Source organism: Burkholderia sp. BCC0405 (assembly GCF_902833075.1).
Classification (GTDB): Bacteria; Pseudomonadota; Gammaproteobacteria; order Burkholderiales; family Burkholderiaceae; genus Burkholderia.
On record NZ_CADFEO010000003.1, the window covers coordinates 55,502 to 170,844 of the forward strand.

At 67.0% G+C, this 115,343-nt stretch carries 97 protein-coding genes and 1 tRNA gene (2 of these 98 running past the window's edge); 51 read left to right on the top strand and 47 right to left on the bottom strand.

Annotated elements, in window-relative coordinates:
- A protein-coding gene (locus HWX36_RS05525; RefSeq protein ID WP_175951221.1) for a LysR family transcriptional regulator crosses the window boundary here: on the top strand, nucleotides 1-30 show its 3' end. The gene continues 1,020 nt to the left of window position 1, outside the view; only the last 30 of its 1,050 coding nucleotides appear in the window; its start codon lies off the left edge, out of view; its stop codon occupies nucleotides 28-30.
- 127 nt (nucleotides 31-157) lie between these two features.
- On the opposite strand, the gene HWX36_RS05530 is transcribed toward HWX36_RS05525, so the two are convergent.
- The 3 genes from HWX36_RS05530 to dprA all read right to left on the bottom strand — a co-directional run bounded on the left by HWX36_RS05530 (nucleotide 158) and on the right by dprA (nucleotide 4,712).
- Nucleotides 158-2,755 (bottom strand): DNA topoisomerase III, encoded by a 2,598-nt coding sequence (locus HWX36_RS05530; protein WP_175951222.1) that lies wholly within the window; start codon nucleotides 2,753-2,755, stop codon nucleotides 158-160.
- Between the two features lie 193 nt (nucleotides 2,756-2,948).
- Entirely contained in the window at nucleotides 2,949-3,329 is a 381-nt protein-coding gene (locus tag HWX36_RS05535; RefSeq protein ID WP_011353575.1) for a thioredoxin family protein, read from the bottom strand.
- Between the two features lie 36 nt (nucleotides 3,330-3,365).
- Nucleotides 3,366-4,712 carry a DNA-processing protein DprA gene (gene dprA, locus HWX36_RS05540; protein ID WP_244136329.1) on the bottom strand — a complete coding sequence of 449 codons (1,347 nt, stop codon included), beginning with the start codon at nucleotides 4,710-4,712 and terminating at the stop codon, nucleotides 3,366-3,368.
- Between the two features lie 185 nt (nucleotides 4,713-4,897).
- Between dprA and def the strand changes: the two genes are divergently transcribed.
- The 14 genes from def (at nucleotide 4,898) to HWX36_RS05610 (ending at nucleotide 17,696) form a co-directional block, all read left to right on the top strand.
- Nucleotides 4,898-5,401 carry a peptide deformylase gene (def, locus tag HWX36_RS05545; RefSeq protein ID WP_174388625.1) on the top strand — a complete coding sequence of 168 codons (504 nt, stop codon included), beginning with the start codon at nucleotides 4,898-4,900 and terminating at the stop codon, nucleotides 5,399-5,401.
- A gap of 34 nt (nucleotides 5,402-5,435) precedes the next feature.
- Nucleotides 5,436-6,419, top strand: a complete 984-nt coding sequence (fmt, locus tag HWX36_RS05550; RefSeq protein WP_175951224.1) for a methionyl-tRNA formyltransferase — start codon at nucleotides 5,436-5,438, stop codon at nucleotides 6,417-6,419.
- Nucleotides 6,420-6,539: 120 nt separating this feature from the next.
- Complete coding sequence (locus HWX36_RS05555) at nucleotides 6,540-7,181, top strand: LysE family translocator (RefSeq protein WP_175951225.1); 642 nt, start codon at nucleotides 6,540-6,542, stop codon at nucleotides 7,179-7,181.
- 100 nt (nucleotides 7,182-7,281) lie between these two features.
- Nucleotides 7,282-8,139, top strand: a complete 858-nt coding sequence (gene htpX / locus HWX36_RS05560; protein ID WP_011353570.1) for a zinc metalloprotease HtpX — start codon at nucleotides 7,282-7,284, stop codon at nucleotides 8,137-8,139.
- A gap of 197 nt (nucleotides 8,140-8,336) precedes the next feature.
- Nucleotides 8,337-9,728, top strand: a complete 1,392-nt coding sequence (gene rsmB / locus HWX36_RS05565) for a 16S rRNA (cytosine(967)-C(5))-methyltransferase RsmB (protein ID WP_175951226.1) — start codon at nucleotides 8,337-8,339, stop codon at nucleotides 9,726-9,728.
- Nucleotides 9,725-10,315 (top strand): DUF4390 domain-containing protein, encoded by a 591-nt coding sequence (locus tag HWX36_RS05570; protein ID WP_175951227.1) that lies wholly within the window; start codon nucleotides 9,725-9,727, stop codon nucleotides 10,313-10,315. Before rsmB ends, HWX36_RS05570 begins: the two co-directional genes overlap by 4 nt.
- Nucleotides 10,305-12,719: a sensor histidine kinase EsaS gene (gene esaS / locus HWX36_RS05575; RefSeq protein ID WP_175951228.1), complete on the top strand. Its 2,415-nt coding sequence runs from the start codon at nucleotides 10,305-10,307 to the stop codon at nucleotides 12,717-12,719. Before HWX36_RS05570 ends, esaS begins: the two co-directional genes overlap by 11 nt.
- Nucleotides 12,720-13,421 (top strand): response regulator transcription factor EsaR, encoded by a 702-nt coding sequence (esaR, locus tag HWX36_RS05580; protein WP_175951229.1) that lies wholly within the window; start codon nucleotides 12,720-12,722, stop codon nucleotides 13,419-13,421.
- Nucleotides 13,422-13,482: 61 nt separating this feature from the next.
- Nucleotides 13,483-13,558 (top strand) — tRNA-Phe (locus tag HWX36_RS05585).
- A 358-nt stretch (nucleotides 13,559-13,916) separates the two neighbouring features.
- Complete coding sequence (gene queC, locus HWX36_RS05590; RefSeq protein ID WP_107310506.1) at nucleotides 13,917-14,651, top strand: 7-cyano-7-deazaguanine synthase QueC; 735 nt, start codon at nucleotides 13,917-13,919, stop codon at nucleotides 14,649-14,651.
- Nucleotides 14,652-14,726: 75 nt separating this feature from the next.
- Complete coding sequence (gene queE, locus HWX36_RS05595; RefSeq protein WP_175951230.1) at nucleotides 14,727-15,359, top strand: 7-carboxy-7-deazaguanine synthase; 633 nt, start codon at nucleotides 14,727-14,729, stop codon at nucleotides 15,357-15,359.
- An 18-nt stretch (nucleotides 15,360-15,377) separates the two neighbouring features.
- Nucleotides 15,378-15,830 (top strand): 6-carboxytetrahydropterin synthase QueD, encoded by a 453-nt coding sequence (gene queD / locus HWX36_RS05600; RefSeq protein ID WP_175951231.1) that lies wholly within the window; start codon nucleotides 15,378-15,380, stop codon nucleotides 15,828-15,830.
- A 307-nt stretch (nucleotides 15,831-16,137) separates the two neighbouring features.
- Entirely contained in the window at nucleotides 16,138-16,923 is a 786-nt protein-coding gene (locus tag HWX36_RS05605; RefSeq protein ID WP_175951232.1) for an aldolase/citrate lyase family protein, read from the top strand.
- On the top strand, nucleotides 16,920-17,696 hold the full coding sequence (locus HWX36_RS05610; RefSeq protein WP_175951233.1) for a tetratricopeptide repeat protein: 777 nt from the start codon (nucleotides 16,920-16,922) through the stop codon (nucleotides 17,694-17,696). The genes HWX36_RS05605 and HWX36_RS05610 overlap by 4 nt, the downstream gene beginning before the upstream one ends.
- A gap of 100 nt (nucleotides 17,697-17,796) precedes the next feature.
- Here the strand turns inward: HWX36_RS05610 and rodA are convergent, their stop codons facing one another.
- The 5 genes from rodA to HWX36_RS05635 form a co-directional block, all read right to left on the bottom strand.
- Nucleotides 17,797-18,945, bottom strand: coding sequence for a rod shape-determining protein RodA (gene rodA, locus HWX36_RS05615; protein ID WP_175951234.1), 1,149 nt, complete (start codon nucleotides 18,943-18,945; stop codon nucleotides 17,797-17,799).
- A gap of 11 nt (nucleotides 18,946-18,956) precedes the next feature.
- Complete coding sequence (mrdA, locus tag HWX36_RS05620; RefSeq protein WP_175951235.1) at nucleotides 18,957-21,236, bottom strand: penicillin-binding protein 2; 2,280 nt, start codon at nucleotides 21,234-21,236, stop codon at nucleotides 18,957-18,959.
- 104 nt (nucleotides 21,237-21,340) lie between these two features.
- Nucleotides 21,341-21,853 carry a rod shape-determining protein MreD gene (gene mreD / locus HWX36_RS05625; RefSeq protein ID WP_009687274.1) on the bottom strand — a complete coding sequence of 171 codons (513 nt, stop codon included), beginning with the start codon at nucleotides 21,851-21,853 and terminating at the stop codon, nucleotides 21,341-21,343.
- A complete protein-coding gene (gene mreC / locus HWX36_RS05630) occupies nucleotides 21,850-22,911 on the bottom strand; it encodes a rod shape-determining protein MreC (RefSeq protein WP_175951236.1) in 1,062 nt (353 codons plus the stop codon). The genes mreD and mreC overlap by 4 nt, the downstream gene beginning before the upstream one ends.
- A gap of 117 nt (nucleotides 22,912-23,028) precedes the next feature.
- Nucleotides 23,029-24,072 carry a rod shape-determining protein gene (locus tag HWX36_RS05635; RefSeq protein ID WP_004189550.1) on the bottom strand — a complete coding sequence of 348 codons (1,044 nt, stop codon included), beginning with the start codon at nucleotides 24,070-24,072 and terminating at the stop codon, nucleotides 23,029-23,031.
- Between the two features lie 370 nt (nucleotides 24,073-24,442).
- Here HWX36_RS05635 and gatC point away from each other — a divergent pair, with 370 nt between their 5' ends.
- The 5 genes from gatC to HWX36_RS05660 all read left to right on the top strand — a co-directional run bounded on the left by gatC (nucleotide 24,443) and on the right by HWX36_RS05660 (nucleotide 29,625).
- Entirely contained in the window at nucleotides 24,443-24,742 is a 300-nt protein-coding gene (gene gatC / locus HWX36_RS05640; protein WP_039353798.1) for an Asp-tRNA(Asn)/Glu-tRNA(Gln) amidotransferase subunit GatC, read from the top strand.
- A 65-nt stretch (nucleotides 24,743-24,807) separates the two neighbouring features.
- A complete protein-coding gene (gene gatA / locus HWX36_RS05645) occupies nucleotides 24,808-26,379 on the top strand; it encodes an Asp-tRNA(Asn)/Glu-tRNA(Gln) amidotransferase subunit GatA (RefSeq protein ID WP_175951237.1) in 1,572 nt (523 codons plus the stop codon).
- 2 nt (nucleotides 26,380-26,381) lie between these two features.
- Nucleotides 26,382-27,857 (top strand): Asp-tRNA(Asn)/Glu-tRNA(Gln) amidotransferase subunit GatB, encoded by a 1,476-nt coding sequence (gene gatB, locus HWX36_RS05650; protein WP_175951495.1) that lies wholly within the window; start codon nucleotides 26,382-26,384, stop codon nucleotides 27,855-27,857.
- 118 nt (nucleotides 27,858-27,975) lie between these two features.
- Nucleotides 27,976-28,815 (top strand): polyphosphate kinase 2 family protein, encoded by an 840-nt coding sequence (locus HWX36_RS05655; RefSeq protein ID WP_175951238.1) that lies wholly within the window; start codon nucleotides 27,976-27,978, stop codon nucleotides 28,813-28,815.
- A 39-nt stretch (nucleotides 28,816-28,854) separates the two neighbouring features.
- Nucleotides 28,855-29,625 (top strand): exodeoxyribonuclease III, encoded by a 771-nt coding sequence (locus HWX36_RS05660; protein ID WP_175951239.1) that lies wholly within the window; start codon nucleotides 28,855-28,857, stop codon nucleotides 29,623-29,625.
- Nucleotides 29,626-29,751: 126 nt separating this feature from the next.
- On the opposite strand, the gene HWX36_RS05665 is transcribed toward HWX36_RS05660, so the two are convergent.
- A complete protein-coding gene (locus tag HWX36_RS05665) occupies nucleotides 29,752-30,804 on the bottom strand; it encodes an NAD(P)-dependent alcohol dehydrogenase (protein ID WP_175951240.1) in 1,053 nt (350 codons plus the stop codon).
- A 229-nt stretch (nucleotides 30,805-31,033) separates the two neighbouring features.
- Between HWX36_RS05665 and HWX36_RS05670 the strand changes: the two genes are divergently transcribed.
- Entirely contained in the window at nucleotides 31,034-31,978 is a 945-nt protein-coding gene (locus HWX36_RS05670) for an AraC family transcriptional regulator (protein ID WP_175951241.1), read from the top strand.
- A gap of 30 nt (nucleotides 31,979-32,008) precedes the next feature.
- Here the strand turns inward: HWX36_RS05670 and HWX36_RS05675 are convergent, their stop codons facing one another.
- The 4 genes from HWX36_RS05675 to HWX36_RS05690 form a co-directional block, all read right to left on the bottom strand.
- Nucleotides 32,009-33,073 carry a M48 family metallopeptidase gene (locus HWX36_RS05675; protein ID WP_175951242.1) on the bottom strand — a complete coding sequence of 355 codons (1,065 nt, stop codon included), beginning with the start codon at nucleotides 33,071-33,073 and terminating at the stop codon, nucleotides 32,009-32,011.
- Nucleotides 33,063-34,484, bottom strand: a complete 1,422-nt coding sequence (locus HWX36_RS05680; protein ID WP_175951243.1) for an AmpG family muropeptide MFS transporter — start codon at nucleotides 34,482-34,484, stop codon at nucleotides 33,063-33,065. Before HWX36_RS05680 ends, HWX36_RS05675 begins: the two co-directional genes overlap by 11 nt.
- A gap of 119 nt (nucleotides 34,485-34,603) precedes the next feature.
- A complete protein-coding gene (metW, locus tag HWX36_RS05685; protein WP_006755281.1) occupies nucleotides 34,604-35,212 on the bottom strand; it encodes a methionine biosynthesis protein MetW in 609 nt (202 codons plus the stop codon).
- Nucleotides 35,209-36,354, bottom strand: a complete 1,146-nt coding sequence (locus HWX36_RS05690; protein WP_175951244.1) for a homoserine O-acetyltransferase — start codon at nucleotides 36,352-36,354, stop codon at nucleotides 35,209-35,211. The genes metW and HWX36_RS05690 overlap by 4 nt, the downstream gene beginning before the upstream one ends.
- A gap of 713 nt (nucleotides 36,355-37,067) precedes the next feature.
- Here HWX36_RS05690 and HWX36_RS05695 point away from each other — a divergent pair.
- The 7 genes from HWX36_RS05695 to HWX36_RS37590 all read left to right on the top strand — a co-directional run bounded on the left by HWX36_RS05695 (nucleotide 37,068) and on the right by HWX36_RS37590 (nucleotide 59,194).
- Entirely contained in the window at nucleotides 37,068-49,574 is a 12,507-nt protein-coding gene (locus HWX36_RS05695) for a YadA-like family protein (RefSeq protein WP_175951245.1), read from the top strand.
- A 153-nt stretch (nucleotides 49,575-49,727) separates the two neighbouring features.
- The gene (locus HWX36_RS05700) at nucleotides 49,728-50,459 is read left to right on the top strand and encodes an OmpA family protein (RefSeq protein WP_175951246.1); all 732 of its coding nucleotides are present in this window, start codon (nucleotides 49,728-49,730) and stop codon (nucleotides 50,457-50,459) included.
- 108 nt (nucleotides 50,460-50,567) lie between these two features.
- Nucleotides 50,568-52,799 carry an Ig-like domain-containing protein gene (locus tag HWX36_RS05705; RefSeq protein WP_175951247.1) on the top strand — a complete coding sequence of 744 codons (2,232 nt, stop codon included), beginning with the start codon at nucleotides 50,568-50,570 and terminating at the stop codon, nucleotides 52,797-52,799.
- Nucleotides 52,800-53,224: 425 nt separating this feature from the next.
- A complete protein-coding gene (locus tag HWX36_RS05710; protein WP_175951248.1) occupies nucleotides 53,225-55,561 on the top strand; it encodes a type I secretion system permease/ATPase in 2,337 nt (778 codons plus the stop codon).
- A complete protein-coding gene (locus HWX36_RS05715; protein ID WP_175951249.1) occupies nucleotides 55,558-56,808 on the top strand; it encodes an HlyD family type I secretion periplasmic adaptor subunit in 1,251 nt (416 codons plus the stop codon). Before HWX36_RS05710 ends, HWX36_RS05715 begins: the two co-directional genes overlap by 4 nt.
- A 2-nt stretch (nucleotides 56,809-56,810) precedes the next feature.
- A complete protein-coding gene (locus HWX36_RS05720; protein WP_244136330.1) occupies nucleotides 56,811-58,292 on the top strand; it encodes a TolC family protein in 1,482 nt (493 codons plus the stop codon).
- Between the two features lie 776 nt (nucleotides 58,293-59,068).
- A complete protein-coding gene (locus tag HWX36_RS37590) occupies nucleotides 59,069-59,194 on the top strand; it encodes a hypothetical protein (protein ID WP_279613379.1) in 126 nt (41 codons plus the stop codon).
- Between the two features lie 54 nt (nucleotides 59,195-59,248).
- Here the strand turns inward: HWX36_RS37590 and slmA are convergent, their stop codons facing one another.
- Genes slmA through argB form a run of 3 tightly spaced genes read right to left on the bottom strand, consistent with a single transcriptional unit; the run spans nucleotide 59,249 to nucleotide 61,565 of the window.
- Nucleotides 59,249-59,911 (bottom strand): nucleoid occlusion factor SlmA, encoded by a 663-nt coding sequence (gene slmA / locus HWX36_RS05725; protein WP_175951250.1) that lies wholly within the window; start codon nucleotides 59,909-59,911, stop codon nucleotides 59,249-59,251.
- Complete coding sequence (locus HWX36_RS05730) at nucleotides 59,878-60,669, bottom strand: pyrimidine 5'-nucleotidase (RefSeq protein ID WP_175951251.1); 792 nt, start codon at nucleotides 60,667-60,669, stop codon at nucleotides 59,878-59,880. The genes slmA and HWX36_RS05730 overlap by 34 nt, the downstream gene beginning before the upstream one ends.
- Nucleotides 60,666-61,565 carry an acetylglutamate kinase gene (gene argB / locus HWX36_RS05735; RefSeq protein ID WP_069257839.1) on the bottom strand — a complete coding sequence of 300 codons (900 nt, stop codon included), beginning with the start codon at nucleotides 61,563-61,565 and terminating at the stop codon, nucleotides 60,666-60,668. Before argB ends, HWX36_RS05730 begins: the two co-directional genes overlap by 4 nt.
- Nucleotides 61,566-61,895: 330 nt before the next feature.
- Here argB and HWX36_RS05740 point away from each other — a divergent pair, with 330 nt between their 5' ends.
- The 3 genes from HWX36_RS05740 (at nucleotide 61,896) to HWX36_RS05750 (ending at nucleotide 64,187) form a co-directional block, all read left to right on the top strand.
- Nucleotides 61,896-62,120 (top strand): cysteine-rich CWC family protein, encoded by a 225-nt coding sequence (locus HWX36_RS05740; RefSeq protein WP_175951252.1) that lies wholly within the window; start codon nucleotides 61,896-61,898, stop codon nucleotides 62,118-62,120.
- A gap of 92 nt (nucleotides 62,121-62,212) precedes the next feature.
- On the top strand, nucleotides 62,213-63,631 hold the full coding sequence (locus HWX36_RS05745; protein WP_175951253.1) for an ATP-binding protein: 1,419 nt from the start codon (nucleotides 62,213-62,215) through the stop codon (nucleotides 63,629-63,631).
- Between the two features lie 13 nt (nucleotides 63,632-63,644).
- Nucleotides 63,645-64,187 (top strand): response regulator transcription factor, encoded by a 543-nt coding sequence (locus tag HWX36_RS05750; RefSeq protein ID WP_021156278.1) that lies wholly within the window; start codon nucleotides 63,645-63,647, stop codon nucleotides 64,185-64,187.
- 167 nt (nucleotides 64,188-64,354) lie between these two features.
- On the opposite strand, the gene hslU is transcribed toward HWX36_RS05750, so the two are convergent.
- The 9 genes from hslU to lpxL all read right to left on the bottom strand — a co-directional run bounded on the left by hslU (nucleotide 64,355) and on the right by lpxL (nucleotide 73,683).
- A complete protein-coding gene (hslU, locus tag HWX36_RS05755) occupies nucleotides 64,355-65,698 on the bottom strand; it encodes an ATP-dependent protease ATPase subunit HslU (protein ID WP_175951254.1) in 1,344 nt (447 codons plus the stop codon).
- Nucleotides 65,699-65,708: 10 nt separating this feature from the next.
- Nucleotides 65,709-66,245: an ATP-dependent protease subunit HslV gene (hslV, locus tag HWX36_RS05760; protein ID WP_006760749.1), complete on the bottom strand. Its 537-nt coding sequence runs from the start codon at nucleotides 66,243-66,245 to the stop codon at nucleotides 65,709-65,711.
- A gap of 235 nt (nucleotides 66,246-66,480) precedes the next feature.
- A complete protein-coding gene (gene dksA / locus HWX36_RS05765; protein WP_006477498.1) occupies nucleotides 66,481-66,897 on the bottom strand; it encodes an RNA polymerase-binding protein DksA in 417 nt (138 codons plus the stop codon).
- 496 nt (nucleotides 66,898-67,393) lie between these two features.
- Nucleotides 67,394-68,473: a GTP-binding protein gene (locus tag HWX36_RS05770; protein WP_175951255.1), complete on the bottom strand. Its 1,080-nt coding sequence runs from the start codon at nucleotides 68,471-68,473 to the stop codon at nucleotides 67,394-67,396.
- 200 nt (nucleotides 68,474-68,673) lie between these two features.
- Nucleotides 68,674-69,888 carry a class I SAM-dependent rRNA methyltransferase gene (locus HWX36_RS05775; RefSeq protein WP_175951256.1) on the bottom strand — a complete coding sequence of 405 codons (1,215 nt, stop codon included), beginning with the start codon at nucleotides 69,886-69,888 and terminating at the stop codon, nucleotides 68,674-68,676.
- A gap of 76 nt (nucleotides 69,889-69,964) precedes the next feature.
- Nucleotides 69,965-70,885 carry a tyrosine recombinase XerC gene (xerC, locus tag HWX36_RS05780; RefSeq protein WP_175951257.1) on the bottom strand — a complete coding sequence of 307 codons (921 nt, stop codon included), beginning with the start codon at nucleotides 70,883-70,885 and terminating at the stop codon, nucleotides 69,965-69,967.
- 14 nt (nucleotides 70,886-70,899) lie between these two features.
- Complete coding sequence (locus HWX36_RS05785; protein ID WP_175951258.1) at nucleotides 70,900-71,628, bottom strand: DUF484 family protein; 729 nt, start codon at nucleotides 71,626-71,628, stop codon at nucleotides 70,900-70,902.
- A 37-nt stretch (nucleotides 71,629-71,665) separates the two neighbouring features.
- Nucleotides 71,666-72,535: a diaminopimelate epimerase gene (gene dapF / locus HWX36_RS05790; protein WP_175951259.1), complete on the bottom strand. Its 870-nt coding sequence runs from the start codon at nucleotides 72,533-72,535 to the stop codon at nucleotides 71,666-71,668.
- A gap of 263 nt (nucleotides 72,536-72,798) precedes the next feature.
- On the bottom strand, nucleotides 72,799-73,683 hold the full coding sequence (gene lpxL, locus HWX36_RS05795) for a lauroyl acyltransferase LpxL (protein WP_175951260.1): 885 nt from the start codon (nucleotides 73,681-73,683) through the stop codon (nucleotides 72,799-72,801).
- A 265-nt stretch (nucleotides 73,684-73,948) separates the two neighbouring features.
- On the opposite strand from lpxL, the gene metK reads away from it, so the two are divergent.
- Nucleotides 73,949-75,136, top strand: coding sequence for a methionine adenosyltransferase (gene metK / locus HWX36_RS05800; protein WP_011353531.1), 1,188 nt, complete (start codon nucleotides 73,949-73,951; stop codon nucleotides 75,134-75,136).
- A gap of 131 nt (nucleotides 75,137-75,267) precedes the next feature.
- Here metK and HWX36_RS05805 read toward each other — a convergent pair whose 3' ends face one another.
- Nucleotides 75,268-75,609, bottom strand: coding sequence for a hypothetical protein (locus tag HWX36_RS05805; RefSeq protein ID WP_175951261.1), 342 nt, complete (start codon nucleotides 75,607-75,609; stop codon nucleotides 75,268-75,270).
- 352 nt (nucleotides 75,610-75,961) lie between these two features.
- On the opposite strand from HWX36_RS05805, the gene HWX36_RS05810 reads away from it, so the two are divergent.
- Nucleotides 75,962-76,735 carry a phytanoyl-CoA dioxygenase family protein gene (locus tag HWX36_RS05810; protein WP_175951262.1) on the top strand — a complete coding sequence of 258 codons (774 nt, stop codon included), beginning with the start codon at nucleotides 75,962-75,964 and terminating at the stop codon, nucleotides 76,733-76,735.
- A gap of 147 nt (nucleotides 76,736-76,882) precedes the next feature.
- Here HWX36_RS05810 and HWX36_RS05815 read toward each other — a convergent pair whose 3' ends face one another.
- A complete protein-coding gene (locus tag HWX36_RS05815) occupies nucleotides 76,883-77,089 on the bottom strand; it encodes a DUF3185 family protein (RefSeq protein ID WP_011353528.1) in 207 nt (68 codons plus the stop codon).
- A gap of 193 nt (nucleotides 77,090-77,282) precedes the next feature.
- Between HWX36_RS05815 and mgrA the strand changes: the two genes are divergently transcribed.
- A complete protein-coding gene (gene mgrA, locus HWX36_RS05820) occupies nucleotides 77,283-78,326 on the top strand; it encodes an L-glyceraldehyde 3-phosphate reductase (RefSeq protein ID WP_175951263.1) in 1,044 nt (347 codons plus the stop codon).
- A gap of 110 nt (nucleotides 78,327-78,436) precedes the next feature.
- Here mgrA and HWX36_RS05825 read toward each other — a convergent pair whose 3' ends face one another.
- Together HWX36_RS05825 and HWX36_RS05830 are read right to left on the bottom strand one after the other, a co-directional pair.
- Complete coding sequence (locus HWX36_RS05825) at nucleotides 78,437-78,622, bottom strand: hypothetical protein (RefSeq protein WP_011353526.1); 186 nt, start codon at nucleotides 78,620-78,622, stop codon at nucleotides 78,437-78,439.
- A 303-nt stretch (nucleotides 78,623-78,925) separates the two neighbouring features.
- Nucleotides 78,926-79,807, bottom strand: coding sequence for a DMT family transporter (locus HWX36_RS05830; protein WP_175951264.1), 882 nt, complete (start codon nucleotides 79,805-79,807; stop codon nucleotides 78,926-78,928).
- Nucleotides 79,808-80,598: 791 nt separating this feature from the next.
- Here HWX36_RS05830 and HWX36_RS05835 point away from each other — a divergent pair.
- Nucleotides 80,599-80,811: a hypothetical protein gene (locus HWX36_RS05835; protein WP_004198969.1), complete on the top strand. Its 213-nt coding sequence runs from the start codon at nucleotides 80,599-80,601 to the stop codon at nucleotides 80,809-80,811.
- Nucleotides 80,812-80,860: 49 nt separating this feature from the next.
- Nucleotides 80,861-81,892 carry a serine/threonine protein kinase gene (locus HWX36_RS05840; protein WP_175951265.1) on the top strand — a complete coding sequence of 344 codons (1,032 nt, stop codon included), beginning with the start codon at nucleotides 80,861-80,863 and terminating at the stop codon, nucleotides 81,890-81,892.
- 58 nt (nucleotides 81,893-81,950) lie between these two features.
- On the opposite strand, the gene HWX36_RS05845 is transcribed toward HWX36_RS05840, so the two are convergent.
- Nucleotides 81,951-83,393, bottom strand: coding sequence for a coniferyl aldehyde dehydrogenase (locus tag HWX36_RS05845; protein ID WP_175951266.1), 1,443 nt, complete (start codon nucleotides 83,391-83,393; stop codon nucleotides 81,951-81,953).
- 836 nt (nucleotides 83,394-84,229) lie between these two features.
- On the opposite strand from HWX36_RS05845, the gene HWX36_RS05850 reads away from it, so the two are divergent.
- A complete protein-coding gene (locus tag HWX36_RS05850) occupies nucleotides 84,230-85,870 on the top strand; it encodes a GMC family oxidoreductase N-terminal domain-containing protein (protein WP_175951267.1) in 1,641 nt (546 codons plus the stop codon).
- Between the two features lie 21 nt (nucleotides 85,871-85,891).
- Here the strand turns inward: HWX36_RS05850 and HWX36_RS05855 are convergent, their stop codons facing one another.
- The 6 genes from HWX36_RS05855 to fliF are packed head-to-tail and all read right to left on the bottom strand — an operon-like array spanning nucleotide 85,892 to nucleotide 92,711.
- Complete coding sequence (locus tag HWX36_RS05855) at nucleotides 85,892-87,235, bottom strand: flagellar hook-length control protein FliK (RefSeq protein ID WP_175951268.1); 1,344 nt, start codon at nucleotides 87,233-87,235, stop codon at nucleotides 85,892-85,894.
- A gap of 31 nt (nucleotides 87,236-87,266) precedes the next feature.
- Nucleotides 87,267-87,725, bottom strand: coding sequence for a flagellar export protein FliJ (gene fliJ / locus HWX36_RS05860; RefSeq protein WP_175951269.1), 459 nt, complete (start codon nucleotides 87,723-87,725; stop codon nucleotides 87,267-87,269).
- A gap of 5 nt (nucleotides 87,726-87,730) precedes the next feature.
- Nucleotides 87,731-89,293, bottom strand: a complete 1,563-nt coding sequence (fliI, locus tag HWX36_RS05865) for a flagellar protein export ATPase FliI (RefSeq protein ID WP_175951270.1) — start codon at nucleotides 89,291-89,293, stop codon at nucleotides 87,731-87,733.
- Nucleotides 89,287-89,970, bottom strand: a complete 684-nt coding sequence (gene fliH / locus HWX36_RS05870) for a flagellar assembly protein FliH (protein WP_175951271.1) — start codon at nucleotides 89,968-89,970, stop codon at nucleotides 89,287-89,289. Before fliH ends, fliI begins: the two co-directional genes overlap by 7 nt.
- The gene (gene fliG, locus HWX36_RS05875) at nucleotides 89,963-90,958 is read right to left on the bottom strand and encodes a flagellar motor switch protein FliG (RefSeq protein ID WP_175951272.1); all 996 of its coding nucleotides are present in this window, start codon (nucleotides 90,956-90,958) and stop codon (nucleotides 89,963-89,965) included. Before fliG ends, fliH begins: the two co-directional genes overlap by 8 nt.
- Nucleotides 90,948-92,711 carry a flagellar basal-body MS-ring/collar protein FliF gene (fliF, locus tag HWX36_RS05880; RefSeq protein ID WP_175951273.1) on the bottom strand — a complete coding sequence of 588 codons (1,764 nt, stop codon included), beginning with the start codon at nucleotides 92,709-92,711 and terminating at the stop codon, nucleotides 90,948-90,950. The genes fliG and fliF overlap by 11 nt, the downstream gene beginning before the upstream one ends.
- A gap of 249 nt (nucleotides 92,712-92,960) precedes the next feature.
- Between fliF and fliE the strand changes: the two genes are divergently transcribed.
- The 5 genes from fliE (at nucleotide 92,961) to HWX36_RS05905 (ending at nucleotide 96,056) form a co-directional block, all read left to right on the top strand.
- A complete protein-coding gene (fliE, locus tag HWX36_RS05885; RefSeq protein WP_011353512.1) occupies nucleotides 92,961-93,305 on the top strand; it encodes a flagellar hook-basal body complex protein FliE in 345 nt (114 codons plus the stop codon).
- 194 nt (nucleotides 93,306-93,499) lie between these two features.
- On the top strand, nucleotides 93,500-93,934 hold the full coding sequence (fliS, locus tag HWX36_RS05890) for a flagellar export chaperone FliS (RefSeq protein ID WP_175951274.1): 435 nt from the start codon (nucleotides 93,500-93,502) through the stop codon (nucleotides 93,932-93,934).
- The gene (locus tag HWX36_RS05895) at nucleotides 93,931-94,263 is read left to right on the top strand and encodes a flagellar protein FliT (RefSeq protein WP_175951275.1); all 333 of its coding nucleotides are present in this window, start codon (nucleotides 93,931-93,933) and stop codon (nucleotides 94,261-94,263) included. Before fliS ends, HWX36_RS05895 begins: the two co-directional genes overlap by 4 nt.
- Before the next feature lie 129 nt (nucleotides 94,264-94,392).
- Nucleotides 94,393-95,742 carry a flagellar hook-length control protein FliK gene (locus tag HWX36_RS05900; protein WP_175951276.1) on the top strand — a complete coding sequence of 450 codons (1,350 nt, stop codon included), beginning with the start codon at nucleotides 94,393-94,395 and terminating at the stop codon, nucleotides 95,740-95,742.
- Nucleotides 95,739-96,056: an EscU/YscU/HrcU family type III secretion system export apparatus switch protein gene (locus tag HWX36_RS05905; protein WP_175951277.1), complete on the top strand. Its 318-nt coding sequence runs from the start codon at nucleotides 95,739-95,741 to the stop codon at nucleotides 96,054-96,056. Before HWX36_RS05900 ends, HWX36_RS05905 begins: the two co-directional genes overlap by 4 nt.
- Nucleotides 96,057-96,123: 67 nt before the next feature.
- Here the strand turns inward: HWX36_RS05905 and HWX36_RS37595 are convergent, their stop codons facing one another.
- Nucleotides 96,124-96,249, bottom strand: a complete 126-nt coding sequence (locus HWX36_RS37595; RefSeq protein WP_279613380.1) for a hypothetical protein — start codon at nucleotides 96,247-96,249, stop codon at nucleotides 96,124-96,126.
- A 76-nt stretch (nucleotides 96,250-96,325) separates the two neighbouring features.
- Here HWX36_RS37595 and HWX36_RS05910 point away from each other — a divergent pair, with 76 nt between their 5' ends.
- A complete protein-coding gene (locus HWX36_RS05910) occupies nucleotides 96,326-97,060 on the top strand; it encodes a PepSY-associated TM helix domain-containing protein (protein WP_175951278.1) in 735 nt (244 codons plus the stop codon).
- Between the two features lie 93 nt (nucleotides 97,061-97,153).
- Here HWX36_RS05910 and HWX36_RS05915 read toward each other — a convergent pair whose 3' ends face one another.
- The 10 genes from HWX36_RS05915 to HWX36_RS05960 form a co-directional block, all read right to left on the bottom strand.
- Entirely contained in the window at nucleotides 97,154-98,179 is a 1,026-nt protein-coding gene (locus HWX36_RS05915; protein ID WP_175951279.1) for an XdhC family protein, read from the bottom strand.
- A gap of 180 nt (nucleotides 98,180-98,359) precedes the next feature.
- Complete coding sequence (locus tag HWX36_RS05920; protein WP_175951280.1) at nucleotides 98,360-98,863, bottom strand: hypothetical protein; 504 nt, start codon at nucleotides 98,861-98,863, stop codon at nucleotides 98,360-98,362.
- Nucleotides 98,864-99,409: 546 nt separating this feature from the next.
- A complete protein-coding gene (locus HWX36_RS05925) occupies nucleotides 99,410-100,816 on the bottom strand; it encodes an amino acid permease (RefSeq protein ID WP_175951281.1) in 1,407 nt (468 codons plus the stop codon).
- 216 nt (nucleotides 100,817-101,032) lie between these two features.
- Nucleotides 101,033-101,689 carry a response regulator transcription factor RqpR gene (rqpR, locus tag HWX36_RS05930; protein WP_175951282.1) on the bottom strand — a complete coding sequence of 219 codons (657 nt, stop codon included), beginning with the start codon at nucleotides 101,687-101,689 and terminating at the stop codon, nucleotides 101,033-101,035.
- Nucleotides 101,690-101,696: 7 nt separating this feature from the next.
- Nucleotides 101,697-102,512 carry a quorum system sensor histidine kinase RqpS gene (rqpS, locus tag HWX36_RS05935; protein WP_175951283.1) on the bottom strand — a complete coding sequence of 272 codons (816 nt, stop codon included), beginning with the start codon at nucleotides 102,510-102,512 and terminating at the stop codon, nucleotides 101,697-101,699.
- A 414-nt stretch (nucleotides 102,513-102,926) separates the two neighbouring features.
- Nucleotides 102,927-103,697 (bottom strand): ferredoxin--NADP reductase, encoded by a 771-nt coding sequence (locus HWX36_RS05940; protein WP_175951284.1) that lies wholly within the window; start codon nucleotides 103,695-103,697, stop codon nucleotides 102,927-102,929.
- Between the two features lie 235 nt (nucleotides 103,698-103,932).
- Nucleotides 103,933-104,580: a LysE family translocator gene (locus tag HWX36_RS05945; RefSeq protein ID WP_175951285.1), complete on the bottom strand. Its 648-nt coding sequence runs from the start codon at nucleotides 104,578-104,580 to the stop codon at nucleotides 103,933-103,935.
- Nucleotides 104,581-104,699: 119 nt separating this feature from the next.
- Nucleotides 104,700-105,515: an endonuclease/exonuclease/phosphatase family protein gene (locus tag HWX36_RS05950; RefSeq protein ID WP_175951286.1), complete on the bottom strand. Its 816-nt coding sequence runs from the start codon at nucleotides 105,513-105,515 to the stop codon at nucleotides 104,700-104,702.
- Between the two features lie 5 nt (nucleotides 105,516-105,520).
- Nucleotides 105,521-106,009: a hypothetical protein gene (locus tag HWX36_RS05955; protein WP_175951287.1), complete on the bottom strand. Its 489-nt coding sequence runs from the start codon at nucleotides 106,007-106,009 to the stop codon at nucleotides 105,521-105,523.
- A 146-nt stretch (nucleotides 106,010-106,155) separates the two neighbouring features.
- A complete protein-coding gene (locus tag HWX36_RS05960; RefSeq protein ID WP_175951288.1) occupies nucleotides 106,156-106,875 on the bottom strand; it encodes a nitroreductase in 720 nt (239 codons plus the stop codon).
- Between the two features lie 227 nt (nucleotides 106,876-107,102).
- Between HWX36_RS05960 and HWX36_RS05965 the strand changes: the two genes are divergently transcribed.
- The 8 genes from HWX36_RS05965 to HWX36_RS06000 form a co-directional block, all read left to right on the top strand.
- Entirely contained in the window at nucleotides 107,103-108,083 is a 981-nt protein-coding gene (locus HWX36_RS05965) for an AAA family ATPase (protein WP_175951289.1), read from the top strand.
- Nucleotides 108,084-108,243: 160 nt separating this feature from the next.
- The gene (locus HWX36_RS05970) at nucleotides 108,244-109,353 is read left to right on the top strand and encodes an NAD(P)/FAD-dependent oxidoreductase (protein WP_175951290.1); all 1,110 of its coding nucleotides are present in this window, start codon (nucleotides 108,244-108,246) and stop codon (nucleotides 109,351-109,353) included.
- Between the two features lie 139 nt (nucleotides 109,354-109,492).
- Nucleotides 109,493-109,804: a high-potential iron-sulfur protein gene (locus HWX36_RS05975; protein ID WP_175015387.1), complete on the top strand. Its 312-nt coding sequence runs from the start codon at nucleotides 109,493-109,495 to the stop codon at nucleotides 109,802-109,804.
- 191 nt (nucleotides 109,805-109,995) lie between these two features.
- The gene (locus tag HWX36_RS05980) at nucleotides 109,996-111,303 is read left to right on the top strand and encodes an MFS transporter (RefSeq protein ID WP_175951291.1); all 1,308 of its coding nucleotides are present in this window, start codon (nucleotides 109,996-109,998) and stop codon (nucleotides 111,301-111,303) included.
- 311 nt (nucleotides 111,304-111,614) lie between these two features.
- On the top strand, nucleotides 111,615-113,243 hold the full coding sequence (locus tag HWX36_RS05985; protein WP_175951292.1) for an ABC transporter substrate-binding protein: 1,629 nt from the start codon (nucleotides 111,615-111,617) through the stop codon (nucleotides 113,241-113,243).
- A 110-nt stretch (nucleotides 113,244-113,353) separates the two neighbouring features.
- A complete protein-coding gene (locus tag HWX36_RS05990; RefSeq protein WP_011353491.1) occupies nucleotides 113,354-114,364 on the top strand; it encodes an ABC transporter permease subunit in 1,011 nt (336 codons plus the stop codon).
- A gap of 4 nt (nucleotides 114,365-114,368) precedes the next feature.
- Nucleotides 114,369-115,286, top strand: coding sequence for an ABC transporter permease subunit (locus HWX36_RS05995; protein ID WP_175951293.1), 918 nt, complete (start codon nucleotides 114,369-114,371; stop codon nucleotides 115,284-115,286).
- Between the two features lie 2 nt (nucleotides 115,287-115,288).
- Nucleotides 115,289-115,343 carry the start of an ABC transporter ATP-binding protein gene (locus HWX36_RS06000; protein WP_175951294.1) on the top strand. The gene runs 941 nt beyond the window's last position, so 55 of the gene's 996 nt are visible here — the first part of the coding sequence; it begins with the start codon at nucleotides 115,289-115,291; the stop codon falls past the right edge of the window.

The following is a 115,343-nucleotide window of genomic DNA, read 5'->3' on the forward strand; positions in this document are numbered from 1 at the left end:
ACGCGCGTCGCGGTGCCGTCGCCGCTGTAACGGCGCGACGGCCGGGCGGCGGTTGCCGCCGGCAAAAAGAAAAACGCGGATCGAGCAATCGATCCGCGTTTTTTATGGCTGCCTGCCGAAGTTCGGCATGGCCGGGAGAACCCCGGCCGTCAGGCCGTTACGAGCCCGTCTTGCGCGCCGTCGTCTTGCGGGCGGCGGTCTTGCGAGCCGGTGCCGGTTTCTCTTCGGCGCCTTCCGTCACGGTTTCGGCATCTTTCGTCGCCGATTTTGCCGTCTTCTTCGCGGCAGCGGCTTTCGGTTCCTTCTTCTCGAACTCGAAGCCGATCTTGCCGTCGGGCTGCTTCACGAGGAATGCCTTGAAGTTGCGGCCCGTGCGTGACGACTTGAAGTTCGGCAGCAGATCCGTGCGGCCGTCGGCAAGCAGCTTGCCCATCTGCTCGCGCGCGATTTCCTGCTGCAGGATCACCTTGCCCGAGCGGAAGTCGCAGGTCTTCGGGTTGGCCACCGAGTGCTCGCACACGTAGCTCATCCCGTGCTCGAACACGCGGCCCTTGCATTTCGGGCACGCGCCGACCGGCTCCTGCGCGGAGAAGTCGGGCGCCTCGCCTTCCTCACCCCCCGTGTCCTGGCCGAAGTCGAACTCGAGCTTGTAGTTCTTCGTCTCGTCGTCGAAGGACAGCTTGAGGATCGCCGAGAACGGGCGGCCCATCTTGCTGCGGAAGCCGGACAGCGGGCCGATCGTCTTCTCGCGCAGCAGTTCCTCGACTTCCGCGATCTCGAACTGCCGGCTGCCCGGGATCTTCGAGATCGAGAACTCGCACTTCGTGCACGCGAAACGGCGGTAGTTCTCCTTTACCTGGCCGCCGCAGTTCGGGCACGGCGTCTCGAGCGTCGCGTAATCGCCGGGGATCGTGTCGGAATCGTATTCCTTCGCGCGCTTGACGATCTGCTGCGTCATGCGGGCGATTTCCTGCATGAACGCTTCGCGCCCGAGGTTGCCGCGCTCCATCTGCGACAGCTTGTATTCCCATTCGCCGGTGAGTTCGGGTGCGGTGAGTTCCTTCACGCCGAGCCCGCGCAGCAGCGTCATCAACTGGAATGCCTTCGCGGTCGGGATCAGCTCGCGTCCTTCGCGCACGAGGTATTTCTCGCCGAGCAGGCCTTCGATGATCGCCGCGCGCGTGGCCGGCGTGCCGAGCCCCTTCGCGGCCATTGCCTCGCGCAGTTCGTCGTCCTCGACGAGCTTGCCCGCACCTTCCATCGCGGACAGCAGCGTCGCTTCCGAGTAGCGTGCGGGCGGCTTCGTGACGAGCGCGACGGCGGCGATTTCGTCCGTCTTCACCTTCTCGTCCTTCTGCACCGGCACCAGGTTCGCATCCGCGCCTTCGGCATCGCGGCCGTATACCTGCAGCCAGCCCGGCTCGACGAGCACCTTGCCTTCGGTCTTGAAGTGATGGCCCGCGACTTCGGTGATCCGCGTCGTGACGCGGAATTCGGCGGCCGGGAAGAACACGGCGAGGAAGCGCTTCACGACCATGTCGTACAGCTTCTGCTCCGGCTCGGACAGCGACTTCGGCGCCTGCAGCGTCGGGATGATTGCAAAGTGGTCGCTGATCTTCGAATTGTCGAAGATCCGCTTGTTCGGCTTCACCCAGCCCTTGTCGAGCACCTGCTTCGCATGCGGCAGGTAGTTGTTGCTCTCCTTGAGCATCTCGAGCGTGGACTGGACGGTCGAAAGATAGTCTTCCGGCAGTGCGCGCGCGTCGGTACGCGGGTAGGTCAGCACCTTGTGCTTTTCATACAGTGCCTGCGCGAGGCCGAGCGTGTTCTTCGCGGAGAAGCCGAATCGGCTGTTCGCTTCGCGCTGCAGGCTCGTCAGGTCGAACAGCAGCGGCGACAGTTGCGTCGACGGCTTCGATTCCTCGGAGACCGTGCCGACCTGGTCGCGGCACGCGGCGACGATCGTTTCGGCAGCCGGGAGGCTCCACAGGCGGGAGTCGCGCTTTTCCGGATCGAATTCGTCCCGCTTGAATTTCGGGTCGAACCACTTGCCCTCGTAGAAGCCGCCCGCGCATGCGAATTCGGCCTTCACTTCCCAGTAGTCGCGCGGGATGAAGCGGCGGATTTTCTCTTCGCGTTCGACGACGATCGACAACGTTGGCGTCTGAACGCGGCCAACTGTCGTCAGGAAGAAGCCGCCGCCCTTGCTGTTGAACGCGGTCATCGCGCGGGTGCCGTTGATCCCGACGAGCCAGTCGGCTTCCGAGCGGCAGCGTGCGGCGTCGGCGAGCGGCAGCATGTCCGCGTCGCTGCGCAGGTTCGCGAAGCCGTCGCGGATCGCTTGCGGGGTCATCGACTGCAGCCACAGGCGCTGGACCGGCTGCTTCGCCTTCGCGTGCTGCGCGATCAGGCGGAAAATCAGCTCGCCCTCGCGCCCCGCATCGCATGCGTTGATCAGGCGGTCGACATCCTTGCGCTTCAACAGCTTGGTGAGCACCTTGAGGCGCGACTCGCTTTTTGCGATCGGGTTCAGGTCGAAATGCGGGGGGATGACGGGCAGATGCGCGAAGCTCCATTTCCCGCGCTTGACCTCGTACTCTTCCGGGGCGGCGATTTCCAGCAGGTGGCCGACAGCGGACGAAAGGACGAAATCGTCGCTCTCGTAATACTCGTCATGCTTGGTAAAGCCGCCCAAAGCGCGTGCGATGTCGTTCGCGACAGAAGGCTTTTCCGCAATGATCAGTGCTTTGGACATGACAGGTGTGTGTTGGTAGACCGGGTTCGCCGGTTGTGGGTCCCTTTTACGACCGCTTTATAGCACACGCCGCAGCGATGGCGGCTCGGCGTGCAAAAAGCGGCTCATCATAGAGGGGGGGCGCAACGGCGGCAAGCGCCCGGCGCGGCGGGGTGCGCAAATACGCGTGAAACCACCGGGCCGGCTCGCGAATTCAGGCTTCGACGGCCAGGACGTTGCGCAATTTCGGCGCGTGCGGCGCGCCGGGTACCGCGCTCAGGTCGGACAGCATCCGCTCGACGATCGCCGCATGCGGCAGCACCGTGCCGAAGAAGCGGGCGGTGTGGGTGTCTTCGATCAGGATCGTCGGGAAGTTCTCGACGTCGAGATCGTCGAGCTGGTCGGCATGCGTTTCGATGTCGATCCAGGCGAAGCAGGCGTCCGGATGCGCGTCGGCGAGCTGGTCGAAGGCCGTCCGGTAGTCGCGGCACGTGCCGCACCACTCGGCGCACAGGCAGGCGACGAGCAACGTGCCGGGATCGGCGAGGCGCTCGGCGATCCGATCCGCATCGGTGTCGAGATTCAGCGCGGGCATGGGTTTCCTTGGATATCGTTGGCGGCCTGGCCGCCCCTATGCGGGGGAATGTAGCACGCCATGCACGGGCGAAGTGCGCGCCGCGTCAAGCCGTGCGAAGCGTCCGCCGGGCAGGCTGGCGACGCGGCCGGCCAGTTCCAGCGCAAGCAGCGCGCGGTGCAGCACGTCGTCGGACAGGCCGCTGTGCTCGGCGAGCCATTCGTAGGTGACGGGGCCGTATCCCAATGCGGCAAGCACGGCCTGTTCGGATGGGGTGCCGGGCAGCGGTGGCGCCGGCGATGGTGCTTCGTCCCGGGCGGGCGTGGCGGCCGGAACGGGGTTGCCAATTTGAATAACCCCGGTAGCGGCCCGCTGAGGGGCGGCGTCGGTTTCGCGGAGGTTGCCGGTGTCCGCGCACGGATGCCCGGAACACGCCGCACCGCCCGCCACGCCGGATTTCGATTCGCCCAGCCCGTATTCCTCGAGCACGTCGAGCGGCGCAGCCGTCAGCTTCGCACCGTCGCGGATCAGTGCGTGACAGCCTTGCGCGAGCGGCGCATGGATCGAGCCCGGCATCGCGAACACATCGCGCCCCAGTTCATTTGCGAGCCGCGCGGTGATCAGCGAGCCCGAGCGCGGCGCGGCCTCGACGACGAGTGCGCCGATCGCGAGCGCGGCGATCAGCCGGTTGCGCTGCGGGAAATGTGCGGCGCGGGCAGGCGTGCCGAGCGGCCATTCCGACACGATCGCGCCGTGCGCGGCGATCTTGTGGGCGAGCGCGCGGTGCCGCGCCGGATAGACGAGATCGGCGCCGGTCGCGATCACCGCGACCGTGCCCGACCGGCCGTCGAGCCCGCCACGATGCGCGGCGCCGTCGATCCCGAGCGCGAGGCCCGACACGATCGGAAGCCCGGCGTCGGACAGTTCGCGTGCGAAGCGCGTCGCGTCGGCGAGACCTTGCGGCGTTGCGTGACGGCTGCCGACCACGGCGAGACTGCGCGCGTGCAGCAGGTCGAGCCGGCCCTTTACATATAGCAGCAGCGGCGGATCGTGCAGGTCGCGCAGCCGCGGCGGGTAGGCCGGATCGTTCAGCGTGACGAGCGCATTGCCCGGCGCATCGAGCCACGCGAGCGCGGCGTCGGTGCGCGCGTCGAGATCGTCGCGCTCGCTCGCGCGCACGGCCAGGGCGGCGGCGGCGCTGGTGACGGCGGCGATGGCGTGGTCGGACGCACGCAGCAGCGCGTCCGGCGAGCCGAACGCATCGAGCAGCGCCTGCAGTACGGCGGGGGCGAGGCCGGGCGCATGCGCGAGCTGCAGCCACGCGCGCACGGCGGAGGTGGTCAGCGCTTGCGGCGACATGAGGCGCCCCTCGAATGCGGCGGCCAGCGAACCGCGTGGCGCCATGATAAAATTTTCATCATCCGAAATACTCGACAGGGCCGCGCGCGCAGGCGCCCGGCCAATTGCAGGAGGCATGATCCGCGGCATTGATTCGCCGCGCGTCCGCCTCATCTTCATTGCATCCCGACGGCAGCGCCAGCTGGCCGGATGGCCGATGCGGCACGCCGCTCCACCGAATACCGAACGCCATGGCTTTACTCAATATTCTTCATTACCCCGACAAGCGGCTGCACAAGGTCGCGAAGCCCGTCGACAAGGTCGACGACCGGATCCGCAAGCTCGTCGCCGACATGGCCGAGACCATGTATGCGGCGCCGGGCATCGGCCTTGCGGCCACGCAGGTCGACGTGCACGAGCGCGTGATCGTGATCGACATCTCCGAGGAGAAGAACGAGCTGCGCGCGTTCATCAATCCCGAGATCGTGTGGTCGAGCGACGCGAAGCAGATCTATGAAGAGGGCTGCCTGTCGGTGCCCGGCATCTACGATGAAGTCGAGCGTCCTGATCACGTGCGCGTGCGCGCGCTCAACGAGCAGGGCGAGACCTTCGAACTCGACTGCGAGGGCCTGCTGGCCGTGTGCGTCCAGCACGAGATGGATCACCTGATGGGGCGCGTGTTCGTCGAATACCTGTCGCCGCTCAAGCAGACGCGCATCAAGACGAAAATGAAGAAACTCGAACGCGCGATGTAACGCGCGTTCGCCCAGCTCGAACCCGAACGCTGTCATGACCCATACGTTGCGCGTAGTTTTTGCCGGCACGCCGGAATTCGCCGCGGCTGCCCTTGCCGCGATCCACGAGGCCGGTTTTCCGGTGCCGCTCGTGCTCACCCAGCCCGATCGCCCTGCCGGGCGCGGGATGAAACTGCAGGCGAGCGCGGTGAAGCGCTACGCCGTCGAGCACGGGATGCCCGTCGCGCAACCGCCGTCGCTGCGCCGCGCGGGCAAGTACCCGGCCGAGGCGGCCGACGCGATCGAGCTGCTGCGCTCGACCCCGCATGACGTGATGGTGGTCGCCGCATACGGCCTGCTGCTGCCGCAGGAAGTGCTCGACATTCCGCGCCACGGCTGCATCAACATTCACGCGTCGCTGCTGCCACGCTGGCGCGGTGCCGCGCCGATCCACCGCGCGATCGAGGCCGGCGACGCCGAGACGGGCGTGACGCTGATGCAGATGGACATCGGCCTCGACACCGGCGCGATGATCGAGGAAGCGCGCATCGCGATCGCCCCCGACGAGACGACCGCGACGCTGCACGACCGGCTCGCCGCCGAAGGCGCGCGACTGATCGTCGACGCGCTCGTGCAGCTCGAGCGCGACGGCGTGCTGCCGGCGACGCCGCAACCGGCCGACGGCGTGACCTATGCGGAAAAGATCGGCAAGCACGAAGCGGCGCTCGATTGGCGCAAGCCGGCCGACGTGCTCGCGCGCCAGGTGCGTGCGTTCGATCCGTTCCCGGGCGGCGTCGCGACGCTCGACGGCGCAGCGATCAAGCTGTGGGCGGCCGAGCCCGTGGCGGCGCGCGGCGATGCGGCGCCCGGCACGATCGTCGAAGCCGCGCCGGAAGGCGTGGTCATCGCGTGCGGCAGCGGGGCGCTGCGCGTCACGCAGTTGCAGAAGCCGGGCGGCAAGCGGCTGCCCGCGCGCGAATTCCTGGCCGGCTCGCCGCTCGCCGCAGGCCAGCGTTTCGCGCTCGCTGACGTTGCCTGAAGCGGCCCGACCGTCATTCGACACGGCCTGCCGCGCGTGCGCAATCGGCCGGATGGCCGAGTCGCGCGGCGCGGCAGGCGCGCGTAGAATTTCCTTGCGCTCTCCGGTTTCGAGGTTTTCATGTTCGGCATCACCCATTTCGGCTTCTTCGTGCTGGCAGTCTTCCTGCTGAACGTCACGCCAGGCCCCGATACGGCCTATATTGTCGGCCGCAGCGTCGCGCAGGGCCGCGGCGCGGGGCTGATGTCGGCGTTCGGCATTTCGGCCGGCTGCTGCGTTCACGCGCTCGCCTGCGCATTCGGCCTGACCGCGCTGCTCGCGGCGTCGGCTGCCGCATTCACGGTAATCAAGCTGGTTGGCGCCGCCTACCTGATCTACCTCGGCGTGAGAATGCTCATCGCGAAGCAGGCGGCCGAGCCGTTGGGCAAGGCGGCCACCTCCGCCCAGGCCGCGAAGCCGCTGCGCCAGCTGTTCATGCAGGGCTTCTGGACCAACGTGCTGAACCCGAAGGTCGTGCTGTTCTTCGTGTCGTTCTTTCCGCAGTTCGTGTCGGCCGACAGCCCGCACAAGGCATTGGCGTTTCTGACCCTCGGCGGCGTGTTCGTCGCGATGAGCACGGTCTGGACCAGTCTTGTCGCGTGGGTCGCGGGCGGTGTCACGGAGCGCTTCTCCGGCAAGCCGGGCGTCAAGAAGTGGCTCGACCGCACGGTCGGCAGCGCTTTCGTCGGCCTCGGCCTTCGTCTTGCAACATCGCAACGCTGAGGTTGAATTTTTCCGGCAAGACCTTATCTAACAAATCGCTTACAATTTTCCGTCGCGCCCTTTGATGCGCGGCGGGTCCCCTGACGGATAAGGAGTGGGTATGTTCAATTGGGTCAAAACGGCGATGCTGATGGCCGCGATCACGGCCCTGTTCATCGTGATCGGCGGGATGATCGGCGGCTCGCGGGGCATGACGATCGCGCTGCTGTTCGCGCTCGGCATGAATTTCTTCTCTTACTGGTTCTCGGACAAGATGGTGCTGCGCATGTACAACGCGCAGGAAGTCGACGAGAACACGGCGCCGCAGTTTTACCGGATGGTGCGCGAGCTGGCCACGCGCGCGAACCTGCCGATGCCGCGCGTCTACCTGATCAACGAGGATGCGCCGAACGCGTTCGCGACGGGCCGCAACCCCGAGCACGCGGCAGTCGCCGCGACGACGGGCATCCTGCGCGTGCTGTCGGAGCGCGAGATGCGCGGGGTGATGGCGCACGAGCTCGCACACGTGAAGCATCGCGACATCCTGATCTCGACGATCACCGCGACGATGGCGGGCGCGATCTCGGCAATCGCGAACTTCGCGATGTTTTTCGGTGGGCGCGACGAGAATGGCCGGCCGGCCAACCCGATCGCGGGTATCGCGGTTGCATTGCTCGCGCCGATCGCCGGCGCGCTGATCCAGATGGCGATTTCGCGGGCACGCGAGTTCGAGGCCGATCGCGGCGGCGCGCAGATTTCCGGTGATCCGCAGTCGCTCGCGACTGCGCTCGACAAGATCCATCGCTATGCGGCGGGCATCCCGTTCCAGGCCGCCGAGCAGCATCCGGCCACCGCGCAGATGATGATCATGAATCCGCTGCACGGCGGCGGCCTGCAGAATCTGTTCTCGACGCACCCGGCCACCGAGGAGCGCATCGCGCGCCTGATGGAGATGGCGCGTACCGGCCGCTTCGACTAAGCCACGGCACACCGTGCGGCAGTTGCCGCGCGGGGGCCGCCACACCACCCCGCACGCCTCGCGCTGCGGGGTGTTTCATTTGTGCGTGCGGTAAAGGGGCCAAAGGGCCTGCAGCGTCGCACGCTACAATGCCCGGTTTGGGATCGCAGGGCTCGCGATCCCGCCGTTTGCCGCGCTTGTTTGCCGAATTTGCTCCGATGACACGAACCCGTTCTACTGCTCCGTCTTCTTCCGGCCGCCCGGCGCGCCTGTCCGCGCTGCATCTCGCGCCTGATTCGCTCGGCTTCGCCCTCGATGCGGCCGCGCAGGCGGTCGATGCGGTGCGGCGCGGCACCGCGCTGCCGGCGGCACTCTCGGCGGTATTTGCGCAGATGCCGTCCGATGCGCAGGCACTCGCGCGCGGGGCGACGCAGGACGTCGCATACCGGACGATGCGCCGCCTCGGCAGTGCGGATTGGCTGATCGGCCGGCTCATCAGCAAGGCGCCGCCCGCACACGTTCACGCGGTGCTCGCCGGCGCGTTGGCGCTGCTGTTCGACCCGGCGGACGAGGCCGCGTATCCGGCGTTCACGGTGGTCGACCAGGCCGTGACCGTGATCGGTGCCCGCCGCGAATGCGCGTTCGCGAAGGGGATGGTCAACGCGGTGCTGCGCCGTTTCCTGCGTGAGCGCGACGCGCTCGTCACGGCGCTGCAGGACGATGTCGTCGCGCGCTGGAACTACCGCGCGTGGTGGGTCGATTCGGTGAAGCGCGCATGGCCCGATGCATGGCAGGCGATCCTTGCGGCCGGCGAGCAGCAGGGGCCGCTGACGCTGCGCGTGAACGCGCGCCGCGCGAGCGTCGACGCGTATCTCGATACGCTGCGCGCCAACGGGATCGAAGCGACCGCGATCGGCCGGCATGCGGTGCGGCTCGCGTCGGCGCGACCGGTCGATCGCATTCCGGGGTTTGCCGACGGCGTCGTGTCCGTGCAGGACGCCGGCGCGCAGCTCGCAGCCGAATGGCTCGGTGCGCGCGACGGCATGCGTGTGCTCGACGCATGCGCGGCGCCCGGCGGCAAGACCGGCCATATTCTCGAACTGGCCGATGCGGAAGTCGTCGCGCTGGAAAGCGATGCCACGCGCGCGGCACGGATCGGCGAGAACCTCGTGCGGCTGTCGCTCAAAGCGGACGTGCGTGTCGGCGATGCGGGCGCACCCGGCGCGTGGTACGACGGGCGCCCGTTCGACCGCATCCTCGCCGATGTGCCATGCTCGGCGTCCGGCATCGTGCGTCGGCACCCCGACATTCGCTGGCTGCGCCGCGAGGCTGACATCCCGGCGCTCGTCGCGGAACAGCGCCGCATCCTGTCGGCGTTGTGGCCGCTCGTGAAGCCGGGCGGCGAACTGCTTTACGTGACCTGTTCAGTCTTCCCCGAAGAAGGCGAATTGCAGGCCCGCTGGTTTGAAGCGGCCTGTGAAGATGCGGTACGATTGGACGCCCCCGGCCAGCTGCTGCCGGGCGGAGTGCAGGGAGGGGCGGCCGCCGGCGCGCTCGACCAGAACACCGATCACGACGGATTTTTCTACGCGCGGTTTCAGAAACGGTGACGATCAAACACCTTTTTCCACTTCGGCTCGCGGCCGCCCTGATGGTCGCGCTGACGCTGTGCCTGGCCGTCGTCCGGCCGGCGCATGCCGAGTCGATCGCCGTGCAGCGCGCGTCGCTCCAGTCCGACGGAAGCGGCTGGGCCCTCGACGCCCGCTTCGAATTCGAACTGAACCCGAGCCTCGAGGATGCCGTCAACAAAGGCATTCCGCTTTATTTCACGACCGACTTCGAGTTGAGCCGTGCGCGCTGGTACTGGTTCGACGAGCAGCCGGTGGCGGTGACGCAGACGATCCGCCTGTCGTTCCAGCCGCTCACGCGCGAGTATCGCGTGTCGACGGGCGGCCTGCAGCTCGGCTTCCCGTCACTGAAGGACGCGCTCGCGGTCGTCAGGCACATCACGTCCTGGCACGTGATCGACCGCAACCAGGTGCGCGCCGGTGAAACCTACACGGCATCGGTGCGGATGCAGCTCGATACGGCGCTGATGCCGAAGCCGTTCCAGGTCGATGCCGTGAACAACCGCGACTGGACGCTCGGGTCGGACTGGAAGCGCTTCAACTTCACGGTGACCGAACGTGCTAAATAAAGTGCGCCGCGCGGCCAGCGGGAAGAGCTTCCTCGTTCGCGTGATCGTCTCGACCGTCGCGCTCACCGCGCTGTTGCTGCTCGTGCTGCTCGCGGCCGCGAGCGCGAATACCGAATTCTTCGACCGCTACTACTCGTGGCTGTACGCGACGAACATCGTCGTCGCGCTCGTGTTCCTGCTCGTGGTGCTCGGGCTGATCGGGATGATCGTCGTGCGCCTGAGGAAGGGCAAGTTCGGCACGCGGCTGCTCGCGAAGCTCGCGGTGTTCTTCGCGCTCGTCGGCGTGGTGCCTGGCGGGATCATCTACATCGTGTCGTACCAGTTCGTGTCGCGCAGCATCGAGTCGTGGTTCGACGTGAACGTCGAGACGGCGCTGACGGCCGGCCTGAACCTCGGCCGCGGGATGCTCGATGCTTCGCTGTCCGATCTGCAGACGAAGGCGCGGCTGATGTCCGACCAGCTTGCGAGCGTCGATGCGAACACCAACGGCACGACGCTCACGCTGCTGCGGATGCGCGACCAGTTCGGCGTGCAGGACGCGACGATCGTCGAGCCGAGTCGCGGCGGCTCGGGGGCGGCCCCCGACCTGCACATCGTTGCGCAGGCGTCGGGCAATTTCGCCGCGCTGATTCCGGACGACCTGCCGACGCCGCTGATGCTGAACCAGGCGCGCGAACACGGCGCGTACGCGGCGATCGAGGGTGAAGTCGACGGCGACCCGCGCGCGCACGGCGCGAAGGGTGCGCTGCGGTTGCGCGTCGTGCGGCCGATTCCCGATGCATCGACGTCGCTGCTGCAGCCGGCCGAGCGCTTCCTGCAGCTCACGCAGCCGGTGCCGCCCACGCTTGCCCACAACGCGGATGCCGTGCAGCGCGCGTATCGCGAGTACCAGGAAAAGTCGCTCGGCCGCACGGGGCTGCGCAAGATGTACATCGGCACGCTGACGCTTGCACTGTTCCTCGCGACCTTCATTGCGATGATGCTCGCGCTCGCGCTCGGCCAGCAGCTCGCGCGGCCGCTGTTCCTGCTCGCGCAGGGCACCAAGGAGATCACGGAAGGCGACTACACGCCGAAGCGCGAGATCAAGACGCGCGACGAGCTCGGCTTCCTCACGCAGTCGTTCAACGCGATGACGCGCCAGTTGTCCGAGGCGCGGCTCGCGGTCGAGAAGAACCGGGTCGCGCTCGAGCATTCGAAGACGTATCTCGAGAGCATCCTCGCGAACCTGACGGCCGGCGTGTTCGTGCTCGACCGCCAGTTCCGGCTGACGACGGCCAATCGCGGCGCCGAGCGGATCTTCCGGCAGCCGTTCAACGCGCTGATCGGCACGACGCTCGACCGGATCGGCGTGGCCGCCGGGTTCGGCGCGATGGTGCGCAAGGCGTTCGCCGATCGCGAGGCGGCGTCCGACGGCGCCAGCGGCGACGGCGGCCACTGGCAGCAGCAGTTCGCGATCGAGCTGCCCGGCGAAGCCGATCCGCTGACGCTGCTCGTGCGCGGCACGCGCCTCGTGTCGACGGTCGAGGGGCAGGCCGACGATCCGCAGACGTCCGGTTACGTCGTCGTGTTCGACGACATCTCCGATGTGATTTCCGCGCAGCGTTCGGTCGCGTGGGGCGAGGTCGCGCGCCGGCTCGCGCACGAGATCAAGAATCCGCTGACGCCGATTCAGCTGTCGGCGGAGCGGCTGCAGATGAAGCTGTCGGACAAGCTCGCACCGTCCGACGCCGATGTGCTCAAGCGCGGCGCGACGATGATCGTCAACCAGGTGGCCGCGATGAAGCGGATGGTCGACGATTTCCGCGAATATGCGCGGACGCCGCCGGCGGTGCTCGCGAATCTGCAGCTGAACGAACTGGCGAGCGAGGTGCTCGGGCTGTACGGTGTGGGCGAAGGCAAGAGCGCGATCGTCGCCGAGCTCGCGCCGTCGCTGCCGGTAATACGCGGTGACGCGACGCAACTGCGCCAGGTGATTCACAACCTGCTGCAGAATGCGCAGGATTCGGTCGCGGAGTCGGCGCATCCGCGTGTGTTGATTGAAACCAAGACAGTAGAATATGGCGATCCCGACGCCGAGGGTAAAACGCGCGTCGCGGTACGTCTTACCGTGTCCGACAACGGGCCCGGTTTTCCGGCGCGCATCCTGACCCGCGCGTTCGAGCCTTATGTGACGACGAAGGCGAAGGGCACGGGTCTGGGGTTGGCCATGGTCAAGAAAATCGTCGATGAGCACGGTGCGCGGATCGATCTGCGCAATCGCATGCACGGCGAGACCGTCGAGGGTGCGCAGGTGTCGATCCTGTTCCTGCAGATGGCGAGCGATGCGCCAGACGCCGAATCAGGCGTGCAGGACGGGACGGCACCCGCCAAGACAAAAGCAAGTGAGCAGACAAAGGCAGCGTAAATGGCAACCATCCTGGTGGTAGATGATGAAATGGGCATCCGGGAATTGCTCTCGGAGATCCTCAGCGACGAAGGACATGTCGTCGAGGCGGCGGAGAACGCGCAGGCCGCGCGGGAATACCGGTTGAATCAGGCGCCCGATCTCGTGCTGCTCGATATCTGGATGCCCGATACCGACGGTGTGACGTTGCTCAAGGAGTGGGCAGCGCAGGGGCTGCTGACGATGCCCGTGATCATGATGTCCGGGCACGCGACGATCGATACGGCCGTCGAGGCGACGAAGATCGGTGCGCTCGATTTCCTCGAGAAGCCCATCGCGCTGCAGAAGCTGCTGAAGTCCGTCGAGCACGGTCTCGCACGCGGCGCGGCGCCGGTGTCCGCGAACGCGGCGGCGAGGGCCGGTGCGGGGCAGGCAGCGGGGCCCGCGGCGGTTGCGTCCGCGGCTGCGCTGCCGACGCTCGGCGACGACATGGCTTCGGCACTCGGCGTCGCAGGCCAGACGGCCGCGATTCCGTTCGACATCCCGTTGCGCGAAGCGCGCGATGCGTTCGAGCGCGCGTACTTCGAATATCACCTCGCGCGCGAAAACGGCAGCATGACGCGCGTCGCGGAGAAGACGGGCCTCGAGCGCACGCACCTGTATCGCAAGCTCAAGCAGCTCGGCGTCGAGCTCGGCAAGAAGCCGTCCGAAGGCGCCGCATAAAATATTTTGCGAAAGTACTTGCTCAAGTGAAGAAGGGCCGATATACTTTCTCTTCTTCGTTGGCCCGGTAGCTCAGTTGGTAGAGCAGCGGATTGAAAATCCGCGTGTCGATGGTTCGATTCCGTCCCAGGCCACCAGAATTAAAACCCCAAGAATCGGAAGGTTCTTGGGGTTTTTCGTTTGTGGTGGGGTTTGCGTGATGAGGGCGGTGGCGTGGCGTGCCCGGCAGTATTCGTGAGGGCATGATAAAATCCTTGTCCGCTCAATAACTTAGCGCATCGCTTCATGCGCACGGCAGGCTGCCAGCGTGGCGCCGCCGTGGCGCGCGGCAACGATGCCGCGCGATGGGCGGTATAAGCGCTCCGCCGCGTTCGCGGCCGATTGCGCTGCCTATACTGGTCGAGCCGGCTTAGGCCGGCACGCGTCGGGCCGTCCGGCGGCAGCCGGCCCCGGGGCGCAGCGCGACGCGAGCCTACACATTCACGGAGTATCACGGTGATTCGGACAGACGCTAAAGACGGCGCGCTCGTGTTGTTTTCCGGCGGGCAGGATTCGGCCACGTGCGTGGCATGGGCCCTCGAACGCTACCAGACGGTCGAGACGCTCGGCTTCGATTACGGCCAGCGCCACCGCGTCGAGCTCGAATGTCGCGAAGGCGTGCGCGAGGCGCTGAAGCGCAAGTTTCCCGCATGGTCGGACCGGCTCGGCGACGATCACATGATCGACCTGTCGGTGCTCGGCGCGATCAGCGATACCGCGATGACGCGCACGATCGAGATCGAGACGGCGGCGAACGGCCTGCCGAACACGTTCGTGCCGGGCCGCAACCTGATGTTCATGACGATCGCCGCGGCGATCGCCTACCGCCGCGGGCTGCGCGTGCTGGTCGGCGGGATGTGCGAGACGGATTTCTCGGGCTATCCCGACTGCCGCGACGACACGATGAAGGCGCTGCAGGTCGCGCTGAACCTCGGGATGGACACGCGCATCGTGCTCGAGACGCCGCTGATGTGGCTCGACAAGGCACAAACGTGGCAGCTCGCCGAGCAGCTCGGCGGCGAGGCGCTCGTCGAACTGATCCGCGTCGAGACGCACACGTGCTACGTGGGCGAGCGCGCGGAACTGCACGACTGGGGCTTCGGCTGCGGCGAATGTCCGGCCTGCAAGCTGCGCAAGCGCGGCTACGAGGCCTACCTGAAGGGCGAGCGGGTGACCGAAGCGCCGCTGTGACGCGGGTGCGCCGGCAGCGCTGGATGGATAACGGATTCTGATCGACAACGAGCGGCGCGAGCCGGACCAAGGACGATGACTTACGCGGTCAAGGAAATTTTCTACACGTTGCAGGGCGAGGGCGCGAACGCGGGCCGGCCGGCCGTGTTCTGCCGGTTCGCCGGCTGCAACCTGTGGTCGGGCCGCGAAGAGGATCGTGCGGAGGCCGTGTGCCGCTTCTGCGATACCGACTTCGTCGGCACCGACGGCGAGAACGGCGGCAAGTTCAAGGACGCCGAAGCGCTCGTCGCGACGATCGCCGGCCTGTGGCCGGAGGGCGAGGCGCACCGCTTCGTCGTCTGCACGGGCGGTGAACCGATGCTGCAGCTCGACCAGGCGCTCGTCGATGCGCTGCACGCGGCCGGCTTCGAGATCGCGATCGAGACCAACGGCTCGCTGCCGGTGCTCGAATCGATCGACTGGATCTGCGTGAGCCCGAAGGCCGACGCGCCGCTCGTCGTCACGAAGGGCGACGAGCTGAAGGTCGTGATCCCGCAGGACAACCAGCGGCTGGCCGACTACGCGAAGCTCGACTTCGCGTATTTCCTCGTCCAGCCGATGGACGGCCCGTCGCGCGACCTCAATACGAAGCTCGCGATCGACTGGTGCAAGCGTCATCCGCAGTGGCGGTTGTCGATGCAGACCCACAAATATCTGAACATTCCCTGAGCTCCGGCTTTTGACATCGTGCTGATTACCCGAAAACTCGAATTCGACGCGGGCCACCGCATTCCCGATCACCGCAGCCAGTGCCGGAACCTGCATGGTCATCGCTACGTGCTCGAAGTCACGCTGCGCGGCGATCTCGTCGATACCGAGGGGGCGCCCGACCGCGGCATGGTGATGGATTTCGCCGACGTGAAGGCGCTCGCGATGGAGCACCTGGTCGGCAAGTGGGACCACGCGTTCCTGGTCTACGCGCGCGATGAGGTCGTGCGCTCGTTCCTCGAGCAGATGGCCGACCACAAGACCGTCGTGATCGACCGGATCCCGACCGTCGAGAATCTCGCGGCGATCGCGTTCGACATTCTCGCGAACGTCTACGACGCGCACTACGGCGTGAACCTGCGGCTCGAGCGCGTGCGCCTGTACGAAACGCCGAACTGCTGGGCCGACGTCGAGCGCCAGTCCGGCCGCTGATCCTGCCTTCACGGCAGCCCCGCCAGCCGGCGCGGGCTGCCTGGCGCCGCACCTCGCGGCCTTGTCCCGCCTCGCTTCCCGTCCGTTCCCACATTCCGCGTGACGCCGCGCTATGATCGTTGCGTGGCGCCGAAAACGCTGCCGTGCGCGATCGTGCGGCCGGCGCTGTCAGATCGGCCGCCTACGCCCGACCAACGTTCCGGGGCCCGGTCCTGGCGCCGCCGTGCATTGCTGCTCGGCGTGCGGCGCTCCGCTTTGCCCGTTGCTTGTCCCGTTCGATTGCCGTTCCGTCCTGGAGGCCGTATCGATGAGCACGCTCACCAATTCCCTCAAACAACGCCTGCGCGACGGCGACGAGCCGCTGTACGGCCTGTGGCTGTCGCTCGGCAGCGACTCGGCCGCGGAAGCGCTCGCGCATGCCGGCTACGACTGGCTCTGCATCGACATGGAGCACGCGCCGAACGACAGCCGCGATGTTGCATCGCAGTTGCGCGCGATCGCCGCCGCCCATCTGCCGAGCGAGCCCGTCGTGCGTGTGCCGGCGCGCGAGCCGTGGCTCGTGAAGCGCGCGCTCGATGCGGGCGCACGCACGCTGATGTTTCCAGGTATCGAGACACCGGACGATGCCGCGCATGCGGTGCGGCTGACGCGCTATCCGTCGCGCGATTCGCCGGACGGGCTGCGCGGCGTCGCGGGCATGGTGCGCGCGGCGGCGTTCGGCATGCGCCGCGATTACGTGCAGACGGCGAACGCGCAGGTCGCGGTGATCGTGCAGATCGAATCGGCGCGCGGCGTCGATGAAGTCGAGCGGATTGCGGCGCTGCCCGGCGTCGATTGCCTGTTCGTCGGTCCGGCGGACCTCGCGGCAAGCCTCGGACACCTTGGCGACATCCGTCACCCGGACGTCGAAACCGCGATGGCGCGCGTGCTCGCGGCCGGCCGGCAGGCCGGCGTCGCGGTCGGCATCTTCGCGGGCGATACGGCGGTCGCGCGCCAGTATCGCGACGCCGGCTACCGGATGATCACGCTGTCGGCCGACGTAAGCTGGCTGTTGCGCGCAACGCGGCAGGCGCTGCAGGAGGTACGGTCATGAACGGTGGCGATGGCGCGTGCCGCGGGCGCGCGCAGGGTGTGATCGGGAGGCGCGGGCAGGTCGGCGCGCTGCTCGGCCTGTGGGTCGTGTGTATCGCGGCGGCCGCACAGGGCGCGCCGCAAGCGAAGCCCGATCCGTCGCACGAGACGCAATCGGCGGTCGCCGACTACAACGCCGGCGACTATCGTGCGGCGCTGGTGCAGTTCCACGACGCGGCCGAGCGTGGCGACCGTCTCGCCCAATTCAACTACGCGATGATGCTGCTGACGGGCGAAGGCGTGACCGCGAACGTCGACGAAGGGCTGCGCTGGCTGAAGCGCGCGGCCGACGCGAACATGTCGCATGCGCAGTACGTGTACGGCCGGATGTTCGACGACGGCGAGTTCGTCACGCGCGATCCGGCCGAAGCGCACCGCTGGTTCCTGCGGGCGGCGAAGCAGGGGCATGTGCAGGCCGAGCTGTCGCTCGCGAACCAGTTCCTCGACGGGCGCGGCACGCCGCGCGACAACCGGCAGGCGTTCACGTGGTACAAGCAGGCCGCCGACGCCGGCGAGCCGACCGCGCAGTACGTGACCGCGTCGTTCTACGAGCGCGGCGGCGACGGCGTCGAGCAGAACCTCAACATCGCGCGGGCGTATTACGCGGCGGCGGCCGCGCAGGGCGACGAGACGGCCGGGCTGAAATTCAAGGAGCTGAGCGCGCGGCTGAAGGCGCAGGGGCCGGCATCGGGTGCCGGCGCGGGGCCGGGCGAGGCGCACGCTCCGTCGCCGTGAGCGGGGGCGGCGCGGCGAAGTGCGGCCGTGTTCGCTCTGCACGGTCGAAAAAAAACGGCGCCGAGGCGCTGTTTTGCTTTGTGCGGTGCGTGTCGCGCGGTCAACTCTTCATCAACCGCCGCTGCCGCCCGACGCTCATGATCATCCCGATCGCGATGCCGAGCGTCGTGAGCGCGGTGCCGCCGTAACTCATGAACGGCAGCGGCACGCCGACGACCGGCAGCACGCCGCTCACCATTCCGATGTTGACGAACGCATAGACGAAGAACGCGAGCGTGAGCGAGCCCGCGAGCAGGCGGCCGAACAGTGTCGCGCCCTGCGCGGCGATATAGAGCCCGCGCGCGATCAGCGCCATGTACAGCGTCAGCAGCACGAGCCCGCCGACGAGCCCCCACTCCTCCGAGAACACCGCGAAGATGAAGTCGGTGTGCTTTTCGGGAATGAATTCGAGGTGCGCCTGCGTGCCTTTCAGGTAACCCTTGCCGAGCACGCCGCCCGAGCCGATCGCGATCACGGCCTGGATCGTGTGGAAGCCCTTGCCGAGCGGGTCGGAAGTCGGGTCGAGCAGCGTACACACGCGGTGCTTCTGGTAATCGTGCATCAGCGGCCACTGCACTTCGGGCTGGCAGATGCGCTCTTCGAACACGGCGATCGAGCCGACCGCGATCACGCCCGCGACGAGCACCGGCACGATCAGCTTGAACGACAGGCCGGCGAGGTAGATCACGAAGAAGCCGGCCGCGAACACGAGCAGGCCCGTGCCGAGGTCGGGCTGCTTCGCGATCAGCCCGACCGGCACCAGCAGGATCCCGAATGCGGCGACGAAGTCGTACCAGCGCAGCCCGCCTTCACGGCGCTGGTAGTACCACGCGAGCATCAGCGGTGTCGCGATCTTGAGGATTTCCGACGGCTGGATCACGACGCCGACGTTCAGCCAGCGCTTCGCGCCCTTCTTGGTCATCCCGAACAGCGCGACCGCAACCAATAGCGCGACCCCGAACGTGTAGAGCGGGACCGCGAAGCGCATCAGCGTCGTTGGCGGGATGTTGGCGATCACCCACATCAGCACGAACGTCAGCAGGATGTTGCGCAACTGGTCCTCGACACGGCCCGGCATGTCGATCGCCGCGCTGTACAGCGTGACGATGCCGACGCACAGCAGCAGGAACACGATGAGGGCGAGCGGGCGGTCGAAGCCCGCGAACATCTGCTTGATCTTGTCGAGCCAGGCGCGCTTGTCGAATTGCATGCCTTTCTCCGTTAATGAGCGGTGCCGGCGTCCGCCGCCTTCGCGGGGGCCGTTGCACGGTGATTGTCGTCGCGCGGCGTGGCGACGAGCGGCTGCGCGTCGCTGGCGGGCCGGCGTGGCCGGTGCGGGCGCCGGATCGGCGGCAGGCTCGCGGCCATCGGCGCAGCGGTGCTGGCCGGCGGGGCGGCGCTCGCGCCGGCGGCAGCCGACGCTTCGGAGGCGGCTGCCGCCGATGCCGCTTCCGCCGCGCTGGCCGCGGTCGGCACGACCGGCTGCGGCAGCGCGGTGAAGCCGGCCGCGACGGCGGCGGGCTTGTTCGTGTCGCCGATCACCGGCGCGTTGATGGGTTCGGTCGCCGAAGCCGCAGCCGCCACGGCCGCTGCTTCGTTCTTCGGGTTCTGGCGGTCGACGAGGTAGAAGTCGAGCACGCGGCGCGCGATCGGGCCGGCGGCCTGCGCCCCCCAGCCGCCGTTCTCGACGACCAGCGCGACGGCGATCTGCGGATGGTCGACCGGCGCGTACGCGATGAACAGCGCGTGGTCGCGCAGGTGCTCGGCGAGCAGGTGACCCTTGTAGTTGGAGCCTTGCAGCGAGAACACCTGCGCGGTACCGGTCTTGCCGGCCGCGAGGTACGGCGCGCCGCGGAACACCTTGTACGCGGTGCCGGACGGATTCTCGATCACGTTCTCCATCCCGCGCTTCACGACGTCGAGGTCGGCCTGCTTGAGCGGGATCACTTCGCTTTCCTTCGGCACGGTCAGGCGGCGCCCGCGCGTGATCGGATCCTCGATTTCCTTCACGAGGTGGGGTTTCATCACGACGCCGTTGTTCGCGAGCGTCGCGGTTGCGTGCGCGAGCTGCAGGATCGTGAACGAGTTGTAGCCCTGGCCGATCCCGAGGCTGATCGTCTCGCCGTCGAACCACTTCTGCTGCGCGGCCTTCTTGAACGCCTTCTTCTTCCAGTCGGTCGACGGCAGGATCCCGCGCGCCTCGCCCTGGATGTCGATCCCGGTGATCTGGCCGAAGCCGAACGGCTTCATGAAGTTCGCGATCGCGTTCACGCCGAGATCGCGCGCGAGCATGTAGAAGTAGGTGTCGTTCGACACCATGATCGCCTTGTTCATGTCGACCCAGCCCTGGCCCGAGCGCACGTCGTTGCGGAACGTGTGGCCGCCGAACGTGAAGTAGCCGGGATCCTGGAAGCCCCAGCCCGGCGTGCGCTTGCCGAGCGTCAGGCCGGCGAGCGCCATGAACGGCTTGTACGTCGAGCCGGGCGGGTAGGTGCCGTGCAGCGGGCGGTTCAGCAGCGGCTTGTCGGTCGAGTTGTTCAGCTCGTCCCAGGTCTGCTGGTCGATGCCGTCGACGAACGAGTTCGGGTCGAAGCTCGGCGACGACACGAACGCGAGCACGTCGCCCGTCTTCGGCTCGATCGCGACCAGCGCGCCGCGCTTGCCGGCGAACGCCTGCTCGGCGACCTGCTGCAGCCCGATGTCGAGCGACAGCACGAGGTTGTTGCCGGGCGTCGCCTGCGTGCGCGACAGCGTGCGCACCGGCCGGCCGCCGGCCGTCACCTCGACTTCCTCGAAGCCCGTCAGCCCGTGCAGCTCGGTCTCGTAGCTCTGCTCGACGCCGATCTTGCCGATGTAGTCGGTGCCCTTGTAGTTGTTCGCGTCGCGGCGCGGATCGTAGTTTTCCTGATCGCTGTCGTTGTCGTCGCTCATCGCGTCGATGCGATCCTGGTCGCGCTTCGAGATCCGGCCGATGTAGCCGATCACGTGCGCGGCCGTCGTGCCGAGCGGATATTGCCGGAACAGCCGCGCGCGCACGTCGACGCCGGGGAAGCGGAAGCGCTGCGCGGTGAAGCGCGCGACTTCCTCGTCGGTGAGCCGGGTACGGATCGGCAGGCTCTCGAAGTTCTTCGAGTCTTCCTGCAGCTTCTTGAAGCGGCGGCGATCGCGCGCGTCGATCGGGATGATCTCGGACAGCTTGTCGATCGTGTTCTCGAGCGTGTCGTCGAGCTTCGACGGTGTGATCTCGAGCGTATAGGCCGAATAGTTCTTCGCGAGGATCACGCCGTTGCGGTCGGTGATGATCCCGCGGTTCGGCACGATCGGCGCGACGGAGATGCGGTTTTCCTCGGCCTGCAGCGCGTATTTGCCGTGCTGCATCAACTGCAGGTAGAAGAAGCGGCTCGCGAGCAGCCCGAAGCAGACGAACACGAACACGCCCGCCGCCGCGACGCGCAGGCGGAACTTCGAGAGCTGCTGTTGGGTGTCGTTGAATTCGGTCATGCGGCTAGGATCGGTCTGACCCGCGTGCGGGCGGGCGAGGTGCCGCCCCTGAGCGCGGCGCGCGGCGGGTTTGGGGGCGGCGGGTATTCAAAGGTCGGTCCGGCTCAGATGGGGCGCGTATCGTCCGGATCGACCGGGCGGCGTTGCGGCATCAGCAGCAAGTGGCTCGCGATCGGCCACAGCGCGGCCTCGACGAAGCCGTCGACCAGGTAGCGCCAGCCCGGGAACGCGGCGCCCATCACGAGGCGGATCACGAACGGCACGAGCTGCGCGACGACCAGCAGCGGCGTGACGTACAGCACCTGCACGCCGATCGGCATCCACAGCACGCGGCGGTGGATCGTGATCGCGCCGTACGACAGCAGCGTATAGGCGAGCGCGTGCTCGCCGAGCAGCCCTGCGTCATGCACGTCCATCAGGATGCCGAGTGCGAATGCGACGCCCATCCCGACCTTGCGCGGCTGGTGGATGTTCCAGAACAGCAGTACGAGCGCGACGAAGTCGGGCACGCCGGGCAGGCGGCCCCACGGCATCAGGTTCAGCAGGAACGCGGCGGCGAGGCTGAAGACGATGAAGTACGGGTTGACCGGCTGCAGGATGTATTGCGGGCGATTCATCGCTGGGCTCCTGATTGCCCGGCCGCAGGCTTCGCGGGCGCGGCGGCGGGCTTGGCCGGAGCGGCCGGTGCCGCAGGCTTCGCGCCGGGCTGGGCCGCGGCGGCCGGCTTCGCATTCGCGTCAGCCTTGTCGGCCTTCTCGCCCTTGGCGGCGGCTTTCGCGCCCTTCTTGCCCTTCGTGTTCTTGTCGGCGGCCGGATCGGGCTCGGCCGGGCGCGGCGGGATGTCGTTCTGGTAATGCAGCACGAGCATCTGGCGCGCGCCGCGCACGGCGGCGATCGGCGCGCAGGTCACGCGCGCGAATGCCGTGTCGGCGAGCTTGTCGACGCGCACGACCTTCGCGACCGGCAGGCCGGGGGGGTAGACGCCGTCGAGGCCGCTCGTGACGAGCTCGTCGCCGACCACGAGATCCGCACTCGTCGGCACGAAGCGCAGGTCGAGCGAATCGCCCTTCGGCGTGCCGTAGATCACGCTGCGCAGGCCGGTGCGCAGCACCTGCACGGGAATCGCGAGATCGCGGTCGGTGACCAGCGTGACTTCGGATTGCAGCGGGAACACGCGCGTGACCTGGCCGACCACGCCGTTCTCGCTGACGACGGGCGCGCCGTTCTGGATGCCCTGCTGCGACCCCTGGCCGATCACGATCTTCTGCGTGAACGGATCGCTCGTGTCGTACTGGATCTCGGCCGGCGTCGATTGCGTCGCGATGTGCTGGCGCAGCTCGAGCACCGCGCGCAGGTGCGCGTTCTCCTGCGCGAGCACGGCGGCCTGGTTGGCCTGCGTGGACAGCTGCAGGTTGCGCTTGCGGAGGTCGTCGTTCTCGTGGCGCAGCGACGCGCCGGTCACGGCGATGTCGGCCGCGCCCATGAACAGGTCGCGCGGCACGAGCGCGATGCGCTGCAGCGGATAGAGCACGGTGCCGAGCGCGCCGCGGACGATTTCGAGCGTGCTGAAGCGCGCGTCCGATACGAGGAGCGCGATGGCGAGGGCGACGAAGAAGATAAGCCGCGCGAGCGCGGGCGGACCTTGCTTGAAGAGGGGCGGCGGACTGTATTCCATGGTCGGCGCCGGGCGCGAACGATCGGTTAAATGATGCTCAGACGCGCAAACGGCGCGGCGGTTCGTTCTAGACGAGCGAGCCGGCCACGCCGCGGTTGCGTCATGTTGCCTGGACGATCACTCGTACGAGAAGATGCTGCCCAGCTTGTCCATGCGCTCGAGCGCCATGCCCGAACCGCGCACGACGCAGGTGAGTGGATCTTCCGCGACGAGCACCGGCAGGCCGGTTTCTTCCGCCAGCAGGCGATCGAGGTCGCGCAGCAGCGCGCCGCCGCCCGTCAGCATCATCCCGCGTTCGGCGATGTCGGCGCCGAGTTCCGGCGGCGTCTGTTCGAGCGCGATCTTCACCGACGACACGATCTGGTTCAGCGGATCGGTCAGCGCTTCGAGGATTTCGTTGCTGGAGATCGTGAAGCTGCGCGGAATGCCTTCCGACAGGTTGCGGCCCTTCACTTCCATTTCCTTGACTTCGGAGCCCGGGAACGCGGAGCCGATTTCCTTCTTGATCGCTTCGGCGGTCTGTTCGCCGATCAGCATCCCGTAGTTGCGGCGGATGTAGTTGACGATCGCCTCGTCGAACTTGTCGCCGCCGACGCGCACCGAACCCTTGTACACGATACCGCCGAGCGAGATCACGCCGACTTCCGTCGTGCCGCCGCCGATGTCGACGACCATCGAGCCGGTGGCTTCCGACACCGGCAGGCCTGCGCCGATCGCGGCCGCCATCGGCTCTTCGATCAGGTAGACCTGCGATGCGCCGGCGCCGTGCGCGGCTTCCTTGATCGCGCGGCGCTCGACCTGGGTCGAGCCGCACGGCACGCAGATGATGATGCGCGGCGACGGCGAGAACATGCGCGACTCGTGGGCCGTCTTGATGAACTGCTTGATCATCTGCTCGGTGACGGTGAAGTCGGCGATCACGCCGTCTTTCATCGGGCGGATCGCCTCGATGTTGCCCGGCACCTTGCCGAGCATCTGCTTGGCTTCCTTGCCGACGGCCTGGATCGTCTTCTTGCCGTTGGGGCCGCCTTCCTGGCGGATCGACACGACGGACGGCTCATCGAGGACGATGCCCTTGCCGCGCATGTAGATCAGGGTGTTTGCGGTGCCGAGGTCGATCGCGAGATCGTTGGAGAAGTAGCTGCGCAAAAAACCGAACATTCAGAATCCTGTTTCGCTCTGGGCCGGCCCTGCGTGGCGTGCAACGCTGAGGGCGGCAGCGGAAAAAATAACAGCCTCGGGAAGCGTGGCGGAAGCGGCCGCCGCGGCGCACGAAGCTGCGAGTGATGTCTACCGGGGATCGCACGAAGCACGCACGGCTTGCCGAAGCGGGGCGAAACGGTGCGGGAAAAGGCTGCCGGGTTTGGGTCGAACGCGTAATGATACCTTATAATTTCACGGTATTTGAATCGAAACGGGCGGTATTTTTGCCGCTTCAGTCCCGATTTTTGAGGGTGGGATCGCACCCTCCAACCCCCCGCCGCAGTGCTGCTTTCGATGCGCTGCGCAGCCTTGTTCTTCCGGTGATCGCATGGCCCTGACCCTGACCGATGTGAAACGCATCGCGCACCTGGCGCGACTCGAAATGGCCGACGCCGACGCCGAGCACATGCTCGGCCAGCTCAATGAACTCTTCGGCCTCGTCGAGCAGATGCAGGCGGTCGACACCGCCGGCATCGCGCCGCTCGCCCACCCGATCGAACAGATCCAGGAAGTCGCGCAGCGCCTGCGCGACGACGCCGTGACGGAAGTTGTCAATCGCGACGACAACCAGCGTCCGGCGCCGGCCGTCCAGGACGGCCTCTATCTCGTGCCGAAGGTGATCGAGTAAGCATTCGACGACAAGCGCGCCGGCCAGCGCCGCGCGCGACCCAGAATTCCCAGGAAAACCACTCAATGCACGCAAAAAGCCTGACCGAACTGCGCGCCGCGCTCGCCGCCAAGGAATGCTCGGCCGTCGAGCTCGCGCAGCTCTACCTGAAACGGATCGACGCCGCGCGCGACCTGAACGCGTTCGTCCACGTCGACGCCGATCTGACCCTCGCGAAGGCCAAAGCCGCCGACGCGGAACTCGCGCGCGGCGCGGGCGGCGCGCTCACCGGCCTGCCGATCGCGCACAAGGATGTCTTCGTCACGCGCGGCTGGCGCTCGACCGCCGGCTCGAAGATGCTCGCGAATTATGAAAGCCCGTTCGACGCGACCGTCGTCGCCCGCCTGCAGGCGGCCGGCATGGTCACGCTCGGCAAGACCAACATGGACGAGTTCGCGATGGGCTCGTCGAACGAGAATTCGGCGTTCGGCGCGGTGAAGAACCCGTGGGACACGAACGCGGTGCCGGGCGGCAGCTCGGGCGGCAGCTCGGCCGCGGTCGCCGCGCGCCTCGCGCCGGCCGCGACCGGCACCGACACCGGCGGCTCGATCCGCCAGCCCGCGTCGTTCGCGGGCGTGACGGGCATCAAGCCGACCTACGGCCGCGTGTCGCGCTACGGGATGATCGCGTTCGCGTCGTCGCTCGATCAGGGCGGCCCGATGGCGCAGAGCGCGTCCGACTGCGCGCTGCTGCTGAACGCGATGGCCGGCTTCGACGAGCGCGACTCGACGAGCCTCGAGCGCGACGATGAAGACTTCACGCGCCACCTCGGCCAGCCGTGGGCGGCCGGCAACGATGCGGGCAAGCCGCTTGCGGGCCTGCGCATCGGCCTGCCGAACGAGTATTTCGGCGACGGTCTCGCCGACGACGTGCGCGCGGCGATCGACGCGGCGCTCAAGGCATACGAAGCGCTCGGCGCGACGCTCGTGCCCGTGTCGCTGCCGAAGACGGAACTGTCGATCCCCGTGTACTACGTGATCGCGCCGGCCGAGGCGTCGTCGAACCTGTCGCGTTTCGACGGCGTGCGCTTCGGCCACCGCGCCGCGCAGTACGGCGACCTGCTCGACATGTACAAGAAGTCGCGCGCGGAAGGCTTCGGCCCCGAGGTGAAGCGCCGGATTCTGGTCGGCACGTACGTGCTGTCGCACGGCTACTACGACGCGTACTACCTGCAGGCGCAGAAGATCCGCCGCATCATCGCGAACGATTTCCAGGAAGCGTTCAAGTCCTGCGACGTGATCATGGGCCCGGCTTCGCCGACGGTCGCATGGGATCTCGGCTCGAAGGGCGACGATCCGGTGCAGATGTATCTCGCGGATATCTACACGCTGTCGGTGAGCCTGGCCGGCCTGCCCGGCATGAGCGTGCCGTGCGGCTTCGGCGCGGGCGCGAACGCGAAGCGCCCGGTCGGCCTGCAGATCATCGGCAACTATTTCAACGAAGCCCGGATGCTGCAGGTCGCCGACGCGTTCCAGCGCGCGACCGACTGGCACAAGCAAGTTCCGGCAGGGGTGGGGAATGAGCCCCCACGCTCACTTTGTTCGCTGTCCCCCGAGGGGGCGCATGCCTCCCTTGAGGCGGCTCGGCGGGAGGCATGAATATGACTACTCAATGGGAAGTCGTTATCGGTCTGGAGACGCACGCGCAGCTGTCGACCGTCTCGAAGATTTTCTCGGGCGCGTCGACGCAGTTCGGCGCCGAGCCGAACACGCAGGCCTGCCCGGTGGACCTGGCGCTGCCGGGCGTGCTGCCGGTGCTGAACCGCGGCGCGGTCGAACGCGCGATCCGCTTCGGCCTCGCGATCGGCTCGACCATCGCGCCGCGCAGCATCTTCGCGCGCAAGAATTATTTCTACCCGGATCTGCCGAAGGGCTATCAGATCAGCCAGTACGAGATTCCGGTCGTGCAGGGCGGCACGCTCACGATCCAGGTCCCGGCTAACGAGAAAGCTGGCAAGGCCGCGTACGAGAAGACGATCAACCTGACCCGCGCGCACCTCGAGGAGGATGCCGGCAAGTCGCTGCACGAGGACTATGCAGGGATGACGGGAATCGACTTGAACCGCGCTGGCACGCCGCTGCTCGAGATCGTCACCGAGCCGGAAATGCGCAGCGCGGCGGAGGCCGTGGCCTATGCGAAAGCGTTGCACGCACTCGTCGTGTGGCTCGGCATCTGTGACGGCAACATGCAGGAAGGCTCGTTCCGCTGCGACGCGAACGTGTCGGTGCGCCCGGTCGGCCAGGAGAAGTTCGGCACGCGCGCGGAAATCAAGAACCTGAACTCGTTCCGGTTCCTCGAAGAGGCGATCAACTACGAAGTGCAGCGTCAGATCGAACTGATCGAGGATGGCGGCGAAGTCGTGCAGGAAACGCGTCTTTACGATCCGGACAAGCGCAAGACTGAGTCGATGCGCAGCAAGGAAGATGCGCACGACTACCGCTACTTCCCCGACCCGGACCTGATGCCGCTCGTGATCGGCCAGGACTGGATCGAGCGCGTGCAGTCCGGGATGCCCGAGCTGCCGGCCGCGATGCAGCAGCGCTTCGTCGAGCAGTACGGCGTGTCCGCGTACGACGCGGGCGTGCTGACGTCGAGCAAGGCGATGGCCGCGTATTTCGAAGCCGTGGTCGCGAAGGCGGGCGCCGCGAATGCGAAGATCGCCGCGAACTGGCTGATGGGCGACGTGTCGTCGCAGCTGAACCGCGACGGCATCGAGATCGACGCGATTCCGGTCTCGGCCGCGCAGCTCGCGCTCGTGCTGCAGCGCATCGCCGACGGCACGATCTCGAACAAGATCGCGAAGGAAATCTTCGCGACGATCTGGGACGAGAAGGCGACCGACGAAGGTGCGGCCGACCGCATCATCGACGCGAAGGGGCTGAAGCAGATCTCCGACACCGGCGCGCTGGAAGCGATCATCGACGAGGTGCTCGCGGCGAACGCGAAGTCGGTCGAGGAATTCCGCGCGGGCAAGGAGAAGGCGTTCAACGCGCTGATCGGCCAGGCGATGAAGGCGACCAAGGGCAAGGCCAATCCGCAGCAGGTCAACGAACTGCTGAAGAAGAAGCTCGGCTGAGCATGACCGCGCGCCTGAACCGCGCTTGACGACGGGCCGCTCCGAACCAGTTCGGGGCGGCCCGTTGCGTTTGGTGGATGCGTTATCGTATGCACCATTGCGTCCAACGGAGGAACGAATGGCGAAACAACCGTCGCTCGACGATTTCCGCGTGCCGTACAGCACGCGCGAGAAGGAAGCCGCAGCATTCAAGCTCGATGCGTTCGACCCGGCCGCGAAGCCGTTCTCGTCCGGTTCGAAGGACGACGACCGCGCACGGCTGTCGGCCGTGTCGACCGAGCTCGACGTGCAGCAGGAGCGCCTGCACACGCAGCAGAAGAAGCGCGTGCTGCTGGTGCTGCAGGGGATGGACACCAGCGGCAAGGACGGCACCGTGCGCGCGGTGTTCCGCGAGGTCGATCCGCTCGGCCTGCGCGTCGTGTCGTTCAAGGCGCCCACGCCGATCGAGGCCGCGCACGACTTCCTGTGGCGCGTGCATGCGCAGGTGCCGGCCGCGGGCGAGCTCGCGATCTTCAACCGCAGCCACTATGAAGACGTGCTCGTGCCGCGCGTGCTCGACCTGATCGACGCGAAGGAGTGCGAGCGCCGCTACCGGCAGATCCGCGATTTCGAGACGATGCTGGTCGAGAACGGCACGACGATCGTCAAGTGCTTCCTGCACATCTCGAAGGACGAGCAGCGCGAGCGGCTGCAGGCGCGCATCGACGATCCGACCAAGCACTGGAAGTTCGACATCTCCGATCTCGACGCGCGCAAGCACTGGGATGCGTACCAGAGCGCCTACCGCGACGCGCTCGCCGCGACGTCCGCCGAGCATGCGCCGTGGTACGTGATCCCGGCGAACTCGAAGACGCACCGCAACGTGATGATCGCCGAGCTGCTGCTGCGCACGATGACCGACATGAAGCTGGAATTCCCGCCGCCGAAGCCCGAGCTCGAAGGCGTGAAGATCCGCTAAGCTGCCCCCTGAAAAACATCGAACTGAACGGAATCCGACATGATGCGAGTGATTACCGCCAACCTGAACGGCATCCGCTCCGCCGCGAAGAAGGGCTTCTTCGAATGGCTCGGCGAACAGAACGCCGATTGCGTGTGCGTGCAGGAAATCAAGGTCTCGGCCGACGACCTGCCGGCCGAATTCGTCGAGCCGCACGGCTTCAAGAGTTATTTCCACCACGCCGAGAAGAAGGGCTACAGCGGCGCGGGCGTGTACAGCCGCCGCGAGCCGGATGACGTGATTATCGGCTTCGGCAGCAGCGAATTCGATGCCGAAGGTCGCTACGTCGAGGCGCGCTACGGCAAGCTGTCGGTCGTGTCGGTGTACGTGCCGTCCGGCTCGAGCGGTGAAGAGCGCCAGCAGGCGAAGTACCGCTTCATGGACGAGTTCATGCCGCACCTCGCCGCGCTGAAGAAGAAGCGCGAAGTGATCCTGTGCGGCGACGTGAACATCGTCCACAAGGAAATCGACATCAAGAACTGGAAGAGCAACCAGAAGAACTCGGGCTGCCTGCCGGAAGAACGCGAGTGGCTCACGAAGCTGTTCGACGATGTCGGCTATGTCGACGTGTTCCGCACGCTCGACCCGCGCGCCGAGCAGTACACGTGGTGGAGCAACCGCGGCCAGGCATATGCGAAGAACGTCGGGTGGCGGATCGATTACCAGATCGCGACGCCAGGCGTGGCCGGCACCGCGAAAAGCACGTCGATCTTCAAGGACATCAAGTTCAGCGACCATGCGCCGCTGACGGTGGACTACGACTACAAGTGACGTCCCGCGCCACGCCGCGCGCGTAGCTGTCGGATCATCCGGCCGCCGGATGCAGAAACGGGCCGCATGTCGAGCATGCGGCCCGTTTCGTTAGGGGCGGCGATCGTGCGTGCCGCCCGGCGGCGCTCAATGCTTGATCGACGCCATGTCGATCACGAACCGGTACTTCACGTCGCTCTTCAGCATCCGCTCGTAGGCCGCATTGATCTGCTGCATCGGAATCGTTTCGATATCCGACGTGATCCCGTGCTCCGCGCAGAAGTCGAGCATTTCCTGCGTTTCCGCGATCCCGCCGATCAGCGAGCCCGCGAGACGGCGGCGCTTGAAGATCAGGTTGAACACCTGCGGCGACGGATGATCGTGCTCCGGCGCGCCGACCAGCGTCATCGTGCCGTCGCGCTTCAGCAGGTGCAGGAACGGGTTCAGGTCGTGCTGCGCGGCGACCGTGTTCAGGATGAAGTCGAAGCTGTTCAGGTGCGCGTTCATCTGCGCTTCGTCCTTCGAAATCACGACTTCGTGCGCGCCGACACGCTTGCCGTCCTCGATCTTCGACGGCGACGTGGTGAACAGCACGACGTGCGCACCCATCGCGCGCGCCAGCTTCACGCCCATGTGGCCGAGGCCGCCGAGCCCGACGATGCCGACCTTCTTGCCGGGGCCGACGTTCCACTGCCGCAGCGGCGAGTAGGTCGTGATTCCCGCGCACAGGAGCGGCGCGGCGCCGGCTGGGTCGAGCGTCTCGGGCACGCGCAGCACGAACACCTCGTCGACGACGAGCTGCGTCGAATAGCCGCCGAACGTGATGTCGCCCGTCACGCGGTCCTGGCCGTTGTAGGTGCCGACGAAGCCGTTTTCGCAATATTGCTCGAGGCCGTCGGCGCAGCTCGGGCAGGTGCGGCACGAATCGACGAGACAGCCGACGCCGACCAGCTCGCCGACCTTGAAGCGCGAGACCTGCGGGCCGGTCGCGGTCACGCGGCCGACGATTTCATGGCCCGGCACGACCGGATAGATCGTGTTGCGCCATTCGTTGCGGGCCTGGTGCAGGTCCGAGTGGCAGACGCCGCAGTAGAGGACGTCGATCTGGACGTCGAGGTCGCGCAGCGCGCGACGCTGGAATTCGAACGGGGCGAGCGGCGACTGCGAATCGGTTGCCGCGTAAGCGTAGGTGGTGCTCATGCAGGGGGCTCCTTGTCCGGGAATAACATCCGGCGAAACGAACTGCCGTCGCATCATGTGGCGATGCGGCGAGGCAGGACGTCATCGTAAGGAGCGCGGCGCCGCGGCGAAATACACGAAGGTCTGGAAGATTTGCCTATTCCTCTCTAACTGCGTGCCAACAGCCGTCAAAACGGCTGCAAGGTGCTACATTGCGAGCCGGATTCTCTTGCCGGACAGGACCACGCAGATGAGCTTCGAGCCCCTTTTCGTCGACACAGGCGACCGCGTGCAGCGCCGCATGGTCGAGCTGCATGCGCGCCTCGCGCCGAACGAGGGCGAAACGTTCGCGGCGCTCGACGGCGTGCGCTTCATCCGCGTGAGCCGTCCGGGGCCGCGCATGCCCGTGTTGTACGAACCGAGCATCGTCGTCGTGTGCCAGGGGCGCAAGCTCGGCTATCTCGGCGAGCGCTCGTTCATGTACGACGCGCGGCAGTATCTCGTGCTGTCGGTGCCGCTGCCGTTCGAATGCGAGACCTTCGCGAGCCAGGACGAACCGTTTCTCGCGATCTCGATCCGCGTCGATCTCGCGGTGATCGCCGAGCTCGCGATCCTGCTCGACGAGACGCTCGGCGCGGCCGTCGGCGAACCGGTCGGCGTGGATTCGACGCCGCTCGACGCGCCGCTGGCCGACGCGGTCGTGCGGCTGCTCGAAGCGCTCGCGTCGCCGCACGACACGCGCGTGCTGGGCCCCGCGATCATGCGCGAGATCGCGTATCGGGTGCTGACGGGCGAGCGGGGCGACGCGATCCGCGCGGCGCTCGTCCAGCAGCATCACTTCGGCCGCATTGCGAAGGCGCTGCGGCGCATCCACGCGGACCTGAAGGCCGATCTCGACGTCGAGACGCTCGCGGGCGAGGCCGGGATGAGCCTCGCGGTGTTCCATGCTCAGTTCAAGCACGTGACGGCGACGTCGCCGATGCAGTACGTGAAGGCCGCGCGGCTGCACCAGGCGCGGCTGATGATGGTGCAGGACGGGGTCGGCGCTGGCGCGGCGGCCGCGCGTGTGGGCTATGCGAGCGCGTCGCAGTTCAGCCGCGAGTTCAAGCGGCTGTTCGGCCGCAGCCCGGGTGACGAGGTGCGCTGGATGCGCGAAAGCGGAGCCCGGCCGGTCGCGGCGGACGTGGATGCGTAGCGCTGCATGGCGATCGGCCGTGCGTGGGGCTCAGCGCCGCACGACCTTGCGACGCTGCGCGCTGATGCCCGCGTAGTCGGGCAGCGTGTCGACGCGCTTGCCCACCGCCTTCGCGTAGAGCGGCATGAGATCCGGCAGGCGGTTCAGCAGATCCTGGCGGCGGGCGTTGCTGTACGGGTGCGTATAGATGAAGCCGGTTGCCTTGTTCCCGCGTGTCGCGACCGCGAGCTTGTCCCACAGCGTGATCGCCGCGCGCGGATCGAAGCCCGCGCGTGCGGCGATGTCGCCGCCGATCACGTCGGCTTCGGTCTCGTCGGTCGCGTTGTAGTGGAGCGCCTGCAGGCGTTCGCCGAGGTTCAGTGCCTGCGGCAGCGGGTCACCGACGCCGAACAGCGGCGGCAGCGCGGCCGCGCGCAGCGACGTCTGCGAGGTCGCGCTGAAGTTGCTGCGCGCGTGTTCGCGCAGCGCATGCGCGATGCAGTGCGCGAGCAGCACGCCGAGCTCGTCGTCGTTCAGGCGGACGCGATCGAGCAGGCCGCCGTACACGAGCACCTTGCCGCCCGGCAGGCAGGTCAGGCGAATGTCGCGCGAGCGGATCGCGTTGACGTCCCACGCCCAACTCTTCACGCGGTCGTTCCATTTCACCGAATACGGCGCGAGCTTCGCGACGATCGCGCGCAGGCGCTTCACGCGCGGCTGGTTCGCCGGCAGCAGGCGGTTGCTGTCGGCGGCCGCCTGCACGATCTGCGCGTATTCGTTCGCGGTGAGCTGCTCGAGCAGCGGCGACGGAATCAGCGTGCGGAAGGCAATGGCGTCGCCGTAACGGACCTGCTGCGGCGTCTGCACATAAGCCTTCGTCGACGCGGCGGCGCCGGTCGGTTGCGCGGGTTCGGCGGCGGCGGCCGGCTGGGCGGGGGCGGCGGGAGCCGAAGTCGCCGGCGGCGAGGCCGGCGCAGCGGCCGGCGCGGAACCGGCGGCGGTGGCAGCGGGCGCGCCGGCGTCGGCCGCATGGGCGAACCCCGCGGCGAGCGCCGCGGCGCCGACGCTCAACGAAGCCGCAACGCGCGCGAGGCGGTGCAGGCCGTTACTGCGCACGGCTGGCCTCGCCGTTGCGTGCGGTGCCGTTCCACGGCGCGATCTTGAACAGCAGCAGCATGCCGGGAATCGCGAGCGCGGTGCACACGATGAAGTAGTCGAACCAGCCGATCTTCGCGACGATGAAACCGCTCGCGGCCGACGCGAGCGTGCGCGGCACCGACGCGAGGCTCGTGAACAGCGCGAACTGCGTAGCCGTATAGCGCGGGTCGGTCGTGCTGGCGATATACGCGACGAACGCGGCCATCGTCAGGCCGGTGGTGAACGTTTCGGCGCCGTAGACGATTGCGAGCGCGACGGTCATCGGGCTGAATTGCGGTGCGACCGCAATGCCGAACACCGACAGCGCCGCGGCGATCGCATGGCTCGTCGACACGGTGAAGTCGTAGAGCATCGCGAGCACGGGCGAACCGGGGCCGAGCTGCGCGAGCCACGCGAAGCCGAGCGTCGACACCATCTGCAGCGCGCCGAAGATCCACAGCCCGCGGCCGATGCCGATCTTCACGAGCCAGACGCCGCCGACGATGCCGCCGGCGACGCTCGCGACGAGCGCGGTGGTTTTCGCGACGATGCCGATCTCGGTGCGCGAGAAGCCGATGTCGAGGAAGAACGACGTCGACAGCGTGGTGGCCATCGTGTCGCCGATCTTGAACAGGAAGATGAACGCGATGACGAGCAGCGCGCCGGCCCAGCCGTCGCGCTGGATGAATTCGCGGAACGGCAGCACGATCGCGTCGCGCAGGTTGCGCGGCGGCGCGCCGACCACTTCGGGCTCGCGTACGACGAGCGTCATCAGGATGCCCGGCAGCATGAATGCGCCGGTGATCGCGAACACGACGTCCCACGGCAGGTGGTCGGACAGGATCAGTGCCAGCGAGCCGGGGATCAGCGCGGCGAGCTTGTACGCGTTCACGTGGATGGCGTTGCCGAGGCCCTGTTCGGTGTCGCGCAGCAGCTCGCGACGGTAGGCGTCGATCACGATGTCGGCGCTCGCGCCGAAGAACGCGACGAGCGTGGTGAGCGCGGCGACCGTCCAGATCGAGTCGCGCGGCGACACGAAGCCGAGCGTGGCGATCGCTCCCGCGACCAGCATCTGCGTGAGCAGCAGCCAGCCGCGTCGGCGCCCCGGCCGCCAGCCGGGCAGGCGCGGGATGTAGCGGTCCATCAGCGGCGCCCACAGGAACTTCCACGTGTACGGGAACTGGATCAGCGCAAACAGGCCGATTTCCTTCAGGTTCACGCCTTCGGAGCGCAGCCATGCCTGCACGAGGTAGACGAGCGTGAAGAGGGGCAGACCCGACGTGAAGCCCAGGAACACGCAGATCAGCATGTGCGTGTTCAGGTAGGCTCGCCAGCCGGGGTGATCCTCGTGAGCGGTGAGTGCGGGCGCCTCGTGTGGCGTTTTCGACATGGACTGGAACTGGATAGCGTTGACTGATTGCGGCGACAGCGCAGGCGGCGGCGCGGGTAGCGCAGCGGCGCGGCCGCACATGCGTGCGGGCCGTCGGCGTACGTCAACGGCTTCCCGGCTCAGCTGCGCTTGACGCGGTAGACAGCAAGACTACCACGCCAGTTCGCACCCCATCGAATCGGCTGGCCTTCGTGCAGCACCACGCGGTCGAGGATCGTCACGCCGACTTCGGGCGCGAGCGCCTCGAAATCCTCGATCGTCAGCACCCGGACGTTCGGCGTGTTGTGCCACTGGTAAGGCAGCGACTTCGATACCGGCATCCGGCCGTTCAGCACCGACAGCCGGTGCGGCCAGTAGCCGAAATTCGGGAACGACACGATGCATTCGCGCCCGACCCGCGCGGTTTCGCGCAGGATCGCGGCCGTCTGGTGAATCGTCTGCAAAGTCTGCGACAGGATCGCGATGTCGAAGCTGTGGTCCTCGAACAGGCGCAGGCCGTCCTCCAGGTTCTGCTGGATCACGTTGATGCCGTTCTTCGCGCTCGCGAGCACGCCCGCGTCGTTCAGCTCGATCCCGTAGCCGGTGACGTCCAGTTCCTCCATCAGCAGCGCGAGCAGCGAGCCGTCGCCGCAGCCGAGGTCGAGCACCGTCGAGCGCGGCTCGACCCAGCGCGCGATCGTGCGGAAGTCCGCGCGCGCGGACAGGGAATTCAGCGCTTGCTGGTTCATGCACCCACCTCGTTGGCGATTCGTTCGTAATACGCACGGATCAGGTTGTGATAGCGCGCGTCGTCGAGCAGGAACGCGTCGTGACCGTGCGGCGCATCGATTTCCGCGTAGCTGACCGTGCGCTTGTTGTCGAGCAGCGCCTTCACGATCTCGCGCGAGCGTGCCGGCGCGAAACGCCAGTCGGTCGAGAAGCTCGCGATCAGGTATTTCGCCTGCGTGTGCGCGAGCGCGGCCGTCAGGTTGCCGTCGAACGCCTTGGCCGGATCGAAATAGTCGAGCGCGCGCGTGATCAGCAGATAGGTGTTCGCGTCGAAGTAGTCGGCGAACTTGTCGCCCTGGTAGCGCAGGTACGACTCGACCTCGAATTCGACGTCGAAGCTGAAGTTGTACGCGTCGAGCGCGCCGTCGGCGCGGCGCAGCGCACGGCCGAATTTCTCGGCCATGTCGTCGTCGGACAGGTACGTGATGTGACCGATCATCCGCGCGACGCGCAAGCCGCGCTTCGGCTTCACGCCGTGCGCGTAGTAGTCGCCGCCGTGGAAATCGGGATCGGACAGGATCGCCGAGCGCGCGACCTCATTGAACGCGATGTTCTGCGCGGACAGCTTCGGGGTCGACGCGATGTCGATGCAGTGCGCGACGCGCTCCGGATACATCAGGCTCCACGCGAGCGCCTGCATCCCGCCGAGGCTGCCGCCCATCACCGCGGCGAAGCGCTCGATGCCGAATGCGTCGGCGACGCGCGCCTGCGCGTGCACCCAGTCCTCGACGGTGACGACCGGGAAGCTCGCGCCGTACGGCTTGCCGGTCGACGGGTCGATGCTCATGGGGCCGGTCGAGCCGAAGCATGAGCCGAGGTTGTTCACGCCGATCACGAAGAAGCGGTTGGTGTCGAGCGGCTTGCCCGGCCCGACCATGTTGTCCCACCAGCCGGTGCTGCGCGGATCGTCCGCGTAGACGCCGGCGACGTGATGCGACGCGTTGAGCGCGTGGCAGACGAGCACCGCGTTCGAGCGCGCGGCGTTGAGTTCGCCGTACGTCTCGACGACGAGCTGATAGTTGCCGAGCGCGCTGCCGCTTTGCAAGCGCAGCGGTTCGGCGAAGTGCATGGTCTGTGGAGCGACGATGCCGATCGATTCCATTCGTTCCGCCTTATGACTGGGCAGCTAAATGGTGTCGGCGAGGCGCGGAGTCGGAGATGCGCGGCTGACGACCTCTTTAGCCGCATTTGTAGTGAACCGCCGGGACAAGGACACAACATCCACACCCCGGCCGGTTCGCGCGCCCGCAATCGAGTCAGCAAATCGGCGCGCTTCCGACCTGCCGCCCGAGGGGGCGGCGGTCGGCAAAGTATAGCGGATTTTCCCGCCGGGCGAGTGTGATCCAGGGGCGCGAGTCGGGCGCCGTCGCGTGTCGTTTTTGTCCGACCTGGTCGTGCGAAACCGGTTGTCGCGGCGATCTTTTCGATAAAGCAAATCTCAAATTATTCGATATCCGGCTCAACGGGGTAAATCCTTTAAATCCTGTAACGTTTATTAAATATTAAAAATAACTAGTACAAGTTCTACTTGTATTTGATTTGATTTAGTAATCGTCCTGTTTCCGAGGCGGGTGCCTGTCAATAGAGTTTCTTCCAGCTTTCAGTATCCGGTTGAAACGCGCGATTTCGCAGCGCTGTTGGCATGATTTTCCGCCTCTGTTCGGGCGATTTCTCAGAATGCACGTTTCGCACTTCTTTCCGGAAAGCCGTAAGCGTTGAGCTACTTGTCACCGCTCTCGTCGTGTCGTCGCATCGATATCGTTGTGCAAAGCCGATGCGCGTCGTGGAGAGGTTTTACCAAAGGAAAAGGTTCGTATGAACAAGTCGTATCGTGTCGTGTGGAACGCCTCGACCAGCACCTGGTGCGCGGCATCGGAAATTGCGCGCGGACGCTCGAAATCGTCGCGCTCCGTGAAATCGAAAATCGCCGCGGCCACCGCGCTCGTCGTTGCCTCTATGGGGTCCGCCTACGCGGACGAAGTCGACGCGGCTGACCCGACGCTAGACGATCCGGTCCGTCTGACCGACTCGAAGCCGGCTGATCCGGCGGCGCTCAAGCGAGGCGCTCCCGACACCCGGGCAGTCGTGTCCGACAACAGCGCATACGTGAAGATCAATGCGAAGGGCGACGGCACGGATAACGCGTCGGCGATGGGCGAGAATTCGATCGCGATCGGCAGCAGCGCGAGCACGCGCCCGTCTGCGACGGGGCTCGGCGGTGCGGTGGCGGTCGGTAACGCGGCGACGGCGGCCGGCAACAACGTCGCGCTTGGCGCCAAGGCATCGGCACTGGGCGATGAAGGGGCGATTGCGCTGGGGGCCGGGGCCAATGCGAGCGGCAAGGCATCGATCGCACTTGGCAACGAGGCGCAGGCGGCCGGCTGGGGCGCCTACGCGCTGGGCCGGAAGGCGAAGGCGAACGCGGAATCCGCGTTGGCGATCGGTGATTCGTCGATGGCGACACGGCAAGGCACGATGGCGATCGGCTCGCAGGCTGCCGCAGCTGCGGAAAATGCGATCGCGATCGGTCAGAGTGCGGCGGCGCGCGGCGCCGACTCCCTGGCACTCGGCTCGTACTCGGAAGCTGACCGGGACCAGACGGTATCGGTCGGCACCGCCGGTTTCGAGCGTCAGATCATCAACGTCGGGCGCGGCACGCAAGCGACCGATGCCGTCAACGTTGCGCAGCTCAAGGGCGTGACCGAAGCACTGGGCGGCAACGCGACTGTCGGTGCGGACGGCAACATCAAGAAACCGGCCTACACGATCGGCACCAAGACCTACGATAACGTCGGCGATGCGCTGCTGGCGGCGTCCGCGTCGGGCGGCGGTGCGGAAAACGCGGTCGAGTACGACTCCGACGCGAAGAATTCGGTGACCCTCGGTGGTACCGGTGCGGCCGCGGTCAAGCTCACCAACGTGCGCGCGGCCACGCTGTCGTCGACCAGCACGGACGCCGTCAACGGCGCGCAACTGTTCGCGACCAACAACCGCGTGACCAACGTCGAACAATCGCTGAACGATAGCGGCCTGATCGATCCGTCGACCGGCGAGTCGCTCGCGGTCGTGTACAACAATGCGACGAAGAGCACCGTTTCGCTGGGCGGCACGGGCGGCACGGTTCTCACGAACGTGAAGGCCGGCAGGATCGCATCGGCCAGCAAGGACGCCGTGAACGGCGGTCAGTTGTACGACGTGTCGTCGAGCGTCGCGTCCGCACTCGGCGGCGAGTCGGCTGTCAATGCGGACGGCACCATTTCGAAACCGGCTTATAAGGTCGGCGACAAAACCTACAGCAATGTCGGTGACGCGCTTCAGGCCGCGGCCGCCGCGGGTGGGGCCGGCGGCGAGGACGCGAACGCCGTGCACTATGACGGCGCGGGTAAGGCGAGCGTGACGCTGGGCGGTGCGGGTGCGTCGACGCCGGTCGCGCTGAAGAACGTCGCGACGGGCCAAGCCGCTACCGACGCCGTCAACGTGGCCCAGCTCCAAAGCGGCATGAGCGACGTCAAGGACGAGATCAAGCAGGATCTTGGCAACGGCACGCTCAACATGAAGTACATCAAGGTCAATGCCACCGGCATGCAGGCCAATGCGCTCGGCAAGAACAGCGTGGCGATCGGCTCGCAAGCGAATGCGACGAACGTCGATACGCTGGCGATCGGTTCGGGCGCCCGGGCATCGGGCATGAACTCCATCGCGATCGGCGTCAACTCGGTTGCCGCGGGCGCCAATACCGTGTCGATAGGTGACGTGGGTGCGACGCGCCGGATCGTCAATGTCAGCGATGGCGTCGACGATACCGATGCCGTCAACATGAAGCAACTGACCGATGCGATGCATTCCGCCAATACGAAGCTCGACGCGAAGATGACGCGGATGGTGCGTGACGTCGAATCGAAGCCGGGCAGCTTCGTCGCGATCGAAGGGTTGGGCGCGGACGGCAGCATGCCGAACATTGCATCGATGAACGGTCGCGATCCGAAGATGGGCACGGCCGCCGCCATTGGCGTCGGGAGTGGCGCCAGCGGGATCAATTCGATCGCGGTCGGTCTGCAGGCAGTCTCGAATTCGGATCACTCGGTGGCGATCGGCAGTATTGCGCAGACCGGGGTCGATCAACCGTATGCGGTCGCGATGGGCAGCATGGTCACGACGAACGGCGCAGGCGCGCTGGCAATCGGTTCCCGAGCAAAAGCCAACGCCGATAACGCGGTGGCGGTCGGCAACAACGGCGTGGCAGCCGTGGGCAAGAGCTCGATCGCGATCGGCGACAAGGCGATGACGGCGGCGGGTACCGTGAACAGCGTCGCGATGGGCAAGTCTGCCAACGTCGCGCAAAACGTCACGGATGCCATTGCACTGGGTGCCAACGCGAGTGTGGCGTCGGGCAATAACGGCGGCATCGCACTGGGCGCCAATTCTGTCGCCGATCGCGGCAATGCGCTCTCCGTGGGGTCGAATTCGCTCCAGCGCCAGATCGTCAACGTCGCAAAGGGTACTAAAAACAACGACGCGGTGAACGTGAGCCAGTTGACGGGCGTGACGAACGCGCTCGGCGGCGGCGCGGGCATCGGCACCGATGGCAACATTACGGCACCGACGTACAAGGTCGGCGACACGACGTACAACAACGTCGGCGACGCGCTGGACGCGATGGCGAAGAACGGCGGCTCCGACCCGAACGCCGTGTCTTACGATAGCGTGACGAAGGACAAGGTGACGCTGGCCGGTGGCACGACGGGTACGACGCTGTCGAACGTGAAGGCCGGTACGGCCGACATGGATGCGGTGAACGTGTCGCAGCTGAAGTCGTCGGGCCTCGTTGGCGAGGATGGCAAGTCGCGTGCTGCAGTGACGTACGACAAGAACACGGACGGCACGCCGAACTACAAGTCGGCCACGCTGGCAGGCGAAGGCGGTACGACGCTGACGAACGTGAAGGCCGGTGCGCTGTCGGCGACGAGCACGGACGCGGTGAACGGTTCGCAACTGTTCGCGACGAACGAGAACCTCGGCAACCTGAAGGACACCCTGACGGATGGCGGCGTCATCGACAAGACGACGGGCGAATCGCTGGCGGTGGTGTACGACAGCACGACGAAGGATAAAGTGACGCTGGCCGGTGGCAAGACGGGCACGACGCTGTCGAACGTGAAGGCTGGTACGGCGGACATGGACGCGGTGAACGTGTCGCAGCTGAAGTCGTCGGGTCTCGTTGGCGAGGATGGCAAGTCGCGTGCTGCAGTGACGTACGACAAGAACACGGACGGCACGCCGAACTACAAGTCGGCCACGCTGGCAGGCGAAGGCGGTACGACGCTGACGAACGTGAAGGCCGGTGCGCTGTCGGCGACGAGCACGGACGCGGTGAACGGTTCGCAACTGTTCGCGACGAACGAGAACCTCGGCAACCTGAAGGACACCCTGACGGATGGCGGCGTCATCGACAAGACGACGGGCGAATCGCTGGCGGTGGTGTACGACAGCACGACGAAGGACAAAGTGACGCTGGCCGGTGGCAAGACGGGCACGACGCTGTCGAACGTGAAGGCTGGTACGGCCGATATGGACGCGGTGAACGTGTCGCAGCTGAAGTCGTCGGGCCTGATCGATGGTGACGGCAAGTCGATTGCCGCGGTGACGTACGACAAGAAGACGGACGGCACGCCGAACTACAACTCGGTGACGCTGGGCGGTGGTAAGTCGACGGGCCCGGTGACGCTGTCGAACGTTGCACAGGGCAAGGCCAACACCGACGCGGTGAACGTCGAGCAATTGACGAAAGCGATCAGCGACGTGGAAGGCGGCATGAACCCGCTGGCCGTGTCTTACGACAGCGTGACGAAGGACAAGGTGACGCTGGCCGGTGGCACGACGGGTACGACGCTGTCGAACGTGAAGGCCGGTACGGCGGACATGGACGCGGTGAACGTGTCGCAGCTTAAATCGTCGGGCCTGATCGGTGAAGATGGTAAGTCGATTGCTGCAATCACATACGACAAGAACGCGGACGGCACGCCGAACTACAAGTCGGCCACGCTGGCAGGCGAAGGCGGCACGACGCTGACGAACGTGAAGGCCGGTGCACTGTCGGCGACGAGCACGGACGCGGTGAACGGTTCGCAGCTGTTCGCGACGAACGAGAACCTTGGCAACCTGAAGGACACGCTGACGGATGGCGGCGTCATCGACAAGACGACGGGCGAATCGCTGGCGGTGGTGTACGACAGCACGACGAAGGACAAAGTGACGCTGGCCGGTGGCAAGACGGGTACGACGCTGTCGAACGTGAAGGCCGGTACGGCGGACATGGACGCGGTGAACGTGTCGCAGCTTAAATCGTCGGGCCTGATCGGTGAAGATGGTAAGTCGATTGCTGCAATCACATACGACAAGAACACGGACGGCACGCCGAACTACAAGTCGGCCACGCTGGCAGGCGAAGGCGGTACGACGCTGACGAACGTGAAGGCCGGTGCACTGTCGGCGACGAGCACGGACGCGGTGAACGGTTCGCAGCTGTTCGCGACGAACGAGAACCTCGGCAACCTGAAGGACACCCTGACGGATGGCGGCGTCATCGACAAGACGACGGGCGAATCGCTGGCGGTGGTGTACGACAGCACGACGAAGGACAAAGTGACGCTGGCCGGTGGCAAGACGGGCACGACGCTGTCGAACGTGGCGGCTGGTACGGCCGACATGGATGCGGTGAACGTGTCGCAGCTGAAGTCGTCGGGCCTCGTTGGCGAGGATGGCAAGTCGCGTGCTGCAGTGACGTACGACAAGAACACGGACGGCACGCCGAACTACAAGTCGGCCACGCTGGCAGGCGAAGGCGGCACGACGCTGACGAACGTGAAGGCCGGTGCACTGTCGGCGACGAGCACGGACGCGGTGAACGGTTCGCAGCTGTTCGCGACGAACGAGAACCTCGGCAACCTGAAGGACACCCTGACGGATGGTGGTGTCATCGACAAGACGACGGGCGAATCGCTGGCGGTGGTGTACGACAGCACGACGAAGGACAAAGTGACGCTGGCCGGTGGCAAGACGGGCACGACGCTGTCGAACGTGAAGGCTGGTACGGCCGACATGGACGCGGTGAACGTGTCGCAGCTGAAGTCGTCGGGTCTGATCGATGGTGACGGCAAGTCGATTGCCGCGGTGACGTACGACAAGAAGACGGACGGCACGCCGAACTACAACTCGGTGACGCTGGGCGGTGGTAAGTCGACGGGCCCGGTGACGCTGTCGAACGTTGCACAGGGCAAGGCCAACACCGACGCGGTGAACGTCGAGCAATTGACGAAAGCGATCAGCGACGTGGAAGGCGGCATGAACCCGCTGGCCGTGTCTTACGACAGCGTGACGAAGGACAAGGTGACGCTGGCCGGCGGCAAGACGGGCACGATGCTGACGAACGTCGCGGCGGGCAAGGTGAGCGCGGACAGCAAGGACGCGGTCAACGGCTCGCAGCTGCACGGTACGGCGCAGAGCGTGGCGGACGCGCTGGGTGGTCGCTCCGCAGTGGACGAAAACGGCAAGCTGAAGGCGCCGACGTACACGCTGGCCGATCCGGCGGACGATACGAAGAAGGTCGATTACCACACGGTAGGCGATGCGCTGGAGAACCTGGACGGTCGAGTGGCAAGCAACACGGGCGACATCACGCACATCAAGAACCAGTTCACGAACACGGGCCTGGTGGATGCGGATGGCGACACGCGCGCCGCGGTGACGTACGACAAGAACAAGGACGGCACGCCGAACTACCAGTCGGCAACACTGGCGGGTAAAGGTGGCACGAAGCTGACGAACGTGGCGGCCGGTACGGCCGACACGGACGCAGTGAACGTATCGCAGCTGAAGTCGTCTGGCCTCGTTGGCGAGGACGGCAAGTCGCGTGCTGCTGTGACGTACGACAAGAACACGGATGGCACGCCGAACTACAAGTCGGCCACGCTGGCAGGCGAAGGCGGCACGACGCTGACGAACGTGAAGGCCGGTGCGCTGTCGGCGACGAGCACGGACGCGGTGAACGGTTCGCAACTGTTCGCGACGAACGAGAACCTCGGCAACCTGAAGGACACCCTGACGGATGGCGGCGTCATCGACAAGACGACGGGCGAATCGCTGGCGGTGGTGTACGACAGCACGACGAAGGACAAAGTGACGCTGGCCGGTGGCAAGACGGGCACGACGCTGTCGAACGTGAAGGCTGGTACGGCCGATATGGACGCGGTGAACGTGTCGCAGCTGAAGTCGTCGGGCCTGATCGATGGTGACGGCAAGTCGATTGCCGCGGTGACGTACGACAAGAAGACGGACGGCACGCCGAACTACAACTCGGTGACGCTGGGCGGCGGTAAGTCGACGGGCCCGGTGACACTGTCGAACGTGGCCAAGGGCAAGGTCGGCACGGACGCGGTGAACGTCGATCAACTGACGGACGCACTTCGCGACGTGGAAGGCGGCATGAACCCGCTGGCCGTGGCCTACGACACCGCGAAGAAGGACAAGGTGACACTGGCAGGCGAAGGCGGTACGAAGCTGTCGAACGTGAAGGCCGGTACGGCGGATATGGACGCGGTGAACGTGTCGCAGCTGAAGTCGTCGGGTCTGGTCGGTGAAGACGGCAAGTCGCGTGCTGCAGTGACGTACGACAAGAACGCGGACGGCACGCCGAACTACACGTCGGCGACGCTGGCGGGTGAAGGCGGTACGAAGCTGTTGAACGTGAAGGCTGGTACGGCCGACACGGATGCGGTGAACGTATCGCAGCTGAAGTCGTCGGGTCTGGTCGGTGAAGACGGCAAGTCGCGTGCTGCAGTGACGTACGACAAGAACGCGGACGGCACGCCGAAGTACACGTCGGCGACGCTGGCAGGCGAAGGCGGTACTACGTTGTCAAACGTGAAGGCTGGTACGAAGGACATGGACGCGGTAAACGTGTCGCAGCTGAAGTCGTCGGGCCTGGTCGATGGTGACGGCAAGTCGCGTGCTGCAGTGACGTACGACAAGAACGCGGACGGCACGCCGAACTACACGTCGGCGACGCTGGCGGGTGAAGGCGGTACGAAGCTGTCGAATGTGAAGGCCGGTACGGCCGACATGGACGCGGTGAACGTGTCGCAGCTGAAGTCGACGGGTCTGATCGGTGACGACGGCAAGACGCTGGCCGCGGTGACGTACGACAAGAAGGCGGACGGTACCCCGAACTACAAGTCGGCGACGCTGGCAGGTGAAGGCGGCACGAAGCTGTCGAACGTTGCAGATGGCAAGGCCGACAAGGACGCGGTGAACGTATCGCAACTGAAGTCGTCGGGCCTCATCGGTGAAGACGGCAAGTCGCTGGCCGCAGTGACGTACGACAAGAACGCGGACGGCACGCCGAACTACAAGTCGGCGACGCTGGCGGGCGAGGGTGGTACGAAACTGTCGAACGTGAAGGCCGGTACGGCCGACATGGACGCGGTGAACGTGTCGCAACTGAAGTCGACGGGCCTGATCGGTGAAGACGGCAAGTCGCGTGCCGCGGTGACGTACGACAAGAACGCGGATGGCACGCCGAACTACAAGTCGGCGACGCTGGCGGGCGAAGGCGGCACGAAGCTGTCGAACGTGAAGGCCGGTACGGCCGACGCGGACGCGGTGAACGTGTCGCAACTGAAGTCGTCGGGTCTGATCGATGGTGACGGCAAGTCGATTGCCGCGGTGACGTACGACAAGAATGCGGACGGCACGCCGAACTACAAGCGAGCCACGCTGGCAGGCGAAGGCGGTACGACGCTGTCGAACGTGGCGGCGGGCAAGGCCGACAAGGACGCAGTGAACGTATCGCAACTGAAGTCGTCAGGCCTGATCGGCGAAGACGGCAAGTCGATTGCCGCGGTCACGTACGACAAAAATACGGACGGCACGGCGAACCACGAGTCGGTGACGCTCGCGGGCAAGACGGGCACGAAGCTGACGAACGTGAAGGCGGCTGAACTGTCGGCGACGAGCATGGACGCGGTGAACGGCTCGCAGCTGTTCGCGACGAACGAGAGCCTGGGCAACCTGAAGGACGCGCTGACGGATGGTGGTGTCATCGACGAAAAGACGGGCGAATCGCTGGCGGTAGTGTACGACAGCACGTCGAAGGACAAGGTGACGCTGGCCGGCGACAAGACGGGCACGACGCTGTCGAACGTGAAGGCCGGTACGGCCGACCTGGACGCGGTGAACGTGTCGCAGTTGAAGTCGTCGGGTCTGATCGACGAAGACGGCAAGTCGATTGCCGCGGTGACGTACGACAAGAAGGCGGACGGTACGACGAACTACGGTTCGGTGACGCTGGGCGGCGGGAAGTCGACGGGCCCGGTGACGTTGTCGAACGTGGCGGCGGGCAAGGCCGGCACGGACGCAGTAAACGTCGACCAGTTGAACGATCTGGAAGACTCGCTGGTCAACGGTGCAATCAGGCTCAAGTACATCAAGGTCAACTCGGAAGGTCGCGATGCAATTGCGAGAGGTCCCGAGAGTGTCGCGATTGGTGCGAACGCCTGGGCAACCAGGCCGCAAGCGATGGCATTGGGGTCGGGTTCGAGAGCGAACGGTGTCAACTCGGTGGCAATCGGCTACAACTCGGTCGCCGACGACGACAACACCGTTGCGGTGGGTAACGTCGGTGAAGAGCGCCGTGTCGTTCACCTCGCCGCTGGTGTCGACGACACCGATGCCGTCAACATGAAGCAACTGACCGATGCGATGCATTCCGCCAATACGAAGCTCGATGCGAAGATGACGCGGATGGTGCGTGACGTCGAATCGAAGCCGGGCAGCTTCGTCGCGATCGAAGGGTTGGGCGCGGACGGCAGCATGCCGAACATTGCATCGATGAACGGTCGCGATCCGAAGATGGGCACGGCCGCCGCCATTGGCGTCGGGAGTGGCGCCAGCGGGATCAATTCGATCGCGGTCGGTCTGCAGGCAGTCTCGAATTCGGATCACTCGGTGGCGATCGGCAGTATTGCGCAGACCGGGGTCGATCAACCGTATGCGGTCGCGATGGGCAGCATGGTCACGACGAACGGCGCAGGCGCGCTGGCAATCGGTTCCCGAGCAAAAGCCAACGCCGAAAACGCGGTGGCGGTCGGCAACAACGGCGTGGTAGCCGTGGGTAAGAGCTCGATCGCGATCGGCGACAAGGCGATGACGAAGGCGGGCACCGTGAACAGCATCGCTATCGGTACGAATGCGAACGTGCAACAGAACGTGGCCGACGCCATCGCGCTCGGGGCGAACTCGCAGGCGCTGTCTTCGAACAGCGTCGCGTTGGGTGCCAACTCGCTCGCGGATCGTGCGAATGCGTTGTCGATCGGCTCGGCAGGCGCCGAACGGCAGATCATCCACGTCGCGAAGGGCACGCAGAACACCGACGCGGTGAACCTCGCGCAGCTCAAGGGTCTCGCGGACGTGGTCGGCGGCGGTACGGGCTTCGACGCGAACGGCGACGTGACCGCGCCGACGTACACGATCGACGGCAAGGAGTACCACAACGTCAACGACGCGCTGCAGGCCGCAGCGAAGAGTGGCAATGATGGCGGTAACGGCACGGATCCGAATGCGGTGGCCTATGACGGCGCGCAGAAGGACTCGGTGACGCTGGCCGGCCAGAACGGTACGACGTTGTCGAACGTGGCGGCGGGCAAGGCCGACACGGACGCGGTGAACGTGTCGCAACTGAAGTCGTCGGGCCTGATCGGCGAGGACGGCAAGTCGGTCGCCGCGGTGACGTACGAGAAGAACGCGGACGGCACGCCGAATTACAAGTCGGTGAAGTTGGCCGGCGAAGGCGGCACGATTCTGTCGAACGTGGCGGCGGGCAACGCCGACACGGACGCGGTGAACGTATCGCAACTGAAGTCGTCGGGCCTGATCGGTGACGACGGGAAGTCGATTGCCGCGGTGACGTACGACCGCAACCTGGACGGCACGACGAACTACGGTTCGGTGTCGCTGGGCGGTGGTAAGACGGCGGATCCCGTGACACTGTCGAACGTGGCAAAGGGTAAGACTGGCACGGACGCAGTGAACGTCGATCAACTGACGGACGCCATCCGCGACGTGGAAGGCGGCATGAACCCGCTGGCACTGGCTTACGACAACGTGAGCAAGGACAAGGCGACGCTGGCCGGCCAGGGCGGCACGACGCTGTCGAACGTGGCGGCGGGTAAGGCCGACATGGACGCGGTGAACGTCGCGCAGTTGAAGTCGTCGGGCCTGATCGGCGAGAGCGGCAAGTCGCTCTCGGCCGTGACCTACGATACGCACGCCGACGGCAGCACGAACTTCGCATCGGTGACGTTCGGTGGCGTGAACGCCGGTGTTCCTGTCGCGCTGCATAACATCGCAGCCGGCAAGGCATCGACGGACGCAGTCAACGTGTCGCAGTTGAAGGGCGTGACCGACGCAATCGGCGGTGGCTCGGGCATTGACGCGGACGGCAAGGTTACCGCGCCGGTCTACTCGGTCGACGGCAAGGATTACGCGTCGGTCGGCGACGCAATCAAGGCGTTGGAGCAGCGCGAGGGCGGGGCCGGCAACGGTGCGACCCCGAACGCAGTCGCCTATGACGACGCTGCCAAGTCGACCGTGACGCTCGCGGGCGCGCAAGGCACCGTAATCCGCAACGTGGCGGACGGCTCGGTGGCGCAGGATAGTACCGAGGCCATCAACGGCAGTCAGTTGAACTTCGTCGCGCAGAGCATCGCGGATAGTCTGGGTGGCGGCGCCAAGGTCGATCCGGTAACCGGTGACGTCTCCGCCCCGGTGTATGAGTTGACTGAAGCGGATGGTTCGAAGATGCAGTACGACAATGTCGGCGACGCATTCACGCATCTCGACGATCGCGTATCGTCGAACACGACGCAGATCGAGACACTGCAGAAGGGTGTCGCAAACGCGGTTCAGTACGACGATGCGACGCACGCATCCGTCACGCTGGGTGGTGTCGGTTCGGCGCCGGTGACGCTGAAGAACGTCTCGGACGGTGTCGACGAGACCGATGCGGTCAACGTGCGGCAACTGCGCTCGGCTGGCCTGGTCGGTGAAGACGGCACGCTGCAGTCGGCGGTCGTGTACGACAAGAACGCGGACGGCACGACGAACTACGGTTCGGTGACGCTCGGCGGTGTCGGCGCGGCGACTCCGGTCGCCCTGCACAACGTGGCGGCCGGCAAGGCCGCGACGGATGCGGTGAACGTCAGCCAGTTGAGTGGCGTGACCGATGCGCTCGGCGGCGGTGCGAAGGTCGACGAGGAAACCGGCAAGGTCATCGCGCCGACGTACGACGTGGGGGGCAACACCTTCCACAACGCAGGCGACGCACTGACGAACATCGACAACCGGGTCACGCAGATCCAGGACAACCTTGGTGAGGCCACGAAGCTGGTCGGAGCTGTCGCTTACGACAAGAACGGCGACGGCACCGTGAATTTCAACAAGGTGACGCTGGGCAACGGCTTGTCGTCGGGGCCGGTGGTGTTGACGAACGTCGCGGACGGCAAGAGCCAGTACGACGCCGTGAACTACGGTCAGTTCTCGAAGCTGGAAGGGCGTGTCAACGATATCGACGATCGCTTGCACGCAGCGACCAAGCCGGGTGACGGCAACAACGGCAACAACGGCGGTTCGGGCAACAACGGCAACGGCCTGATCAACGGCACGGGCGGTAGTGGCGAGAAGGCCGCCGAGATTCTCGCCGCGAAACCGGGCACCGGCAACGGCAATGTCGCAGCCGGCTCCGATTCGATGATCGCGGACGGCAAGCACAACAGCACGGCGATCGGCGCCGGGTCGAAGGTGCAGGCGGAAGGCGGCACGGCGATCGGTCACGGCGCAACGGTGTCATCTGGCGCGACCAACTCGGTTGCGCTGGGGGAGGGATCGAAGGCGACCGAAGCCAACACGGTATCCGTCGGCTCTGATGGCCACGAGCGCCGAATCGTCAACGTCGCGGACGGGGTGAAGGCCACGGATGCTGTCAGCAAGGGGCAGTTCGACCGTGCGCTCGGCGGGATGCAAGGCCAGATCAACGACATCTCGCGGAACGCCTATTCCGGTATCGCGGCGGCCACGGCGCTGACGATGATTCCGGGTGTCGATCCGGGCAAGACCTTGTCGTTCGGTATCGGTGGCGGGTCGTACAAGGGCTATCAGGCGGTCGCGATGGGCGGTGAAGCGCGCATCACGGAAAACCTGAAGATGCGTGCCGGCGTCGGCCTCAGCAGCGGCGGCAATACCTTCGGGGTAGGCGCGTCGTATCAGTGGTAAGGCGGCAACGCGGGCCGCTCGGCCCGCGTCGTCACCCTCGATGCGTGGTCGAGCGGGCGCTCGTCGCCCGTTACGCCACGCATCACACCACACGACCGGCTTCATTTCCATCCGTCAATTTCCAGGAGTCCGCCTCGAGCGGACCGAATCATCATGAACAAACCACAACACTTCGTCCGTCGGGGCTTGCTCGGCGCATTCGTCGTTCTGCTGAGCGCATGCACGACGCAATCGGGCCCGACGTATACCGTCCGGGCGATCAAGGCGCCCGATCAGGCGGCGCCGGTCTTTCGCGTGACATGCGAGGGGCTGGTGTCCAGCACGCAATCGTGCGAGGCGGCCGCGCGGAAGTTCTGCGCCGGCAAGCCGGTCACGCAGCTGCAAGCGGTCGATCGCGTGCGTCGCGGCGCCGCAATGGGCGATCCGCGTGAACTGACTTTCATGTGCGGCGTGCCGCCTCAGGCGCGCGTCGAGCCGCCGGTCGCCGCGCAACCGCAACCGGTCGAGCAGCCGCAGCCGGTCGTTGCGCCGATTGCGCAGCGACAGGTGCTGCTGCAAGGCAGCGCGAACTTCGCGTTCGACAGCGCGGCGCTGACGCCGAGCGCGCGACAGGCGCTCAACCGCTTTCTGGACGTGAATCGCGATGCGCGGTTTCAGCGCGTGACGGTCACGGGCTACACCGATTCGCAGGGGGCGCACGCCCATAACGTTCGACTGTCCGAGGCGCGAGCGCGAGCGGTGGCCACGTACCTGCGCGCGGGCGGGCTGCGTGCGGACCACTTCGCGACCGTCGGCAAGGGCGCGGCAGAGCCCGTTGCGAGCAATGCGACGGCCGAGGGGCGCGCGCAGAACCGGCGCGTCGAGATCGAACTCGAGACCGCATAACGAACGGGGATCGACGGTTCCGAGGCAACCGGTGGCGGTTGCCGCGGAGCGAATATTGAACGGTCCGGATGGCTCCGGGACATCCTGGACCGATACAAGAGAGTAAAAATGGCAGAACAGAAAGCAACGACGCGCCCGTCGCGTCCGACGATCGACGCAGTGACCGACAACGTACCGCCGCATACCGGCGTGATCGAGAAAGGCGGGCTCACCAATGACCCGAGTCCGACGATGAGCGGGCGCGGCGATGTCGGATCGATCATTCATATCCTCGTGGACGGCCGCGAGGTCGGAACGGCCGTCGTCAAACCGAACGGAACCTGGAGTTTCTCGTTGCCGCAGGCGCTGTCGGACGGCGAGTATCGCCTGACGGTGCGCGCGAGCAACGACGCGGGCTGGAGTGTGCCGTCGACGTCGTATGGCATTCAGGTGGACGTGACGCCGCCGTCGCAGCCGAAGATCGAAGCGGCGACGGAGGGCACGTCGCCCATGCTGTCGGGTCGCGCGGAAGCGTATTCGACGGTGACGATCTACGACGGCACGACGCTGCTGGGTACGACGACGACAAATATCGACGGCACGTGGGCGTTCCAGCTGCCGTCCGGTTTGTCGAACGGCACGCATGCGCTGACGGTGTCGGCGATGGATCCGGCGGGAAACACGAGCGTGAGGTCGGAGGGGTTTGATGTGACGGTGGGGCCAGTGGCGCCGCCGGTGCCGACCACGAAGGCGATGCTGGACGACATGGGGCGGGACAGCGGCAACTTCAACTTCGACAGATTGACGAACGACGGCACGGCAGGGCGGTTATTGAACGGCCATCTGACGGCGGCGTTGAAGGCGGGCGAGAAGGTGCAGGTGTCGACGGACGGCGGCCGGACATGGATTGACGCGTTGATGAAGTCGGACGGCACGTGGGTGGCGATCGACCCGAATGCGCATGCGGGCAACTGGACGATCCAGACGCGGGTGGTCAATGGCGACGGCGTGGCAGGCGAGTCGACCACGTACGACGTGATGCTGGACACGAAGGCGCCCGACGCGCCGGGCAGCCTGACGTTCGATTCGGCGACGGGTGTCGTTCATGTCGGCATCACCGGAACGGGGGCGATCGCTGGCGATATCGTCAAGATCATTATCGGAAACTACACGGTGGAACATGCGCTGACGAGCAGCGAGATATCGGCTGGCGTGGTCGGCGTGACGATTCCGAAGGACGTGCAGAACGCATTGGGTGCTGACTGGAGCGGCAACGCAAGAGTCAACGCTGCCATCGTCGATCAGAGCGGAAACTCGTCGGAGTGGCGATGGGCTCAATGGGAGGCCCGGTCGCTCAATTTCGACGGCGTGAAGATGGATCTCATCTTTGTCGGAAACTCGATTACTTACGACGGCCTGAAGGTGACGAAGACCATGCATCCCAACGGCAGCACGTCGAACTCATCGACCTCAGGTGCTGGGATCTCGAACGGATATCTCTCTTTCGGTGGCGGCATCACGATCGATTTCCAGGGCTTTACCGCGCATCGATTCGATTTCGACTACAAGAATGCCCCGGTCAGTCCCACCGAAGTGATGCGTAACCCGGCGGTGATGTATTTCTTTGACAAGAACGGAAAAAGCCTGGGCAGTATGAATCTGCAGGATTTTAACTGGACGACGAAAACCTTTATTGCGCCGGAGGGGAGCGAGATCGCATCGATCAAGATTACGTCCATGAAGGCCGGAAATAGTTTCAACGGCTACAACTCGTTCTATCTTGACAATTTCGTGTTTGACAAGGGCGTGAATAATTCCAATAGCGGGGCGTGGAAGACCGGCGTGGACGCAATCCACGACCATCAGATCGTCGTCGAGCTTTCCGATGCCTATCACGGTGGCGCCGGCAACGATGTTTTCAACCTCTCCGATGTCCGGTATCTCGACAAGCCCGGTGCGGGAATCCACGGTGGAGCGGGGATCGACACGCTTGAGCTGACGGGCGCCAATCAAACGTTGGACTTGTCGAAATTGCTTGGGCAGGGCCACAGCGACAAGCTTTCTTCGATCGAGATCATCGATATCACGGGTACGGGCGACAACGTGCTGAAGCTGTCGATGCGTGATGTGCTGGAACTGGGTCACGCAGACGTGTTCCGTACCGATGGCCATACGCAGATGATGGTGAACGGCAATGCGGGCGACCGCGTCGAATTGTCGGGCATGACCGGTATCAATGACGGTCGCTGGACGAATCAGGGGATGGTGGCGATCAACGGCATGGCCTACGTCGTTTACGAGAATACGGCGCTGAACGTCGAATTGCTGGTGCAGGCGGCTGTGACGACCAGCCTGGTCTGATATGCCGGCGCTGTCCCGAAACGCACCCCGGTGCGTTTCGGGCGCTCGTTGCATTCGGTGTACCGGCGGGGCAAGCCGGATTTCCTTCGAGAGTCGTGCTTTTCTGCAAGCCTCCGGGCAGACCCGTGTTCAGCCCACATTTGAAATCGGAATTCGAACTTGTCTCTACTGGCTGGGATTTTCTTTAGGTCTTGTCCCATTTTGGCGCGCAGACACATTCCGTAAAGTTGTTTCCTTCCAATCGCGATCCCATCGATAGCAGCCGTCACACGCTTTCGGCTGGCGATGCGATCGCCGATCTGGCCGTGCCTGCGTGCTCGGCCTGTCCGTCCCGCTGTGCAAGCGCAGTAGCCGTACCTCGGCGTGCCTCCAGGGTCTCCCGTGAATTCTCGTGGCCGAACAACGGCCGCATGGTCCGTTTCGATATGAATGCTCAACCCTCCAGTGCCGATGGCGCCAACGAGGCGATTTTGCCCGACGCCATCACGCACGACAGCTTGCTCGATTCGATCGCGTGGCTTTGCGATCACTACGGTGTCGGAAGAAGCCATGCAGTCCTGACGTCCGGTCTCGCCCGGTATGGCGCGCTGACGCCGTCGCTTGCGATCGAGGCGCTGACGCAGGCCGGTCTTGCGGCGAAGCTGGTGGAGCGCTCGTTGGTGCACTTGCCCGAACACCTGCTGCCGGTCGTACTGCTACGCCGCAACGGCAGCGCGTGCGTGCTGCTCGGGTGGCGCATCGACGACTCGGGGGAGGACGACGCACGCATCCGGTATCGCGCCGTGCTGCCCGAACTCGGCGGGATGCCGGTCGAATGCACGGCCGCGGAATTGAGCGACGCCTATGCGGGCTACGCGATTCTCGTGAAGCCGGCGGCGAAGGTCGACGCACGTCCGGACGACCTGCCGGCCGAACCGGCCGGGCACTGGCTGCTGCGAACGCTGTGGCGCTATCGCAGCTATTACGCGAGTGCGGCGGTCGGGGCATTCCTGATCAACGTGCTGGGCCTCGCCAGCGTGTTCTTCACGATGAACGTCTACGATCGTGTCGTCCCGAATCAGGCGTACGTGACGCTCTGGTCACTCGCGATCGGCGTCGCGCTCGCGATGCTGATGGAGGCGGTGTCGCGGCATGTGCGCGCCCATGTCCTCGATACCGCAGGCAAGAAGGCCGATCTGGTGCTCGGCAGCCTGCTGTTCCGCCAGGCGCTGGCGATCCGGATGGAGCGCCGGCCGGCGTCGGCTGGGTCCTTCGCTCACCGTTTGCGCGAGTTCGAGTCGGTGCGCGATTTCGCGACGTCGGCGACGCTGTCGGCGGTGTCCGATCTGCCGTTCGTATTCCTGTTCGTCGGCGTGGTGTTTGCGGTCGGCGGGCCGCTCGGCTGGATTCCGCTGCTGATGATCCCGCTGATCGTCGGCCTTGGCGCGATCGTGCAGTGGCCGCTCGCGCGCGCGATGCGCGAAAACCTGCGCGAAGCGTCGCTCAAGCAGGGCGTGCTGATCGAGTCGATCGACGGGCTCGAGACACTGAAGGCCGTCGGCGGCGAAGGCGCGATGCGGCATCGCTGGGACGCGTTCAGTGCGAAGACGGCAGCCGCGTCGATGCAGTCTCGCCAGCTTTCCAGCATGGCGACCAGTTGCGTCTCGTTCCTGCAGCAGATGCAGACAGTTGTGATCGTGATTTTCGGCGTGTATCTGATCGGCGAAGGCACGCTCACCCAGGGCGCGCTGATCGGCTCCGTGATGCTGGCCGGCCGCGTGACGGCGCCGCTCAGCCAGGTGATGGGACTCGCGCTGCGTTTTCAGCAGGCGAAGACTGCCATGCATTCGCTCAACGAACTGATGGCGATGCCGGTCGAGCACGAACCGGGGCAGGATTATCTGGCGCAGCCTCCGCTCAGCGGCCACGTGAAGCTTGACGGCGTGTCGTTCGCGTATCCGGCGGCTGGCCTGCAGCAAAACGCGCCGGCGCTGGATCAGGTGTCGGTGGAGATCCGGCCCGGTGAACGCGTCGCGATCCTTGGCCGGGTCGGCAGCGGGAAATCGACGCTGCTGCGGATGATCGCACGCCTTTATCAGCCGACGGAGGGCAAGCTGCTCGCCGATGGGCTCGATGCCGCGCAGATCGCGCCGGCCGACTGGCGCCGGGCCTTCGGCTACGTCGGCCAGGACAGCCGGCTGTTCTACGGTTCACTGCGTGAGAACGTGACGATCGGCCGTCCCGACGTACCGGCCACGGAACTGCTGCGCGTGCTGCAACTGACCGGGCTCGATGCGCTGGTCGCTCGGCATCCGCTCGGTGTGAACCTGCAGGTCGGGGAAAACGGCCGCGATCTGTCGGGCGGGCAGCGCCAGCTTGTCGCGCTGGCCCGCAGCCTGATCGCGCGTCCGCGAACGCTGTTGCTCGACGAGCCGACGAGCGCGATGGACACGCAGACGGAGTCGCTCTTCATCGAGCATCTGAAACAGGCGAGCGCTGGCCAGACGCTGGTCGTGGTGACGCACCGCACCTCGCTGCTGACGCTGGTCGACCGGATCGTGATCGTCGATCAGGGCAAGGTCGTGATGGACGGAGAAAAGGCGCAGGTGCTGGCGGCGCTGTCGGGGCAGCCCGAGACAGGCGAGCGTCATGCGCCGCCCGAGTCGCAGCGAAGCCGCGCGACAAAGGTCCGCGTGGTCGAGCGGGGCGCCGGAGCCGGCGCGCCGGCCGCGAATCAAGCGGCCGCCGTTGCGCAGCCGGCGCCGGTTGCGGAGGCATCATGATGCAGCGCATTCGAGCGATCCTGAGCCGCAAGCCGGCACCACGCCTGCGGACGGGCGACGTCGCGTACATGAGCGACCTCCGCGAGGCGCTGCTCGTGCGCTCGTCCGCAGGCGCGCAGCGGATTCTCTATGTGGTCGCCGTAGTGCTCGGCGCCGGGCTGGTATGGGCGCACTTCGCACGCGTCGAGGAGGTCACGCGCAGCGACGCGACGGTCGTCTCGCCGAGCCGCGAACAATGGATCCAGAGTCTTGAGGGTGGCATCGTCCAGACCGTGGCGGTGCGTGAGGGCGACGTGGTCGAAAAGGGGCAGTTGCTCGCGAAGATCGATCCGGCTCGCGCGCAATCGAGCTATCGCGAAGCGTTGAGCAAGGCGCTGGAACTGAAGGCGAACGTGTCGCGTGCGCGCGCCGAGGCCTATGGGGGGGCGCTGGCTTTTCCGGAGGACGTGCGGCGTGAACCCGGCCTCGTCGCGCAGGCTACTGGCACCTACCGTGCGCGCCGCCAGGCGCTCGACGGGCAGGTGGCTGCGTTGACGCAGAGCCGGGCGCTGGTCCGGCGCGAGATCGCGATGGCGGAGCCGCTCGCGGCGAAGGGGCTGGTCTCGGAAGTCGAGATCCTGCGCATGCGGCGTCAGGAGACGGACATCGACGCGCAGATCGCCGAGCGCCGGAGCCGTTTCACCGCGGATGCGAGTACCGAGTTGTCGCGGCTCGAGCAGGAGCTCGCGCAAACTAACGAGGTGCTGGTCGGGCGGGCGGACGTGCTGGCGCGCACCGACGTCGTCGCGCCGATGCGCGGCGTCGTGAAGAACATCCGCATCCGTACGGCGGGCGGCGTCGTGCAGCCGGGCGAACACATCATGGAAATCGCGCCTCTCGACGGTCGTGTGCTGGTCGAAGCGCGGATCAAGCCATCCGATGTGGCGTTTCTGCGGCCGGGGTTGCCGGTGCTCGTCAAGCTGAGCGCGTACGACTTCGCGATCTACGGCGGGTTGCACGGGCACGTCGCCAGCCTGGGTCCGGATACGTTGAAGGACGATCAGAAGGCGGCGATGGGGCGTCCCGACGCGAACTACTACCGGCTCATGGTCGAGACGGATTCGGACGCGCTCGTCGCGGCGGGCACGCGTCTGCCGGTATTGCCGGGCATGCAGGCGACGGTCGATATCCGCACCGGCGAGAAGACGGTGCTCGATTACCTGCTCAAGCCGATCTTCAAGGCCCGTGAGGCCTTCAGGGAGCGTTGAGCATGAACGGATTTCGAATGGTCTGCGCGCGCATCGATGCGCGCGAATCTCGCGCGGCGCTTCGTGTCGCCGCATCGGCCGTACTGCTCGTGTTGGCGATGTGGCAACCGGCCGGGACCGCGCGCGCTGCCGATACCGTTTCGCCGCGTGGTGCGGCGGCATCGGCATCGACGGAGGGGCACGCTATGTCCGCCGGGGCCGACGGCCGCACGGGGGCATCCGCGCTGACGCAGGACGATCCCGCGTCGGCTCCGGCCCCCGGGCGCGAGATGACGGAGCGCGAATTGCGGCAGATGCTGTATGCCGCGGCGGAAGCGGCCGTCGACGTCAGTCCGCAGGTGCGGCGCCTTTACGCGGAGTACCAGGCGGCGCAGGCGGACGTCGATCAGGCGAAGGGGGCGCGTTGGCCGCAATTGCAATTGAATGGCCAGACGCGTGCCGCGCAGTTCGGCTCGAACGCCGGCAGCGCATATGATCCGGGCAACGCGCTGAGCGTGAACCTGACGACGACGCTGTTCGACTGGGGGCGCACCGAGAAAGCGATCGGCAGTCGGCGGGATCTCGCGAGCGCAGGGCAGGAGCGCTACGTCGCGCAGATGGAGGATTCCGCCTATCAGGTCGCGGCTACCCTCGTCGAGCTCTCGAAACAGCGCAACATCGCCACGTTGAGTCAGCGCTTCGTCGACCGGATGACGCGCCTCGTGCGGATGCTCGAGGAAATCGTCGCGGTCGATCGCGGTCGCGGCAGCGAGCTTACGCAGGCGAAGGCCCGTTTATTGCAGGCCGAGGCGAGTCGCGATGCGGCGCTCGCGAAATGCCGAATCGTCGAGCTGAATCTGCGCAAGCTGGTAGGTGAACGGCCGGTGCCGATTCCGATGGATGCGCACTGGCCGCTGCATCCAGGCAATCTCGACCGGCTGACGTCCGCGCTCGACGAGAATCCACGGCTGCGGCAGGCGCGTGCGGAGGCCAGCGCGGCCGAACTGAACCGGGATGCGGTGCGGGCGGCATCGAAGCCGCAACTGAACTGGGTCGTCAGCACGAATACCGGACACGACGCCATCGGGCGCCGGATGCCTTGGCAGACCATGCTTACGCTGACGTGGAACGCGTTCACGGGCGGCGCCACGACTGCGGCGACGAACGCGGCGACGTTCCGTGCATCGGCGAGCTGGCGTCAGGTCGAACAAATGCGCCTGGATCTGGAATATCAGGTGCGCAGTGCCGAGGAGGACGCGCACGCGTTCGGCGAGCGCGCGGATCAATATCGCGACCTGTCGGTGGAGTCGGCACGCGTGCGCAATGCGTTCTTCGACCAGTGGTATCACCTCGGGCGCCGCTCGTTGCTGGACGTGCTGATCGCCGAAAACGACGACTACAACAATCGCGTCAACGAGGTGGCGTACCGGTTCGACGGCTACGCCGCTACGCTACGCGGCTACGCATCGGCCGGCATGCTCGTGCAATGGCTGCGTGAAGGATGACGCGTCACGTCGTGTCCGGCACCGGCCGGGCCATGAGGGAAACCATGAATCCTGGATCGATCGAGAACTGGTTTGCAGTGCCGCCGCCGAGGGCAGCCTCCTATCTGCCAGCGCCCTATGGTGTCCGGCACAACGTCACGGATCGCTTCGCTCGCCTCTCGCCGGGGACGGTCTATCTATCGGTGGAGCGCTCGAGTCGAGGTGTAGCTGTTGCCACCGATGCGTGCGCGGCTGACTTCGGGCACGACAATCTTGCATGGAGTCGCAAGCCGCCGCCGCGTGGTCGCGCCGTGTCGGCGGCGGTCGGCGGCGCATTGCTCGGCGCGGCGTTGATGGCGCTGCTCGGTGTGATGCTGGCCGACCGCGGGGCTGAGTTCGGCCACGAGGCGCGGGGACGCCTGCCCGCGGGGAATGCGGCGCCCGCATCGGTCGTTGCGGCGGCCCCCGAGGTGGCCCCGGCGCCGCATCCAACGCCGGCTTCGGTATCAGCGCCGGTTTCTGCGTTGCCACCTGCGCCGTCCGTCAATCGGTTGGACGCATCATCCCGTCTGGCGCGCGCAGCGGACGGGCACACGGTACCGGTGTCGCGGCCGACACCGCCCCGGCGGCCCGGCATGGCGGGCACGCACAGCCGCGAACAGGACGCCGCGCGACCCGTAGCCGCGAGGGCCGCATTGCCTCTCGTGCCGGCAGCGCCTCGGCCGGAGGTGCCGGCAATTGCATCCGTATCGGCAGCGCCGGACCAATGCGGCGCCGACTGGCCTTGCGGAGAGTCATTGCGATCGTTGCAGGTCGAGCTGAAGCGCTGGGAAGCGCACCAGTTGCTACCGGCGTCGGGGGATGGCAATGCGGTGGCGGCGTCGGTTCGCCTGACCGACCATCTGCGCGTGACGGAGTGGTGATTCGCACAATGCCACCGGGTGCGAGGCCGCTTGGCCGCAACCCGTGTCACGCATTCATTGCAGGATCAGCCGCAAATGCGCGTCGGCCTGCTCGCCGGGCGATTTCTGGAACCCGCCTTTCGCGAAGCGGTGCCACCTGCCGATCACGTAGCTGACGAGCAGGCTCGCCCGTGCCGCGGGATCGTAATCGGCCGGTAGCGTGAACGGCGCCGCGCCGTCGGGCGCATTCGCTTCCGTGTGCGCAACCCTCAGGCACTGCTTGACGGTCGCTTCGATGCGGTCGAGCAACTGGTTCATGCGCTCGGTGAGGCGCTCGTCCTCGCCGACCAGCGCCTCGCCAGTCAGCACGCGTGTCATCCCGGGGTTCTTCGCGGCGAAATTGAGCATCGTCAGCGCGATCGTGCGTGCTTGCAGCACGCCGTTCGGTTCCTTCTCGACGATCTGGTTGACGAGCCCGAACAGCGACTGCTCGATGAACTCGATCAGCCCTTCGTACATCTTCGCCTTGCTCGGGAAATGGCGGTACAGCGCCGCTTCCGACACGTCGAGCCGGGCCGCGAGCGCGGCCGTCGTGATCTTCTCGCGTTTCGGCGCCTCGAGCATCGTCGCGAGCGTCTGCAGGATCATCACGCGGCGCTCGCCCGGCTTCGGGCGCGGGCGGGACGGCGTGGCCTGGTCTTCCGTTACGGCGTGGTCCTGCGGGTGAGTCGGCTGCATTTCTGTCGCCCCGATCGAGTGCCCAGTCGCAGCGATTTTAACGAATGAATCCGCTGGTCGACATAATGCGGGCGGCCGGTACCCGGCAGGTGGCCGGGAAGATGGCCGGTAATCCAGACCGTGCCGATGCCGAGGCGCTTGTAGCGCTTCAGGTGGCCGCGCGTGTCCTCGACGAGGATCGCGTCGGTCATCCGCGCATGCACGGCGCGCAGCGTTCGGCGCAGCATCATGTGGTCAGGTTTCGCGCGCCACGTGCGGCGGTCGCGCATGTGCTCGATCGCGATCACGCGCTCGAACAGCCGCTCGATGCGCAACTCGCGCAGCACCGCGCGCGCATAGTTCTCCGGTGCGTTGGTCAGCACGAACTTGCGGCCCGGCAGCGCGGCGATGATGTGCGCGAGGCCGCGCTCGGCGCGTACCATCGCGGGGAGATCGGCGAACGTATGGACCGCGCGCAGGAAGTCGTGCGGATCGATCGGATGATGGCGCGTGAGGCCGAGGAGCGCGGCGCCGTAGCGCTCGGTATAGCCGGTGCGCAAGCGGTCGGCTTCGGCGCGCTCGACCTTGAGCGCATCGATGATGTACTGCGTCATCGCACGGTTGATCTCGGGAAAGATCGCGTGCGACGCGTGGTGCAGCGTGTTGTCGAGATCGAACAGCCAGACGGGCGCGCCGGCGCGCGGCCGGCTGCGCGAGATGCGCCGGCGCCGCAGCGGGGCCGGCAGGTCGGGGCTGGCGGTCTTGCGGCGCGCGCTCAATGCGAGCGGATCATCGTGCCGAACGGTTGCTCGGTCAGGATTTCCAGCAGTACCGAGTGCTCGATCCGGCCGTCGACGATGTGCACCGACTTCACGCCGCTCTTCGCCGCGTCGAGCGCCGACGAGATCTTCGGCAGCATGCCGCCGGAGATCGTGCCGTCCTCGAACAGCGCGTCGATCTCGCGCGCGGACAAATCGGTCAGCAGGTTGCCGTCCTTGTCCATCACGCCCGGGATGTTGGTCATCATCAGCAGCTTCTCGGCGTTCAGCACGGTGGCGAGCTTGCCCGCGACGAGGTCGGCGTTGATGTTGTACGACAGGCCGTCTTCGCCGAAGCCGATCGGCGAGATCACCGGGATGAATGCGTCGTCCTGCAGCGCCTTCACGACCGCCGGATTGATCGCCTCGACTTCGCCGACCTGGCCGATGTCGATGGTCTGGCCCGGGTTGTCGCGGTCCGGCATCAGCAGCTTGCGTGCGTGGATCAGGCCGCCGTCCTTGCCCGTCAGGCCCACCGCGTGGCCGCCGAAGTGGTTGATCAGCGTCACGATGTCCTGCTGCACTTCCCCGCCCAGCACCCATTCGACGACTTCCATCGTCTCTTCGTCGGTGACGCGCATGCCCTGGATGAAGGTGCCGGCCTTGCCGATCTTCTTCAGCGCCTGATCGATCTGCGGACCGCCGCCGTGGACGATCACCGGGTTGATGCCGACCAGTTTCAGCAGGATCACGTCGCGCGCGAAGCCTTGCTTGAGCCGCTCTTCCGTCATCGCGTTGCCGCCGTATTTGATGACCACGGTCTTGCCGTGGTAACGGCGGATGTACGGCAGCGCCTCGGCGAGGATTTCTGCTTTCAGCGTGGGGGCGATCTGCGAGAGGTCGATGGGCTCGGACATGGCGGCGGCTCTGGCTGGGAACGGTTGAAACACGGCGAATTGTACAGGAGTGGCGCAGCGCAGCATCGGGTTTTTGGGCGGGCCGGAACACTGGCGGCGCGGCCCGGGCGCCGCACGCGGCGGCCCGCCGGCTATGGCGCGGCGCGATGTGCGCCGCGATACGGGCAGGGGTGCTGGCAGTGGTGCGGGCAGCGGTGTGACGGCAGTGGAGGCGGGGTGGTTCGCGAGCATTCGCGATGGCCATCGGCCGAACGGCCGGCGTGCAAAATCCGTTCGCCGCGCTATGCTTGTCGCGTAGGGCGGCTTCCCGCCCGCTCGAGCGCTTTTGCCATGACCGATTCTGCCGCCGACGCCTGTTCCGCCCCGCGCCGCGCGCGGTGCCCGCACTGCGGGCGCAGCTTCGACTGCGGCGCCCGCACGCAGCCGTTCGAATGCTGGTGCGCGTCGATGCCGGTCTTGCCCGGCGGCACACCGCCCGTCGTCGGCGCGCGTTGCCGGTGCCCCGAGTGCCTGGCCGACGAAATCGCGCAGCGGATGGCCGGCGCGGCTGGCTGACGGCATCGGCCGCGCACGCGGGGCGTCCCGTTCGCCGCCCGCCGATCCGGCCCCGCTAGAGGCGCCGCCCGCTAAACGGGTAAACTGCTTGGATGCAACGAATCACCACCACCGGGCGCGTCAACCTCAGTCACCTGTTCTGGCTCCGCAATCTCGCGATCATCGGCCAGCTGGTGACGATCGGCGTCGTGCAGACTTATTTCGGCGCGCATCTGCCGTTGCCGGCGATGCTGATGGTCATCGCGCTCGAAATCGTTTTCAACGCGTTGACCTGGGTGCGTGTGCTGCGTGCGCGGCCCGAGACCAATTTCGAGCTGCTCGGCCAGCTGTGGGTCGACCTCGGTGCGCTGTCCGCGCTGCTGTTCCTGTCGGGCGGCACGACCAATCCGTTCGTGTCGCTGTACCTGCCTTCGCTCGCGATCGCGGCGGCCGTGCTGCCGTGGCACCTGATGATCTGGCTCGCGGCGTTCGCGGTCGCGTGCTACGCGGCGCTCGGTTTCGACTCGGTGCCGCTCAACATGGACAATCCCGCGAACCTGTTCGACTACTACCGTACCGGGATGTGGGCGAACTTCATGGTCAGCGTCGGCCTGATCGCCTGGTTCGTCGCGCGCATGTCGAATGCGCTGCGCCAGCGCGATTCGGCGCTCGGCGAAGCGCAGCAGCGCCTGCTGCGCGACGAGCGGGCGGTCGCGCTCGGTGTGCAGGCCGCCACCGTCGCGCACGAGATGGGCACGCCGCTGTCGACGATCGCGATGCTCGCCGAAGAGCTGCGCGACGCTGCACGCGCCGATCCGGGGCTGGCCCGCTATGAAGCCGACCTGAAGGTGCTCGAGGAACAGATGACGCTCTGCACGTCGGCGCTCGCGCGCCTGCGCAGCCGTGCGAGCGCCCCCGCGAGCCGCCAGCCGGTGGACGACTGGCTCGACACGTTCGTCGAGCACTGGCGCCTGCGGCATCCGCACGTGCAGTTCGAGCTGCTCGGCGCGCGCCCGGCGGGCGTCGCGCTCGACGACACGGTCGCGGCCGGCCAGATCCTGACGATCCTGCTCGACAACGCCGCGCGCGCGAGCCCGCAGCGCGTGACGCTGGCCGCGAAGGTCGCGCACGCCGGCGCGGCCGACGAGATCGAATTCGAGGTATGCGACGACGGGCCCGGCATCCCGGCCTCGTTGCGTGAATCGCTCGGCGCGATGCCGGTCGACAGCACGCAGGGCGGGCACGGGGTCGGCCTGTATCTCGCGTTCAGCGCGGCCGCGCGGCTCGGCGGCGAGATCGAGCTGTCCGATGTCGTGCCGCGCGCGGCAGGCGGCAACGGGCGGGCCGGCAGTGCGGCGAATGGTCACGCCGCGGCAGGATCGGCACAGCGCGCGGGCCAGCGCCTGGTCGAACGGACAACCGGCGCACCGGACAGCCGCCCGGCCGGCACGACCGCCGCGCGCGGCACGCGGGCCGTGCTGCGGCTGCCGGCCGTGCGCGTCGCGGCGTCGGCCGCCTCAACCAACACGTAGACGGAGAAACCACATGAGCGAGAACAATTTCCTGGTGATCGACGACAACGAGGTGTTCGCGGGCACGCTCGCGCGCGGCCTCGAGCGCCGCGGTTATGCGGTCCAGCAGGCGCACGACAAGGAGGCGGCGCTCCGGCTCGCCGCAGGCGGCAAGTTCCAGTTCATCACCGTCGACCTGCATCTCGGCGAGGACTCGGGCCTGAGCCTGATCGCGCCGCTGTGCGACCTGCAGCCCGACGCGCGGATCCTGGTGCTGACCGGCTACGCGAGCATCGCGACGGCCGTGCAGGCGGTGAAGGAAGGCGCCGACAACTATCTCGCGAAGCCCGCGAACGTCGAGTCGATCCTGGCCGCGCTGCAGACCAACGCGACCGAAGTGCAGGCCGACGAAGCGCTGGAGAATCCGGTCGTGCTGTCGGTCGACCGGCTCGAATGGGAGCACATCCAGCGCGTGCTGGCCGAGAACAACAACAATATTTCGGCGACGGCGCGCGCGCTGAACATGCACCGCCGCACGCTGCAGCGCAAGCTCGCGAAGAAGCCGGTGCGTCAGTAAGCGGCGCGCCGCGACCGTCGCGGCGGGTGCGATGCCTTACGAAGGGCGTTGCGGGTTGCGATGGGCAATCGCGCATGCGGGCAGGCCGCGCCCGGCTGTCCGCCGGACGCACCAACGAAAACGGGCGACCCGCCGGGCCGCCCGTTTCGCATTCGCCGCCGCGCGCGTTACAGCACGTAGCGCGACAGGTCTTCGTCCTGCGACACTTCGCCGAGCGCCCGGTCGACATACTTCGCGTCGATCGTCACGCGCTCGCCGGCGTGATTGCCGGCCGAGAACGACACTTCCTCGAGCAGTTTCTCGATCACCGTGTACAACCGGCGTGCACCGATGTTCTCGGTCTTCTCGTTGACCGCATACGCGATCTCCGCGAGACGGCGGATGCCGTCCTGGGCGAATTCGAGCTGCACGTCCTCGGTCGCGAGCAGCGCCTGGTACTGCTTGACGAGGCTTGCGTCGGTCGCGTCGAGGATCGCCTCGAAGTCTTCCACCGACAGCGAGTCGAGCTCGACGCGGATCGGAAAGCGCCCCTGCAGTTCGGGAATCAGGTCGCTCGGCTTCGCGAGGTGGAACGCGCCGCTCGCGATGAACAGGATGTGATCGGTCTTCACCATCCCGTACTTCGTGTTGACCGTCGTGCCTTCGACGAGCGGCAGCAGGTCGCGCTGCACGCCCTGGCGCGACACTTCGCCGCCGCTGCCTTCGTTGTTGCGCGACGTGATCTTGTCGATCTCGTCGAGGAACACGATGCCGTTCTGCTCGACGTTCTGCACGGCCTTCGTCTTCACTTCCTCGTCGTTGAGCATCTTCGCCGCTTCCTCGTCGGTCAGCAGCTTCAGCGCTTCCTTGATCTTCACCTTGCGGCGCTGCTTCTTGCCGCTGCCGAGGTTCGAGAACATCGAGCGGATCTGCTCGGTCATCTCTTCCATGCCCGGCGGCGCCATGATGTCCATGCCGGCCGACGGCTGCTCGAGGTCGAGCTCGACTTCCTTGTCGTCGAGCTGGCCTTCGCGCAGGCGCTTGCGGAACGTCTGGCGCGTCGCGTTGTTGTCGTCGTTCGCGTGTTCGGCATTGCCGCCGAAGCCCACCGCGCGCGGCTGCGGCAGCAGGATGTCGAGGATGCGGTCTTCCGCCTGGTCGGTCGCCTTGCTGCGCACCTTGCGCATCTCGGATTCGCGCGTCTGCTTGACCGAGATCTCGATCAGGTCGCGCACGATGCTGTCGACGTCGCGGCCGACGTAGCCGACTTCGGTGAACTTGGTCGCTTCGATCTTGATGAACGGCGCGTCGGCGAGCTTCGCGAGGCGGCGCGCGATTTCGGTCTTGCCGACACCCGTCGGCCCGATCATCAGGATGTTCTTCGGCGTGATTTCCTGGCGCAGCGGGTCGGCGACCTGCTGGCGGCGCCAGCGGTTGCGCAGCGCGACCGCGACGGCTTTCTTCGCCTTCGCCTGGCCGATGATGTGCTTGTCGAGTTCCGAGACGATCTCGGCAGGGGTCATGGTGCTCATGGTGCGGTCCTTACTCGATCGTTTCGATGATGCGGTTGTGGTTCGTATAGATGCACATGTCGCCGGCAATCTCGAGCGACTTCTCGACGATCTCGCGCGGCGACAGCTCGGTGTTCTCCGCGAGTGCGCGGGCCGCGGCCTGCGCATAGGCGCCGCCCGAGCCGATCGCGCAGATGCCGCCTTCGGGGTCGAGCACGTCGCCGTTGCCGGTGATCACGAGCGTGGTGGTGGCATCGGCCGTAATCAGCATCGCCTCGAGGCGGCGCAGCATCCGGTCGGTGCGCCAGTCCTTCGCGAGCTCGACGGCCGCGCGGGTCAGGTTGCCCTGGTGCTTCTCGAGCTTCGCCTCGAAGCGGTCGAGCAGCGAGAACGCATCGGCGGTGCCGCCCGCGAATCCGACCAGCACCTGGTTGTTGTAGATCCGCCGCACTTTCCGCGCGCCACCCTTCATGACGATGTTGCCGAGGGTTACCTGGCCGTCGCCGCCGAGCGCGACCTTGTCGCCGCGCCGGACCGAAACGATGGTCGTGCCGTGAAATTGCTCCATCTGCGTTCCTTGAGAAAAACGGGGAAGAGTCAGGCGGCGCGAGGCGCCGCTGCGTAACTCGCAGTGCGCCGGGAAGCGGCCCGGCGCGCGTCCGGTTCATTTTAGGGCGGGCGCCGGTATATCAAGAGGCGGGAGGCAAATCGGCGGGCCGGGAACCGGTGCCGGAAAAACAAAAAGCGCGCGGCAGGCCGCGCGCTTTCGGGAAGCAGCGTGTCTGAGCGGAACGCCCGCTCGATCAGTCGCCGAACAGCTTCTGGCGCAGCTCGCGGCGCTCTTGCGCCTCGAGCGACAGCGTGGCGGTCGGACGCGCGAGCAGGCGCGGAATGCCGATCGGCTCGCCGGTTTCCTCGCACCAGCCGTAATCGCCGGAATCGATGCGGGCGAGCGACTGTTGAACCTTCTTGAGGAGCTTGCGTTCGCGATCGCGCGTGCGCAGCTCGAGCGCGTGCTCTTCCTCGATCGTCGCGCGATCGGCGGGGTCGGGCACGATCACCGTCTCGCGCAGGTTCTCGGTCGTCTGGCCTGCATTCTTGAGGATGTCCGCCTGCAACTGTTCGAGCCGATTTTTGAAGAAGGCGAGCTGATCCTCATTCATGTAATCCTTGTCGCTCATCTTCAGGATTTCGGCTTCGGTCAAGAGTTTCTTCGTCATCTGCTTGCTTCTTCAATGTGCGGCAAATCAAGAGATATTGCCTGCACTTTGGGATTACCCGCAACCGCGTTTGCATTCATTTGCGATTTGCCGCCGCGGGGCCGAAAGCCTCTGGAAAACCGGTTCTCAAATACCAGGATAGGCCTGGCGCGGAGTTGTGCGCGCTGCGAACCGGTGTGCTGCGCGGCACATCGCATCGGCCGCGGCCGGGAGGCGGATTGGCGATCCGGCGCGGTTGCGATGCCCGGAAAACTGGTTCAGCAAGAACCGGGCCTGTTTGTTGCCGTACTCCAGCGGGCACGTATTGTAACTGAATCGCAAGCGGGCGCCGTATCGGGTCGATCCCCGTCGGCTGCGCCAATATCTAGAAAATATAACGCGCAAATCGCGAAAAAGCGATGACGGCGAAACCCTGCCCGAAAAGGGCGCTCCGCGGCCGCCGCAGCCGCCTGCGAGGCGGCCGCGCGGCGGCGTGTGCGGCGGTTGCCCGCGCGCGTCAGGCGAGGCAGGCGTCGAGGCCGTCGGTGATCAGGTCCTGCGGCAGATCGACGCCGATGAACACCATCTTGTTGGTCTTCTTCTCGACCGGCAGCCACTTCGCGGCGAGGTCGCTGCCCATCATCTGGTGCACGCCCTGGAACACGACCTTGCGGTCGACGCCCTTCATGTACAGCACGCCCTTGTAGCGCAGCATCCGCTCGCCGTAGATCTGCAGGATGCCGCCGAGGAAGTCTTCCAGCTTGTTCGGGTCGAACGGGCGGTCGTTGCGGTACACGAACGACTTGATCTTGTCGTCGTGGTGCGCGTGGTGGTGATGGTGGTGGCCGTGGTCGTGATCGTGCGCGCATTGGCCGTGATCGTGGTCGCAATTGGCGTGATCGTGATCATGGCCGTGATCGTGGTGGTGGTGTGCGTGATCGTCCTCGGCGAGGAAGTCGGGGTCGATCTCGAGCTTCGCGTTCAGGTTGAAGCCGCGCAGGTCGAAGATTTCCTTGATGTCCGCTTCGCCGAAGTTCACGACCTTGATCGCGGCCTTCGGGTTCATGTGCATCAGGCGATGCTTGAGGCCGGCCACCGTCTGGTCGTCGACCAGGTCCGACTTCGTGATGAACAGGCGATCGGCGAAGCCGACCTGGCGCTGCACGACTTCGTGCTCGTCGAGCTGCGCGTTCGCGTGCTTCGCGTCGACCAGCGTGATGACCGCGTCGAGCAGGAAGTCGTCGGCGATTTCGCTGTCGATGAAGAAGGTTTGCGCGACCGGGCCCGGGTTCGCGAGGCCGGTCGTTTCGATCACGATGCGGTCGAAGTCGAGCTTGCCTTCGCGCTTCTTCGCGGCGAGATCGCCGAGCGCGCGAGCGAGGTCGCCACGGATCGTGCAGCAGATGCAGCCGTTGCTCATCTGGATGATCTGCTCGTTCGAATCCTGCACCAGGATTTCGTTGTCGATGTTCTCTTCGCCGAACTCGTTCTCGATCACGGCGATCTTCATGCCGTGCTGTTCGTTCAGGATGCGCTTGAGCAGCGTCGTCTTGCCGCTGCCGAGGAAGCCGGTGAGGATGGTGACGGGAGTGGCCATGTCAATCGCCTGTGGTTCGTGAATCGGGGTCAAAGCCAGGATGTGCGTCGCGCCCGGGGCGTTGCCAGCCGGGGCGCACAACCATCCATTGAAACATACCTGTCAAGCTCTCGCCCGTCGTCCGAACGACAGGCGGGAGCGCGGATCCGCCGGGCGCGGGGTCGCGGCCGGCGGACGGTTGCGCGCGTAGATCGGGGCGATCAGACGATTTGCAACAGCAGGCCCTTCAGATATTCGCCTTCCGGGAAGGCCGCGAGCAGCGGGTGATCGACACCCGCGCCGAGGCGCTTCAGGATGCGCGCGTCGACCTTCGCGTCGGCGGCCGCACCCGCGACGATCTTCTGGAACAGGTCCATGTCGATCGCGCCCGAGCACGAGTACGTGAACAGCAGGCCGCCCGGACGCAGCAGCTTGAAGCCGCTCAGGTTGATGTCCTTGTACGCACGCGCCGCGCGATCGACGCTGTCGCGCGTCGGCGCGAACTTCGGCGGATCGAGCACGATCAGGTCGAATCGCTCGCCTTCGTCGACGAGGCGGCGCAGCGTCTTGAATGCGTCGGCGTCGAGCCAGGTCGCGCGTTCGGCGTCGAAGCCGTTGGCGACGACGTTCTGCTGCGCGAGCGCGAGCGCGTCGCCCGACGAGTCGATCGACACGACGCGCTTCGCGCCGCCCTTGAGCGCCGCGAGCGAGAAGCCGCCCGTGTAGCAGAAGCAGTTCAGCACGTCGCGATCGGCCGCGTACTGCGCCACCAGCGCGCGGTTGTCGCGCTGGTCGACGTAGAAGCCCGTCTTGTGGCCGTTCGGCACGTCGACGTGATAGCGCACGCCGTTTTCGTTCGCGATCAGGGTCGCGGGCGGTGCGTCGCCGGCCAGCACGCCGGTCGTCTGTTCGAGCCCTTCCTTGTCGCGGATCGATACGTCCGAGCGCTCGTAGACGTTCGGGCAGCCCGTGGCGCCGACGAGCGCCTTCACGATCGCGTCCTTCCATGCGTCGACGCCCGCGGCCATGAACTGGCAGACGAGCTGGCCGCGCGGTGCGGCACCGGCTTCGGCGGTGTCCGCGACGTAGTAGTCGACGATCAGCCCCGGCAGCCCGTCGGCTTCGCCGAACACGAGCCGCACCGCGCCCGTGCCCGACACCATCGTCGTGCGGTGCGCGACCGCGCGCTGCACGCGGCGCTTGAAGAACGCGTGGTCGATCGGCTCGTTCTCGTCGAAGCTCCACACGCGCACGCGGATCTGCGATTGCGGGCTGTACGCGCCGCGCGCGAGGAAGCGGCCGTCGTGTGCGCGCACGATGACGGTCGCGCCGGGCGCGGGCTTGCCGTCGACGCGGTCGATCGCAGTGGCGTAGATCCACGGATGGCGGCGCAGCAGCGATTTGTCCTTGGACGGCTTGAGTGTGACGGTTTGCATGATGAGATCGAAATGGGCCGTGCGCGAAGCCGGCCGTGGCCGGTCGCCGCGCGCGGCGGGTAACACGGGAAGTGCGTCAGTCGCGCTTCTTCGCGCGCGGATGCGCGCTGTCGTAAATCTTCGCGAGATGCTGGAAGTCGAGCGACGTATAGACCTGCGTCGCGGAGACGCTCGCGTGGCCAAGCAGTTCCTGCACGGCGCGCAGGTCGCCGCTCGACTGCAGCACGTGCGTCGCGAACGAGTGGCGCAGCACGTGCGGATGGACGTTGGCGGGGATGCCCGCGGTGAGCGCCGCGCGTTTCACGCGCTCGCGCACGACGCCCGGCGACATCCGGTTGCCGCGCACGGACACGAACAGCGGATGCGGATCGTGCTTCACGAATTCGCCGCGCACCGCGAGCCACGCGTTCAGCGCATCGATCGCCTTGCGGCCGACCGGCACCTTGCGCTCCTTGTTGCCCTTGCCGCGCACGGTGACTTCGGCTTCCGCGAGGTCGAGCCAGCCGGCCGAGCGGTAGCCGTCGGCCTGCGTGTACATCACGTCGAGCCCGATCAGCTCGGCGAGGCGCAGCCCCGACGAATAGAACAGCTCGAGGATCGCGTGATCGCGGATGCCTTCGGTCGTGTTGGCGAGCGGCGCGTCCATCAGCGCCGATGCATCGTCGACCGACAGCGCTTTCGGCAAGGTCTTCGCGCGTTTCGGCGCGCGCACCGCGGCGACCGGGTTCGCGGGCATCTCGATGCGCTGCGCGAGCCAGCGGTAGAACGCGCGCCATGCGGACAGCCGGTGCGAGATCGACCGCGCGGACAGCCCGCCCGCATGCGCGCGCGCAACCGCGCCGCGCATGTCGGCGGCCGTCAGCGCTTCGAGCGGCCGGCCGTTCGCGAGCTTCTTCAGCTCGTCGAGTTCGTGCGTGTACGCGCGCAGCGTGTGTTCCGACAACTGCCTGACGTGCTTCAGGTTCGACAGGTAGGCGGCGATCGGATCGTCTGTCATCGCGTGCGGAAGGATCAGTGCGGCAGCAGGCGCGTGAGCGCGGCGCTCGCGAGCGTCGCGATCTGCGCGAGGAAGTCGGTGGCCATCCCGTCGTGGAAGCGGCGCGGGTCGGGCGAGCCGAGTACGAGCAGGCCGAACGCGGGCGCATCGGCGCCGGCGAGCGGCGCGCGCAGTGCGAGCAGCGCGATCGATGCGGCCGAACCGTCGCCGGCCGGCGGTGCGGCTTCCGCGCCTTCCGCCGCATTCGCGGCCGCGGCGGCGACCGCGGGCGCCAGCCACTGCGCGGCTTCGAACCCCGTGTTCGCACCACAGTACGGCGTCGACAGCCCGCTCGTGAACAGGCGCACTTCCTCGCCGACCTGGCGCGCGAAATCGGCCTGCGAGTAGGTGTCGGCGACGTCCCATACGCGCAGCGCCGTCTGCGGCACGTCGAATACTTCGGCGATGCCGTCGGCGATCGTGCGCGGCAGCGCGTACGGATCGCGTTCCGCGATCACGCGCGCGGTCCAGCGGCTGAACTTCGCGGACAGGCTGTCGTTCTCGTGGCCGTAGCGCACGAGTTCGGCGAGCCGGCGCTCGAGATGCTTGTTCTTGTCGCGCAGCATCTCCATCTGCCGCTCCTGCAGCGAGATCGCGGCCTTGCCGTGCGGGTTCGCGAGGCGGATCGTCGCGAGCAGTTCGGCGTGCTGCGCGAAGAATTCGGGATTGGCGAGCAGGTAGTCGGCGACTTCGCGATCGTTCATGTGGCTGGCGCGTTCAGTTATCAAGGACGTTGCAGGGTCAGGCGGGCAGGTCGATCTCGCCTTCGAACACGGTCGTGGCGGGCCCGGCCATCATCAGCGCGGCGGCTTCGTCGCGCGCGCCGTCCCAGCTGATCGTCAGCGTGCCGCCGTGCGTGTGCACGGTCACGGGCGAATCGAGCAGGCCGCGCCGGATCCCGGCCGCGACCGCCGCGCATGCGCCGGTGCCGCACGCGAGCGTCTCGCCCGCCGCGCGTTCGTACACGCGCAGCTTCACTTCGCTGCGCGACACGATCTGCATGAAGCCGGCGTTCACGCGCTCCGGGAAGCGCGCGTGGCGCTCGATCAGCGGGCCTTCTTCGAGCACGGGATACGCTTCGGCGTCGTCGACGACCTGCACCGCGTGCGGGTTGCCCATCGTCACCGTCGAGATCCAGCGCGTCGCACCGCCGACGTCGAGCGGCCACAGCGTGTCGCGGCCCTCGGTGCGGCCGTCGAGGCCCGCCGCGTCGAACGGCACCTGCGCCGGCACGAACACGGGCGCGCCCATGTCGACGACGACTTCGCCGTTGTCCTGCATCGTCAGCGTGATCAGGCCCTTCATCACCTGCACGCGCACGCTGCGCTTGTCGGTCAGGCCGCGGTCGCTGACGAATTTCACGAAGCAGCGCGCGCCGTTGCCGCAGTGTTCGACCTCGCCGCCGTCGCAATTGAAGATCCGGTACTTGAAATCCACGCCGTCGACGGTCGGTTTTTCGACGAGCAGCAACTGGTCGGCGCCGATGCCGAAGTGGCGGTTGGCGAGCGCACGCACCTGCGCTTCGGTGAGCGGCGGCAACGCGCGCGAATAGCCGTCGAGCACGACGAAGTCGTTGCCCGCGCCGTGCATCTTGGTGAACGAGAGTTTCACTGGGTCCGGATTTCCATGGCGAACGAGGCGGTCAGCGCGGCGCGCGCGACGCCGCGCCATGTCTGGGCGGCCTCGTTCGTCGTGCTGATCTCAACCGCAAATGATACATGCAGCCGACAGGGGCGTCCTGCGCGGGCGGGGCGATCGATGGCTCGCGCGGCAGGTTGCGTTCGACCGGTGGCGGGCACGCGCGAAAGGCGAGCCGAAGGTGGCGAGCGCGCAGGCGCGCGCGACGGCGCGCCCGCGGGTTGCGTGCGGCGGGGTCAGTAGAGGCTCGGTTCGCCGGGCGGGCGCGTCTTGAAGCGCTTGTGGACCCAGTAATACTGTTCGGGCATCAGCGGGATCTGTTCCTCGAGGAATGCGTTCATCCGCCGCGCGTCGAGATCGTCGTCGCCGGTCGGGTAGTGATCCCACGGCTTGAATACCTTCAGACGGTAGCCCTTGTAGTTCGGCAGCACCTCGCCGATGAACGGCACGACCTGCGCGCGGCCCGTCTTCGCGAGCCGGCCGACCGCCGTCAGCGTGCACGCAGGCACGCCGAAGAACGGGACGAACGTCGAGTTGCGCAGCCCGTAGTCCATGTCGGCGCCGAGCATCACCGGCTTGCGGTCGCGCAGCCAGCGCAGCACGACGCGCGCACTGTCCGCGCGCCCGACCATCTCGGCGTCGAAACGCCCGCGCGCCTGCTTCGCCGCTTCCTCGAGCACCGCGTTCGAGAACGGCTGGTAGAGCGACCCGCAGCGGCGGTGCAGCGAACGGTTCAGCCAGATCGAGCCGGCCTCGATGCCGACGAAATGCAGGCCGAGGAACAGCGTCGGCGGAAGGTCCGGATCGTCGAGGTCGACCGCGCTGTCGACCTGGATCAGCTTCGCGAGCTTTTTCTCCGAGCCGAACCACTGCACGCTGCGCTCGACATAGCTGCGGATCGCATGGCGGAAATGCTGCCCCGCGACTTCCTCGCGGCGTTCGTCGCTCCAATCAGGGAAGCAGAGTTTCAGATTGGTGTGTACGATGCGCTTTCGCCGGCTGGGGATCTTGTAGAGCAGCCAGCCGAGACCATCGCCGAACCGTGCGGTCAGGCCGTACGGCAACAGGGCGAGCAGTTTCAGCAAGCCAATGGCGAGGTGCGTGGCTAGACGACCTAGCATGCGAAACCTCCGTGGGACCGGCTGGCCGGCGCGTTGCGAACAGGGTGGTGAAACAGCGGAAGATGCAGCACGGGCGGCGCTCTGTGACAATTCAGGAAAGCCGCTATAATACGGGCTTCGCCGAGTTAACTGACAACTTGCGGGGCGAAGCCGGTTAGCGTTACACGCGCTGTCCGGTCCTGGTAATCCGCTAAAGCGTCGCCGCTTCAGGCCCAACGAAGCTGGCTACGTGAAACCAACCGTAACCACACAGGAGCCTGAAAAAGTGGCAAACGATTATCTCTTCACGTCCGAATCCGTCTCCGAAGGCCATCCGGACAAAGTCGCGGACCAAATCTCGGACGCGATCCTCGACGCCATCCTCGAGCAAGACAAGTATTCCCGCGTCGCGGCGGAAACGCTGTGCAACACGGGTCTCGTCGTCCTGGCCGGTGAAATCACCACGACGGCCAACATCGACTACATCCAGATCGCGCGCGACACGATCAAGCGCATCGGCTACGACAACACCGACTACGGCATCGACTACAAGGGTTGCGCGGTGCTCGTCGCGTACGACAAGCAGTCGCCGGACATCGCCCAGGGCGTCGATCGTGCACACGACGACAACCTCGACCAGGGCGCGGGCGACCAGGGCTTGATGTTCGGTTACGCGTGCGATGAAACGCCGGAACTGATGCCGCTGCCGATCTACCTGTCGCACCGCCTCGTCGAGCGTCAGGCCAGCCTGCGCCGCGACGGCCGCCTGCAATGGCTGCGCCCGGACGCGAAGTCGCAGGTGACGGTCCGCTACGTCGACGGCAAGCCGCATTCGATCGACACCGTCGTGCTGTCGACGCAGCACGCACCGGACATCGAGTTGCCCGCGCTGCGCGAAGCCGTGATCGAGGAAATCATCAAGCCGACGCTGCCGGCCGACCTGATCAAGGGCGACATCAAGTTCCTGGTGAACCCGACCGGCCGGTTCGTGATCGGCGGCCCGCAGGGCGACTGCGGCCTGACCGGCCGCAAGATCATCGTCGACACGTACGGTGGCGCCGCACCGCACGGCGGCGGCGCGTTCTCGGGCAAGGATCCGTCGAAGGTCGACCGTTCGGCTGCGTACGCAGGCCGCTACGTCGCGAAGAACATCGTCGCCGCCGGCCTCGCGTCGCGCGCGCTGATCCAGGTGTCGTACGCGATCGGCGTCGCCGAGCCGACCTCGGTGATGGTCAACACGTTCGGCACGGGCCGCGTGTCGGATGCGGTGATCACGAAGCTCGTGCGCGAGCATTTCGACCTGCGTCCGAAGGGCATCATCAAGATGCTCGACCTGCTGCGCCCGATCTACGAGAAGACCGCTGCTTACGGCCACTTCGGCCGCGAAGAGCCGGAATTCTCGTGGGAAGCGACCGACAAGGCGCTCGCCCTGGCCGAAGCGGCCGGCGTCGAGCCGACGGCACGCGTCGCGTAAGCGTCGTTCGCCTCAAATGAAAAACCCCGGCTTAGCCGGGGTTTTTTTATGGGTTCCGATCGCCGGGGCAATCGGACAATCGGGCAGCAGCGCGACGGCGAGCGTCGCGCACGGTGGCCGCCGGCGTGCGCTCAGCGCGCGCCGAACCCGAACCAGCCGTTGCTGGCCGCGAGGCGGCGCGGGCGGTTGATGCGGCGCTGCGGGCCGAGCGTGCGGCGCAGCGCGAGCGCGCGCAGCGACGACGGCTTCTGCAGCAGCGAGCGCAGGCCGGCGCGGCGCGAGAACGCCTGCGCGCTCATCATCGAGAAAAATGCGTGGAACCACGCACGGATACCGTCCAGCCGGCTATGTGCGGGCGCACGCTCGGCCAGCGCCCGCGTGCGTGCGCGGTGATGGCGCAGCGAGCGGGCAGGAGCGGGCGGCACAACGCGCTTCGCAGCGCGGCTGAGACGGGAAGTCAGACGGAATGGCATGTGAACGATGCTTCGCTTGTATGGATGGCGCCCTTGGGAGCGCACTGGTATGAACGGCCTCGGATGGCGCAACGGATCTTACCGAAACTCGCTGCGCGCCGCGCCCGCCAGAATTGACAGGCCGCGACAGGCTACAGGGGATTCATGACGGGCAAAAGTCGCGATAAACCCTTGTGCCGCAAGGCGTGTGCCGCATACCGCCTGTCGGTGAGGCCGGCGCCGCGCCGCACAGTTCCCTTGAGCCGGATCAAATCTACGATTGGCATGCCCCTGCGCACGATAATGGCGCTGTTCGCGGCATCCGGCGCCGATTTACAATCGTCACATTCACACAATAAACGTCTGGCATCCCATGTCGTCTCCATTGCAGTCGGAATCGATCCGCGCGCAAGTCGCGGAATTGCGCGAGCGCGGCTTCGTCGTCGCGCGTGGCCTCGTCGGCGAGGCGCAGTGCGCGGCGCTCAGGCAGGTCGCGGAGCGCCAACTGAGGGAGGCGGCCGAACCGATCGAGTTCGAGGCGGACCTGCGCTACCCGGGCGCACCCGAGTCCAAGCATGCGCCGGGCGGGCATACGGTGCGGCGGCTGCTCGATGCGTATTCACGCGATCCGGCCTTCGCCGAGCGCGCGATCGCACCCGAAATCGGTGCGTGGATGCGGGCGTATTTCGGTGAAGAGCCGGTGCTGTCGCGCGCGCATCACAACTGCATGATGACGAAGCATCCCGCGTACGGCAGCCTGACCGGCTGGCATCGCGATTTCCGCTACTGGTCGTTCGAGCGCCCGGACATGGTGTCGGTGTGGCTCGCGCTCGGGCCGGAAACGAACGAGAACGGCGCACTGTGGCTCGTACCGGGGTCGCATACGGCCGAGTTCGGGCCCGAAGCGTTCGACGATGCGAAGTTTTTCCGCGGCGACCTGCCGGAGAACCGGAAGATGATCGACGCGGCCACGTGCCCGTCGCTGCAGACGGGCGACGTCGTGTTCTTCCACTGCAACACGCTGCATTCGGCCGGGCAGAACCGTTCCGACCAGGTGAAGTTTTCGCTCGTGTATACGTACCATGGCGCGAGCAACCGGCCGGTGCCGGGCACGCGTTCGGCGTCGAAGCCGGAAGTGCAGTTCTAGGTTCGGATCGGACGGGCGGCGACACCGCCGCGGTCGCGCGATGCGGCGCATCGCGGGCGTTTGAAGCAACGGGCGGCCTGGCCGCCCGTTTCGTTTGACGTGCCCGATCGTGAACGCGGGCCATGCGTGCATCGCGCGGCTGCGCGTTCAGCGCTTGCCGCCCGGCATCGCGAGGCCGATCAGGCCGATGAACGATGCGACGGCGCCGCCCACGATCAGCAGGATCGTCTTCGTCGCGGGCGAACCGGTGAAGAAGCGCGACACGTTGTCGTTGATCGAATGGAACGACTGGCCGCCGAAATACAGCAGCACGACGCCGCCGACGAGCAGCGCAACCGAGATGACCCGGGACATACCAACCTCGCTGAAACGGTGATTCGAGACGCCGCAGTGTAGGCGACGGCCGCGGCCGCGTCCATCGCCGTCCCGCCGAGCGCGTTCCGGCCGCTTTCGCTACCATAGTCGTCGTATGACTCCTTCGCCGCCGCCGCGTCGTGTGCGCGGCCGGCGCGCGTCCCCTCTCCCGATCTCCTGACGGAACCGACTCATGGCCTACGAAGCAGCTTCCGAACGTTATGCCGACATGCAATACCGCACCTGCGGCAAATCCGGGCTCAAACTGCCCGCGCTGTCGCTCGGCCTGTGGCACAACTTCGGCGACTCGACGCCGATCGCGGTACAGCGCGACATCCTGCGCACCGCGTTCGACCTCGGCATCAACCACTTCGATCTCGCGAACAACTACGGGCCGCCGTACGGCAGCGCGGAAACCAACTTCGGCCGGCTGCTGAAGGAGGATTTCCGGCCGTATCGCGACGAGCTGCTGATTTCGACGAAGGCCGGCTGGGACATGTGGCCGGGGCCGTACGGCAGCGGCGGCGGCTCGCGCAAGTACGTGCTCGCGAGCCTCGACCAGAGCCTGCAGCGAATGGGGCTCGACTATGTCGACATCTTTTATTCGCACCGCTTCGACGCGCATACGCCGCTCGAGGAAACGGCGGGCGCGCTCGCGTCGGCCGTGCAGCAGGGCAAGGCGCTGTACATCGGCATTTCGTCGTACTCGGCGGCGAAGACGCGCGAGATGGCCGAGCTGCTCGCGCAGTACAAGGTGCCGCTGCTGATCCACCAGCCGTCGTACAACCTGCTGAACCGCTGGGTCGAAACCGAACTGCTCGGCACGCTCGACGAGATCGGCACGGGCAGCATTGCGTTCACGCCGCTCGCGCAGGGGCTGCTCACGTCGAAGTACCTGAACGGCGTGCCGGCCGATGCGCGCGTGAACAAGCCGGGCGGCGGTTCGCTGAAACAGGATCACCTGAGCGCGGACAACCTCGACCATGTGCGCAAGCTCAACGCGATCGCCGAACGGCGCGGGCAGAGCCTCGCGCAGATGGCGCTCGCATGGGTATTGCGCAACGGCCGCGTGACGTCCGCGCTGATCGGCGCGAGCCGTGCGGAGCAGGTGCGTGAAAACGTCGGCGCACTGAAGAACCTCGAATTCTCGGCGGAGGAACTCGCCGAGATCGATCGTCACGCGACGGAAGGCGGCATCAATCTGTGGGAAAAGCCGTCCACCGATCAGGCGATCTGACCGGCAGTCGATACGGCATGCGAAACATCGCGCGCCGTATCGATGGCTTGCTCGCGGCACATCGCGTCGCTGCAATGCAGCGATGCACGTCGCGCATGGGTGATGCGCCGCTAGATCAGCGCAGGCAGGCCTTCGACGAGCAATACCGCGACACCGACGCCGAGGATGACGCCCAGCACGCGCAGCAGGTTGTGGCGGAATTCGGTTGCGCACGGCACCGCGCCGAGAAACAGCGCTCCGGCCAGCGCCATCGGAATCAACAGGATGAAGTCGCCGATCGTGAAGTAGGTCGTCATGCGTGTCTCCAAGGTCGGCCGGAGTGGGCGCCTGGGCGCTTGCTCCGGCCCCATGCCGGGTGTTTCTAGTATGGATCCGACCCGATTGCGAGCGGGGCGGTCAATTCGAGTATAGGTAACCGGCAGCGCTTTTCGCTATCCGAACCATTAAAAAAACAGCGGAAAGCCCCGAGAATCGCGCATTTTTCCCGCAAGTTAGACGAACACCTTGCGCATATCTTTCCTATGTCTTTCGATTTCCGCGGAATCGTCGTATGTGTCCGGCGCGTGCCGCCGCACCCGCGGGTGCGGCGGCACGCACGCTCAAACGCGGTCGGGTTGCACGCGGGCGGCCGGCGCGCGGAACACGAGCGCGAGCCCCGCGATGATCGCGCCCATGCCGGCGAGCGCGAGCGGCTCGGGCCGGTTGCCGAGCCACACGGCATCCATCAACGTGGTGACGACAGGCACGAGATAGAACAGGCTCGTCACGTTGACGAGATCGCCGCGCTGCATCAACCGGTAGAACAGCAGTTGCGCGATCACCGAAATCACGATGCCGAGCCACAGCAGCGAGATCGCGAGTGTCCAGCTGATGTCGAACGACACCGGCCGGAACGGCACGATCGCCACGCACAGCGCGAGGCCGATCGCATTCTGCAGCGGCAGCACGTCGGCGGGCGCCGCACGGATGCGCTTTTGCAGCAGCGAGCCGCCGGTCAGCGCGATGAGCGCGGCGAGCGCGCACGCGATGCCCGCGAGCGACAGGCCGCCGTCCCCTGCGCCGCGGAACACGACGAGCGCGAGGCCGGCCAGCGACAGCGCGAGCCCCGCGACACGTACGGGCTGCCAGCGCCGCTCGACGATCGCGAGCGTGAGGATCGGCTGGACGCCGAGGATCGTCGCGAGCACGCCCGGCGCGATCCCGCGTTCGAGCGCGAGCAGGTAGAAGATCGAATAGCCGCCCATCATCAGCACGCCGGTCAGCACGGCCATGCGCCGCTCGCCGCGCGGCGGCAGCCAGCGTTTGCGCAGGAAGGCCAGCCCGACCAGCACGAGCGATGCCAGTGCGAAACGCGCAGTGAGAAAGACGAACGCGGATGCGTGACGCAGACCGAGTTCAGCGAAGATCGCGCCGCTGCTCCACAGCAGCACGAAGAGCGACGTCGCTCCATGCGCGGCGAGCGCGCGTTTGAACGAAACCATGTGAATCCACCTGTCGAACGGATCGGAACGTTCCATTCGCGCACGCGGCAACACGCCGTGCGTCACGACGCACGAATGCGGGCCTGAGGGCGAATGGAAGACGAAATGGAAGCCGGCGGGTCAGCCGGCGCGTGCCGCCGGAGGGGGCGGCGCGGCGCCGACGCGCGGCGGTGCGACAGGAGGCGGAAGGACCGACGGATGCGCGCACGCCTGCGGCCGCGAGTCGAACTGCGACCGGGATTTTGCAAGGGCGGACGTGAGCGGATGCATCGTGTCGGAATGCGCTTGAATGCGAATGAGCGTTAAAGGTACCGCACGGCCGGTATCGGACGCAACACCTGTCGGCGGCATCGGATGACGAAGGGCGATGCGTGCGCAACGGTCGTTGCGCCGGCTGCGTTCGAGGCAGGGGGGCAGGGGCAGACGATGATCGCGTCGCGTGATTCGGCAACCGCAGTCGCACGAAATGGCCAGGTGACCCGGCACCGGGCCCACGATGCGCGCACGGTGTGGGTCACGCGCGCGCCGCGGTGATGCCGGGGATTCGGCGGGCAGTCACATTCGACAGGGTATGATGGGGGTAACCGGGCGGGCAAGCGCTTGCCCGGCGCAGTGGTTGATTGGAGACATTCGACGAATTCGCGGCACTTCGCCTGCTTCTTCTTCTTTTCGCGCTTCGATAAACCGTGAACAATGGGATCACGCGCCACGCTCCGACGAGAGCGCGCGGATCGTGCATTTGCCGGCTCGCCAGCGAGCCGGGTTTCAAGATTCAAGAGTGGGGAACCATCATGCATGTCGGGTCGATTGTCTGCACTACCCATATCGCGGTGCCGAAGGGCGCGCGCGGCATCGTCCAGCGCATCCTGGGCGACATGGCCATGGTGACCTGGTACGCGGGCGTACCGGGCGAGTCGAAGGAACTCAACACCGAGCCGTTCTTTCTCGAGGATCTGATCGACACCGGCGAATCCGTGCTGCCGGCCGGCGCGGCGCTTCACTGAGCGCATACACCGCACCGGGCGCTCGTCTTTCAGCCCGGCTGGCGGCACAATGCGGGGCATGAAAGACGTCACTTCCGCTCCCGCTTCTCCCGCCGGCCCGCCGTTCGCCGGACTCACGCCCGAGTGCGTGCTCGACGCGCTCGACAGCGTGCTGATACCGGCCGGCCTGCGCACCGACGGGCGCCTGCTCGCGCTCAACAGCTACGAAAACCGCGTCTATCAGGTCGGCATCGAAGACGGCCCGCCGGTCGTCGCGAAGTTCTACCGTCCGGCTCGCTGGTCGGACGAAGCGATCCTCGAAGAGCACGCGTTCGTCGCCGAACTCGCCGCACGCGAGATTCCGGTGGTGCCTGCGCGCGCATTCGATGGCCGCACGCTGCACGCGTTCGACGGCTTCCGCTTGTCGATCTTCGAGCGGCGCGGCGGCCGCGCGCCCGATCTCGATCGCAGCGACACGCTCGAATGGCTCGGCCGCTTCATCGGCCGGATCCATGCGGTCGGCGCGACGCAGCCGTATGTCGCGCGCCCCGTGCTCGACATCAGTACGTTCGGCTACGAGCCGCGCGACTACCTGCTGGCGCACGATTTCATTCCGGACGATGTGCGGCCCGCGTACGAGACGGCCGTGACGCTCGCGCTCGAAGGCGTCGAGGCGGCGTTCGAGCGGGCGGGCGAACTCCGCCTGCTGCGCACGCACGGCGACTGTCATCCGAGCAACGTGCTGTGGACCGATGCCGGCCCGCACTTCGTCGACTTCGACGACAGCCGGATGGCGCCCGCGATCCAGGATCTGTGGCTGTTGCTGCCGGGCGATCGCGAAGGCGCGTCGCGTGCGCTGGCGGACCTGCTGGCCGGCTACGAGGATTTCTGCGAATTCGAGCCGCGCGAGCTGCATCTCGTCGAAGCGCTGCGCACGTTGCGGCTGATCCACTACGCGGCATGGCTCGCGCGACGCTGGGACGATCCCGCATTTCCGGCCGCGTTCCCGTGGTTCAACACGCATCGTTACTGGGAAGCACGCGTGCTCGAGTTGCGCGAGCAGATCGGCGCGATGCAGGAAGGGCCGCTCTGGCCCGTGTGATGGCGCGCGCGGCGCCCTCGCCGCGCGGCAGGCTTGCGCGGGCCGCGGCCCGCTCCACTCAGAACTTCAGCATCAGCTTGATCAGCGCGGCGAAGCGCTTGCCGTACGGCGGCGCGAGCAGGTTGCGCGCGTTCAGGCGCGCCTGCGTGAGCACCGGCTTCATCTTCGAGAACGTCACGAAGCCGTCGTAGCCGTGATAGGCGCCCATGCCGCTCGCACCGACCCCCCCGAACGGCAAACTGCCGCACGCGATGTGCATCAGCGTTTCGTTGATCGACACGCCGCCCGAGATCGTTTCGCGCATCACGCGGTCGATCGTGCCGCCGTCCTCGTCGAACAGGTAGAGCGCGAGCGGACGCGGGCGTGCATTCACGTAGGCGATCGCTTCGTCGAGCCGTTCGTACGGCACGAGCGGCAGCAGCGGCCCGAAGATTTCCTCCTGCATCAGTTGCGATGCGGCCGGCACCTGGGTGACCGCGCACGGCACGAAGCGGCGCGATGCGGGATCCGATTGCGCGTCGGACAGCGGATGCAGCTGCGCGCCGGCCGCCTGCGCGTCGCTCGCGAGCTGCTGGAGCCGCGCGTAGTGGCGCGGCGACACGATCGTCGTGTAGTCGCCGTTGGCCGACAGGTCGGGATACATCTTCGCGAATCGTGCGCGCGCGCGCTCGATGAACGCGGCTTCCATCCCGCGCGGCAGCAGCACGTAGTCGGGCGCGATGCAGGTCTGGCCTGCGTTCAGCGTCTTGCCCGCGACGATCGCGTCGACGGCGGCATCGAAGCGCGCGTTCGGGCCGACGATCGCCGGTGACTTGCCGCCGAGTTCGAGCGTGACGGGCGTGAGGTTGTCGGCGGCCGCGCGCATCACGTGGCGGCCGACGTGCGTCGAGCCGGTGAACAGCAGATGATCGAACGGCAGCCCGCTGAACGCGGCGCCCACTTCCGCATCGCCGTTCACGACCGCGACGTGGTCGCGTGTGAAGGTCCTGGCAATGAGCTGCTCGAACAGCGCCGACGTGCGCGGCGTCAGTTCGGACATCTTGATGATCGCGCGATTGCCGGCCGCGAGCGCGCAGATCAGCGGGCCGGCCGCGAGCAGCACCGGGTAGTTCCACGGCACGACGATGCCGACCACGCCGAGCGGCTGCGGAATCACCTTCGCGCGCGCCGGGCGCAGCCACTTGTTCATCGGTTTGCGGATCGGTTTCATCCAGCGCTTGCCGTGCTTGAGCGCGTCGTCGATCTCTTCCTTCGCCATCCAGATTTCCGACAACAGCACTTCCTGCTTCGCGCGATGACCGAAATCGGCACTGATCGCTTCGGCGAGAGCATCCGCATGGTCGATCAGCATCGTGCGCAGCGCGCGCAGGTGCTGCACGCGCGTTTCCCATGCCGGATACGGCGCGCGCAGGTAGGCTGCGCGCTGGTCGCGCAGCAGCGACGTCAGCGCATCCACCGACGGCAGGGCTTGCGGGGCCAGTTCGGGCAGGTCGTTTTTCATGTCGTCTCCTCCAGTTGGGCCAGGCTGGTCGGCCGGCCGTCACGCCGCATGCGCACGCTCGGCGAGCGCGGCGACGCGGATCGGGGTGGTGCGTGTCGCGCGGCGCGGGCCGGATGCGACGTGTGCTCGTAAACCGGTTGAAGCGTGCAGCGGGCGTCGCATCCACGCGACGGTGTGCGCATCCGGAAACCGCTTTGCGGCGCATGCGCATACGGCACGACGTGGCCGCCGACAGGCACGCGTCGCTGCGCCACGAGCGCCGGCCGGTGGACCGAAGCAGGGCGGCGCGACGTGTACGCCAAAGCGTGCCGCAGCGCATCGTGCCGCTGCGGCGACAAACCGTCCAAACGGTCGGCGACGACACGTGCCGTTCGATTCCGGTCGACTGCGCGCATGACGCCGAGCCTCTCCGCGCGGGCCGCCGTTTGAAATGAAATGCGGGCTGCGCGCAGCGCATCCGGACAACCCGGTCGGCACGCAGCCTGCAGAATCTGGCGCTGCATCGTCGTTACTCCCGTTTCGCGACGGATCGGCTTCTCGCGGCCGGCGCATCGCGCAAAGCGAATCGAGACATCTTAAATTTAGTTCACGCGGGCGTTTAGAGGAATCGCTCTTGAATCCGCACGCCGCGTGCGCGACGGCCATTCCTACAATGCCCGGACACCAGGGTCTGTATACGTATGGAACGCGTATGCGTTGCACCGAGAAGGGCCGCTCGCGACGCCGCGAATACTGACGTATTCGCATGTGCGTTCCACATGTAAACAGACCCTATAAGAGGAGACGCGGTCGCGCGGCGGTGCCGGGCGGCTTCCATGACACGACGGAGACGTGACATGCAATACGACTACATCATCGTCGGCGGCGGTTCGGGCGGGTCGAGCCTGGCAGGCCGTCTCGCCGACGCCTGCCCCGATGCGACGATCGCGCTGATCGAGGCCGGCTCGCATACCGAGCGCAACCTGCTCGTCAACATGCCGGTCGGCATCGCGGCGCTGGTGCCGTTCAAGCTCGGCACGAACTACGGCTACGAGACGGTGCCGCAGCCGGGCCTCGGCGGGCGGCGCGGCTACCAGCCGCGCGGGCGCGGAATGGGCGGCTCGAGCGCGATCAACGCGATGATCTACACGCGCGGCCACCCGGGCGACTACGACGAGTGGGCGCAACTCGGCGCGACGGGCTGGGGCTGGCAGGACGTGCTGCCGTATTTCCGCCGCGCGGAAGGCAATCAGCGCGGCGCCGACGCGTGGCACGGCGCGGACGGCCCGCTCACGGTGTCGGATCTGCGCTTTCGCAATCCGTTCTCCGAACGATTCATCCAGGCCGCGCATGCGGCCGGCTATCCGCTGAACGACGACTTCAACGGCGCGACGCAGGAAGGCGTCGGCTTCTATCAGGTCACGCATCGCGACGGCTCGCGCTGCAGCGTCGCCCGCGCGTACATCTACGGCCGCAACCGGCCGAACCTGCACGTGATCACCGATGCGACGGTGCTGCGCGTCACGTTCGACGGCAAGCGCGCGGCCGGCGTCGCGGTGGCGCGCAACGGGCGTGTCGAGACGCTCGACGCACGCGCGGAAGTGATCCTGTCGGCCGGCGCGTTCAATTCGCCGCAACTGCTGATGTGTTCGGGGATCGGCCCGGCGGAGCAACTGCGCCGGCACGGGATCGCGGTCGTGCAGGATGCGCCGGACGTCGGCGCGAACCTGATCGACCACATCGACTTCATCATCAACACGCGGGTGAATTCGTCGGAGCTGGTCGGCATCTGCCTGCGCGGGATCGCGAAGATGACCCCCGCGCTCGCGCGCTATTTCTCGAGCCGCACGGGGATGATGACGAGCAACGTCGCGGAGGCCGGCGGCTTCATCAAGAGCGATCCGTCGCTCGAGCGTCCCGACCTGCAACTGCATTTCTGCACGGCGCTCGTGGACGACCACAACCGCAAGATGCACTGGGGCTTCGGCTATTCGCTGCACGTGTGCGCGCTGCGGCCGTTCAGCCGCGGCACGGTGGCGCTCGCGAGCGGCGACGCGCGCGACGCGCCGCTGATCGATCCGCGCTTCTTCAGCGATTCGCGCGATCTCGACCTGCTCGTGCGCGGCACGCAGGCGATGCGCAAGATCCTGTCGCAGGCGCCGCTCGCGTCGCAGGGCGGGCGCGAGCTGTACACGCGGGCCGACCAGAGCGAGGCGGAGCTGCGCAAGACGATCGTCGAGCATGCCGACACGATCTACCACCCGGTCGGCACCTGCCGGATGGGTTCGGACGCGCGCGCGGTCGTCGATCCGCAACTGCGCGTGCGCGGCGTCGAGGGGTTGCGCGTGGTGGATGCGTCGGTGATGCCGACGCTGGTCGGCGGGAACACGAATGCGCCGTCGGTGATGATCGGCGAACGCGCGGCGGACTTCATCGTCGCCGCGCGCAAGGGCGCGGCGCCGCGCGGCGAGGCAGCCGCGGCGGTGCACGGCCGCTGAGCGGCGTGCACCGGGTCATGCTCAGGCAAACGTATCGACGAGGCCGGCGCGGCTCACGCTTGCGGCGGCCGGTGCGGATTGCACAACGTCGACCGGTGCATCGGCGGCTGACGATCCGCCGCTCCCGCGCCGGGACGACTGGCCGCCGGCGAAGGTTTGTTGCGGGTTCTGCTGCTGCGAGGCGAAGCCGCCGTCGCTGACGGTTGCGCTGCCGAGCCCGAGCCCGCCCGCTTCCATTGCCTCGCGCAGCTTCGGCAGCGCGGCTTCGACCGCTTCGCGCACTTGCGCGTGCTGCGACACGAACAGCGCGTGCGCGTTGTTGTCCGCGACGCGCAGCACGACCTGCAGCGGCCCGAGATCGGCCGGATTGAGCGTCAGCTCGGCGCTCTGCTGGTGCGCATTCGACAGGAACACGACCTTCTGGCTCAGCGCGTCCGTCCAGTCCGGCGTGCCGACGTGCGGCGCGAGCACGTGCGCGTTTGCCGCGGCGATCGCACTCGCGGCCGGCGACAGCTGCAGGTTCGCCTGGGCCGCGGCCGCAGCCGTGGCGCCGGCCGCGAGCGTCGCGCTGGCGGCCGGGTCCGCCGCGTCGCCGGCTGCCGCGAGCGCGTGCTGCTCGCCCGACTGCGCGTTTGCGTTGGCCTGCAGCGCTTGCGCGGTGGCTTGCACCGGCGTTTGCTGGGGAGCGAGCGCGCCCTTCGCGTCGGCGAGCGTGCGGTCGAAAGTCGGCACTTTCGGTGTCAGCGGCGCGGCGGTGCCCGTCGCTGCGGTCGAGGCGGTCGAGGCGGGTGTCGGCGCCGTCGTGCCGGCCGCGGGCATGGCGATCGCACTCGAGCCGCCCGTCAGCTTGGCGAGCGCTTCCTGCAGCGCGTCGCGGCTCGATGCCGGCGTGGCCGGCTGGGTGGCCGCGTGATCCGCCAGCGTAGCCGCGGCATCGGGTTGGCCGGACACGGCCGTCTTTTGCGCAGCGGCCGCGGCGACTGCCGCATCGGCCGGCGTCGCGTTGTCCGTGCGCGCCTGCAGTTGCGCCTGCACGGCCGCGGCAGCCGCGAGCGCGGCGGCGTCAGGGTTGGCGGCGGCGCTCGTGGTCGTATCGTCGGTCGCGTCGTCGTCATCGGTAGCGGACGGCTTCGTGCCGGCGGCCGGCTTCGACGAAGCCTGTTTCGTCGAAGCGTCCGGCACGCCGGAATCCGACGCATCGCGACGGGTGATGACGCTTTGCTTCAGCGTCTGTGCGAACGGCGCGGCGGACGTGGCGTTCGCGGCATCGTTGCCGGCGGCGCCGGACGGACCCGAGCCGCGGGCGGCCTTGAGTGCGGCGCCGGCGGTGTCGAGCAGCGCGCCGAGCAGGGGCAGGGGAGGCATGACGGTTCTCTCGTTCGAATGCGGTGGTCGGTTACGACGAACGGGCCGCATCGGCCCGCATGCGCAGGATCTTCGCGGCGTGTTCGTCGGCGTCGCGCTGTTCGCGCCGGGCGTCGCGCTTCGCTTCCTGCGCGACGCCGCGCGCCTGCAGGATTTCAAACGAACCGACGGTGCGTTTCTTCTGTTGCCAGTTCGGGCGCGCTTCGTCGATGCGGACTTCGGCCGCGGCCAGCACGCTGCGCTGCTGCGCGATCGCGGCCTCGAGCGTGTCGATGAACGCCTGGAAATTGCGCCAGTTGCCGGCCGGCATCCCGTGCTGCGCGGATTGCGAGAAGCGCGCATGGTATTCGTCGCGGTAGCGCAGCAGCGCGTCGAGCTGCTCGGCGGCCGCGGTGCGGTCGCGCTGCGCGGTGCCGAGCTGCTTCGCGGCGGAGTCGAGATCTTCCTGCGCGCGGTCGAGCAGCAACTGAAGGGGAAAGCCGTGTGCCATCTGGATCAGCCTCCGTAAGCGTCGAACAGGGCATCGAGCCCGGCAAGGCTCGACGCGAACGGCGCGCATTCGCGAAAGCCCTGCTGCAGGAACGCCTCGATGCGCGGATAGAGCGCGATCGCGCGGTCGAGCTGCGCGTCGCGGCCGGGCGCGTATGCGCCGACCGCGATCAGGTCGCGATTGCGCTGGTAGCGCGACAGCATCTGCTTGAACTGCCGGACGTGGTCGAGATGCGTTTCGTCGATCAGCGCGGTCATCGCGCGGCTGATCGACGCCTCGATGTCGATCGCCGGGTAGTGGCCGGCCTCGGCGAGCGCGCGTGACAGCACGATGTGGCCGTCGAGGATCGCGCGCGCCGAATCGGCGATCGGGTCCTGCTGGTCGTCGCCTTCGGTCAGCACCGTGTAGAACGCGGTGATCGAGCCGCCGCCTTCCGGCCCGTTGCCGGTGCGCTCGACGAGCGCGGGCAGCTTCGCGAACACCGACGGCGGGTAGCCCTTCGTCGCGGGCGGTTCGCCGATCGCCAGCGCGATCTCGCGCTGCGCCATCGCGTAGCGCGTGAGCGAATCCATCAGCAGCAGCACGTGCTTGCCCTGGTCGCGGAAATACTCGGCGAGCGACGTCGCGTAGGCCGCGCCCTGCATCCGCAGCAGCGGCGACACGTCGGCCGGCGCCGCGACGACGACCGAGCGCGCGAGCCCGTCCTCGCCGAGGATCTGTTCGATGAATTCCTTCACTTCGCGGCCGCGTTCGCCGATCAGCCCGATCACGATCACTTCCGCGCTCGTGTAGCGCGCCATCGTGCCGAGCAGCACCGACTTGCCGACGCCCGAGCCCGCGAACAGGCCCATCCGCTGCCCGCGGCCGACGGTGAGCAGCGCGTTGATCGCGCGCACGCCGACGTCGAGCACGTGGTGGATCGGTTCGCGCTCGAGCGGGTTGATCGACGGCGCCGACAGCGGCGCGTCGACCTTCGATGCGAGCGGGCCGAGGCCGTCGAGCGGGCGGCCCGACGCGTCGACGACGCGCCCGAGCATCTCCCAGCCGACCGGCAGCCGCTTCGCGCCCGCGAGCGGATCGGCGACGGGCGCGGTTTCGAGCGGCCACACGCGCGCGCCGGGCAGCACGCCCGCGACGTCGGTGGTCGGCATCAGGAACAGGCGATCGCCGGCGAAGCCGACGACTTCGGCTTGCGCGTGCGGCAGCGTGCTGCCGGGCGGCAGTTCGATCGTGCATTCGGCGCCGACCGACAGGCGCAGCCCGATCGCCTCGAGCACGAGGCCGGCCGCGCGCGTCAGGCGCCCGCACGGCCGCAGCGGCAACGCGCGGTGGCTGCGCGCGGCGAGCCCGTTCAGGTGGCTGCGCCAGTGCGCGAGATGCGGGTTGTGCGGTGCGCGCGGTGCGGCGCCGGGGGTATCGGCCGCTGCAGCGGTGGCGTGCGGGGTGGGGTGTTGTGCGGTGTCCGGCGCGGCGTCGTGCGCGTGCGGGCCGAACGACGCGAGCGCGAGTTCGCGCTCCAGCGGTGTCATGCCGTCGTGCGCGAGCGCCTCGGGCGGCCGCGTCACCACGTGCTCACCTTGCCGATCGCGGCGGCGACGCGCTGCCAGCGCGTGGGCAGCGTCGCGTCGACCTCGCCGGTCGCGGCGTGCGCGCGGCAGCCGCCGCGCTCGATCGACGCGTCGGTGCGCACGTTCCAGCCGAGCGCATCGAGATCGTCCTGCAGGTAGGCTTCGACGACGGGCAGGTCGGCCGGGTTCACCGCGAGATGCGGCGCGCCGGACAGCGCGGGTTCGGCGGCGAGCACGTCGCGCACGGCGGCAACCAGCGCGGCCGGGTCGTGCTTCACGTGCTGGCGCACGACCTGCTGTGCGATGTCGAGCGCGAGCTGCGCGATGTCGGCGGCAAGGTCGTGTTCGACGGTCGACACGGCCTCGCGGAACGACGCGGCGAGCGCCGCGAGCTGCGCGGCCTGTTCGCGTGCGTCGGCCTGGCCGGCCTCGAAACCCTGTGCGCGACCCTGCTCGAAGCCGGCCTGGTAGCCGAGCGCCTGGCCTTCGACGTGGCCGGCCGCATGGCCTTCGGCATGTGCGGCGTCGCGCACGCGCTGCAGTTCCTCGGCGAGCGCGGCGGCGGCGGCCGCCGCGTCGTCGGGCGGCGGCGGGGGCGGCGGCGGGTCGAACGACGCCATCTCCCACCGCTGGTACGCGGTGAGGGTGCCCGCGCGATCGCTCGCCGAATCAGACATACGCGTCTTCCGCCTTGCCGCCGATCGCGATCGCGCCGCTCTCGGCCAGGTTGCGCACGATCTGCAGGATGCGGCGCTGCTGCGTCTCGACGTCGGACACGCGTACCGGGCCGCGCGCGTCGAGATCCTCGGCGAGCAGTTCGGCCGCGCGCTGCGACATGTTCGCGAGGAACTTCTGGCGCAGTGCCGGCGGCGCGCCCTTCAGCGCGATGATCAGCGTTTCCGACTCGACTTCCTTGAGCACCATCTGGATCGCGCGGTCCTCGAGGTCGAGCAGGTTCTCGAACACGAACATCTGGTCGATGATCTTCTGCGCGAGTTCGGCGTCGTACTGGCGCACGCTTTCGAGCACGCCTTCCTCATGCACGCTCGTCATGAAGTTCAGGATCTCGGCCGCGGTGCGGATGCCGCCCATCGGGCTGCGCTTCAGGTTGTCGCTGCCGGACAGCAGGCCCGTCAGCACGTCGTCGAGCTCGCGCAGCGCGGCCGGCTGGATGCCGTCGAGCGTCGCGATCCGCAGGATCACGTCGTTACGCAGCCGCTCGGTGAAGCACGACGCGATTTCCGACGCCTGGTCGCGGTCGAGGTGCACAAGGATCGTCGCGATGATCTGCGGATGCTCGTTCTTGATCAGCTCGGCCACGGCGCCGGAGTCCATCCACTTCAGGCCCTCGATGCCGCTCGTGTCGCTGCCCTGCAGGATGCGGTCGATCAGCACGCCGGCCTTGTCCTCGCCGAGCGCCTTGGTCAGCACCGAGCGGATGTAGTCGCCCGAATCGAGCGACAGCGCGGTGTGCTGCTCCGCTTCCTTCGCGAATTCGTGCAGCACGTCCTCGACCTGCTCGCGCGTGACGTTCTTCAGCGCGGCCATCGCGGCGCCGATCTTCTGGACCTCGCGCGGCGCGAGGAACTTGAATACCTGCGCGGCCTCTTCCTCGCCGATCGACATCAGCAGGAGCGCGCTCTTGGTCAAGCCTTCAGCGTTCATCGGACACCCAGTTCTTCACGACGGTGGCGACGATCTTCGGATCCTGGCGGGCGATCGTGCGCGCGTAGTCGAGGTTGCGTTCGTAACGGTTCTTTTCGCTTTCGAAGCCGAGCAGCAGCGCGTCGGGTTCCTCGGCCTTTTCCGGCGCCGGCAGGCCGTCGAGCGCGACCGGATCTTCCGGCGCGGCGAGCGCCTGCGCGACCGGCTCGGGCGGCGGGAACGCGCGGCGCATCGCCGGGCGCACGAACATAAAGTAGAGCGCCGCCGCGGCCGCCGCGATGCCGAGCCACTTCGCCGCTTCCTTCGCCATCGCGATCATGTCCGGCTGGCGCCACCACGGCAGGTCGGCGTACGGGTCGCTCACGGTCGAGAACGCGCTGTTCACGACGTTCACCGAGTCGCCGCGCTTCTCGTCGTAGCCCATCGCGTCCTTCACGAGCTGTTCGACCTGCGCGAGCTTCGCGGGCGGCAGCGGCTGCATCGTCACGTGGCCCTTCGCGTCGGCGACCGGCTGATAATTGACGACGACCGCGACCGACAGCCGCTTCACGCTGCCCATCGGCTGCTCGAGATGGCGGATCGTCTTGTCGAGCTCGTAGTTGGTCGTCTGGTCCTTGCGGTCGCTCACCGGCGTCGCCTGCGGCGCGTTCGGGCCGTTGCCGGCGACGATCGGCGCGGAAGCCGGCTGCGGCGGCGTGTTCGACAGCGCGCCCGGCACGCCCGACGCGCCGCCCTGCGCGAGCTCGGTCGAGCTGCTGGTCTGCTGGCTGCGGATCGCGGCCTGCTGCGGCGCGCCGTTCGGGCCGTAGCTTTCCGACGTCTGCTCGACCTTCGAGAAATCGAGGTCCGCGCTGACCTGCGAGCGCGCGTTGCCGGCGCCGAAGATCGGCGCGAGGATCGCGTCGATGCGCTTCTGCGTGTTGTGCTCGACCTGCTGCACGTACTTGAGCTGGCTCGCGTCGAGGCCGGATGCCGACGCGGTCTGGGTCAGCAGGTTGCCGTCCTGGTCGACGATCGTCACGTTTTTCGCGGGCATGTCGGGCACGCTGGACGACACCATCCGCGTGATGGCCTGAACCTGGCCCTCGTCGAGCACGCGGCCCGGGTAGAGGTCGACGAACACCGACGCGCTCGGCGCTTCCTTGTCACGTACGAACACCGACGGCTTCGGGATCGCGAGATGCACGCGCGCGCCGCGCACGGCGTTGATCGATTCGATGGTGCGCTGCAGCTCGCCTTCGAGCGCGCGCTGGTAGTTGATCTGTTCGGCGAACTGGCTGATGCCGAATTTCTGGTTGTCCATCAGCTCGAAGCCGACCGAGCCGCCCTTGGGCAGCCCCATCGCGGCGAGCTTCAGGCGCGTTTCATGCACCTGGTTCGACGGCACGAGGATCGCGCCGCCCGCATCGGCGAACTTGTAGGGAACGTTTGCTTGCTGGAGCGCGGCGATGATCGCACCGCCGTCGCGATCCGACAGGTTGCTGTACAGCACGCGGTAGTCGGGCGCGCGGCTCCACAGCACGAGCGCGGTGATGACGGCGACCGCGAACGCGACGGCGATCAGGAACGGCAGCTTCGGGTTGCCCTTCATCCGCGAGATGCCGGGGATGCGTTCCGCGAAGCCGCCAAGCCCGAAGTCCGCGCCTGCGCCACCCGCGCCCGGCAACGCGGCGGCCGCGGCGGCGCCGGGCGCCGGGCTGGCGAGGCCCGCGCGGGCGTCTGGGTTGATCAGCGAGTTGGCCTGCGAATCCATGCGTCGAGTTTCTCCGGAGCGGGACGACTGAGCTCGCTCGGACGAGCGGGCGGACAATGACACGATGCGATTATCGTGACCCGGGCCGTCCTCCGATCGACCGAAAAGAGCGGGGTTTCCCCCGTACTTTCTCGGCTTTGACGCGCGGCGCGCTGCTATCCTTTTTCGGAATCCGGCATGGTGCGCGTGGTGCGGCGCCGGCGGATCTCCCGGTGCGTCCGGGTCTCTTCTCTCAGTTTTGGGGACAGCATGACTGCGAACGTCAGCGGAATCGGTTCGGTGTTGCAACAGATGCAGTCGATGGCCGCGCAGGCGTCCGGCGGCGTCGCGAGCCCGACGGCGGCGCTGGCCGGCTCGGGCGCGGCGACGGCCAGCACCTTCGCGAGCGCGATGAAGGCGTCGCTCGACAAGATCAGCGGCGACCAGCAGCACGCGCTCGGCGAGGCGCAGGCGTTCGAGGTCGGCGCGCCGAACGTGTCGCTGAACGACGTGATGGTCGACATGCAGAAAGCCAACATCGGCTTCCAGTTCGGGCTCCAGGTCCGCAACAAGCTGGTGAGCGCTTACAACGACATCATGCAGATGTCGGTCTGACAGGGCGGCTATCCGGGGAAAGCGCTCCGCGCACGGCCATCCGGGCGGGTCCGCAGCGCGGCCTTGCCGCGCCAGGCGGCATGTTCCGCTTGCCTAAAGCTTTCCAAATCCCTTCCGATAACTCCGGTGAAGGCCGCGTCGTGCAATGCACGGCGGCGGTTCCCGTATAGCCAACGCACAACAAGGAGAAGCGCATGTTTTCGCCAGGACACGCTGGAGCCAGTGCATACGCGCGTGTCGGCGTCGAGACGGGGGTGATGGGCGCCTCCCCGCACCGGTTGATCGCGATGCTGTACCAGGGCGCGCGGCAGGCGGTTGCGCTGGCGCGCATGCATTTGCAGCAGGGCAATGTATCCGCGCGCGGCGAAGCGATCGGCAAGGCGATCCGGATCGTCGACAGCGGGCTGAAGGCGTCGCTGAACCGCGACGCGGGCGGCGAGATCGCGGAGCGGCTGGACGCGCTGTATGCGTATATCAGCCGGCGTCTGCTCGAAGCCAATGCGCAGGCGAGCGACGCGATGCTGGTCGAGGTCGACAGGCTGCTCGCGACGCTCGAGGAAGCATGGACGGGAATCGCCCCGGAAGTCGCGCGGATGGCCGCGCAACAGGCAGTGGAAGCATCAAGATGAATCGCAAGGCCGAATACTTCGAACTTTACGAGGCGCTCGCCGCCGTGTCGGGCCGGATGCTGGGCGCCGCCCGCAGCGCCGACTGGAGCGCGTTGCCGGGGTTGCAGGCCGAATTCATGCAGCTGGTCGACGGGCTGAAGGAAGCCGATCCGGGCGTCGTGCTCGACGAATCGGATCTCGGCCGCAAGCTTGACCTGATCCGCCGCATCCTGGCCGACGACGCCGCGATCCGCGATCTCGCGAGCCCGGACGTCGCGCGGCTGTCCGCGCTGTTCGAGGCGCGGCGCTCGACCCAGGTATTGACCGATCTCTACCGCGCGCGCGGGTAGGGCCTGTTTCCGGGGAAACGGGCGCGGGGCGCACGAGCCCGGTGCGGCAGGCGCGCAGTTCCCGCGGACGGCACCGGTGTGTCGTTCCCGGATTCGCCACGATGTGGCTGAGGTGACCAGGCTCCGATCATGACCGGTATCGACTCCGTTGCGGCCGCCCTGCTGGCGAGCCGCCTGGACAGCTTGCTGACCGGCACCGTGTCGGCGCCCGCCGGCGGCGGCGCGACCTCGCAGGTCGGTACGCCGGGCACCGGCGCGCCGTCCACGCCTTCGGCCGGCAGTCCGCCTGCCGCGCCGCCCGCTTCCACCCAGACCGCGCTGTCCGAGGTCGGGCGCGTGCTCGACGCGATCTCGCGCGCGGGCGGCGATTCGACGCCGGCCATCGCCGGGCGCGCGCCGCTGCTGGCTGACCCCACCGTGCTGCTGACCGACGCGGCCGCGCCGGCCGCCTCCGATCCGGCTGCGTCTTCCACGCCGGCTTCCGCCGCGGCGTCGCCGGCTGCCGCGGCGCGCGAAGCGGCTGCGACTTTGCCGGTCGCGGCGCTGCGCGCAGCGCTCGCGCAGGCGGTGAGCGAAAGCGGCCTCTTCTATGAATCCCATCTCGCGCAGTGGCTGGCCGGCCAGCGTCCGCTCGCGGCGCTGATGCGCGAGCCGCAGGCACGCCTCGCGGACGCGCTCGCGCCGGCTGACCCGGATGCCGCACAGCACGGCTCGACCGACCTGCTCGACGAGCTGCTCGCGCAGCGCCCGCCGTTGCCGGCGACCGCGCGTGCAACAGCGCAGCCGGGCACGCCGGCCCAGGGCGGCGCGGCGGCTCGCGATCCCGCGCCGGCCTGGCCGTCGGGCGCGCGGCAAGGGGCGTCGCTGCCACCCGATACGGCCGATCTGCTCGGCGATGGGCCCGATGCGCGCTGGATGCCCGCGCGAGCCGAGCTGGCCGCCGCATCGTCCGATTCCCAGGCGCAGACGCTTGCGCCCGTGCATCCGGCCGCGGTGCCGCTCGTCAGGCAGCAGCTCGACGCGCTCGCGACCGACCAGTTCCGCTGGAGCGGCGAGGCATGGCCCGGCGCGCGGCTCGACTGGACGATCGAGCCCGACGATCCGGGCAGCCGCGCGCCGCGCGGCGACGGCGACTCGGGCGACGGCATCGCCTGGCGCACGCGCCTCACGCTCACGTTGCCGTCGCTCGGCACGGTCGACGCGGAGCTGGTGCTGAACGGCACGCAACTCGTCGCGCGGCTGCGTGCGAACCCGACGGGGGCCGACCGTCTCACCCGGCACGAGGCGGCACTGCGGCAGCGGCTCGAAGTGTCGGGGCTCAAGGTGGGCGGGCTGTCGATCCGCGCGGTCGACGGCGGCCCGGACGGCTTCGACCTGTTTGCGGCCCAGGCGGCGGCCGCCGCGTATGCGCGCGGTTCAGCGTCGGCCAGCGGCCCGACCACGCGTGCGCCGGATACCGACGACGAGGCGCTGCAATGAGCATGACGTCCCGCAAGCGCGCAGCCGCGCTCGTCTACGATCCGAAGGGCGGTGACGCGGCGCCGCGCGTGGTCGCGAAGGGCTACGGTGCGCTCGCCGAGATGATCGTCGCGCGCGCGCACGACGCGGGGTTGTACGTGCATACGGCGCCGGAGATGGTGTCCCTGCTGATGCAGGTCGACCTCGACGACCGGATTCCGCCGCAGCTCTACCAGGCGGTAGCGGATCTGCTTGCGTGGCTGTACGCGCTCGACCGTACCGAACCCGCGCCGGACGACGCCGCACCGCGCTTTCCGCTGCCGCCGCTGCGTTGAGCGGCTCGGCACCGCGCGATTTCTTACGAAATGCCGTCTTGATATTGCGAGATCATTCTGTCGATATTCAGCCGCCATCTTCCAGCATCATGAGGCAATCCGGTTGCTTCGTCTGGATTTCCGCTGTCGCGGGGCTAGCCGCCATGTAACCGGGCGGATTGAGCCGGCTATCGATTTGTGTAATGATATCCATTCTCATTTTCATGCTGCTCGGGCGGCGCGCACACTCTGCGCGCCGCCCGTTGTTTTGAACGAATGGACCCTTTCGCGTGAACGCGCCCGAAACGATCAATCCGCCGCAGACGGGTGCTGCCCGCGCGGGTGTCACCGTGCTGCACCCGGCGGCCCGCCCGCTGACCGACGACGAACTGGCCGCGCGCCGCCAGCGTTCGCGCCGCGCGACCTTCATCAAGTGGCTGCGCAAGGTGCATGGCTGGGTCGGCCTGTGGGGCGCAGTGCTCGGGCTGCTGTTCGGTGTGACGGGCGTGCTGCTCAACCACCGCGCGCCGCCGCTGAAGATCTCGACCGGCGAGCCGCAGGTCGAGGAGATGCAGATCGCGCTGCCCGATCCGGCGCCGAAGACGCCCGCCGCGATGACGAAGTGGCTGCAGCACGAACTGCATTTCGACGGCAAGCCGGGCCGCATGCGCAAGGAACCCGCGCAGCCCGTCGCGTGGGGCGACAAACGCGTGATGCAGCCGGAACACTGGCAGATGGGCCTGTTCGGCCCGCACCAGAACGTGCAGGCCGAATACTGGGTCGGCAACGGCTACGTCGCGGTGAAGCGCACGGGCAACACGTTCCTGACCACGCTGAACAACCTGCATCGCGGCGTCGGGATGAATCTCGGCTGGGTGCTGCTGATGGACACGATTGCAGGCTCGCTGATCCTGCTGTCGCTGACCGGCGTGCTGCTGTGGACCGAGCTGAACAAGCGCCGCACGGTGGGCGTCGTGCTGGTGGTCGGTTCGGTCGCCGCGGCGCTGGCCGCGGGCCTGGCCTGATCGGCGGCACGCGTCGGCCTGGCGCCGGCGCGTGCCGCTTCGCTGGTGTCGTCCGCTTCGCCCGGTGCGACCGCGTGCCGGAGCCGTTAGCGATCAGAGGCCGCAGGCCGCGCCGCTGTTCGCCGCGATTTCGCGCGCGGCCTTCGCGCCCTCGACCTGCAGGATCGTCGGCAGCGTCACGTTGTTCTTCGCGGCGGTGATCTCGGCGAGGATCGAGATCGCGATTTCCGGCGGCGTCCGGCTGCCGATGTAAATGCCGGCCGGCCCGTGCAGCCGGCCCAGTTCCGCTTCGTTCAGGTCGAATTCGCGCAGCCGTTCGCGCCGCGCCGCGTTGTTGCGCCGCGAGCCGAGCGCGCCCACGTAGAACGCGGGCGTCTTCAGCGCCTCCATCAGCGCGAGATCGTCGAGCTTCGGATCGTGCGTGAGCGCGATCACGGCCGAACGTGCATCGAGATTCATGTCGAGCACCGTATCGTCGGGCATCGTGTGCACGACACGCGTACCCGGTACATCCCACGCATCCGTGTATTCCTCGCGCGGATCGCACACCGTCACCTGGTAGTCGAGCCCGACCGCGATCTGGCACAGATAGCGCGACAACTGGCCGGCGCCGATCACGAGCATTCGATAGCGCGGCCCGTGGATCGTCACGAGCCGCTCGCCGTCGAACGCGAGCCCGTCGGACGCCTGCGCGGGCGACAGCGATGCGCGGCCCGTCGCGAGCGTCATCGTGCGCGTGACGAGGCGGCCGGCCTCGACTTCCGCGCACAGCGCGGCAATCCCGCTGTCGCGCGTGAGCGGCTCGAGCACGAGCTGGATCGTGCCGCCGCATGGCAGCCCGAAGCGGTGCGCCTCCTCGGCCGTCACGCCGTACTTGAGCGCTTCCGGGCGCGCGTCGGCCGCGATCCCGCTCGCGTGCACGCGGGCGATCAGGTCGTCCTCGATACACCCGCCGGACACGGAGCCGACCACGAGCCCGTCCTCGCGCACCGCGAGCATCGCGCCTTCGGGGCGGGGCGACGAGCCCCACGTCTTCACGACCGTCACCAGCAGCACGCGGCGCCCTTCTTCGAGCCAGCGCGCGCTGGATTTCAATACATCGAGATCGACGCTTTCCATCATCTTCTTCCTGTTGCCGGGCGACACCGCCGATGCGGGCCGCCGTTCGATGGCGCGATTATGAACCGGTCGCGGCAAGCGTGCATGCGACGGGGAACGCGCAAAACGGGGAAGGGGGAGACGGAGCAGCGAGGAAGGCGGGCAGGGCGGCCCGGGACGGGCCGCCGGTGGGGCGCTCCGTCAGAGCGAGCCCAGGTACTGCGTCAGCGCGCGGATGTTGTTGTCATACGCGTTCGACGTGCCAAGCTCGACGCCGCCGCTGCGCACGTAGTACTCGAACGGCACGGAGCGGGTGCCGAAGAACGGCAGGAAATTGTCCGGTTGCAGCGTCGTGCCGTTCAGGCCGATCGCCCAGTTCCTCGACTTGTACAGCTCGAGCTCGCGGATCGTCGCCTGGACCAGGTTCGTCTCCGACGCGCGAATCGCGGCGATGCGCTGCGTCAGCGTCTCGATGTTCGCCTGGTACGCGCTCGGCTCGCCGACCGAGACGCCACGTGCGCGGACGTAGTAGCTGAACGGCAGGTTGCGCTCGGTGAAGAACGTCAGGAAACCGTCCGGCGCCAGCGTATCCCCGTTCAGCCCGATCGCCCAGTTCTTGCTTTGATAATCCCTGAGCCCCGCGATCGTCTGGTTGGCCGCGTTGATTTCGACCTTCGCCGTGACGTTGACCAATGTATTGCTCATGACAGACCTCTCTGGTTCTTGTTGAACTTCGGACAGGTGCAGCGACATGCCTCCGGACGGAGGCAATACAATACCCGCGACCGGATTATCCGGTTTTGATTGTGATTAATTAAAAAGATGCTGAAAATTCGTTTATGAATGAACGGTGAATTTATGTTTAACGGAAATGCGTCTCGATGAAATCGATTGCATCCCGTAGCGCTCATGCTGCGGCACAATCCCCATCTGGTATGGGCTCGGCAGGTTAGTGCGGTCAGCCGACCTGAATACTAGTTTGGCGGATGCAAGAGTTCAATGTCGGTTGCGCGATTATTTTGTGCTATTCATATTAAATTCAATCGCATTGCGTTTTTAATCGATTAATTCTCTGATCTGAATCGAATATGCCGGCATTCGAAAAACAGCCAATGGGAACGGGAATTGACGCGCGGATCGTTGCAGGAAAAGCAACGTGGCGGCGTGACGCGTGAAGGAAGGGCGGGGAGGGGGCGGGGCCGGTATCCGGCCCCGCGGGTGCGCACCGTGCCGCGTGCGGCACGGCGGCGCTCAGTGCGCGTCGTGGTGACCGTGCGCGAGCTTCGAGTGGTGGCGCGAGTACACGAAGTAGATCGCGAGGCCGATCACGAGCCAGATGCCGAACGCGGCCCACGTGATGGGTTGCAGGTTCAGCATCAGGAACAGGCACGACGCGACCGCGAGGATCGGCACCACGGGTACGCCGGGGCAGCGGAACGCACGCGGCAGGTCGGGGTGCGTGCGACGCAGCACGAGCACGGCGATCGACACCATCGAGAACGCCGCGAGCGTGCCGATGTTGATCAGTTCGGCGAGCACGTTGAGCGGCACGAGCGCGGCGATCAGCCCGAAGAATAGGCCGACGAGCCAGGTCGTCAGGAACGGCGTCGCATAGCGCGGGTGCACGCGCGACAACGCCGCGGGCAGCAGCCCGTCGCGCGACATCGCGAAGATCACGCGCGTCTGGCCGTAGCTCATCACGAGGATCACGGTCAGCATGCCGAGCACGGCGCCGAGATCGATGAAGCCCGCGACCCACGTCTCGCCGGCCATCTGCAGCGCGTACGAGATCGGGTGCGAGATGTTCGCGTACTGGGCCGATGGCACGATGCCGGTCGCGACCGCGGCGACCGTCACGTACAGCACCGCGCACACCGCGAGCGACGCGATGATGCCGATCGGCAGGTCGCGTTTCGGATTCTTCACTTCCTCGGCGGCGGACGACACCGCGTCGAAGCCGATGAACGCGAAGAACATCACGGCCGCCGCGCCGAACACGCCGTTCCAGCCGTGCGGCATGAACGGCTTCCAGTTCGCGGGCGTCACGTGGAACAGGCCGACCGCGATCACGAGCAGCACGACCGACACCTTGATGAACACCATGATGTTGTTGATGCGGGTCGACTCGCGGATGCCGATCGACAGCAGCGTCGTGATCACGATCATCACGAGGAACGCGGGCAGGTTGAACCACGTGACGACGCCCGGCACCGCGCCGGGCGCCGCCGTCAGCACGGCGGGCAGCGACAGCCCGAAGCCCTGCAGCAGCGACTGCAGGTAGCCCGACCAGCCGACCGACACGGCCGACGACGCGAGGCCGTATTCGAGCATCAGGTCCCAGCCGATGATCCACGCGACGAGCTCGCCGAGGGTGGCGTACGAATACGTGTAGATCGAGCCGGCGACGGGGATCGTCGACGCGAATTCCGCGTACGACAGCGCCGCGAGGCCGCACGCGATCGCGGCGATCACGAACGACAGCATCAGCGCGGGGCCGGCCTGCACGGCGCCGGTACCGGTCAGCACGAAGATGCCGGTGCCGATGATCGCGCCGATGCCGAGGAAGGTGAGGTCGATCGCGCCGAGCGCTTTCTTGAGCCCGGCGGCATGCGCGCCGGCGATCATGCGATCGACGTTTTTCTTGCGGAAGAGTGACATTGCGGATGGATCGCCAGCGCGCGCGGGCGCGGTAGCACTGACTGAGTGAAAACCGGCGATTTTAGCCGATTTGGCGCGCAAAACCCGCCGCGGTGCAGCGGTGCCTCGAGAAATCGTCCAATAAAACAAGCGCTTGCGCGCCCGACGGGCGGCAGCGGGCGGCGGCGCGGCATGCGCCGCGTCGCCGGGCCGGACGAACCGGGCAGGGCGGCGAACTCAGGCGCCGGCCGTGGGCGCCATGTCGACGAGCCGGTTGCTCATCACGTAGAACGTGAGCTCCGCATTGTTCGACAGCCGCATCTTCTCGAGCAGCCGCGACCGGTACACGCTCACCGTCTTCACGGACAGCGACAGCGTGTTCGCGATGTCGGTGAGCCGCTTGCCCGACGCGAGCATGCAGAGCGTCTGGTATTCGCGGTCGGACAGCTTCTCGTGCGGCAGCGGCTCGTTCTCGAACGACACGTATTCGGCGAGCGCCTCGGCCATCGCGGGGCTCACGTACTTGCGGCCGGCCGCGACCTGCTGGATCGCGCAGATCATCTGCGCGGCGTTGACCGTCTTCGACAGATAGCCGGCGGCGCCGGCCTTCAGCGCGCGTACCGCGTACTGATCCTCGCGGTACATCGAGAACATCAGCACCGGCGTGCGCGGCAGCTTGCGCTTGAGGCGCTTGAGCACTTCGATGCCGTTCGTGTCCGGCAGCGAGATGTCGAGCAGGATCACGTCGAATTCCTGCTTGTCGACGGCGGCCATGGCGTCGCCGCCGTTCTCGGCCTCGGTGACGTCGCGTGCGACGCCACGGTCGATCAGCAACTGGCGGATCCCTTGCCGGACGATCGCGTGATCGTCCACGAGCAGGATGTTCAGGCTCATGACGACCTCACGAAAGCAACGCGCGGCGGGCCGCAACGGGCACCGCGAGCAGCGAATCCCAAGCGAAGCGCGCGGTGACGCGCGTGCCGTGGCCGGTTTCCGGCGTGGCCGTCTCGAAGCTGCCGCCGAACGCCTCGCAGCGGGCGCGCATGCCGGCGAGACCGTAGCCGGGGCGGCGGCGCCGGGAGAAACCGGTCCCATCGTCGGAGACAATCAGTGACAGGTGCGTGCGATCGGTGGCGATCCGCACGTCGACCGACGTCGCGCGTGCGTGCTTCGCGACGTTCGACAACGCTTCCTGCGCGACGCGGAACACCGCGAGCGCGCTGGCGCCGGCGATCTGCGTCAGGCGCGCGTCGGCCGCACAGACGAAGCTGGTGTGCAGGCCCGTGCGTGCCGCGTGGGTGTCGGCCCACGACGACAGCGCGCCGACCACGCCTGCGTCGAGCGCCGGCGTGTCGCGCTCGTCGATCAGCCGGCGATTCGCGTCGGTCGCGGCGTCGAGCGCCTGCTGCGCAAGGGCCAGCGCGCGCAGGCAACCCTCCGGCGCATCGGCCGGCAGCCACGCTTGAACGTTTGCGAGCGCGAAACGCGCGGCGGTGAGTTCGGCACCGAGCCCGTCGTGCAATTCGCCGGCCAGGTGACGGCGGGCCGCCTCGTCGGCGGCGAGCAACTGGGTAGACAGCGCTGCGATCCGCGCGGCGCAGGCGTCGCGTGTCGACGCGGCGTCGGTAGTGGGCGGAGTCGCGGCGCAGCCCGGCACGCGCTGTTGCGACGGGAACGGGGCGTGGGCGCCCAAGGGCGCGTTAAGCGACGTATCCATGACTCTCCCTGCTGTCAGAAGCGGTTCAGACACCGGCTGGTTGCGTGGATCGGCTGCCGTTTTGATGACGGTCGCCGCCAGAGAATCGCCCCCTGCCGAGGTAACAAAAGTTACGTCTTGTAACACTTGCATCCGACCCTTTCACTGTCATCCCAACGGTAACCACGCGCGGCGAATAATATCTCAAAATTTCTGAAAAGGTCATGTCGGGCGGACATTTAAGGGTAAATGTGAACAATCGGAATGAACGTGTTGTAGGAAAAACACTGACACCCGAGCACCGGACGATGACGTATCCAAATGTAACTATTTGAGATGAGATGATCCCAACTTGTTACGAATTCGCCAAGTAGGGACGAAAAAAAACCGGAGCTTTCGCTCCGGTTCTTGATGACGCGCAAATATGGGGATCGATCAGTCCACGAACGCGCGCTCGATCACGTAGTGGCCCGGCGCGCTGTTCTTGCCTTCGACGAGGCCGGCCTGCTTCAGCAGGTCGGTCGTGTCCTTCAGCATCGCGGTACTGCCGCACAGCATCACGCGGTCGTTTTCCGGCGAGAACGGCGGGACGTCGAGATCCGTGAACAGCTTGCCCGTTGCGATCAGGTCGGTGATCCGGCCTTCGTTGTCGAACGCTTCGCGCGTGACCGTCGGGTAGTAGACGAGCTTTTGCTTGATGATGTCGCCAAGGTACTCGTGGCCCGGCAGGTCATGCTTGATGTAGTCCATGTACGCGAGCTCGCCCTTCAGGCGGCACGTGTGCGTCAGGATCACCTTGTCGAAGCGCTCGTAGATGTCCGGATCGCGGATGATCGACATGAACGGCGCGAGGCCCGTGCCCGTCGACAGCATCCACAGCGTCTTGCCCGGCAGCAGGTTGTCGGCGACCAGCGTGCCCGTCGGCTTCTTGCCGATCAGCACCGTGTCGCCCACCTTCAGGTGCTGCAGGCGCGACGTCAGCGGGCCGTCCTGCACCTTGATGCTGAAGAATTCGAGATGCTCTTCGTAGTTCGGGCTGACGATCGAGTAGGCGCGCGCGAGCGGCTTGCCGTCGACCTCGAGGCCGACCATCGTGAATTCGCCGTTGTTGAAGCGCAGGCTCGCCTCACGGGTGCAGGTGAAGCTGAACAGCGTGTCGGTCCAGTGATGGACGGATTGGACGGTGGCGGTGTCGTATTTGCTCATGGCTTTGAAAACGGACGCGCGTAGCGAACGCGAGTAACGGGCCCAAAAACGGGCAAAAAACCGAGTGCGACGGCCCGATCGCGGATCGGCCGGCCGGCGCGTCGGACACGCGCCTTCTCGATGACAGACGATTGAGGAACTCGTTATTTTACCCTGTTGACGCGGATCGCGGGCTTGACCCGCGTGGCCGCGCGGATTTGGCGCAACGAATCATTTCAATCGGCTTTCGGTTTTTTCAGCGTTCGGCCGCGAGTTTCGCGCCGAGGCCGACGAGCGCCACGCCGCACAGCGCGTCGAGCGGGCGCCGCACGCGCCGGTAGCCGCGTTGCGCGCGCGGGCTCGCGAACAGGTAGGCGACGCACGAATACCAGCCGGCCGACAGCATGCCGATCGTCACCAGCACCGCGCCGTTGAACCACAGCGGCACGTGCGCGGGCAGCATCGCCGCGAACACGCTGGTCCAGAACGCGCACGATTTTGGGTTGGTCAGGCACGTGAACAGCCCGCTGCGATAGGCGCGCAGGTAGTCGCGCGCGTGCGGCGCGGCCAGCGGCGCGCGTTCGTCGGGCGCGTCGGCCGACGCCGTATCGCGGCGCACGCCCGAGCGCAGCAGCTTGAAGCCGAAATACACGAGGTACACGGCGCCGCCGATCCGGATTGCCTCGTACAGCCATTCGACCTGGTGCAGCACGGCCGCGAGGCCGAGCATCGCGAGCGTCGCCCACGCGACCGACGCGGTGCCGACGCCGAGCGCCGATGCGGCACCGAGGCTGCGCCGGCCCGCGAGCGACAGTTGCGAAATCATGAAGAAATTCGGGCCGGGGGTGATCGCCGCGACGAGATAGACGGCGGCGATTTGCAGCAGGATCGGCAGGTAGGTCATGGCGGCGCGGCCCGGCGGCGGGGCCTAGCGGAATGGGCAAGGCGTTAATGTAGCGCGCGCCGTGCCGCCGCGCTTTGGCGGTGCGCAATCCGGCCGATCGCGGGCCGAGGCCGGGACCGTTATTGCGGATCGAGGCGCAGGCGCGCGATGTACGGCAGGTGGTCCGACAGCCACGCGGCCTCGCCGGACGGGGCGCGCCATTCGAGCGGCGTCAGCCCGCGCACGAACATCTTGTCGAGCGCGAGCGCCGGCGAGAACGCGGGGAACGTGCGGCCCGATTCGCCGAGCAGCGTCGCGACCTCGGACAGCCCGATCTCGCCGAACAGCGCGACCGAGTCGTTGCGCCAGTCGTTGAAGTCGCCGGCGAGCATCAACGGGCCGTCGCCTGCGTTGCGCACGATCCAGTGCGCGATCCAGTGCATCTGGCGCAGCCGCGCGGCGCGCGTGAGCGCGAGGTGCGCGCACAGCAGCGTGACCGGGCGCGCGCCCGCGAGCGTCGCGCGCGCGACCAGCAGCCCGCGCCGCTCGAAGCGGTGCGCGGAGATGTCCCAGCGGCCGCCGAGGTCGAGCGGGTGCGGCGACAGGATCGCATTGCCGTGCCGCCACGACGGCTTGAACACGTTCGGCCCGAGCGCGATTTGCCAGTCGAGCGCATGCGCGATCTCGGTGGCCTGGCAGTGCCAGACGTCGTCGACCGCGTCGTCCATCGGCGCGCCGAAGCCGGGCGCCAGCACCGGGCGCGGCATGCGGCGCGCCATCGCTTCCTGCAGGAAATACACGTCGGCGTGCGTCGACTGCATCCAGTTGCGCATCGCGTTCCACGCGGTGAAGCCGAGCGGCGAGCGACCCTTGTGCAGGTTCCAGCTCACCGCGGTGATTTCGTCGGGTGCGGCGTGCGGTTCGGCGAACGGCAGGGACAGGGCATCGGCGGGCATGACGCTCAATCCTTCGCGACGTGCGCACGCACGCGGTACACGAGGTGCGGATGCTGTTCGACGAGCGTCCAGTCGGTCCACGCGTCGCTGCCGACCGTCAGGCCCGGGTGGCTCGCGATGATTTGCCGCGGCGACGCGGGCACGCACGGATCGGCCGGCTTCGCGCCTTCGTCGTCGATCGTTTCCTGCACGTCGAGCGCGAGCGACATCGTGTTCGCGCCGGCATCGACGGCGAGCGGCGCGACCGTCACCGAGCGCGAGCGCTCGGTCGGCACGACGCGCGCGGCATTGCCGCAGCCGACCGGCACGGCGGACGGATAGCGATGGGTATCGGTACGGGTCTGACCCACGGTGGTGCGCTGCTGGAACGTGTCGATGGTCTGACCGTCGCGCACGACCTGGATCTCCCACGCGACGGAGGCCGGCGCGGGGCTCTGCGCATGGGCGGCGAGCGCGATGCTCGCGAGCAGGATGGCCAGGCCGTGTTTCAGCATGAAACGTCTCCGGAAACGCGGAACAGCGGGGAACGGACGCACATCTTACGCCCGATCGATTTCGATCGCGATGCGACAGGACGCGCCGCGGCAGGTTCGCCGCACGATGTGGTCCTGTTCGAAAGGTAGGGTCGCGTCATGCGTTTTCAAGCGAAAAAGCGCGTGAACTCGGCGACCGGCGCGCGCTCGGTGACGAGGCGGTTCTCGATCGCGTCGGGGTCCGCATGGCCGAGCGACATGCCGCAGACCAGCTGTTCGTTGGCGGGAATGCCGAGGTGCTCGCTGACGATCCGGTGAAACGGCACGAACGCGGCCTGCGGGCAGGTATCGAGCCCGCGTGCACGTGCGGCCGTCATCACGCCCTGCAGGAACATCCCGCAGTCGAGCCATGCGCCGTAGGTCATCACGCGGTCGAGCGTGAAGAACAGTGCGACCGGTGCATCGAAGAAGCGGAAGTTGCGTGCGTGCTGCGCATGCATGCGCGCCTTCTCGTCGCGGCCGATGTTCAACAGGCCGTACAGGTCCCAGCCGACCTTGCGGCGCCGGTCGATATACGGCGACACCCATTCGCGCGGATAGTAGTCGTACTCGGCGACATATTTTTCGTCGCGCGCGGGATCGTCGTGGGCCGCGGTAAGCGCGGCGGCGAGCGCATCGCGCGTGGCGCCGGTCGCGACGTACACGCGCCACGGCTGGATGTTGGTGCCCGACGGCGCGCGACTCGCGGTTTCGAGGATCGCCTCGATCGTGTCGCGCGGCACGGGTGTCGGTAGGAATGCGCGGATCGCGCGGCGCGACGTGAGCGCCGCGTCGACGGCGTCGATCGTATCGGCATCGACGCGCGGGAAAGCAGTGGGGACGGACATCGGCATACCTTCGGGACGGGCCGACGCGCCGCGCGGGCGCCGTCGGCGAGGCCGGTGCGGCGGGTGGGTGAACCGACGATCATACGCCGCGGCGCGCCGGCATGCAGCGCGCGCGGGTGTTAGCAGCAGACGCGCGCGGCTGCTTGCTTGCGCGGGGATGCGGGATCGCTACACTGAAATCGTAAGGGTCTGATGGTCATGTGACGGCAAGCGGCAGCGAGGTTGGTATGACGACGGCGATGGTGAAACAGGAACTGGCGGTGGCGTCCTTCAGCACGGTGTACGACCTCGAGCAGGTCGAGACGGCGCTGAGCGACCTGAACGAGAGCGCGAGCGACGCACTGCGCGCCACCTACGAAAAGATGCTCAAGACGGGTAACCTGCGCTTCTGCGTGAAGCCGAACCGGATGCCGTCGTTCGACGCGCTCGGCGAGACATTGCCCAATTTCGCCGAGCCGCTCGACGACGTGCGCAAGCAGGTCGCGCTGTGCCTCGAAACGGACGACCGGCTCGAACTGATGCCGATCCTGCTGCTCGGGCCCCCGGGCATCGGCAAGACGCACTTCGCGAAGGCGCTCGCGCAACTGCTCGGCACCGCGTACCACTACGTACCGATGAGTTCGCTGACGGCCGGCTGGATCCTGTCGGGTGCATCGTCGCAATGGAAGAACGCGAAGCCCGGCAAGGTGTTCGATGCGCTCGTGAACGGCAGCTACGCGAACCCGGTGATCGCGGTCGACGAGATCGACAAGGCCGGCAGCGATGCGCAGTACGATCCGCTTGGCGCGCTGTACGCGTTGCTCGAGCACGACACCGCGCGTGCGTTCGTCGACGAATTCGCGGAAGTGCCGATCGATGCGGGCAACGTGATCTGGGTCGCGACCGCGAACGACGCCCACGCGATTCCGGAGCCGCTGCTGAACCGGATGAACGTGTACGAGATCGAGCCGCCCGATGCGGCCGGCGCGCGCCGGATCGCGCAGACGATCTACGACGAGATCCGCACGTCGCATGCGTGGGGGCGGCGCTTCCCGGACACCCTCGGCGACGATGCGCTCGACGTGCTGGCCGCGACCCCGCCGCGCACGATGCGCCGCGCGCTGCTGCACGCATTCGGCGCCGCGCGGCTCGACGGCCGCGATGCAATCGGGCCGCGCGACATCCGCGCCGACGAGGGAGCCGCGAAGCGCCGGCCGATCGGCTTCTGAGCGAGCGGCGCGCGCACGGTGGCAGCAGGCGCGCGCCGTGCCGTGCGTCGTACGTCATGCACGGCGTCGTCGTGATACGCCGCACGACCTTCGGCAAGCGGATGAACCGGGACGTACAATTCTCTTCTCTCCCCTCGACGCGCTAGCGGCGCGAAACGTCATGGAGCAGATGGATTGTGTCGTGATCGGCGCGGGTGTCGTCGGTCTTGCGATTGCGCGCGAACTGGCCGCGCGCGGGCGCGAAACGCTCGTGCTCGAGGCTGCCGATGCAATCGGCACCGGTACGAGTTCGCGCAACAGCGAAGTGATCCATGCGGGGCTCTACTATCCGCGCGGGTCGCTGAAGGCGACGTCGTGCGTGCACGGGCGCGACCTGCTGTACGAATTCTGCGAGACGCATCACGTGCCGCACCGGCGTGCCGGCAAGCTGCTCGTCGCCACGAGCGCCGCGCAGGTGAAGCAGTTGAAGGCAATCGCCGCACGCGCGGCCGAAAACGGCGTGCTCGACCTGATGCCGCTCACGCGCGCCGAGGCGCAGACGCTCGAGCCCGCGCTCGAATGCGTCGAGGCGCTGTTCTCGCCGTCCACCGGCATCGTCGACAGCCACCAGCTGATGCTCGCGCTGCTCGGCGACGCGGAGCGCGACGGCGCGGTGTGTGCGCTGAAATCCCCGGTCGAATCGATCGACGTGCTGCGCGGCGGGCGCTTCGTCGTGCGCACGGGCGGCGACGCGCCGACCGAGATCGAGGCCGCCTGCGTGATCAACAGCGCGGGCCTCGGCGCCCAGGCGCTGGCGCGCCGCACGCGCGGCCTCGACCCGCGCTGGGTGCCGCCCCTCTATCTCGCGCGCGGCAACTACTTCAGCCTGTCGGGGCGCGCACCGTTTTCGCACCTGATCTACCCGATGCCCGACCGCGCGGGGCTCGGCGTGCACCTGACGCTCGATCTCGGCGGGCAGGCACGCTTCGGCCCGGACGTCGAATGGGTCGATACGCTGCGCTACGAAGTCGATCCCGCGCGCGCGACCGCGTTCTACGCGTCGATTCGCGCATTCTGGCCGGGCTTGCCCGACGACGCGCTGCAGCCGGCATACGCGGGCATCCGGCCGAAAGTCGCGGGGCCCGGCGAGCCGCCGGCCGATTTCATCGTGCAGGGCGCCGCGCAGCATGGCGTGCGCGGTCTCGTGAACCTGTTCGGCATCGAGTCGCCGGGGCTCACCGCGTCGCTGGCGCTTGCACAGCGCGTGGGCGACATGGCGGCCTACCGCTGACGCGGCGCGCACTCGCCCGGCGTGTCGAATTTCTTATCCATGACATTTCGGCGCGCACAACCATTCGCTTGAGCGTTATTCTGTCGAACGGCTGTCGCCAGAACAGCTTTCAAACCGATAACGTTGGAGCGAGTCCCCCATGAAAACATCCCGTCGGAGTTTCCTGATCACGAGCATTGGTGCCGTGTCCGCGCTGGCGCTGTCGCGCGAAGCGCTGGCTGATGCGCCGATGCTCACGGAGAGCGACCCGACCGCGACGGCACTCGGCTACAAGGCCGATGCCACGAAGGTCGACAAGGCGAAGTACCCGAAATACGCGGCAGGCCAGGATTGCGCGGCCTGCATGCTGTACCAGGGCAAGAAGGGCTCGGCCTCGGGCCCGTGCGGCGCCTTCCCCGGCAAGCAGGTGTCGGCGAAGGGCTGGTGCAGCGCCTTCTCGAAGATGGGTTGAGGGCCATGCGGCATCGTGCGATGCCGCATTGTGGCGAAAACCGCAAAACGCCCGCCGTCGATGGATGGCGGGCGTTTTTTATTGCTTGAAAACGGTTCCGTCGCTTTCTACACTCGCTGCAAACCAGCGCGCCGCGGGCACCCTGCGCGCCGCGCAGCCCGACACGGCGAACCGACGAGAACGAGGCACGCATGGCGACGATTGCGAATTCAACGAAAACGACGCGGCCCGAGCGTGCGCTGAACCGGCGAGCGGTCGCGGCCGCCGTGATCGGCAACGCGCTCGAGTGGTACGACTTCACGGTGTTCGGCTTCATGACGGTCGTGATCGCCGAGCTGTTTTTCCCGACCTCCAGCGAATATTCGTCGCTGCTGCTGACCACCGCGACGTTCGGCGTCGCGTTCTTCATGCGCCCGATCGGCGGCATCGTGTTCGGGCTGTACGCGGATCGCGCCGGCCGCAAGGCCGCGCTGTCGCTCGTGATCCTGCTGATGACGGCCGGCATCTTCCTGCTCGCGGTCGCGCCGCCGTATGCGGCGATCGGCATCGGCGGACCGATCCTGATCGTGCTCGGCCGTCTGCTGCAGGGCTTCTCCGCGGGCGGCGAATTCGGCAGCGCGACGGCGCTGCTGATCGAGGCTGCGCCATTCTCGAAACGCGGCTTCTACGGCAGCTGGCAGATGGCGAGCCAGGCGGCCGCGCTGCTGATCGGCGCGCTCGTCGGCGCGGCCGTCACGCGCGGGCTGTCGCACGACGCGCTGCGCAGCTGGGGCTGGCGCGTGCCGTTCATCCTCGGGCTCGTGATCGGCCCGATCGGTTTCTACATCCGCCGCCATCTCGCCGATTCCGAAGCGTTCCTGCATGCGCAGCAAAGCGCGCGCCGCGCGACGCTCGGTGAAGTGTTCACGCGCCACCCGCGCGAAGTGCTGTGCGGGCTCGGCTCGGTGATCGCGCTGACCGTGACGATCTACGTGCTGATCAGCTATCTGCCGACCTTCGCGGTGAAGCAGCTGAAGCTGCCCTACGCGGAATCGTTCTACGCGGTGATCGTCGGCAACCTGCTGCTGATGGTGCTGTCGCCGATCGCAGGCGCGTGGTCGGATCGCATCGGCCGCAAGGGGCTGTCGCTGTGGTCGCTGGTGCTGACGCTCGCGCTGATGTATCCGCTGTTCGCCTGGCTCGACGCGGCGCCGAGCATCGCGCGGCTGATCGCGGTGCAGGCCGTGCTGTCGGTCACGCTCGCGGGCTACTACGGGCCGTTCGGCGCGATGATCGCCGAGCTGTTTCCGGCCAACGTGCGCTCGACCGGGCTGTCGATCGCGTACAACGTCGCGGTGATGCTGTTCGGCGGCTTCGGGCAGTTCATCGTCACGTGGCTCATCAAGGTCACGGGCACGCCGCTCGCGCCGACCTACTATGTGATGGCCGGGATCGCGCTGTCGATCGTCGCGGTCGCGTTCGTGCCCGCGCGCAGCGCCGATCTCGACGCGCCGGCGTGACGATTTGAAGACGATCGACGGATCGTTTCGTAAAACGCAATGCTGTGCTGCGGAACATGGGAAAACGGTGCATCGAGCCTTCGTGTTCGCGCCCGAATTGTTTAGTTGTCGAACGAAACTTGCGCGAGATGAACGGAATTGTCGCTCGCGCGCGTTGTCGCATTTTTTACCCACACTAAACATCCGCAAAAACCCGTGCGGGCATCTAGAAGAGTTTTTTCTCCAGCTTGTTGCCACATCGTTAGCTCAAGTAATATCCGCGTACACCGGCCCCGGGCGGGCCGGTTCCGATCTGGAGACCTGGAGGAAACATGGAATACAACCGTCTGTTGCACACCCTGCGTGTTACCGCCATGGCAGGCGTGGCAGCGGCATCGCTCGGCGTCGCGGGCTCTGCATTCGCACAGATCCCGAACAAAACGCTCGTCTACTGCTCAGAAGGCAGCCCGGCGGGTTTCGATTCCGCGCAATTCACGACCGGCGTCGATTTCACCGCCGCCACGTTCACCGTCTACAACCGCCTCGTCGAATTCGAGCGCGGCGGCACGAAGGTCGAGCCGGGGCTCGCCGAGAAGTGGGACGTATCGCCGGACGGCAAGGTGTACACGTTCCACCTGCGCCACGGCGTGAAGTTCCACACGACCGACTTTTTCAAGCCGACGCGTGAATTCAACGCGGACGACGTGGTGTTCACGTTCCAGCGCATGCTCGATCCGAACCAGGCGTTCCGCAAGGCGTACCCGGTGTCGTTCCCATACTTCACCGACATGGGCCTCGACAAGCTGATCACGAAGGTCGAGAAGGTCGATCCGTACACCGTGAAGTTCACGCTCGCCGAGCCGAATGCGCCGTTCATCCAGAACATGGCGATGGAATTCGCGTCGATCCTGTCGGCCGAATACGGCGACCAGCTGATGAAGGCCGGCAAGGCCGCCGACATCAACCAGAAGCCGATCGGCACGGGCCCGTTCATCTTCCGCAGCTACACGAAGGACGCGACGATCCGATTCGATGGCAATCCTGATTACTGGAAGAAGGGCGAGGTGAAGATCTCGAAGCTGATCTTCTCGATCACGCCCGATCCGGGCGTGCGCGTGCAGAAGATCAAGCGTAACGAATGCCAGGTGATGACCTATCCGCGTCCGGCCGACATCGCGACGCTGAAGGCCGATGCGGGCGTCGACATGCCGTCGCAGGCAGGCTTCAACCTCGGCTATCTCGCGTACAACGTCGAGCACAAGCCGGTCGACAAGCTCGAGGTGCGTCAGGCACTCGACATGGCGATCAACAAGAAGGCGATCCTCGAGTCCGTCTACCAGGGCGCCGGTCAGGCTGCTTCCGCGCCGATGCCGCCGACCCAATGGTCGTACGACAAGAACCTGAAGATGCCCGCGTACGACACCGCGAAGGCGAAGGCGCTGCTCGCGAAGGCAGGCTTCCCGAACGGTTTCGAGATCACGCTGTGGGCGATGCCCGTGCAGCGCGCGTACAACCCGAACGCCCGCCTGATGGCCGAGATGATCCAGGCCGACTGGGCGAAGATCGGCGTGAAAGCGAAGATCGTCACGTACGAGTGGGGCGAGTACATCAAGCGCGCGCACTCGGGCGAGCAGGACACGATGCTGATCGGCTGGACCGGCGACAACGGCGATCCGGACAACTGGCTCGGCACGCTGCTCGGCTGCGAGGCGATCAAGGGCAACAACTTCTCGCACTGGTGCTACAAGCCGTTCGACGAGCTGATCCAGAAGGGCCGCACGACGACGGGCCAGGATGCGCGGACGAAGCTCTACACGCAGGCTCAGCAGATCTTCGCGCAACAGCTGCCGTTCTCGCCGATCGCGAACTCGACGGTCTACCAGCCGGTTCGCAAGAACGTGGTCGACATGCGTATCGAGCCGCTTGGCTATGTCCGCTTCGACGGTGTTGGCGTGAAGTAACACGCCTGTCGTAAGCTGTCGCGAAGACCGGCTAATTCATCCGGCGGCGGGAGGCCAAAAGCTTCCCGTCGCCGGTCGCACATTTCCCACAAGAAAATACGAGACGCATCATGTTCACATTCGTGTTGCGCCGCGTGGGCATGGTGATCCCGACCTTCATCGGCATCACCATCCTGGCGTTTGCGCTGATTCACCTGATACCGGGCGACCCCATCGAAGTGATGATGGGCGAGCGCGGCGTCGATCCCGCGATGCACGCGGAGGCGATGAAACGCCTCGGGCTCGACCAGCCGCTGCCCATGCAGTACCTCCACTACATCGGCCGGGCGCTGCATGGCGACCTCGGCACGTCGATCATCACCAACACGAGCGTGGCGGGCGAGTTCTTCGCGCGCTTCCCGGCGACCGTCGAGCTGTCGCTGTGCGCACTCGTGTTTGCGCTCGCGGTCGGGCTGCCGGCCGGCGTGATCGCCGCGTTGCGGCGCGGCTCGGTCGTCGACCATGGCGTGATGGGCACCGCGCTCACCGGCTACTCGATGCCGATCTTCTGGTGGGGGCTGATCCTCATCATGGTGTTTTCGTCATACCTCGGCTGGACGCCCGTGTCGGGGCGCATCGCCGTCGAGTACGACTTCCCGCACCCGACGGGCTTCATGCTGATCGACGCGCTGCTCGCGCCGGATGAGGGTTCGTTCAAGTCGGCGGTCAGTCACCTGATCCTGCCCGCGATCGTGCTCGGCACGATCCCGCTCGCGGTGATCGCGCGGATGACGCGCTCGTCGATGCTCGAAGTGCTGCGCGAGGACTACATCCGCACCGCGCGCGCGAAGGGGCTGTCGCCCGCGCGCGTGGTCGTCGTGCATGCGCTGCGCAACGCGCTGATCCCGGTCGTCACCGTGATCGGCCTGCAGATCGGCACGCTGCTCGCGGGCGCCGTGCTGACCGAGACGCTCTTTTCGTGGCCCGGTGTCGGCAAGTGGCTGATCGATGCGATCGGCCGCCGCGACTATCCGGTCGTGCAGGGCGGCATCCTGCTGATCGCGACGCTCGTGATCGTCGTGAACCTGGTCGTCGACCTGCTGTACGGCGTGCTGAATCCGCGCATCCGCCACACGAGGTAATCCCATGAGCAATCTGCAAAATACCCTGCCGACCGAATCCGCGCCGGCCGGCGGCCGTGCGCTCGCGCTGCGCGAGTTCTGGGCCAACTTCTCGCGCAACCGCGGCGCCGTCGGCGCCGGCATCGTCGTGCTCGTGCTGATCCTGGTCGCGCTGCTTGCCCCGCTGCTCGCGCCGCACAGCCCGGTCGAGCAATACCGCGACTTCGTGAAGATCCCGCCCGCGTGGCTCGAAGGCGGCAACTGGAGATTCATCCTCGGCACCGACGAAGCGGGCCGCGACATTCTTTCGCGCCTGATGTACGGCGCACGGATGTCGTTCTGGATCGGCTTCGTATCGGTCGTGCTCGCGCTGATCCCCGGCATCGTGCTCGGGCTCGTCGCCGCGTTCTTCCAGAAGTGGGCCGACACGCCCGTGATGCGCATCATGGACGTGCTGCTCGCGCTGCCGTCGCTGCTGCTCGCGGTCGCGGTCGTCGCGATCATCGGCCCGGGCCTCACCAACACGATGTTCGCGATCGCGATCGTCGCGCTGCCGGCCTACGTGCGCCTCACGCGCGCGTCGGCGCTCGGCGAGCTGCAGAAGGAGTACGTGACGGCGTCGCGCGTGGCCGGCGCCGGCACGCTGCGCCTGATGTTCTCGCAGGTGCTGCCGAACTGCACGGCGCCGCTGATCGTGCAGGCGACGCTCGGCTTCTCGTCGGCGATCCTCGACGCGGCCGCGCTCGGCTTCCTCGGCCTCGGCGTGCAACCGCCGACCGCCGAGTGGGGCGCGATGCTGGCTTCCGCGCGCGACTACATCGACAACGCGTGGTGGATCGTGACGATGCCGGGCCTGTCGATCCTGATTTCGGTGCTCGCGATCAACCTGCTCGGCGACGGGCTGCGTGACGCGCTCGACCCCAAGCTGAAACGGATGGCGTGACCATGAACAATCTTCTGACCATCCGCAATCTCGCGGTGAACTTCAACGGCCTGCCCG

Coding starts and splice junctions, on each gene's coding strand:
- HWX36_RS05955 (WP_175951287.1), bottom strand. CDS start 106,009: ATGCTGAAACACGGCCTGGCCATCCTGCTCGCGAGCATCGCGCTCGCC.
- gatC (WP_039353798.1), top strand. CDS start 24,443: ATGGCCCTGACCCTGACCGATGTGAAACGCATCGCGCACCTGGCGCGA.
- HWX36_RS05815 (WP_011353528.1), bottom strand. CDS start 77,089: ATGTCCCGGGTCATCTCGGTTGCGCTGCTCGTCGGCGGCGTCGTGCTG.
- xerC (WP_175951257.1), bottom strand. CDS start 70,885: ATGACAGACGATCCGATCGCCGCCTACCTGTCGAACCTGAAGCACGTC.
- mgrA (WP_175951263.1), top strand. CDS start 77,283: ATGGCCTACGAAGCAGCTTCCGAACGTTATGCCGACATGCAATACCGC.
- HWX36_RS05960 (WP_175951288.1), bottom strand. CDS start 106,875: ATGTCCGTCCCCACTGCTTTCCCGCGCGTCGATGCCGATACGATCGAC.
- HWX36_RS05695 (WP_175951245.1), top strand. CDS start 37,068: ATGAACAAGTCGTATCGTGTCGTGTGGAACGCCTCGACCAGCACCTGG.
- HWX36_RS05825 (WP_011353526.1), bottom strand. CDS start 78,622: ATGACGACCTACTTCACGATCGGCGACTTCATCCTGTTGATTCCGATG.
- HWX36_RS05715 (WP_175951249.1), top strand. CDS start 55,558: ATGATGCAGCGCATTCGAGCGATCCTGAGCCGCAAGCCGGCACCACGC.
- slmA (WP_175951250.1), bottom strand. CDS start 59,911: ATGCAGCCGACTCACCCGCAGGACCACGCCGTAACGGAAGACCAGGCC.
- dprA (WP_244136329.1), bottom strand. CDS start 4,712: ATGGCGCCACGCGGTTCGCTGGCCGCCGCATTCGAGGGGCGCCTCATG.
- fliE (WP_011353512.1), top strand. CDS start 92,961: ATGACTGCGAACGTCAGCGGAATCGGTTCGGTGTTGCAACAGATGCAG.
- HWX36_RS05975 (WP_175015387.1), top strand. CDS start 109,493: ATGAAAACATCCCGTCGGAGTTTCCTGATCACGAGCATTGGTGCCGTG.
- fliJ (WP_175951269.1), bottom strand. CDS start 87,725: ATGGCACACGGCTTTCCCCTTCAGTTGCTGCTCGACCGCGCGCAGGAA.
- HWX36_RS05905 (WP_175951277.1), top strand. CDS start 95,739: ATGAGCATGACGTCCCGCAAGCGCGCAGCCGCGCTCGTCTACGATCCG.
- HWX36_RS05610 (WP_175951233.1), top strand. CDS start 16,920: ATGAACGGTGGCGATGGCGCGTGCCGCGGGCGCGCGCAGGGTGTGATC.
- def (WP_174388625.1), top strand. CDS start 4,898: ATGGCTTTACTCAATATTCTTCATTACCCCGACAAGCGGCTGCACAAG.
- HWX36_RS05770 (WP_175951255.1), bottom strand. CDS start 68,473: ATGGCCACTCCCGTCACCATCCTCACCGGCTTCCTCGGCAGCGGCAAG.
- lpxL (WP_175951260.1), bottom strand. CDS start 73,683: ATGCTAGGTCGTCTAGCCACGCACCTCGCCATTGGCTTGCTGAAACTG.
- HWX36_RS37595 (WP_279613380.1), bottom strand. CDS start 96,249: ATGGATATCATTACACAAATCGATAGCCGGCTCAATCCGCCCGGTTAC.
- HWX36_RS05985 (WP_175951292.1), top strand. CDS start 111,615: ATGGAATACAACCGTCTGTTGCACACCCTGCGTGTTACCGCCATGGCA.
- HWX36_RS05895 (WP_175951275.1), top strand. CDS start 93,931: ATGAATCGCAAGGCCGAATACTTCGAACTTTACGAGGCGCTCGCCGCC.
- HWX36_RS05840 (WP_175951265.1), top strand. CDS start 80,861: ATGCGGGGCATGAAAGACGTCACTTCCGCTCCCGCTTCTCCCGCCGGC.
- mreD (WP_009687274.1), bottom strand. CDS start 21,853: ATGAATCGCCCGCAATACATCCTGCAGCCGGTCAACCCGTACTTCATC.
- HWX36_RS05720 (WP_244136330.1), top strand. CDS start 56,811: ATGAACGGATTTCGAATGGTCTGCGCGCGCATCGATGCGCGCGAATCT.
- HWX36_RS05830 (WP_175951264.1), bottom strand. CDS start 79,807: ATGGTTTCGTTCAAACGCGCGCTCGCCGCGCATGGAGCGACGTCGCTC.
- HWX36_RS05555 (WP_175951225.1), top strand. CDS start 6,540: ATGTTCGGCATCACCCATTTCGGCTTCTTCGTGCTGGCAGTCTTCCTG.
- fliH (WP_175951271.1), bottom strand. CDS start 89,970: ATGTCTGATTCGGCGAGCGATCGCGCGGGCACCCTCACCGCGTACCAG.
- HWX36_RS05690 (WP_175951244.1), bottom strand. CDS start 36,354: ATGGAATCGATCGGCATCGTCGCTCCACAGACCATGCACTTCGCCGAA.
- mreC (WP_175951236.1), bottom strand. CDS start 22,911: ATGGAATACAGTCCGCCGCCCCTCTTCAAGCAAGGTCCGCCCGCGCTC.
- HWX36_RS05945 (WP_175951285.1), bottom strand. CDS start 104,580: ATGACCTACCTGCCGATCCTGCTGCAAATCGCCGCCGTCTATCTCGTC.
- HWX36_RS05925 (WP_175951281.1), bottom strand. CDS start 100,816: ATGTCACTCTTCCGCAAGAAAAACGTCGATCGCATGATCGCCGGCGCG.
- HWX36_RS05980 (WP_175951291.1), top strand. CDS start 109,996: ATGGCGACGATTGCGAATTCAACGAAAACGACGCGGCCCGAGCGTGCG.
- HWX36_RS05670 (WP_175951241.1), top strand. CDS start 31,034: ATGAGCTTCGAGCCCCTTTTCGTCGACACAGGCGACCGCGTGCAGCGC.
- HWX36_RS05745 (WP_175951253.1), top strand. CDS start 62,213: ATGCAACGAATCACCACCACCGGGCGCGTCAACCTCAGTCACCTGTTC.
- rsmB (WP_175951226.1), top strand. CDS start 8,337: ATGACACGAACCCGTTCTACTGCTCCGTCTTCTTCCGGCCGCCCGGCG.
- HWX36_RS05535 (WP_011353575.1), bottom strand. CDS start 3,329: ATGCCCGCGCTGAATCTCGACACCGATGCGGATCGGATCGCCGAGCGC.
- HWX36_RS05605 (WP_175951232.1), top strand. CDS start 16,138: ATGAGCACGCTCACCAATTCCCTCAAACAACGCCTGCGCGACGGCGAC.
- gatB (WP_175951495.1), top strand. CDS start 26,382: ATGACTACTCAATGGGAAGTCGTTATCGGTCTGGAGACGCACGCGCAG.
- argB (WP_069257839.1), bottom strand. CDS start 61,565: ATGTCCGAGCCCATCGACCTCTCGCAGATCGCCCCCACGCTGAAAGCA.
- HWX36_RS05805 (WP_175951261.1), bottom strand. CDS start 75,609: ATGCCATTCCGTCTGACTTCCCGTCTCAGCCGCGCTGCGAAGCGCGTT.
- HWX36_RS05635 (WP_004189550.1), bottom strand. CDS start 24,072: ATGTTCGGTTTTTTGCGCAGCTACTTCTCCAACGATCTCGCGATCGAC.
- queE (WP_175951230.1), top strand. CDS start 14,727: ATGACTTACGCGGTCAAGGAAATTTTCTACACGTTGCAGGGCGAGGGC.
- HWX36_RS05855 (WP_175951268.1), bottom strand. CDS start 87,235: ATGCCTCCCCTGCCCCTGCTCGGCGCGCTGCTCGACACCGCCGGCGCC.
- mrdA (WP_175951235.1), bottom strand. CDS start 21,236: ATGACCGAATTCAACGACACCCAACAGCAGCTCTCGAAGTTCCGCCTG.
- HWX36_RS05915 (WP_175951279.1), bottom strand. CDS start 98,179: ATGGAAAGCGTCGATCTCGATGTATTGAAATCCAGCGCGCGCTGGCTC.
- hslU (WP_175951254.1), bottom strand. CDS start 65,698: ATGAGCACCATGACCCCTGCCGAGATCGTCTCGGAACTCGACAAGCAC.
- HWX36_RS05700 (WP_175951246.1), top strand. CDS start 49,728: ATGAACAAACCACAACACTTCGTCCGTCGGGGCTTGCTCGGCGCATTC.
- HWX36_RS05845 (WP_175951266.1), bottom strand. CDS start 83,393: ATGAAAAACGACCTGCCCGAACTGGCCCCGCAAGCCCTGCCGTCGGTG.
- HWX36_RS05785 (WP_175951258.1), bottom strand. CDS start 71,628: ATGAACGATCGCGAAGTCGCCGACTACCTGCTCGCCAATCCCGAATTC.
- HWX36_RS05705 (WP_175951247.1), top strand. CDS start 50,568: ATGGCAGAACAGAAAGCAACGACGCGCCCGTCGCGTCCGACGATCGAC.
- HWX36_RS05750 (WP_021156278.1), top strand. CDS start 63,645: ATGAGCGAGAACAATTTCCTGGTGATCGACGACAACGAGGTGTTCGCG.
- rqpR (WP_175951282.1), bottom strand. CDS start 101,689: ATGAGCCTGAACATCCTGCTCGTGGACGATCACGCGATCGTCCGGCAA.
- HWX36_RS05900 (WP_175951276.1), top strand. CDS start 94,393: ATGACCGGTATCGACTCCGTTGCGGCCGCCCTGCTGGCGAGCCGCCTG.
- rqpS (WP_175951283.1), bottom strand. CDS start 102,512: ATGGATACGTCGCTTAACGCGCCCTTGGGCGCCCACGCCCCGTTCCCG.
- HWX36_RS05835 (WP_004198969.1), top strand. CDS start 80,599: ATGCATGTCGGGTCGATTGTCTGCACTACCCATATCGCGGTGCCGAAG.
- HWX36_RS05850 (WP_175951267.1), top strand. CDS start 84,230: ATGCAATACGACTACATCATCGTCGGCGGCGGTTCGGGCGGGTCGAGC.
- HWX36_RS05920 (WP_175951280.1), bottom strand. CDS start 98,863: ATGAGCAATACATTGGTCAACGTCACGGCGAAGGTCGAAATCAACGCG.
- fliS (WP_175951274.1), top strand. CDS start 93,500: ATGTTTTCGCCAGGACACGCTGGAGCCAGTGCATACGCGCGTGTCGGC.
- rodA (WP_175951234.1), bottom strand. CDS start 18,945: ATGCAATTCGACAAGCGCGCCTGGCTCGACAAGATCAAGCAGATGTTC.
- dksA (WP_006477498.1), bottom strand. CDS start 66,897: ATGACGAAGAAACTCTTGACCGAAGCCGAAATCCTGAAGATGAGCGAC.
- esaR (WP_175951229.1), top strand. CDS start 12,720: ATGGCAACCATCCTGGTGGTAGATGATGAAATGGGCATCCGGGAATTG.
- HWX36_RS05530 (WP_175951222.1), bottom strand. CDS start 2,755: ATGTCCAAAGCACTGATCATTGCGGAAAAGCCTTCTGTCGCGAACGAC.
- HWX36_RS05995 (WP_175951293.1), top strand. CDS start 114,369: ATGAGCAATCTGCAAAATACCCTGCCGACCGAATCCGCGCCGGCCGGC.
- HWX36_RS05775 (WP_175951256.1), bottom strand. CDS start 69,888: ATGCAAACCGTCACACTCAAGCCGTCCAAGGACAAATCGCTGCTGCGC.
- HWX36_RS05665 (WP_175951240.1), bottom strand. CDS start 30,804: ATGAGCACCACCTACGCTTACGCGGCAACCGATTCGCAGTCGCCGCTC.
- hslV (WP_006760749.1), bottom strand. CDS start 66,245: ATGGAGCAATTTCACGGCACGACCATCGTTTCGGTCCGGCGCGGCGAC.
- HWX36_RS05965 (WP_175951289.1), top strand. CDS start 107,103: ATGACGACGGCGATGGTGAAACAGGAACTGGCGGTGGCGTCCTTCAGC.
- HWX36_RS05810 (WP_175951262.1), top strand. CDS start 75,962: ATGTCGTCTCCATTGCAGTCGGAATCGATCCGCGCGCAAGTCGCGGAA.
- gatA (WP_175951237.1), top strand. CDS start 24,808: ATGCACGCAAAAAGCCTGACCGAACTGCGCGCCGCGCTCGCCGCCAAG.
- HWX36_RS05710 (WP_175951248.1), top strand. CDS start 53,225: ATGAATGCTCAACCCTCCAGTGCCGATGGCGCCAACGAGGCGATTTTG.
- fmt (WP_175951224.1), top strand. CDS start 5,436: ATGACCCATACGTTGCGCGTAGTTTTTGCCGGCACGCCGGAATTCGCC.
- HWX36_RS05990 (WP_011353491.1), top strand. CDS start 113,354: ATGTTCACATTCGTGTTGCGCCGCGTGGGCATGGTGATCCCGACCTTC.
- HWX36_RS05680 (WP_175951243.1), bottom strand. CDS start 34,484: ATGTCGAAAACGCCACACGAGGCGCCCGCACTCACCGCTCACGAGGAT.
- metW (WP_006755281.1), bottom strand. CDS start 35,212: ATGAACCAGCAAGCGCTGAATTCCCTGTCCGCGCGCGCGGACTTCCGC.
- fliG (WP_175951272.1), bottom strand. CDS start 90,958: ATGAACGCTGAAGGCTTGACCAAGAGCGCGCTCCTGCTGATGTCGATC.
- HWX36_RS05950 (WP_175951286.1), bottom strand. CDS start 105,515: ATGCCCGCCGATGCCCTGTCCCTGCCGTTCGCCGAACCGCACGCCGCA.
- HWX36_RS05655 (WP_175951238.1), top strand. CDS start 27,976: ATGGCGAAACAACCGTCGCTCGACGATTTCCGCGTGCCGTACAGCACG.
- fliF (WP_175951273.1), bottom strand. CDS start 92,711: ATGGATTCGCAGGCCAACTCGCTGATCAACCCAGACGCCCGCGCGGGC.
- HWX36_RS05660 (WP_175951239.1), top strand. CDS start 28,855: ATGATGCGAGTGATTACCGCCAACCTGAACGGCATCCGCTCCGCCGCG.
- HWX36_RS05970 (WP_175951290.1), top strand. CDS start 108,244: ATGGAGCAGATGGATTGTGTCGTGATCGGCGCGGGTGTCGTCGGTCTT.
- HWX36_RS05940 (WP_175951284.1), bottom strand. CDS start 103,697: ATGAGCAAATACGACACCGCCACCGTCCAATCCGTCCATCACTGGACC.
- htpX (WP_011353570.1), top strand. CDS start 7,282: ATGTTCAATTGGGTCAAAACGGCGATGCTGATGGCCGCGATCACGGCC.
- HWX36_RS05740 (WP_175951252.1), top strand. CDS start 61,896: ATGACCGATTCTGCCGCCGACGCCTGTTCCGCCCCGCGCCGCGCGCGG.